Source organism: Agrobacterium sp. FDAARGOS_525 (assembly GCF_003938925.1).
Taxonomy (GTDB): domain Bacteria; phylum Pseudomonadota; class Alphaproteobacteria; order Rhizobiales; family Rhizobiaceae; genus Agrobacterium; species Agrobacterium pusense.
The window spans coordinates 515,106-630,448 of the sequence record NZ_RKIU01000004.1 but is presented as its reverse complement, the minus strand read 5'-3'; the positions used below and the strand labels follow the sequence as shown (position 1 = coordinate 630,448).

Genomic DNA, 115,343 nt, shown 5'->3' with positions numbered 1-115,343 from the left:
TGCCACACCGCTGAGGAACACGGCAAAGGCAAGCAGGGCGACACTGGATGCCGCGACGAGGAGCGGCAGCGCCGTCAGGGCAAGAACGCTGACAGCGATCAGCAATTGCCGGTGCAGCGGCGTTTTCGGGTTGAGCGCACCAAGAAGCAGGCCGACGACGAAGGAGCCAATGGCATAGACGCCGATGACGAGGCTGGCTGTTTCCGGCTGACCGAGTTCCTTGGTGATGGCGACGGCGCTCACCTCGGCGGTGGCGAAAGTCGAGCCGACGAAGATCAGCGCGACCGTGATGATCTGTACCGGACGCAGCCATATTGCAGAACGCTGCCGACGGCCGCCCTCGACCGGACGCACTTTGGGTTCTGTGGATCGCTGCAGAAGAAAGGCAAATGTTCCGACCGCCAGAAATGCCGTGCTGATCATCATGCCCGCTTCTGGAAAAAGCGAAACCGCAAGCCCGACGGAAAGCGATGCACCCGCAATGTAGACAAGTTCGTCAGCCGCGGATTCGAAGGCAAAGGCCGTATTCAGTTCCGGCCGGTCCCGAAAGAGTTCCGTCCAGCGGGCCCGCATCATGGCTGGGATGCTTGGCATGGCGGCGGCGAGGAAAGCGGAAAGAAACAGCGTCCACGCCGGCCATCGCTGATTGGTGGCGATGATCAACGCCGCAAAGGCGAGGACGGATAGAATGGTCGCGGGGATGAGAACGCTGCTTTGGCCCCGGCGGTCCACCAGCCGCGAGATTTGCGGCGCGACGGCGGCATTGGTCAGCGCGAAGGTTGCCGATACGGCGCCTGCCAGCCAATATTCGCCATGCGTTTGCGACAACATGGCCACGATGCCGATCGGCGCCATGGCAATGGGGAGGCGGGCGAAGAAACCTGCAGCTGAAAAGCCTTTGGCGCCTGGAACCCGGAAAATTTCTCTGTATGGATTAGACATCGGATGCACCTTGTTTAGGGAGTATCCACCACACACATACGTGGCGTATGTGAATGAAATAATTGCATACGCGGCGTATGTCAACTAATATACGCGACGTATGTGGATGCTGGAGCAAAAATGCGCAAACCTCGCAGTGAAATGATTGCTGAAACGCGGGCAAAGCTGCTGGCTGCCGGACGCAGGGCGTTTGGCAGTATTGGTTATGCTGAGGCCTCCATGGATGATTTTACCGCCGAGGCAGGGCTGACCCGTGGTGCGCTCTACCATCATTTCGGGGACAAGAAGGGTTTGTTGCTGGCGGTGGTGGCCGAGATCGATGCGGAGATGACAAAAAGGCTTTGCGAGATTTCTTCGAGAGCCTCGACGCGTTGGGAAGGGTTTGTCGAGGAGAATGTCGGCTATGTCCGTATGGCGCTTGAACCGGAAATCCAGAGGATCATGTTTCGCGATGGACCGGCCGTCCTTGGCGATCCATCCCGCTGGCCAAATGCCAATGGCTGTATCTCCGCTGTTTCGCGCAGTCTCGATGCGCTCAAGCAGGAGGGAACGATCGCCGATATCGATTCCGAGGCGTGTGCCCGTTTCATCAATGCCGCGAGCAGCAGCGCAGCCCAGTGGATTGCCAATTCTGACGATCCGGAAACAACGTCGGAACGGGCCGTAAGGAGTTTCCGGACCTTTCTGGATGGATTGCGCATCAGCAAGGGCTGATCCCCGGGCGCCAGTGCCCCGACACCCGATCCTGCAATGTTATCTCGCCTGCCCGGCATGAATCGGGAAAAGCAGCTGCACCCTTGCGCCCTCACCGGGCTTTGAATGGATGTGGGCTTCGCCACCGCTCTGGCGCACGAAACCATAGACCATGGCAAGTCCCAGGCCTGCGCCTCCATGGTCCCCCCGGGTGGTGAAATAGGGTTCGAAGGCCTTGTCCACGGCCTCCGGCGTCATGCCGATGCCCTCGTCCGACACGGTTATCGCCAGAGTATCCTTCTCGCAGACCGCCTCGATTGAAATCAGGCCGCCGTCCGGCATGGCGGCCGCGGCGTTGAGGCAGAGATTGAGGATGGATTGCTCGAAGAGGGCGGGGTCGAGCGGGATGGCCGGAAGATCATCATCGAAATCGAGTGCAATCCGGCATTTGGGGCCAACCGCGATCTCGAGAATATCGGCCATGCCGCGCAGGAGATTGGCCACGTTAATGCAGCTTGGATGGATGGGCTGCTGGCTGCCGATGGTCAGCATGCTGCTGGCCAGGGAGCGGCCGCGATCAGCTGCCTTGCGGATGCGGGCAATATGCCGGTTCTGGCGGTCATTGAAACCGGCTTCTCGCTCCAGAAGGCCGAGGCTGCCGGTGATGATGCCGATCATGTTGCCCACCTCGTGGCTGACCTGGTGGGTCATGCGCATGATGCCGTCCAGCCGCTGGGCCTTGACCGCTTCCGCCTCCTGCCGGTCTAGCGCGGTCACATCGCGGGCAAGCAGCACGATGCCGCCATCCGGCTGGCGCGACATCGATATTTCTATAACCCGCTGGTCGGCGGTTCGATGCCGCACCACGGCGCGCTCTAGCAGGTTCCCATGCCCACCATCGAAGGGCAGCAGCGTCGAATCGATTTCGGGAATGGGCTCGACGAACCGGCGGATCGGCAGCTTTCGGGACGAGCCGGAGCGCCCGACAAGTTCGATGATGCGGCGGTTCATGGTGATAGGCCGCCCGGCCGGATCGAACAGCGCTATTCCCTCATTCATGTTGCGGAATGTGGAGCGGATGGTGCGGGCTGCGGCTTCGGCCGTACGCCTGAGGCGAGAGACGCGGTCGACGCTGTCGTGGAAGGCGCGAAACGCGTCGAGCAGGCGGATGAGCTCCGTCTCGGGACCCGTATAGGAGGGCGGCCCGACATCAGTTTCCCCCTTGGCGAGGGCATTCATGCCGTTGGAGAGCGTCACGATCCCGCGCGAGACACGCATCACCGACCGGATCGAAAAAATCGCCACGATGAGAACCAACAGCGAGGCAACGGCGACAATGATCAGCAGCCGGTTGAGAGCATCGGAGGTGGAGATAAGGTCTTCGTTCAGACTGCGCGCGACCGCATCGCCCTGCGTTTCGGTCACATGCGAAAGATCGCGCGAGACGGTGTGAAGGCGCGAGACCGAGGCGCGGATCGCGAACATCTCCAGAAGGTAACGGCTCTGGGCCTCGAAAACCCGCTCATAGGGCTGAAGCTCGGCAATGGGCAGGCGCTCGCCCGGATAACCCTGCTGACGCGCCGTTGTTTCCGCCACATAGCGGCGGCGCAGTTCGCCAAGCTGAAAAAGACTGTCGGACGCGGACGCGGCCTGTACGATGCCATTCATCCGCCGGCGCAGCTCCGGATCGAGGATACCCTGACCGGTGGCGATTTCGCCGAGCGCGGCTGCCGCCTCCGCCTTGTGGCCCTGCGCGGCATCGGCATCCTTAGCGAGATCGAGTGTCTGCGCTCGGATACGCTGCAGCAGTTCAACGATACGCTCACTCGCAAAGCCGCGTGCTGCCCGCTCGCCGCTGCCCGGCTCTGTCATCTGCAGAAGCAGATCGACCTGCTGGACAACGGAGCGGCTTTCGCTGGAAACGCGATAGGGCGAGGCGGCATTCATCAGGAAAGGTGCACTGGAGACGAGATCGGAGACCTGCCGCGAGACCAGCGAGGCCTTGGCGAGACTGGAGAAGGCCTGCAATCCATAGGCCGCCATTTCATCGCGGGCGCGCTGCAATCCGTAAATCGCGATGGCGGACAGGCTAAAGACGAGGACGCAGGTAAAGACGATCGCAAAGGGCAGGCGAAAGGCGATGGAGGAAAGGAAGGAGCGGCTGATCACGGGTAGGGCTCGCCCTCATCGGTGTGGAGCACGTAACCCTTACCGCGCCGGGTCTTGATATGGCGCGGCAGATCGGGGTTTATCTCGATCTTGCGCCTCAGCCGCAGCACCAGCACGTCGACGTTTCTGTCGATATAACGGTCGCTCTCCGAACCCAGCCTGTCGAGAATCTGGGAACGGCTGACGGGCTGGTTGGGCGTCTCGGCAAGAATTTCCAGAAGCGCGAATTCGGCGCTCGTCAGTGTCCGGCTGCGGTCCGCGAGGCAGACAGCGCGGCGTGCATCAAGATCGATCGCCCAGTCGCCAAGCCGCAGCGCCGCGCGCCCGTGGTCACGCTCGCTGTCCTTCTCCTGTTTTAGCGAGGGAATTGTCCGGCGCAGGACGGCCTTGATCCGCGCCGTGAGCTCGATTGGTTCGAAGGGCTTGACCACGTAGTCGTCGGCGGCGGTTTCCAGGCCGAGCACCCGGTCGGCGGCACTTCCGGCGGCGGTGACCATGACGATGCCGATGTCGATCTGGCTGCGCAGCCGCTGAGCGAAGGTGCGCCCGGACGTGCCAGGCAGATTGTGATCGACGAGGACGAGCTGCATCCTGTCCTTTGCCAGTATCTCGTCGGCCTCCTCTGCGGAGCGCGCACAGGTGGGCAGCCAGCCCTCGGCCTCGACGAGATCCGAGATAAGCTCGGCCATATCCGGATCGTCCTCGACGATCAGAATGCGAACCTTCTGATTAAGCACTGCAACTTCCTCCCGCCACCATCATAGGCATGGTGGCGGCTATCTTCAAAGGCTCGCTGGTTATCTCTCCTGTCATAATTGTAATATCTGTAATCTTGTTCGGCAGTGCGGTGAAAGATTGGTAACCATTCTTCGATTGCGGTGCGGACAGGATGTGACATGCTGTTGATGGAGACTGGAACGGGGAGGTTCCAGGCAGGGAGGCTTAATTGAAAGCACTGACCGCACTTGCGGCGAGCATGGTCCTTTGGCTGTGCGGCGCAGGGCATGGCATGGCCGAACCGAAGTTGAACGTCCTGTGCGGCGTCGATGAGGCCTGGTGCGTGACCATGCAGCGGGCATTCGAAGCCAAGACCGGACTTGAAATTTCGATGGTCCGCAAAAGCACCGGCGAAATTCTCGACCAGATTCGCGCCGAGCGATCCCGTCCGACAGTCGACGTGTGGTGGGGCGGCACCGGCGATACACATTTGCAGGCAGGTTCCGAAGACCTGCTGGACGAATATCGGCCCGCCAATCAACAGGATCTGTTGCCCTGGGCGCAGAACTTCAATGCGATGTCCGGGTCGAAATCGGCTGGAATTTATGCTGGCGCGCTTGGTTTTGCCTATAATTCGGAACTGCTTGCCAAAAACAGCTTGCCCGCTCCCACCTGCTGGAAGGATTTGGCCAAGGACGTCTATCGCGGCCATATCCTGACCGGCAATCCGAACTATTCCGGCACGGCCTTCACCATGCTCGCCACGCTGGTGCAGCTGTTCGGCGAGGAAGAAGCCTTTGGTTTCATGACGAAGCTGAACCTCAATGTCGTAGGCTATACCAAGGTCGGTTCGGCACCCGTCAAGGCGGCGGCGCGGGGTGAGGTTCTTATCGGGATTTCCTTCATGCATGATGCCGTGACCCAGAAGATCGAGGGTTTCCCGCTGGTCATCGTCGCGCCCTGCGAGGGCACCGGTTACGAGATCGGGGCGGTCAGCATTGTCAAGGGCAACCACAATACGGCGCTTGCGCAGACCTTCGTGGAATTTGCGCTGAGCCCTGAAGGACAGGAAACCGGCGCCATGGCCGGCCAGAACCAGGTGCCGTCCAACGCCAGGGCGACATTGCCGCTGACGGCACCTGATATATCGATGATCAAGATGGTGGATTACGACTTTGCCACCTTCGGCCAGCCGGAAGAGCGAAGTCGATTATTGAGCCGCTTCGACAGCGAGATTCACCCGAGCCAGACCCAGTAGGGCCAAATACCAAAACCCCGAAACGACAGCACGCGCGCCACAAGGTGTCGCGATCGGCAGCGCCATGTCTGCACGTGACCCGAAATTCAGACGCAAGCTACAGGAGGATAACCATGCGACTGACGATACTTTCCACTCTGCTTTTTGCCGGTACGGCACTGAGCGCCGTTTCCGCGCAGGCGGCCGGCGAACTGAACCTGATCTGCTCGGCCGATGTCGTCATCTGCGAACAGATGAAGGGTGATTTTGAAAAGTCTCATGACATCAAGGTCAATATGGTGCGCCTGTCTTCGGGCGAGACCTATGCCAAGGTGCGCGCGGAAGCCCGCAACCCGAAAACCGATATCTGGTGGGCCGGTACGGGCGACCCGCACATGCAGGCAGCCTCGGAAAACCTGACGCTCGAATACAAGTCGCCGATGCTGGATCAGTTGCAGGACTGGGCGGTCAAGCAGGCGGAGAGCACGGGTTACCGGACTGTCGGCGTTTACGCCGGTGCCCTGGGCTGGGGTTACAACACCGAGATATTCAAGTCCAAGGGTTACAAGGAGCCAAAGTGCTGGGCCGACCTTCTGGCGCCGGAACTCAAGGGCGAAATCCAGATCGCCAATCCGAACTCTTCGGGTACCGCCTATACCGCGCTTGCCTCACTTGTGCAGATCATGGGCGAGGATCAGGCCATCGATTACCTGAAGAAGCTCAACGCCAATATCTCGCAATATACCAAGTCCGGCTCGGCGCCGGTCAAGGCGGCCGCGCGCGGCGAGACGGCGCTCGGCATCGTCTTCATGCATGATGCGGTGGCCCAGACTGCGGAAGGTTTCCCGGTCAAATCAATCGCTCCGTGCGAGGGCACGGGTTACGAGATCGGCTCCATGTCGATCATCAAGGGCGCCCGCAACCTCGACAATGCCAAGACCTGGTACGACTGGGCGCTGAAGCCGGAGGTCCAGTCGCGCATGAAGGACGCCAAGTCCTTCCAGCTGCCGTCCAACAAAACGGCGGAAGTGCCGAAAGAGGCACCGAAGTTCGAGGACATCAAGCTCATCGACTACGACTTCAAGACCTATGGCGATCCTGCCAAGCGCAAGGCGCTGCTGGAACGCTGGGATCGCGAAGTTGGTGCGGTCGCCAACTGATCTGAACTCCGGCGATCGGCACCCCGGCTTTTGAAGCCGGGGTGTCCGCCACTCTTTCATCGGCATGAAACAAGCGAGGTCGGCCATGACACGTGGCAATCGCAGGCTGGACATCGTCCTGGCGTTCGGGGCTTTTGCCCTCATTCTTCTTCCCTGGTATCGCATCGAAGGCGGTTTTTACAGCTTCCGCTGGCTGTCCGGGTTTTTCTCCTCCGCCAGCAATGCGCCAGGTGTGTTGCAGATACTGTCTTATGGAAAACCATGGCTGGTCGGCATTGTCATTTTCTTCCTTGCCGCATGTCTTGTCCGGCCGATCCGTGATCCGATGCGCCGGGGCGGTTTGCTTGCATTCATTGGCGCTGCTGGTCTCGTCTTCCTTGCCTTGCAAGGGCTGGCCATCGGCTTTACCGGCTGGACCTGGACAATCAGCGAAAATCTCTTCGGCATGCTCGCCGATGGCCAGCCGTCCATGGGGGCGGGGGCCGTCGTCATGTCGTTCGTCTTCGTGCTTCTTTTTGCCTTCGGGCTTGCCGAACGTGGTGTCATGAAGGGCGATGCCTTTGTCGTCGGCGCCATTTCCGTTCTGGTTTTCCTCGTTACGGTTTTTGTCTTCTATCCGATCGGCAGTATGCTGGTTGCGTCCGTTCAGGATTTCGACGGCTCCTTTAATGCCGATGGATTCATTCGCAATATCAAGGATCCCGGCATATGGAGCCTTGGCTGCGCCGTGGGTGAGGAGCGCTGCGGTGTTGCCTGGCGCACGCTCTTCCTCGCGCTGATGACCGCCTTCGGTTCGACCGTGCTCGGCCTTGGCTTTGCACTGATCGCCACCCGTACGCGCTTTCCCTTCAAGAAGGGACTGCGGCTCCTGACGGTGCTGCCAATCATAACGCCGCCTTTCGTTATCGGTCTGGCCCTGACGCTGCTCTTCGGCCGCGCCGGCGTCGTCACCGAATGGCTTTCCTATCTCTTCGGCATTGAGCCGGGTCGCTGGCTTTATGGCATGACCGGCATCTGGATCGCGCAGGTTCTTTCGTTCACGCCCATCTCGTTTCTGGTGCTGATCGGTGTAGTCGAAGGGGTAAGCCCCTCCATGGAAGAAGCCTCTCAGACGCTGCGCGCCGACCGCTGGCGCACTTTCTGGCGGGTTTCCCTGCCGCTGATGAAGCCCGGTCTCGCCAATGCCTTTCTCATCGGCTTCATCGAAAGCATGGCGGATTTCGGCAACCCGCTGGTGCTTGGCGGCACACACGGCGTCCTGTCGACGGAAATCTTCTTTGCTGTCGTTGGTTCGCAGAACGATCCGTCGCGCGCCGCGGTTCTGGCGATCATCCTGCTGTGTTTCACGCTTTCGGCCTTCCTTGCCCAACGCTTCTGGCTGGCAGGCAAGAATTTCGCCACGGTGACGGGAAAGGGCGACAGCGGCGCGCATATCGCGCTTCCGCGTGGCCTGTCCATCGGCGTTCATGCCGTTGTCGTGCCGTGGATGGTCTTCACAATCGTCGTTTATGGCATGATCCTTGTGGGCGGTTTCGTGAAGACCTGGGGTCTCGACAATTCCCTCACCTTCGACCATTACCTCCGCGCATTTTCCGTGAGTTTCTCCAACGGCTCCATCGCGTGGACCGGCGTTGCCTGGAACTCGTTCTGGACGACCATGAAGATCGCGCTGATTTCCGCTCCGCTCACCGCCGCAGTCGGTCTCCTGACGGCCTATATCATCGTGCGGCAGAAATTTGCCGGGCGGAACCTGTTTGAATTTGCGCTGATGATGAGCTTTGCCATTCCCGGCACAGTCATCGGCGTCAGCTACATCATGGCCTTCAACCTGCCTCCGGTGGAAATGACCGGCTCGGCGCTGATCCTGATCGCCTGCTTTGTGTTCCGTAACATGCCGGTCGGTGTGCGCGGCGGAATCGCGGCGATGAGCCAACTCGACAAGAGCCTCGACGAGGCCTCGCTGACGCTGCGGGCCAACAGTTTCCGCACCATTCGCAAGGTCATCCTGCCGCTCCTGAGGCCCGCGATCACGGCCGCACTGGTCTATTCCTTCGTGCGCGCCATCACCTCCATCAGCGCCGTCATCTTCCTCGTCAGCGCCGAATACAACATGGCGACGTCCTACATCGTCGGCCTCGTCGAAAACGGCGAATATGGGGTTGCGATTGCCTATTCCTCCATGCTGATCGTGGTGATGATCACCGTCATTGCCGGCTTCCAGTTCCTCGTTGGCGAGCGTCGGCTGCGGCGCGAAAACCGCGTCGCTGGCCTACCATCCGCTTCCCCCGTTCCTCTTGCCCAGGAGAAAACCGCATGATTTCCGTTAAGCCCGGCTCCGTTACCTTCAAGAATGTCCGCAAGACCTTCGGTGCTTTCACCGCCATACCGGACCTGTCGCTCACCATCGAACCAGGCACGCTGGTAACTCTGCTCGGCCCCTCCGGCTGCGGCAAGACGACGACGTTGCGCATGCTGGCGGGCCTCGAACACCCGACGTCCGGCCGCATTCTCATCGGCGATCAGGATGTCACGATGCTGCCAGCCAACGAGCGCGATGTCTCGATGGTCTTCCAGTCGTATGCGCTGTTCCCGCACATAACGGCGCTCGACAATGTTGCTTATGGCCTGCAATCCTCCGGGCTACGCAAGGCGGAAGCGCGGGAAAAGGCGGAAGAGGGGCTGAAGCTTGTCGGCCTTGCCGGCATGGGGCATCGCCTGCCTGCCGAACTTTCCGGTGGGCAGCAGCAGCGTGTCGCGGTTGCCCGTGCTCTGGTGCTGGAACCCCAGGTGCTGCTGCTGGACGAACCTCTTTCGAACCTCGATGCCCGCCTTCGCCGCCGGGTCCGCACCGAAATCCGTGAATTGCAGCAAAGACTTGGTTTCACTGCGGTTTACGTGACGCATGATCAGGATGAGGCGCTTGCCGTCTCCGACCGCATCATCGTGATGAAGGATGGAGAGATCGCCCAGTCTGGCGCCCCGCGCGAACTCTATGAGGCTCCAGCCTCCGCCTTCATTGCTGATTTCATGGGTGAGGCGAATGTCGTGGGCTGCGAAGTGGTAAGGCTGGATGGACCGGACGCAATGGTCCGCGTTGGGGGCATCGATTATCGGCTTTCCGCAGGCAACGCCAGGCTGGGGCCGGCGAAGCTTGCGGTTCGCCCAGGCTCGATTTCAATCGGTCAGCCCGGGGGGCAGGGGGTTGCCGGGCGGGTGCTGCACAGCGCCTATCTGGGTGGCCACGTGGAATACGAGGTGGAAACCGAGATCGGCACGCTTTTCATCATCGATCATATGGCGGAAACCGGCCTGCCGCCGGCAAGCGACGTCACACTCGGCTTCAGGAGCCGCGGTATCGCTTTGATCCAGGCCTGATCCCCAGGCAAGCCAGATGCGGTTCCGGCCTGCTTCTGGCTGTCGACGCGCTGTCAGCACGCCGCATTCCAGATCGCCGCCGTGCCGGGCGAATAGCTCCGGCAGACGAATCAGTCCTCATGTCCGGCTCGGAAAAGGACACGACATCGCGGCAGTGATGAGAAATTGCAGGCTCCTCGATACAGTTTTTCCTGTGCGAAGAAAAACCGGTTGTTCCGGCGGATTTCTGTTTACTTTTGCCGAGGTTGCGCGCCATCACGCTGACTGAATTCGCTGCCAGGCGTATCGTAAACCACGGAGGATGAGATGAAGGCACTGGTGCTGGAAGAAAAAGGGAAGCTCGCGCTTAGGGACTTTGACATTCCCGGTAAACTCGGACCGAAGGATGTGCGTATCCGCACCCACACGGTCGGCATTTGCGGCTCCGACGTCCATTATTATACACATGGCAAAATCGGACATTTCGTCGTCAACGCCCCGATGGTGCTCGGGCACGAGGCCTCTGGAACGGTGATCGAAACCGGCGCCGAGGTAACGCATCTCAAGGCTGGCGACCGTGTTTGCATGGAGCCGGGTATTCCCGACGCAACGTCTCGCGCGTCGAAGCTCGGCATCTACAATGTGGATCCGGCCGTCCGTTTCTGGGCGACGCCCCCTGTGCATGGTTGCCTGACGCCGGAAGTCATTCATCCCGCTGCTTTCACGTACAAGCTGCCGGACAATGTGTCCTTTGCGGAAGGCGCCATGGTGGAGCCCTTTGCCATCGGCATGCAGGCGGCGCTGCGTGCCCGCATCCAGCCGGGCGATGTCGCCGTGGTAACAGGCGCCGGTCCGATCGGCATGATGGTGGCGCTTGCCGCGCTCGCGGGCGGCTGCGCGAAGGTCATCGTCGCCGATCTTGCCCAGCCCAAGCTCGATATCATCGCCTCTTACGATGGCATCGAGACCGTCAATATCCGCGAGCGCAACCTCGCTGAAGCGATCGCTGAGGCGACGGACGGCTGGGGCTGCGATATCGTCTTTGAATGCTCGGGCGCTGCCCCAGCCATTCTTGGCGTTGCCGCCCTCGCACGACCGGGCGGCGCAATCGTGCTCGTCGGTATGCCGGTAGATCCGGTTCCGGTCGATATTGTCGGCCTTCAGGCCAAGGAACTTCGGGTCGAGACGGTTTTCCGCTACGCCAATGTCTATGATCGCGCCGTGGCGCTCATCGCATCCGGCAAGGTCGATCTGAAGCCGCTGATTTCTGCGACCATTCCCTTTGAAGACAGTATTGCCGGTTTCGACCGTGCGGTGGAAGCGCGGGAAACGGACGTCAAACTGCAGATAGTGATGCCGCAATAAGTGCCAGACATTCGCTCGCTGATGCATAAGCGGCGAAACGTGCGCGGAAAAGTATAAGTAGGGCCTGCCTGTGACAGGCAGGCTCTACTCCAAAAATTCATCACAGATCGCCTCCTGTTGAGAATTGTTTGGGCGCATCACGGCAAATTGAGCAAAAAAAACAGGCTCTCCGCAACGTTGGCTGTCAATCACGTTGAGGCACTATTCAATTTCTGGCAAAAAACAGTCAAAAAAGTATCGGTAATTTCTCCGGCGTGATGTGGATGTTTAGCCGCGGCCCGCCCTATGCTCCTCATCAACGCCCGGGACGAGCCATAAAGAGGAATGGCTTCGCTTCGCAAATGCGGCGGACGTGACTGATGGGAGGAACCATGATGCAGCCCGATCTGGAACTGGTGCACATCCGCAAGGGCGAATCTTTCGCTGCCTGGCGGCATGGCTATCCGTTCCGTACCGTGCGCTGGCATTATCATCCCGAATATGAAATTCATCTGGTCGTCGCGACGTCAGGCACCTTCTATATCGGTGATTTCGTCGGCCGTTTCGGCCCCGGCCAGCTCATCATGACCGGCCCCAATCTCCCCCAGAACTGGATCAGCGAGATCGAGCCGGACGAAATCGTGCCGACGCGTTCCCTCGTGATCCAGTTTCCGGAGAGTTTTATCGAGGATGCCTGCGCCTCCATGTCCGAGATGGAAGTGGTGCGTGGCCTGCTGGACCGCAGCCGTCGCGGTATTCTCTTTGACGACGAGACGAGCGATCGGGTCCGCCCGCTGATCCTTCGGCTTATCGAGGCGCAGGGCCTGACGCGTCTGGCACTTTTCTGGGAAATTCTCGATCTCTTGGTCAATGCGCCGACATCCGAGGTGCTGGCAAGCCTCAGCTACGAACTGGATCTGACCGGGATTGGCGACAGCGGCATCAATCGCGCCCTCTCTCATCTGCGCGAGCATCTGACCGAACAGGTGGAGGAAATCGATCTCGCCGACATGGTGGGCCAGAGCCCAAGCGCCTTCTCCCGGGCCTTCAAGCGCCATACCGGCACGACGCTGGTGCGCTATCGCAATCAGTTAAGGATCGATCTTGCCTGCCAGATGTTGCTGGCGGATCAGGATGTGAAGGTGGCCGAGGTCTGCTACGATGTTGGCTTTTCCAATCTTTCCAATTTCAACCGGCATTTCCTGAAACTCAAGGGAATGTCACCGTCGAGGTTCCGAACCATTTTTGCGGCCCAGAAGGCAGCTGTTATGGCGGAGTAAACCAGCGACACATCGCCGATTTTTACCAATTCGGGCAGAGGTCTGTCCGGAAACGGGCACTTGTTGCCCCAACTTTCCTAATGGGAGGAAGAGTGAGATGAAAATGAAATCCAAGTTTCTGATGGCGACAGCCGCAATTGCAATGATGGCCGCTCCGGCGCTGGCGCAGGAAAAGCTGAAGATCGGCATGACCTTCCAGGAGCTGAACAACCCCTATTTCGTGTCGATGCAGGAAGCGCTGAAGGAAGCTGCGGCAAGCATCGGCGCTGACGTTGTCGTGACCGATGCCGGCCACGATGTGGCAAAGCAGATTTCCGACGTTGAAGATATGCTTCAGCAGAAGATCGACATTCTGCTTCTCAACCCAACCGACAGCGCCGGCATCGAAGCCGCCGTGCACGCTGCCAAGGCTGCCGGCGCAATCGTCGTTGCGGTTGACGCCAACGCCAATGGCCCGGTCGATACCTTCGTCGGCTCGAAGAACCGTGACGCGGGCTACAAGTCGTGCAAGCATCTCGGTGACGCGCTCGGCGGCAAGGGTGAAGTCGCGATCCTCGACGGTATCCCGGTCGTGCCGATCCTTCAGCGCGTCGAAGGTTGCAAGGCCGCACTCGCCGAATTCCCCGAGATCAAGCTGGTCGATACACAGAACGGCCGTCAGGACCGCTCCGTCGCTCTGGGCGTCGTTGAAAACATGATCCAGTCGCGCCCGAACCTCGCCGGCATCTTCTCGGTGAATGATGGCGGTGCGATGGGCGCTCTGGCTGCTATTCAGGGTTCCGGCAAGGACATCAAGCTAACCTCGGTCGACGGTGCTCCGGAAGCTGTGAAGGCGATTGCCGAGGGTGGCCCGTTCATCGAAACCACCGCGCAGTTCCCGCGTGACCAGGTGCGTGTCGGCCTTGCCATGGCGCTCGCCCAGAAGTGGGGCGCTCGCGTCGTGCCGAAGGAAGTCCCGATCGACGTTATGGTCGTCGACAGCAAGAACGCCGGCGAGTTCAGCTGGTAAGAACTCCTCCCAGGCTCCGTCCCCGCTTTATGCGGGGGCGGGGTTAAATCCCGACCATTGAGGAGGGTGAAATGCTGGAACTGAATGGAATAAGAAAAAGCTTTGGCAAGATCGAAGTCCTGCGTGGCGTCGACCTTGAGGCGCGCGCCGGCGAGGTGCATGCGCTTCTGGGCGAAAACGGCGCCGGCAAGTCGACTCTGATGAAGATCCTGAGCGGCATCCTGCAGCCCTCGGAAGGAACGATCCGCATTGACGGCAAGGATCGCCGCTTCGCCAATTACGATGAGGCGATTGCCGCCGGTGTCGGCATCGTGTTTCAGGAATTCAGCCTGATCCCTTATCTCAACGCCGTTGAAAACATGTTCCTTGCCCGCGAAATCCGCGGGCCGCTGCGCCTTCTGAACAAGGGCGCGATGCGCAAGCGCGCAGCCGAAATCATGGGCCGGCTCGCCGTGGATGTTCCGCTTGACGTCCCGGTGCACCGCCTTTCCGTCGCCCAGCAGCAATTTGTCGAAATCGCCAAGGCCTTGTCACTGGATGCCCGCATTCTGATACTGGACGAACCCACCGCCACGTTGACGCCTTCCGAGACGGAGCACCTTTTCAAGGTCATGCGCGAGCTGCGCCGTCAGGGCGTGGCAATCATCTTCATTTCGCACCACCTCGAAGAAATATTCGAGATTTGCGACCGCATTACCGTCCTGCGCGATGGCGAGCTGATCGGCTCTTGCCTGACGTCGGAGGTCGACAATGACCGCCTGGTTGAAATGATGGTCGGCCGGCGCATCGAGGCCAGCTTCCCGCCCAAGCCGCAACTCGATCCTTCCGCCGCGAAGGTGATCGAAGTCGAGGAGCTGCAACTGAAGAAGGGCGGCCCTGTCTCGCGTTTCGCGCTGCGCAAGGGCGAAATTCTTGGTTTTGCCGGGCTCGTTGGCTCAGGCCGCACGGAAACAGTCCTCGCCATGCTCGGCGCGCATTCCGCGACGCGCCGAAAGATCAAGCTCGATGGCGTCGATACGCGTTTGTCAGGCCCCGATGATGCGCTGATGCGCGGCATTGGCCTGCTGCCGGAAAGCCGCAAGGAAGAGGGCCTGATCACCAGCTTCTCCATCCTGCAGAATATCTCGCTCAACAATTACGGCAAATACCGCAAGGCGCACTGGTTCCTCGATCTCAAGAAGGAACTGGAGTACACGACAAAGGCCATGGCGCAGGTGCAGGTGAAGGTGAAGGCACAAGGGCCTTACGCCCGCGTCGACACGCTGTCCGGCGGCAACCAGCAGAAGATCGTTATCGCGCGCTGGCTGAACCACGACATGCGCGTGCTGATCTTCGATGAACCGACACGTGGCATCGATGTCGGAGCGAAGGCAGAAATCTATTCGCTGATGCGCGAATTTGCTGCCAGGGGCCATTCGATCATCATGATCTCCTCGGAACTGCCGGAAGTGATCGGCATGTCCGACAGGGTCTGCGTCTTCCGGTCCGGCGGCATCGTTGCCACGGTCGAGGGAGACGACATCAATTCAGAAACAATAATGACAAACGCCACCACCGGGAGAGTTGAACATGTCGCTTGATGCAAACACCGGCGTTGCCGCGAAAACGGGCGGTTTCAGTCTCAGTGCCATGCTGCGCTCGCCGCTCGCCCTGCCGCTGGCGGGTCTGATTGTCGTATCCATCCTGATGGGGCTTGCGAGCGACAATTTCTTCAGCCTCAACAACATCATGAACGTGTTGCGGCAGGTTTCCGTCGTTGGCATTCTGGCCGTCGGCATGACTTTCGTCATTCTGACCGGCGGTATCGACCTGTCGGTCGGCGCTGTCATGGCGCTTATCGGAACGCTTTCTGCTGGCCTGATGGTGAACACCGGCCTCTCGCCTGCAATTGCGCTGCCGGCCGGCCTGTTCATCGGTCTTGGCATCGGCATCTTCAACGGGGCGCTTGTCGCCTGGGGCAAGATGCCCGCCATCATCGTCACGCTCGCCACCATGGGCATGGCCCGTGGCCTTGGCCTTATCTATTCCGGCGGCTACCCCGTCAGCGGTATTCCGAGCTGGATTTCCTGGTTCGGTGTCGGCCGTATCGGTGTGGTTCCCGTCCCAGTCGTCATCATGGTGGTGATCTACGCCATCGCCTGGGTGCTGTTGCAGCGCACCGCTTTCGGCCGCCACGTCTATGCGCTCGGCGGAAACGAACTGGCCGCCCGTCTTTCGGGCGTGAAGACCCAGCGCGTCAAGCTTGCCGTCTATGGCATCTCCGGCGTCACGGCAGCATTTGCGGCACTGATCCTCACCGGTCGCCTGATGAGCGGTCAGCCCAATGCCGGTGTCGGCTTCGAACTCGATGCCATCGCGGCCGTTGTTCTTGGAGGCACGGCGATTGCAGGCGGCAGGGGCCTCATTCTCGGCACGCTCATCGGCGCGGTGCTGCTCGGCATTCTCAATAACGGCCTCAACCTGATGGGCATCAACCCCTATCTGCAGGATGTCATCAAGGGCGGCATCATTCTGCTCGCCATCTATATCGGGCGCGAATGGCGCTGAGTCGGCCCGGAAATATCTTCATAAACGCAGGAGAATTAAATGTCTGAATCGCTGCAAGGCAAGATTGCGGTCATCACCGGCGCCGCATCCGGCATCGGGCTTGCCACCACAGAAGCGCTGTTGGAACAGGGTGCGACCGTGGTCATGGTGGACTGGAACGAGAAGGCCCTGAATGATCTGGTTGCCAAGCTTGGCGACCGCGCCATCCCGCAGGTCACCAATCTGCTCGATGCCGACAGCTGCAACGCGATGATCCCTGAGATCCTCAAGAAGGTCGATCATATCGACATTCTCTATTGCAATGCCGGCACCTATATCGGCGGCGATCTCACCGAGACGACGCCGGAAGCCATCGACAAGATGCTCAATCTCAACGTCAACGCCGTCATGAAGAATGTTCATGCCGTCGTACCGCACATGTCGGAGCGCAAGACCGGCGATATCATCGTCACCTGCTCTATCGCCGGCCACTTCCCGACCTATTGGGAGCCGGTCTATTCCGGCTCGAAATGGGCGATCACCAGCTTCGTGCAGGGCATGCGCCGCCAGATGATCCCGCACGGCGTGCGCGTTGCGCAGGTCTCCCCCGGCCCGGTCGTTTCCGCACTGCTGGCCGATTGGCCGGAGGAAAACCTCCGAAAGGCCAAGGAATCGGGCAGCCTCATCGATGCGAGCGAAGTGGCCGATGCCGTTGTCTACATGCTGACACGCAAGCGCACCGTCACCATCCGCGATATGCTGGTCTTGCCGACCAACTTCGACCGCGTTTAAAAACGTCTGGAGCGGCGGGAAAACCGGAAACGGTTCCGCCGCTCAAATCTGTTCAAGTACCGGATCATCCGCTCCGAGGAGTATCACAAATGGCTTCCTATCTCGTTGGTGTCGATGTCGGGACCGGCTCGGCGCGGGCCGGTGTCTTCGACGTCTCGGGCAAGCTTCTCGCCACCGCCAAGCGTCCGATCAGCATGCATCGCGAAGATGGCGGCATTGCCGAGCAATCGAGCGCGGAAGTGTGGCAGGCGGTTTGCGACAGCGTCCGGGGGAGCGTCTCACGCGCTGGTATCGATCCTGTCGATGTTGCCGGCATCGGTTTCGATGCCACCTGCTCACTCGTCGTTCGCGGGCCGGACGATGAGACCCTGCCGGTTGGCGCTGCCGATCATCCCGAACGCGATATCATCGTCTGGATGGATCACCGTGCCGTTGAACAGGCAGAGCGCATCAATGCCGGAGAACATGCGGTTCTCAAATATGTCGGTGGCCGCATCTCTCCCGAAATGCAGACGCCGAAGCTTTTGTGGCTTCGGGAAAATCGACCGGATGTCTATGCCCGTGCCGAACACTTCTTTGACCTGACGGATTTTCTCACTTGGAAAGCCTCCGGTGCACTTGATCGATCCGCCTGCACGGTCACCTGCAAATGGACCTATCTCGCCCACGAGAACCGCTGGGATTCGGAATATTTCAACAATATTGGCCTTGGCGATCTGGCGGAACAGGGCTTCCGCCGCATCGGTGAAAGCGTCGTCCATCCGGGCACGGCGCTCGGCACCGGTCTGACGGAAGACGCCGCAAAGGCGATGTGGCTGGTCGCAGGCACCGCCGTTGCTGCGGGCCTGATTGATGCCCACGCCGGCGGCGTCGGTACGGTTGCTGCGGGTGGCGATGCTTCGAAATGCCTTGGTTATGTTTTCGGGACCTCGTCCTGTACCATGACGACGACAGCCGAACCCGCCTTCGTGCCTGGCGTCTGGGGGCCTTATTATTCGGCCATGGTTCCCGGTGCGTGGCTGAATGAAGGCGGCCAGTCTGCTGCCGGTGCGGCCATCGATTATCTGGTTCAGCTACATCCGGCAGTCCCCGAAGCGAAAGTGCTTGCCGAGAAAGATGGCAAAGCCTTACCGGTCTGGCTTGCCGACCGCGCCCTCGGCCTCGCCGAATCCGCTTCCGCCGCAGCAAAGCTTGCAGAGGATTTTCATGTGGTGCCGGAATTTCTCGGCAACCGCGCACCCTTCGCCGATCCCCATGCCCGCGCGGTGGTTGCCGGGTATGGCATGGAAACCGGCGTGGATTCCCTTGTCGCGCTTTATGTGGCCGGGCTTCTCGGCCTTGGTTACGGGCTTCGTCAGATCATCGAAACGCAGGCCCGCAACGGCGCGCCGGTGGAAACCATTAGTGTCAGCGGCGGTGCGGGTGCCCACCCGCTTGCACGGCAGTTGCTGGCCGATGCGACCGGACTTCCCGTCGAATTGACCGAATGCGAGGAGCCGGTGCTTCTCGGCTCCGCCATGTTGGGCGCCGTCGCCGCAGGGACTTATCCGGACCTGATGGCGGCGATGCCGGCAATGTCGCGTATTGGCAGCAGTGCAACGCCGGATCCTGGTTTTCAGAGGGTTCACCAAGCACGTTACGACGCGTTTCTGACGCTGCAGAATGCGGCCCGCGCCATTCGTTCCGCTAGCCATTCCTGAGCGCCGTCAAAAAACTTAGATCATCCGGCCGCATTGGCCGCAAATAACGAGGATTCCATGCAGTTTTCCGGAAAATCCGTCATCATCACCGGCGCAGGCAAAGGCATCGGCCGCGCCTGCGCGCAGCTGATGGCCGCACGTGGTGCGGAGGTCGTGGCGATCAGCCGCACGCAGTCCGATCTCGACAGCCTGAGAAGCGAAATCGGCGGCCGATCGATCCGTGCCGATCTTGCCGACGTCGCCGCCACCCGCGCCGCCATGGCCGAAGCCGGCACTTGCGATTTCCTGATCAACAGCGCCGGCATCAACGTGCTGGAAAGTGTGCTTGACATGAGCGATGCAGGCTACGAGGCCGTGCTGGGCATCAATCTGCGCGCAGCCATCGTCACCTGCCAGGAATTCGCCCGCGCGCGTGTTGCAAGGGGCGGCGGCGGCGCCATCGTCAACATCACCTCGATTGCAGGGCATCGCGGCTTTCAGGATCACCTGTGTTATGCGGCGTCCAAGGCCGGGCTTGAGGGCGCAACCCGCGTGCTTGCCAAGGAACTTGGCCCGCATGGTATTCGCGTCAATGCCGTCGCGCCCACCATCACACTCACTGAACTGGCTGCGGAAGCGTGGAACGATCCGGTCAAAAGCCAGCCTATGATGGTGCGTCATCCGCTCAACCGCTTCGCAGAAGCAGAAGAGGTGGCGCAGAGCATCGCGCTGCTGCTTTCCGATGACAGCAAGATGATTTCAGGCGCCGTATTGCCAGTGGACGGCGGCTTCCTCGCCGTTTGAGCGAAACAACAGCTGCTCTCGGCGCAGGCCTATTGAAACCTGAAAAAATCGATGCGCGGGGTGCGATACGCATTGCCCGCGCATTTCATCTATGGCGGATGGAGTTAGTTCAGGTCCGGGTGCCGGCCGACGAGCTGACTGCGTTTCGCCTGCAGAATTTCTTTCTGCTGTTCCAGTTTGAGAAGCTCCTCGTCGATCTCTTCAACGCTTTTTTCGATGTGCAGATATTGCGCGGCGAGAAGCGATTTCGCCTCCTTGCGGCTGGAGGCGTTGGGCGTATCGCCATAGAGAGGCCGGTTCGCCGTCTCTTTCAGGAAGAAAGTGGTGACAATCCCGAAGACAGCGGCGACCATGAGGTAATAGGCCGGCATATAGATGTTGTCGGTCGCTTCCACCAGCCAGGCCGTGGCCGTTGGAGTCAGGCCGGCGACGATGATCGAGATGTTGAACGCGATCGCCAGGGCGCTATAGCGTATGCGCGCCGGGAACAGAGCGGGCAAGGTCGAGGCCATGATTCCGATCAGGCAGTTCAGCGCGACGGCAAGAATAAGCAAGCCGAAGAAAATCTGGACCACCTGCCCGCTGGCGATGAGATGGAAAGCCGGTAGCGAGAGAAAAAAGATCGCCGTGCTGCCGACAGCGAGGAAAGGTTTGCGGCCTATACGGTCGCTCAAAAGCCCGATGGCCGGCTGGACGAACAGCATACCCACCATGACGGCGATGATGATGAGGACGCCGTGATCCTCGCTGTAATTCAGCGTCTTTGACAGGTATGTGGGCATGTAAGTCAGCAGCATGTAGTAGGTGACATTGGTGACGAGAACCATGCCGATGCAGATTGCCAGCGAACGGAGATGTTTGCTGGTGATCTCCGCGATGGGGACCATGGGCCGTTCCTTCAACGACTGGCGGTCCTCCTCTTCAGCGCGGTGAAGGCGTTCGGTGAAAGCCGGCGTCTCCTCCGCGGCGTGGCGAAGATAAAGGCCGATCAGTCCGAGCGGAGCGGCAAGGAAGAACGGAATGCGCCAGCCCCAGTCAAGAAATTTCGCCTCACCCATGGCGGTGCTGAGCAGCACCACCAGCCCCGCGCCAAGCACAAAACCGGCAATCGAGCCGAAATCGAGCCAGCTGCCGAGATAACCGCGTTTGCGGTCGGGCGCATATTCCGCCACGAAGATGGCCGCACCGGTATATTCCCCGCCCACGGAAAAGCCCTGAACGAGCTTGCAGAGCAGCAAAAGGATAGGGGCCCAGATGCCGATGGTCGCATAACCCGGAATGAGGCCGATGCAGAAGGTGCTGGCCGCCATGATGATAATGGTGAGAGAGAGGACTTTCTGCCTCCCGAACCTGTCGCCCATCGCCCCGAAGAAAACGCCACCTAGCGGACGAATGAGAAACGGCACCGAAAATGTCGCAAGTGCCGCCACTGTCTGAACGGCGGGGGCAGCCTCCGGAAAGAAGACCTTGCCAACGGCGTAGGCGACAAAGCCGTAAACACCGAAATCGAACCACTCCATGGCATTTCCGAGGGCGGCTGCCGTCACGGCTTTTTTGACCTTCTCGTCATCGATGACGGTCACGTCGTCAATGCTCAGTGGGCTGGCCTGAATCTGACTGTTCAATTGTTGTCCCCTTGAATGCCTTGCAACCATTTATTGCGCGACGTGAAAATGCGTGACATGCGCATGTGTTCCATTTGCAGGCGGAAGCGGTGCGGGGCGGGGTGTGCCCCAATAAACGAACGCCCGGCAATGGCCGGGCGCTTCTGAAATCTGGTGGGATGCATTCAGTGACGATGCTCGGGCATGTCCTTCAACTGATCCTTCGTCCATGAGGTCACTGCGTGGACATCGCCGTCCTCATCGCGCATGAAGTCAAGGTCGCTGAGCGGAACTGCGACGGGCTTTGCGCCGATGCCGAGAAAGCCGCCGACATCGATGATCGCCGTGCTGCCGGCGCCGACGCCGTGTACGTGGTCAACCTTCCCGACCTTGTGGTCATCGGCGCCATAGACGGTCGCGCCTTCTAGAACCGACGGCGTCAGTTCGGTTTCAACCAGACGTACGTGATTGCTATGATCCATTTTTTCCTCCTGTCGTGGTTTACAGGAACGAAACTCCCGCGTTGCAAAACCGTTCCATTGGCTGTTGCTCGCAGTCATTGCGCTGCCTCGCGAACAGACCTGCAAGCTTCCGGAATGAACATGCCGATACTTTGTCATTCGATAGTCATGTTTGACCGAGAAAACCCTCTTGAAATCAATGAACGCGTGTGCAATATGAACACGCGTTCACTCAAAAGAAATGGTTTTGCGCATGGACTCGATGCCCTATCCGGATACATTGGCAGCTCGCGCTGAACTGTGCCGCAGCGTTATTTTATCCGCCGGCGAACTGGTGCTCAAAGGTTTTCAGGGTGAGGCGACACGAAGCTTCTCCATGAAGGGGCCGCAGGATTTTCTGACTGTGACCGATGCGGCTTCCGAGGCGCATATTCGCGGGGCGATCTCGGCTTGTTTCCCAGACGATAGTTTCTTTGGTGAAGAAGGCGGCGGTGAGATCGGCGATCGGGTGTGGGTCGTCGATCCCGTTGACGGCACCGCGAATTTCGCGCGTGGCATCCCGCATTTCTGCATCTCCATTGCTTATGTCGAGAAGGGGCGAACGGAAATCGGCGCGATCTATAATCCTGCGCTTGACGAGCTTTATTTCGCGCGTCGCGGTGAAGGAGCAACGCGCAACGGGCAGCCGATTCAAACCGCGGAAACGACGCGCTTTGATGCGTCATCGATCGAGATGGGCTGGTCGACCCGGGTCGCGAATTCCACATATCTCGATATCGTCAGGAACCTGCTCGATATGGGCAGCAATGTTCGTCGTGCAGGCTCTGGAGCGCTGGCGCTTGCCTATGTGGCCGACGGTCGTTCCGACGCCTATCTCGAATTGCATATGAATTCATGGGATTGTCTTGCGGGCTTGCTACTCGTCAGCGAAGCTGGCGGCGATGTCTGCCCATTTCTGGAGATTGGCAGTCTTCGGGATGGCGGGCCTGTTCTGGCTGCGGCCCGCGGTGTTGCCAGAGGCGTCAGCCAGGCAGCGAATATACCCCTTGCCGAAAGGACGCCGTCGGACCGGCAGCGCGCCGCCTCGGCCTGATTTCAGGCGAACACCTGTTCGGGGTGTTCGCGCATGTGGAGGAATGAAATGGATGGACCCGTTTATGCCCGCCCGGCAATCAGCCTGATTGCGGAAGGGCTCGGTCCGCATAATGCCGCCCTTTACATCGGCGGTAGCGATGGTGCTGGCGACCGGGAGCTTCTGCGCCGGCACGGCATTACGACCGTCGTTAATTGCGCCGTCAATCTTGATATCAATCTCGTGCAGACGATGGCCGAAGAAGGCGACCGGCGGGCTGTGGGTTATGGTGACATCCGCTATTACAAGCTTGGCCTGATCGACGGCGATGGCAGCCCTGACACCATGATGCTGGGCGCTTATTACATACTCGATGGCGCACTTCGCCAGACCATGCCGAAGCGGGAGACTTATCCCTTTGTCGATGGCGGCAATGTGCTTGTCAACTGCCGCAGCGGCCGCAGCCGTTCCGTCTCGCTGGTGGCGCTTTTCCTGCACAAGCAGCAGCCCGACCTCTATCCGACCCTCGACGATGCGCTGGCCGTGATTCGTACGAAACGGGAATTGCGGCCTGACGAATGGTTCGAGACGCCGAAACCGATGCTTTATGCCGCCGCCCGCCGTGCTTCCGAATGGATCGACTTGGTTGAGGGCAGAAAGATCGCGCAATCATGCTGACACATATGCTGCCTTCCGTTGCCGTCATTGCCGATGCGCATTTTCATGATACTTCAGCGGATTTCGGGTTTCCCGGCATCGAAATCGATGGTGAGCGCATCACCATGCGCAGCTGGTCGGAAACGCGTGAATCCACCCGGGTTTTCAACGAGAGCGCGGGTGCATTGCATGCGGCGCTGGAAGAGGTGCGCCAGCGTGGCATTCGCCATGTGGTGCTGCTCGGCGATTATACCGATGACGGCCAGCGGGTGACGACTGAAACGCTGAAGGGCATTCTGGAACGCCATCGCGATACCCATGGCACCGCTTTTTATGCGCTGCCCGGGAACCATGACATTTTCGGCCCTTGCGGCCGAAATCACACCAAGGAATTCCTGACGGAGAACGGCAAAGGCGTCCTGGTTTCCAGCGATGCGCGCTGCACCGGGGAAGGGGTCGTCATAACCGACCGCATGTACTGCGAAGGTTATCCCGCCGGCCTCGATCCGATGGGGGCTTTCGGTTATTTCCGCCAGCCGGATTATCTGCATTGGGAGACGCCCTTCGGCGCGTCCGACGCGCCGGAAGACCGGCTCTACGACGTGCGCTCTCCCGATGGGCGGAATGTCTATCGCTTGATGGACGCCTCCTATCTTGTCGAGCCGGAAGAGGGCCTCTGGCTCCTGATGATCGATGCGAATATTTTCGAGCCGCTCGACGGTGTCTTTCAGCGAGGTGAGGAAGCCGCCTTTACCGACAGCACTTCGGGTGGCTGGAACGCGCTCCTGCGTTGCAAGCCCTTCATCATTGACTGGATTGCCCACGTGCGCCACAGGGCGGAGCTGCTCGGCAAGACCTTGCTCGGCTTTTCCCATTATCCGGTGCTTGATCCCTTCGATGGAGCAAGCCGTGCCGAAGGTGCCCTGTTCGGTGAAACCAATGTCGTGCGCCGTACGCCACGCAAAGCGGTGGAAGACGCGCTGGTGCGGGCTGGGTTAACCGTCCATTTCAGCGGGCACCTGCATGTCGAGGGGGTGACGCAGGGTGGGGAGGGTGATAGGTCGCTCACCAATATTGCCGTCCCTTCGCTCGTCGCCTTTCCTCCCGGATTCAAGGTCATCCATCCAGCCCGGCAGGACATCAGCGTGGAAACGGTGGAAATGACCGCTCTGCCGGTCAATGACCGTATTTGCCAGGGTTACGCGCAGGAGACGGTACTGGCAGGTGAAGAGGACGACCCGTCTTTTGCAGCCGGTGATTATGGTGGGTTCCTGCTTGGCCACAAGCGGGCGCTGATCAGGCATCGCTATTTCAGCAAGGAATGGCCGGCAGAGATCGTTGCGGCAATCTCCGACAAAACCGTGCAGGAGGTTCTCCTCCTGCTTGGGCAGGATGGCCACGAACTGTCTGATGGACTTGCGCTGTCATTCGAATTGCCCATGTTCGAGTTGATTGCCGACTGGTATTGCCTGCGACAGGCGGCGGGTCTAGCCCTGCCGCATATCCCGCATGAGCGGCTCTGCCTCTATCGGAAATTGGCGCAGCGTTTCGGCCGCGCGCCGGATCGTCACGACGGGTCCGTCAGGAGTTTTATCGAAATCTTCCTCGGAGCGCTCGGCCTGTTTCTTGAGCGTGCAGAAGGCAGCCCGCGCGACATTACGCTTCGGCTCGGGTCGCAGCGTGAACGCGTTGCGGTTTGATCCGACGATTTGCGGAAGGGGCGGTCTATCATGGCGGGGTTGATTGCTGTCCGGCCGCCGGGACGGCAGGCGGGGTGATTGAATGGAATCGGTCGTTGTCGGCATCAACCTGTTCGGTGCCGTGGCTTTGCTACTTTTCGGGCTTGCGCAGATAAAGGATGGCATGTCACGCGCCTTTGGTGCGAGGCTCCGCATCGGTCTGGCCGCCGGCACGCGCGGCCGGTATCGCTCCTTCTTCGCTGGTCTCGTGGCGACAATCGCCTTGCAGAGTTCCACTGCCACCGCGCTGATGGTCGCCTCTTTCGTCGAGAAGGACCTCATCGCGCCGGCCATGGCGCAAATCGTCCTGCTCGGCGCCAATGTCGGAACTGCGATGACGGCGTGGATTGTCGCTCTCGGGCTTGGCTGGCTGTCGCCGTTGCTCATCCTTGCGGGTGTCATCCTGTCGCGTGGCAAATCGGTGCAGCGGCAGGGAGGCGGGGCGGCGGTGGCCGGTGTCGGTCTCATGCTGCTGTCCCTTCATCTTCTCTCGGCTGCAACTGATCCCATCAGGCAGTCGCCAGCACTGGGTCTCTTTATCGGCATGCTCGGTGATGCCTGGCCTGTGGCGCTGATCTTCTCCGCCGTCCTTGCTGTTCTTGCCTCCTCCAGTCTCGCCATCGTCGTTCTGATCCTGTCGCTTGCCGCCAGCGGCGGCATGGAAACGAGCCTCGTGATCGTTCTGGTGCTCGGCGCCAATCTGGGCGGCGCGGTGCCGCCGGTACTGGCGACGCTGAAAGCCCCGATCGCGGCACGCCGGGTGACGGTGGGAAATCTCGTCGTCAGGGCCATCGGCTGCCTCGCAGCGCTGCCGCTGGCCGGATATGCCGCGGCCCTGCTGGACATGTCACCCTTTTCGCATGCGAATCTAGCGGTGGATGCGCATCTCGCCTTCAATTTCGCTGTTGCCGCCTTCGCGTGGCCGCTCTCGCCAGTGCTTCTGCGAATAACGACGATGCTGCTGCCGGACAGAGAGAGCACCGAAAACAATCACAGCTATCTCGACAGTCACGATCTCGATCAACCGGTTGCGGCGCTTGCCGGTGCAAGCCGCGAGGTGCTGCTGGTCGGCGACCTGATCGAGCTTATGCTGCGGCAGGCGAGTGAGGCCATGCGGGACAGCGATGCCGCAAAACTCAACGATATCAGTAGCCTGGAGGGCCGGGTCGACCGCCTGCAGCATGAAATCAAGGTTTATGTCTCGAAGGTCGGACAGAATGGCCTGGCCCGCAAGGACCAGCGTCGTGCGATGGATATTGTCGAATATGCCATCAATCTCGAACATATCGGCGATATCATCGAAAAAGGTATCCGTCCGGAGATTGCCAAGAAGATCGATCTCGGCCTCCGCTTTTCCGATGATGGGAAAAGTGAACTTGAGCGTCTTTTTGCCGTCACGCTCGATAATATCCGCATGGCACAGTCCGTTTTCGCCACTCGCAACGCCGATCTTGCCCGTCGGTTGGTGGAAGTGAAGGAAGATGTGCGGCGGCTGGAAAAACAATCGTCAGAAAGCCATCTCCAGCGCCTGCGCGACGGCCGGGTTGACAGCATTCAGACGAGTTCGGTGCATCTGGACATGTTGCGCGATCTCAAGCGCATCAACGCCCATCTTGCAGCCGTCGCCCACCCGATCCTCGATGAGAGCGGGCTGCTGATCGAAAGCCGGATCCGGCAGGCGGGTTAGCGTGCGGTAATGCGCTCCACCATGGAAACGGGCACGACCTGGAGCCGCGTTTCCGGCTCGTCGCTGTCAAGAGCGGTCAGGACCTTCTCCGTCAACGCGTCGAAGGACTGGGCAACGGTCGTCAGCTGGTAGCTTTTCCAGCCCGCCTGCGGAATGTCGTCGAAGCCGACGATCGAGATGTCTTCCGGCACCCGGCGGTCCATTTCGAGACGAGCGGCGTCCATGAAGCCGAGCGCGAGCAGATCGGTCACGCAGAAGGCGCCATCGATGGACTTGTCCGCCAGCAATTCGCAGCCGGCCTGATAGCCGCTGTCATAGCTGGTTGGACCACCGGACCAGGGCACGACCTCGATGCCTTCAACCGTCATGCGCTGGGTGAAGGCACCGGCGCGGCGCAGCTGAGCCGGCGTCTGGCTACCGCTGGAAACGACCGCGACTTTCCTGCATTTCGCCGCCACAAGCCGCATGGCGGCAAGATCGGCGCCATGGGAATCGTCGCTCAACACCATATTCGTGTCGGTGCGATCAAGACGCTGATTTATGAGAATGAGGCGCACGCCATTGGCGATGCATTCATCGACGATCGAAGCCGGCGGTTCGCCGGAAAGGACCACGATGGCCTGCGCGCGGAATTCGAAGAGAAGCTCGATCAGCGGCGCAATGTCCTTGCGGGCATCTGCCGCATTCAGCAACAGGCATTGCAAGCCCCGGCGCAGGAGGCCGATGCTGAGGAGATCGAGCTGTTTTGAAATAAATGGGGAGCTGAGATTGGCACCGACGACCCCGATGAGATTGGAGCGGTCGTTGTTGAGACCCTGCGCCAGACGGTTGACGCGGTAGCCGAGTTCCTGTGCGGCTTTCAGCACCTTGCGCCGGACGGCCTTCGATACGCTGCCGCCGGGTGTGAAGGTACGAGAGACGGCGGAGCGTGAAACCCCGGCCTTTTTCGCCACCTCTTCGGCCGTCACGAACCCTCTTGCCATCCGACTCCCCCGGTTCCGAAATCCAATGCCTGATATCACAGGCTACGGGATGTCGGCTATTCCAATTTCACCAGCACCCCGTCACCCTTGAGAAAAGCTCTCTGGCGTTTCAGGAAATATCCAATCCGTTCCACAGGCGTCGGGACAGGAAAAACATTTCCTGCCCGGCGCCGTTCAAAAATTACAGTTTTGTGACAAAAACACGTTTGAAAACAAATAAATAACTTAATGATCACGTGTGCATTTTTTCATTGACAAAACGTCTTTTAAGACGGATCATGCATTCCAAGGTAGAGCGAGATATGGAATTTTTATTCCATAATTGCTTTGCCCGCGATGTTTTCGGGAGGAGCTGGGATCATCGTTGTCAGCGGGTGAAACACCCGCTTCTGAAGCATTGATGCATTGCTGAAGGTTACGCACGCGCCGCCTGTTCTGCGGGTCGCGCGAAGGCAGGTGTTTGCCAGCGCGTGAGGGCAAAGCGTGGCCATATGGGGAGAGAGAATGGCTCTTTTAAGCGAATCGACGAAGGCGGAGGCGCTGGGAAGTCCCCCGACGACCGCGCCTTCGGCATGGCAGGCCTGGCGGTATCGTCTCAAGGTCGCACTCAGGGAGCCTACGACGCTGATCGGCGTTCTGACGGCTCTGCTTTTCACCTATCTGATCGTCGTTCCGATCATTTCGATCATTCTCGATGCCGTCCGCGTCCAGTTCGGCCACGAACGGCGCCTCGGCAAGGATGTCGGCGATCTCACGCTTTATTATCTCGACAGGGCGTTTTTTTCGCCCGTCGCATCGGATCTTTTCTGGCGTCCGCTCTTCAATACGTTGACCGTCGCATTCGGGGCGATTGCGCTTTCGATCGTCATCGGCACCGTTCTTGCCTGGCTTATCAGCAGAACGGACATGTTCGGCCGCCGCTGGTTCGCCACGGCCTTGATCGTGCCCTATATGCTGCCGGCCTGGACCTTCGCGCTCGCCTGGACGACGTTGTTTAAAAATCGCACCGTTGGCGGCCAGCCCGGCTGGTTCGAGGCGATAGGCCTCACGCCGCCGGACTGGGTGGCTTACGGGCGTTTCCCGATCACCATCATCCTTGCCCTGCATTACACGCCTTTCGTCATCCTGCTGTTCGGCTCGGCGCTTCGCCGCTTCGACTCGCAGCTCGAAGATTCCGCCCGCATTCTCGGTGCCCATCGTTATCAGGTCGCCCTGCAGGTCATCCTGCCGCTGATGCGCCCGGCGCTATTGTCCTCGATGGTGCTGATCTTTGCGAAATGCCTTGGCGAGTTCGGCGTGCCCTATGTTCTCGGGCTGCCCGTGAAGTTCGAGGTTCTCTCCACATCGCTGTTCCGCAGCATTGCGTCGCGCCAGACGGGCGTTGCCGGTGTCGTCGCGGCCTCGATCATGCTCATCGGCATCATCACGCTCATGATCGACGCCCGCCTCGTTCGCGAAGCCCGCCGTTTCGTGACCATTGGTTCGAAAGGCTCGATGAACAGGCAGAGCCGTCTCGGCAAGATGCGGCTTCCGGCGACGGGCTTCGCGGCTGCCATCTTCGTCCTCAGTGTCGGCCTGCCGCTTCTGACCCTGGCGCTCTCGACGGTCATGAAAATGCCGGCCCGCTTCACGTTCGACAACTTCACCCTCGATTACTGGATTGGCAGCAACCTCAACACCGTCGCCTTGCAGACCGGCGTGCTCCTGAGCCCCGACCTATGGGCTGCCGCAAAAAACACGATGATGATCGTCGGGCTTGCCTCGCTCACATCGGGCATTCTTGGCCTGCTCGTTGGTTATGTCGTCATCCGCACGCCGGTGCGTGCCCTGTCCGTCTACCTGCGACAGGTGACGTTCCTGCCCTATCTCGTGCCCGGCATTGCCTTTGCCGCCGCCTATCTGTCGCTCTTTGCCGTTCCGCGCGGGCCGATGCCGGCGCTCTATGGTACGGTGACGATCCTCATCCTGGCGCTGATCGCTGACCAGATGCCCTATGCTTCGCGAGCCGGCATTTCCGCCATGACGCAGCTTGGAAAGGACCCGGAAGAGGCTGCCCAGATCGCCGGTGCAGGCTGGTTCCGCCGCATGATCTCGATCGTCATCCCGATCCAGAAAGGGTCGCTGGTGACCGGGGTTCTCCTGCCCTTCATTTCGGGCATCAAGGGTCTCAGCCTCTTCGTGATCCTCGCCGTGCCGAGCACGGATGTTCTGACCACCTATTCGCTGCGGCTGGTCGACTACCACTACACGCAGGCTGCCAACGCCGTGGTGCTGATCATCGCCGCCATTGCCTATTTCGGCACGCTGTTGGCCCAGAAGCTGACCCGCACAAATCTTGCAGAAGGACTTGGAAGCTGATGCCTACCATCAACCTGCGCGGTGCGCAGAAAAACTACGGCGTGAATTCCGCGAATGCGGTTTCCGATCTCGATCTCGAAATCCGCGACGGCGAGTTCATGTGCCTGCTCGGGCCTTCCGGCTGTGGCAAGACCACCACGCTTCGCATGATAGCTGGCCTCGAAAACCTCTCGGGCGGAGAGATCCGCGTCGGCGACCGGGTGATCGATTCCGTGACCGAAGGCATTTTCGTGCCGCCGGAAAAACGTGAAATGGGCCTTGTTTTCCAGAGCTACGCGCTATGGCCGCATCTGACCATCGAGCGCAATACCGATTTCGGCCTGCGCCTGCGCAAGCTGCCGAAGGCCGAGCGTGAAGCCCGTGTCGAGCGCGTCATGCAGGCGCTCGACATCGCCAAATATCGCGACCGCTATCCGTCGCAGCTTTCCGGTGGTCAGCAGCAGCGTGTGGCGCTTGCCCGCATGCTCGCCGTCAATCCGGGCGTTCTGCTTCTCGATGAGCCGCTCTCCAATCTGGATGCCCGGCTGCGGCTTGAAATGCGCGCCGAGCTGAAGCGGCTGCACAAGGAATTCAAGACGACCATCGTCTTCGTGACGCATGACCAGTGGGAAGCCATGACACTTGCCACCACCATTGCCGTCATGAACGAAGGCACGCTGCAGCAGATGGGCACGCCGAACGATATCTACGACCGTCCGGCCAATCGTTTCGTCGCCGAATTCGTCGGCAGCCCGCCGATCAACATACTGACTTTCGGCCAGCCCGGGGTGTCGGACATAGCCGACAGCGCGGAAGCCTATTTCGCAACCCGTTATCCGCAACTGCGCGGCATTGCCTCGATCGGCATGCGGCCGGAAGCCATGGGTTATGTGATGAAGTCCGAGGATGTGCCGCAAGGCAGCTTCGCCGGCGAGATGACGGTGACCGGCGTGCTGCCGACCGGCGGCAGCTGGATTCTCGAACTCAGAAGCGAGAACCACACGCTGTTCCTGACCACCCACTCCCTGCCGCGTATCGACAGCGGCGACCGCGTGTTCTTTCACGTGCCGCCCGAAGCCCTTCACGCCTTCGATGCCAGGGGGCAGAGGATCACCGAGGCGGACGCCGTTCTGCGCCACAGCACCTACAACTGAAAACGCCGCCGAGACGGCTGAAGGAGAAGCAGGATGAAGCGGACAATAGCGGGCCTGAGCCGGCTCTTATGCGCAACGGCGATTGCCGCAACGCTTGGCGGCGTGGCGAAAGCGGGAGAGCCTTTCGACCTCAATGCCCTGATCGAGGCGGCGAAAAAAGAAAAACCGATCACCGTCTATGACAGCACGGGAAAGATCGTTGAAATGGCGAAGAACTTCGCCGCGAAATACGGTGTCGGCGCTGAGGGCGCGAAGGTGAAGGCCTCCGCCCAGCTGGAGATGATCATCCGCGAGGCGCGCGCCAACAATATTCAGGGTGACGTCTCGATCATCAGCGATGCGCCGGCCGCGATGGCGCAGCTTATTCCGCTCGGTTTTGTCGAAAGCTGGCTGCCGCCGGATATGGCCGGCAATATTCCGCCGGAGTATCAGGACCCGCTGACCGTCGTCACCAGCGCCAATGTCTGGGCTTATAATAGCGAACTCTTCGACAAATGCCCCGTTTCCAATATCTGGGAACTGACCGACCCGAAGTGGAAGGGCAAGGTGGCGATGCAGGATCCGCTCGGCAAGGCATCCTATGTCGACTGGTTCAACCAGATGGCCAGCCACGGCGATGGTGAAGTGAAAGCGGCCTACAAGGCGCTTTACGGCAAGGACCTCGAAACCGGGGAAAAGAGCGCGACGGCAGCCTGGGTGAAGGCGCTTGCCGCCAATGCTCCGCTTCTGACCGACGCCGATGCGGCTGCTGCCGAAGCCGTTGGTGCTCCCGGTCAGAAAGAACCCTTCATGGGCCTCATCAGTTCGGCCAAGTTCCGCGACAATGCCGAGAAGGGCATGAAACTCGGCCTCTGCAAGGAGCTGAAACCCTGGGTCGGCTGGCTCTATCCGGGCGTCGGGCTGATCACCAAGGGCACGAACAGCCCGAATGCGGCGAAGCTTTTCATTCACTACATCATGACTGCCGAAGGCATCGCGCCGCAGGCGATCGACGGCAAAATGTCGACCAACAGGGAGGTAAGTCTGCCCGCTGACGAGCCATCGGGTATTGGCGCCGTCCTCGATAACATTCTGCCCTACAGCATGGCGACCAGTCTTGAAGACTGGGATGCGCGTGAAACCTGGCAGGACTTCTGGCGTGTGAACTACAAAAAATAATGGGGGACCAATTCGTGACGATCATGGCTAGGAATAATAATGGCAACGAGCGCAGGCGGCGGGGGACCGCCTCCGCACTTTGCCTCGGCGTCTCGCTGGCACTTGGCGGGGCCGCGCATGCGCAGGAAGCCTTCAATCTCGATGCGCTCATCGCTGCCGCGAAGAAGGAAAAGCCGATTACGGTTTATGCGGTGACCGGTAAGATCGTGGATACCGCGCAGGCGTTTACGGCCAAGTATGGCGTGCAGGCCAGCGGCAAGAAGGTGAACGAGGCGACGCAGGTCGAGCTGATGATCCGCGAACATCGGGCTGGCAATGTCGTCGGCGATGTGAGCGTGGCCACGGATGTTGCCTCCGCCATGGGCGAGCTTCTGCCGGCAGGTATCGCTACCAGCTGGACGCCGCCTGATATCGAAGGCGATATTCCGCAGAAGCTGCGGGATCCGCTCGTGGTCGTCTCAGACCCGCATGTCTGGACCTACAATACCGAGAAATACGACACATGCCCGGTCACCAACATCTGGCAGCTGACGGAGCCGCGTTGGAAGGGCAAGCTTGCCATGCTCGATCTATTCGACAAACCGCTTTATGCCGACTGGTTCAACCAGATCGAAACCCACCACGATGCCGATGTCGCCAAAGCCTACGAGGACCTCTACGGCAAGAAGCTGGAAACGGGCGAAAAAAGCGCAACGGCTGCCTGGGTGAAAGCCTTTGCCGAAAATGCGCCGCTCCTGACGGATTCCAGTTCGGTGGCGGACGCTGCCGGTGCTCCGGGACAGACCGATCCCTTCTTCGTCATCACCTCGGTCGCGAAGTATCGTGACAATGAAACCAAGGGGCTGAAGCTCGGTCTTTGCAGCGGTGTAAAGCCATTTTCCGGATTCCTCTATCCCGGTTTCGGCCTGATTGCCGGGCAAACGAAAAGCCCGAATGCCGCGAAACTCTTCCTGCATTATCTGATGACGGAAGAAGGCATCGCGCCTCAGACCGCTGACGGCAAGCTTTCCGGCAATATGAAAATCGCCCTGCCGGCGGATGAGCCTTCGAGGGTCGCCGATCATCTCGATGAGCTGATGGCTTTCGACGCCGCAACGGCGGCCGACGATCTCGACAAGCGCGAAGGCTGGCAGGATTTCTGGCGTGTGAATTACAAAAAATAAACGGAAGGCGGGGTGCAAACCCGCCTGTCTTTTCCTTGGGAGGGGAAACGATGCGAAAAATGAAATTGAGGGCTGCCTCGGCCATGGCCGCAGGTGCAATGATTATAGGCGCTTCCGCTCTGCCCGCCGCGGCTGAAGAGCCCTTCGATCTCGACGCTGTCCTTGCGGCGGCAAAGCAGGAGAAGCCGATCAACATCTATGACAGCACCGGCAAGATCGTTGAGATGGCGGATAAATTCAGCGCCAAATACGGGCTGAAGGCGACGGGCGTAAAGGTCTCCGCCAATAGCCAGCTGGAGATGATCATCCGCGAAAGCCAGTCGAACAATGTGCAGGGGGATGTGGTGTTGATTACCGATGCGCCCTCTGCACTTGCCCAGCTTCTGCCGGCGGGTTTTGTGGAAAATTACCTGCCGGGCGACATGACCCCGAAAATTCCGGCGCAGTTTCAAAACCCACTGGCCATTTCCACCAACGCCAACGTCTGGGCGTATAATACCGAAGCCTATGACAAATGCCCGGTGACGAATATCTGGGAACTGACCGAGCCGAAATGGAAAGGCAAGGTCGCCATGGTCGATCCGCTCAGCAAGAGCACCTATACCGACTGGTTCAACCAGCTTGAAGCCCACGGTAATGAAAAGATAGCGGCGGCCTATAAGGCTCATTTCGGCAGGGAGACGGAGGAAAAGAGTGCGGCAGCTGCGTGGATAAAGGCGCTGGCTGCGAATGGCCCGCTCGCCACCGACGGCGACGACCCGGTTGCGGAAGCGGTCGGCGCGCCCGGCCAGAACCAGCCCTTCTTCGGCCTGCTAAGTTCAGCCAAATTTCGCGACAATGCCGACAAGGGCTACAAGCTCGGCCTCTGCACCGACCTCGATCCCTGGGTCGGCTGGACCTATATCAAGCTCGGCCTGATGGCCTCCAAGACCAAAAGCCCGAACACGGCCTAGCTCTTTATCCACTATATCCTGACGGAAGAGGGCATCGCCCCGCAGATGAAGGACGGTAAGCTGCCGACCAATACCGACATCAAGATGCCGGATGATGAGCCTTCGGGGCTGATGAAGGTTGCCGACCGGCTGATGGGATACAATTCTGCTACGGGTCTCGATGATTTCGATCGGCGCGAGGAGTGGCAGGATTTCTGGCGCGTCAACTACACGAAGTAATCCCGGCTGGCGCGGTCCTGGCCGCGCCGCCTCCTCCTTTTTGCGAATGAACGGAATGGACATGCCGATGCAGACCTCATTGAGCGAACGAAATCCTGGAGATGAGGGCGCTTTTTCCCGCTCCGTGCGGTTGATGAAAATCGCCGAAACAGCGGCGCGTGCCGTGCGCGATCCTCTGCTTGCGGCATTCCGATCGGATATGACAGTGGACTACAAGGTCGATCTCCACGATATCGTGACTATCCACGACAAGCGCGCCGAGGCCGCCATTCGCACCATCATTCTCGAACGGGAACCCAACTCGGCCATCATGGGTGAGGAGGGCGGCCAGATCGGTAGCGGTGAGGTGCAATGGTATGTCGACCCCATCGACGGCACGGCAAATTTCGCCCGCGGCCTTGCCTTCTGGTGCGTGTCCATTGCCGCCGTTATCGACGGGAAGGTTGTTGCCGGCGTGGTTTATGACCCTGTCGCGGAGCAGATGTTTTCGGCCGATGTCCAGGCGTCTTATCTGAACGGCGAAAGGCTGCGCTCGCGTAGCGTCTCGGACGAGACACGGGCGACGCTCATCACCGGCTATCCCGTCTCGCGCGATTTCCGGCTGGATGGGCGGGAAGCGGCGCTGGCCAATTTCGGTACTCTTACTGAGACCTTTTCTACATTGCGCCGGCCCGGCAGCGCTGCGCTCAGCATTGCTCACGTCGCGGCGGGCTGGACGGATGCGGCCGCTGGTTTCGGCGTCAACGCCTGGGATGTGGCAGCCGCCATCCTCATTCTCAAAAATGCCGGCGGCACCTATGAACCTCTCACTCTTGGAAAGGTGGCGGAAGGCGCCGCCGAATTCCTTTGTCCGGGTTATATAGCCACGGGTGAGGGGGCCAACTATCCGACATTGCAGCGGGTGGCACGAGCCATATCCGCAAGCCGCAGCGCCAAGACGTCGGTGCAACACGGGCCAACCGCCGCAGAAACTGAAAAAGCAAAGATATGACGGCTGCCGTACCGGTGCCGGGGAGACATGACATGCCGCAACCGCAACAGACCATAGCCCGAGAGCAGGAAAGCGGCGAACTGCCGAAGCTCAGCCGCATCTATGAACGGCATCCGCTTTATGGTGTCGATCTCTTCATTTCGGGCAAAGAGGGTGCGAGCGATCTCAATCTTCTGCGTCAGAACGGCATTACCACCGTCGTCAATTGTGCCGTCAATCTGGACTTCAATTTCGTGGAGCAGTCCGATGTGGTTTCAGATCATGAAGGCAGCGTCTATGGGCCGGGCGAAATCCGATATTACAAGATCGGTCTGATCGACGGGGCCGGAAATCCTGATACCCAAATGGTGGCAGCCCATTATATTCTGCGGGCGGCGCTGGAGCAGATTCTGCCGGAAAAACCATCTTATCCCCGACGGGAGCGCGGCAATGTACTCATCAATTGCCGGGGGGGTCGTTCCCGCTCTGTCGCCGTCGTCGCGCTCTTCCTCCATCTCACACTGCCAGCGGAGTTTCCGACCCTGGACGACGCGATAAGCTTCGTTCGTCTGAAACGAGAACTGCCGGAAAATGAGTGGTATAAGGCTCCGAAACCCGTCCTGGCCGAAGCCGCCCGCCGGGCTGCCGGCTGGATCGCGATGATCGACGCGGCCCACTGAAGAAGGCGCTCATTCGGGCCGCGCTTCCATTCCGCACAGGTATCTCGTTTCTTGTCGATCTGCAAAAAAAGAAGGGTCGCTGGGCGACCCTTTAGTCGGGGATGGGAAAGAAGTATCAGGCAAGTCCGCCGATATGGAACGTCTTTATTTCCAGATATTCTTCGATGCCGACCTGCGCGCCTTCGCGGCCAAGGCCGGATTGCTTGACCCCGCCAAAAGGCGCGACCTCGGTGGAAATCGCGCCGGTGTTGAGGCCCACCATTCCGAATTCCAGCGCTTCACCCACGCGCCAGGCGCGTCTGAGGCTTTCAGTGTAGAAGTAGGCCGCAAGCCCAAACGGGGTACCGTTGGCGATGGCGATCGCCTCTTCTTCCGTTTCAAAACGGAAGAGGGGAGCGACCGGGCCGAAGGTCTCTTCGCTTGCCAGACGCATGCCGGTCGTTGCGCCGATCAGCACAATGGGGGCGGTGTATTGCGGACCTTCCGGTAGAGGGCGGGGTCTGGTGATGATCTTCGCACCTTTGGCCACGGCATCTTCCACATGGGCGCGGATCTTCGTTATGGCCGGCTCATTGATCATCGGGCCGATGGACACACCGGCCTCCGTTCCGGGACCGACCCGCATGGCATCAACGCGATCCGCCAGTTTTTTTGCAAAGGCGTCATAAACGCCTGCCTGAACGAGAATGCGGTTGGCGCAGACGCAGGTCTGCCCACCATTGCGGAACTTCGAAACGAGCGCGCCTTCCACGGCCAGATCGAGATCGGCATCGTCGAAAACGATAAAGGGCGCGTTGCCGCCCAGTTCCAGCGAGAGCCGCTTTACACTGTCGGCAGCGCCTCGCATCAGGAGTGAGCCAACGCGGGTTGAGCCCGTGAAGGAAATTTTCCGCACCGTCTCATTCGCCATGATTTCGTTGCCGATATGGGTCGGCATGCCGGTCACGATGTTGATGACACCAGCGGGAATACCGGCCCGTTCGGCGAGAACACCGAGCGCCAGTGCCGAATAGGGCGTGAATTCAGAAGGCTTGATGACGACGGTGCAGCCGGCGGCAAGTGCGGGTGCTACCTTGCGCGTGATCATCGCATTCGGGAAGTTCCACGGGGTGACGATGCCGCAGACGCCGACCGGTTCTTTCAGCACCACAATGCGCCGGTCCGGTGTCGGTGAAGGGATGGTGCTGCCGCCAATACGGCGAGCTTCTTCCGCGAACCATTTGACGAAGGATGCGCCATAGCGGATTTCTCCCTTCGCCTCCTCAAGCGGCTTGCCCTGTTCCGTGGTCAGGATCAGCGCAAGATCGTCCATATGCTCGATCATCAGGGTGAACCATTTTTCGAGAAGGGCCGCCCGCTCGGCATGGGTCTTTTTTCTCCAGGGGCCGAAGGCCGCATCGGCGGCCTCCACCGCCGCCCGGGTTTCCCCTCCGCCCATATCCGGCACGCTGCCGATAACTGCCTGCGTTGCCGGGTCGATCACGTCGACCGCCTTGCCCGATGCCGCTGCCTTCCATGCGCCGCCGATCAGGCCGGCCTGGCGAAAGAGATCCCTGTCCTTCAAACCCTGCATCATCTGTCTCCGAAATCAGTCGAGCGCTGCGAGAACTGCAGCCGTTATGGCGTCCGTCTCATCCCTGCCCGGCACGGTGCCGATACCCCGGCCGGTCGTCGTTTCCAGTGCGGCCATAATCCGAGCCGCGGCATTCTTTTCCCCGAGATGCTCGAGCATCATCGCCCCCGACCAGATGGCGGCGATTGGGTTCGCGATGCCGAGATGGGCGATGTCAGGCGCTGAACCGTGCACCGGCTCGAACATGGAGGGCGCGCTGCGGTCGGGATTGATATTGGCGGAGGCGGCAAATCCGAGACCGCCCTGAATGGCCGCGCCCAGGTCGGTCAGAATATCGCCGAAGAGATTGGAGGCGACGACCACATCGAGGCTTTCCGGCGCCATCACCATGCGCGCCGCCATGGCGTCGATGTGGTAGCTGGAAACCTCGACACCGGGATATTCGGCGGCAAGCCTGTGCGTTACCTCATCCCAGAACACCATCGAATATTTCTGGGCATTCGACTTGGTGATGGAGGCCAGCTTGCCGCGACGTTTCTGCGCCTGTTCGAAGCCGAAACGCAGGATGCGCTCCACGCCCGTCCGGGTGAAGATCGAGGTTTCCACGGCCACCTCATCGTCCGTGCCCTGATGGACCCGGCCACCGGCGCCGGAATATTCGCCCTCGGTATTTTCGCGAATGCAGAGGATATCGAATCGATCCGCCTTCAACGGACCTTCGACACCGGGAAGCAATCGGTGCGGTCGGATATTGGCATATTGCACGAAGGCCTTGCGGATCGGCAGCAGCAGGCCGTGCAGAGATACCGAATCCGGAACTTCGGCCGGCCAGCCTACGGCCCCGAGGAGTATGGCGTCGAAACCGCGCAGGGTCTCAATACCGTCCTTGGGCATCATCGCGCCGGTTTCCTGATAGAAGGCGCAGGACCAGGGGAACTCCGTTCCTTCAAGCGCAAAACCGGAGGTTCTGGCGGCGGCATTGAGGACCTGCCATGCGGCATGAGTGACGCTCTTGCCGATGCCGTCGCCGGGAATGAGTGCGATGCGATGCGTTTTCAAGAAATTTCCCCTGTCACAGTCCAATCAGGACGCTCTTGCTCTTGCGGTTGGCGAGATAGGCTTCCCGTCCGAGATCCTTGCCGATGCCGGAACGTTTGTAGCCGCCGGTAGGCAGAATGTGGTCGCGCGAGCGGCCGTAACGGTTGACCCAGATCGTACCCGCCTGGATGGCGCGGGACAGGCGCATGACGCGTGAGACGTCACGGCTGAAAAGACCCGCCGCCAGACCGTAGGTCGGATGATCGGAAAGCGAAAGAGCCTCTTCTTCCGTGCGGAAGGTCTGCAGCGTCAGCACCGGCCCGAAGATTTCCTCGGTCACGGCGGGGGAGGTCTGGTCGACGTTTGCGATCAGTGTCGGCTGGTAGAAATAGCCGGGGCCGTCCATGATCGCGCCGCCGGTGAGGCATTGGCCGCCATGGGAGACCGCTGCCTGCACGATGCCGTCGATGCGCTTGCGCTGCACCTCGGAGATAATAGGCGAATATTGTGTTGTCTCGTCCCAGGTGGGCCCGGGCTTCACCGCCTTCATGCGGGCGATGATTGCGGCGGAGAGGGCATCTGCCGCACTGTCCTCCACGAGGATGCGCGAGCCGGCCACACAGGCCTGCCCGGCATTGGAGAGAATATTGCCGGCGATGGCCGTCGCCGCCTTTTCGATATCCGCATCGGCGAAGACAATCTGTGGGCTCTTGCCACCAAGTTCCAGCGTCATGGGCTTGATCCCTGTACGGGCGATATTGGCCATGATGGCGGCTCCCGCGGCGGTGGAGCCGGTGAAGCTCACCTTCGAAATCTCGGGATGGCCGGTGATGGCGTTGCCCGTGACGGGACCGTCGCCCAGCACGATGTTGATGAGGCCGGCGGGTAACCCGGCCTTGATCGCCAGCTGCGCCATGAAAATACTGGAGAAGGGCGTCATCTCCGAAGGTTTCAGCACCACGGCATTGCCTGCCGCAAGCGCCGGGCCAAGCTTCCAGCCAGCCATGGAGACCGGAAAATTCCACGGTGTAATCGCACCCACCACGCCATAGGGCTCCGTCATGATCATGCCGAGGCTCGTGTCGTCGGTCGGCACCAGATCGCCGCCTTCCTTGTCGGCGAATTCGGCGAAGAAGCGGATTTGCTCGGCGGTCACGGCGATATCGCCGGCGATCAGTTGGCCCACCGGCCGGGTCGAGGACAGCGCCTCGATCTTTGCCAGCGTCTCGGCTTCCTGCTCTATCAGGTCAGCCCAGCGTTGCAGGGCCCGGGTGCGCTCGCGCGGGCGCACGCCGCCCCAGTTGCTGCTTTTCAGTGCGGCCTTGGCCGTTTGCACCGCTTCATCCACCAGGGCTGCATCCGCCTTCGGGCACCCGGCATATGGGGCCCCGTCCGATGGGCGGTGCATGTCGATACCGTTTTCAGCGGTGACGAGCCTGCTGCCGATGAAGTGGCCGATTGGCAGGGACAGGCTGTCTGGATCGAAGCTGAGCGTCATGGGAAATCCCCTTTGAATATGCCCTCAAAGCTAATTCCTGTCGGCAAGCGAAATCGACCGACTGCAGCCGTGGCAGTGAACGAAAATCCCGTTTTACCGTTGCCAGACAGCGCAATCTTTGGTGCGTGCTGTCTGCGGCCTCTCGCCGGTTCCCGTTGTCGCGGGCAACCTGGAAAACCCGCGAGATACGCCTCATCCGTTCACTGTGACGTAGATTTTGCGCACCGTCTCGATGGTCTTCCAAACGCCGACGAAACCGGGTTTCATCACGAAACTGTCGCCCGCCGTGTAACGCTGCGGTTCGCCGCCATCAGGGGTGATTTCGATGACGCCGGCCAGAATATGGCAGAACTCGAAGGTCTCACCTTTGATGGAACGGCTTTCCCCCGGTGTCGCTTCCCAAATGCCTGTCTTCACGGTTCCGTCGCGAGCTTCGTCAAGCGCCCAGGTCTTGAACGACGGGTCGCCTGCAATGAGGCGTTCTGGCAGCGCCTTGGAGGCCTTGGGCTCGAAATCGGGGTTGGTATCGATGGGCTTGAGAAGCGGCATGGATTTTCCTTTCTGAAACAGGCGTGATGATCAATATCCGCGGCGGCGGTCGACAAGGCCGAGCGGTTGAAGACCGGACTCGTGGCGTTTGATGTTTTCGACAACGGTGCGTGCCGCGGAATGGGGCTGAGTGACGCTGGCGATATGCGGCGTCAGAAGAATTTTGGGGTGGGTCCAGAAAGGATGGTCTTCGGGCAACGGTTCGGGATCCGTAACGTCGACCACTGCACCCGAGAGCCGGCCTTTATCGAGCGCATCGAGGAGTGCGCCGTGATCGAGCTGTCTGCCACGTCCGGCGTGAACAAGTCCCGCGCCATCGGGTAAAAGGCTCAGGCGCTGGGCGTTGAGAAGTCCGGTGGTCTCGTCGGTCAGCGGCAGCAGGCAGATGAGGATGTCGCTGGTGCAGAGTATGGCTTTCAGCCCGTCATCGCCATGGTGACAGGTGACGCCATCGATCTCGCGCGGCGACCGGCTCCAGCCGGCGAGCGGAAAGCCGAAAGTTCTTAACCGCTCCAGCGCTGCGACGCCCAGCATGCCGAGGCCAAGAACGCCAATCCGGCAGTCTTCTGCCTGCCGTTGCGGCAGCGCCTTCCACAACTGCTGCCGCTGCTGTTTCAGATAGGCGGGGAGATTGCGGTGAAGGGCGAGCACGCCGAGGCAGATATATTCCTGCATCATGCGGATGATCCCCTCATCCACCATGCGTACGACTTTCACCGTCTGCGGGACCGTATCGATGTGAAACTGGTCCACACCGGCCCCGATCGAAAAGAGGATTTCGAGGTTACGATAACGCGCTATATCTTCCGGCACCGTCCAGGTGATGAGGTAACGGACTGCATCGGGATCGACCTTGGAGGCATCCATTGCGAAGGGCAGATCCGGTAATTCGCCAGCCAGGGCCTGCCGGAAGATTTCGCCGCGTCTGGCGTCGGAGTTAAAGAGAAATGTCATCTGATCCGTGGTCTCGAGGGTTCAAGCCGTGCAGCGCCGGCCGAGCATTTCCAGCATCGACTGGCAGGCGGAAAGTTCGCCTGCGGTTATGAATTCGTCCGGTTTATGGGCGCGGCCGATATCGCCGGGGCCGCAGATGATGGCGTCGATGCCCGCTGCCTGAAAGAGCCCGGCCTCCGTGCCATAGCTGACGGCCGCGAGACCGGGAGTGCCGGTCAGTTCCTCCAAAAGCGAGGCAAGCGGGGCCTCGGCGGGAAGCGACAGCGCCGGATAGGCGCTCATCGGCAGCCATTCGATATCGGCACCTGTCGCGGTGAGCGCCTCCACGCTACGTCGTACCGGCTCCAGCAGGTCGATTGGCGAGACACCTGAAATAGCCCTTGCCTCCAGTTCTATGGCGCAATGATCGGGAATGATGTTGATCGCCTGTCCGCCGTTGACGGTACCGATCTGCAGGGACGAGTAGGGCGGCTCGAAGGTCTTCTCTAAAGGACCCCGGGTCAACGCGTCTGCCGCCTCCACCGCCGTCGCGATGATGCCTGCCATCAGATGAATGGCGTTCACTCCCTGATCGGGCCGTGAAGAATGGCCTGACCTGCCACGGATGCTGACCCGTGCCGCGGCTTTTCCCTTGTGGGCACGCACGGAACGCAAATTGCTGGGCTCGCCGATAATGGCGCCCGCCGGTGGCGCGCACAGTTCCGGCAGGCGCGCGATGAGATGGGGAACACCGCGGCAACCTGCCTCCTCGTCGTAGGAAAAGGCGATATGCACGGGGCGCTGAAGCGTCATGCGCGAATAGGCAGGGGCTGCGGCGAGGACGGTTGCCAGAAAACCTTTCATGTCGGTCGTCCCGCGTCCGTAAAACCTGTCGTTTTCCTTTCTCAGCCGGAATGGATCGGAGGACCATTCCGGTTCTCCGGCGGGTACCACATCCATGTGGCCGGACAGAATGTAACCGGCCCGATCGGCCGGTCCGAAGGTGGCGAAGAGATTGGCGCGGTCTCCCTCCGGCCCCGGAATCACGGATACTCTTGCGCCATGGCTTTCCAAATATTCGGCAATCCATCCGGCAATGTCGCCATTGGCCGTTCCCACCACTGACGGAAAGGCGACGAGACGCTCAAGGATTTCGATTGCGTTCATGGTCGTCCCCGTTGGCCCGTTATGATGGCCGCATTGCTCATTGCAAAAGCTTAGAACGGCCGAAGGCGTTTATCTGCTGAAAAGCGAGGTATTTCGGTAGATTGTTGTGTCCTTCCAGTGCTTTCAGAAAATTCGTGCTGGCATGGCTCGTTATCCTCGGACGTCATGGCTTGGACGCCGGGAACGCTGGTTCCCCGCGCTGGAGGGAGTGAGAGCCGTTTGCGATGGAGCTGCTCAAAGTCGATAGTTTCGAGTTGCGGACCGTGGATATTGCCGATGTGGAGGCAGATCGTCTGCACGCCCTCTCCATGGCGGTCGGATGGCGCTATCACGCCAATGAATGGTGTTTCCTGAGGCAATGCGGTGTCGGTCTCGCTGCGCTGGACGAGATCGACCGTGTTGTCGCGACAGCGATGCTCTTTCCCTATGATCAGGGTTTCGCGACGCTCGGCATGGTCATCGTATCGCCACGTCTGCAGGGGCGTGGCGTGGCGCCCTGGCTGGTGCGGCAGCTTCTGGCAAAATACCCGGCAACCGTCTTGCGGCTGAACGCCACCGACGTTTCACGTCGTCTTTTTGCAGGGCTAGGCTTTTCCGGAGATGCGGAAAAGGTGCAGCTGTTTCGGGGCAGGGCGCGCTCCCCTGTGCAGACACCGGGGCTTGGCAAAAAGCAACGGATCGAGCCCCTCTCGGAAGATCATTTGTCGGCGGTCGTGACGATTGACCGGGTGGCTTTGGGCGTATCGAGGCGGGGCGTGCTGCAACGCCTTCTGCGCGACAATACTGGCTATGGCCTTTTCGAGGTCGATCGTCTGGTGGCTTTCGCGCTGCGCCGGGCAGCCGGGCGAGGTCACATCGTCGGTCCGGTCGTCGCAGTTGAGGAGAAAGATGCGGTCGCGCTGGTGAGTCGGCATTTTGCCGATCTGGACGATCAGCTCGTCCGTCTGGATGCCGTGCAAGACCAGGGCGTATTGACCGATTTTCTGACGCAATCCGGCCTGGTCGTGATCGAAACTCTTACCACCATGTCGAAACAGACGCCGCAGCCTGCGGGTTCGGGTCCGGCGAGGATTTTCGCCCTTGCGGGTCCATCGCTGTGCTGAAGCGCAGTTTTGAACCGCCTCAATTCGACTGATTATGTGGTGGTCCTTTTTCGGGCGTCGCCCGACGCGATGCGTTCCGCTGCGCTAGAAACATGCTTTGATGATTGACGCACTGCCCCTTGACCCTTATGTGAGAAAGCGACGGTTCCTGCAGCCGAAAGGCGAAGGGATTAATAGGGAACACGGTGCGGGTGATGATTATCGCCCAATGCCGTGGCTGCCCCCGCAACTGTAAGCGGATCGCCGCTCATCCTCGTGACGCCGATGGCGTCATGCCACTGCATTCTCCGGAATGCGGGAAGGCAGATGAAAGGCGCAAATCCGTGAGTCAGGAGACCTGCCGTCAAAATATAAACCATCGTTACGGGCGGGGAAGCCCGGAAGAGGAGATTGTAATGTTATTTCATAACATTTGGTTTGCGTCCTGTTACCGTTCTCCGTACAAGACGTTCCGTGGTTGCTGCGCGTTCTGACGCCGCTGCTCTGGAACAAGCGATTTCATTTCGATTGGAGAACACATGTTTCATTCTGGACGCCTGCCGGTCCGCGCCGGCTTTCTCGCTGCTGCGCTTGCAGTTCTGCCCGCCGCCACCGCCAATGCTGCGGAAACGGTATATCCTTTGACAATCAAAAGCTGCGGTCACGACATCACCTTCAAGCAGCCGCCCGCCCGCGCCGTCTCCGTCGGCCAGAGCACGACTGAGGTTCTTTATCTGCTCGGGCTGGCCGACAAGGTCGTTGGCACGGCCCTGTGGATCGGCCCGGTCCTTGCGGGCTATGAGCAGGCCAATTCCAGGGTGGAGCGTCTGGCCGACAATGATCCAAGCTTCGAGGCCGTCGTCGGAAAGAGGCCGGACCTCGTCACAACGCAGTTCCAGTGGCAGATCGGCCCCGAGGGCGTTGTCGGTACGCCAGCGCAATTCGCCGAACTCGGCATTCCTGTTTACACCTCGCCGGCAGATTGCGTGGGCAAGGACAATTCCGGGGGCGGCGACGGCGTGCGCAAGACCGGCTTCACAATGGATTTGATCTATCAGGAAATCCGCGACCTCGCGCAGATTTTCAACGTCCAGGATCGCGGCGAAGAAGTGGTCAATGATCTCAAAAAACGGGAAGATGCTGCCCGCGCGAAGATTGCTTCCGCAAACGGCAAGCTTTCCGCCGTGTTCTGGTTCTCCAGCGCGGAACTGGATATCGATCCCTATGTGGCGGGCCGCAATGGCGCGCCCGGCTACATCATGTCGGCGCTCGGCCTGAAGAATGTGATCGAGAGCGACGAAGAATGGCCAACGGTCGGTTGGGAAACCATCGCCAAGACCAATCCTTCGGTGATTGTGGCCGGAAAGATGGACCGCCGCCGTTTCCCGGCTGACGACATCGCCGTCAAGCAGAAATTCCTCGCCACCGATCCCGTGGCCAGCATCATGCCAGCTGTGAAGGAAGGTCACGTCTTCGAGATGGATGCTCAGGCGATGAACCCGACCATCCGGACGATCGAAGGCATTGAAACGCTGGCTGAGGCAATTTCGGCTGCCGGTCTCGCCAAGTGAGCGGGTTTTCAATCCATCTCGGCAGAGGAGGGCTGGTTTTTGCCGCGCTCGCCCTGCTGCTAGGCGCGCTGATGGCCGGGGCGGCCATCGGCGAAACCGCCATTCCATTCGATGTGGTGGCGAAAACCATCGCCAACCGGGTGTTTGACGCCGGTTATCCGCTGGAACCGCTGGATGAGGGAATTGTGTGGAGCTATCGTCTCAGCCGCGCCGTCGTGGCCGCCTGCTGCGGGGCTTCACTGGCGCTTGCCGGCGCGGTTCTGCAATCGCTGCTGCGCAACCCGCTTGCCGACCCCTATATCCTCGGTATTTCCGCGGGCGCCTCCACCGGAGCGGTGGGCGTGGCCCTTCTCGGCTTTGGGGCGGGCTTTCTGACAATGCCGGCGGGGGCACTGATCGGTGCCTTCGTCGCATTCTCGCTTGTCAGTCTTCTGGCGGTGCGTGCAGGGCACGGCAACAGTGCCATCATCCTGGCCGGGGTGGCTGGTTCGCAACTGTTCAATGCCATGACGTCCTTTATCGTCACCAAATCCGCCAATGCCGAACAGGCGCGCGGTATCATGTTCTGGCTGCTGGGGAACCTCTCGGGTGTGCGCTGGCCGGATGTGTGGCTGGCCCTGCCGGTCAGTGTTGCCGGTCTTGCGGTTTGCCTCTGGCACGCCCGGGCGCTTGATGCTTTCGCCTTCGGCGGGCAGGCGGCTGCCTCGCTCGGCATTCCGGTGCGGCGGACCTATGCATTACTGATCTCGGTTTCGGCGATCATGACGGCGGTGATGGTCTCGCTGGTCGGGTCCATCGGCTTTGTCGGCCTCGTCATTCCCCACGCGGCACGCATCTTCGTCGGCGTCCGCCATGGGCTGCTGCTGCCGGTGACAGCATTGACCGGTGCAGTATTCATGATCATCGCCGATATTCTCTCCCGCATTGTCATTCCCGGGCAGGTGCTGCCCATCGGCGTTATCACCGCGCTCGTCGGCGCGCCCGCCTTCGCCTTCATCCTCGGACAGAAGAGGGGACGTTCGTGAAGCTATCCGCTCATGACCTGAAATTTCGCGCAGGCAATATCGACATCGTACGCGGTGTCTCGCTCGATGTCGGCTCCGGAGAGTTTCTCGGCATAATCGGCCCGAATGGGTCCGGTAAAAGCACGCTGCTCTCCATGCTGGCCGGCATCCGCAAGCCGCGCCACGGTCACGTCATGCTCGGCGGCGATCCGCTCGCCTCCCTCGGACGGCGTGAACTCGCTCGCCGGCTGGCTTTTGTGGAGCAGCAGGCCGAAACCACCGAGCGCATCACGGCACGACAGGCGGTGGAATTGGGGCGCACGCCCTATCTCGGTCCACTTTCGGCGTGGTCTGCGCATGACGACGCGATCGTCGAGGCCGCGCTCGATAATGTCGACATGGCCGACAAGGCGGAGCGCAGCTGGCACCACCTTTCCGGTGGTGAGCGCCAGCGACTGCATATCGCCCGCGCATTGGCGCAGGAGCCCAATATTCTGCTGCTGGACGAGCCTACCAATCACCTCGACATCGGCCACCAGATCGGCTTGCTCGATCTGGTGCGCCGGCAGGGATTGACCGTTGTGGCGGCCCTTCATGATCTCAATCACGCCGCCATGTTTTGCGACCGCGTCGCCATTATGCATCGCGGTGAGATGATCGCCATCGGCGCGCCGCGCGAAGTCCTGACGCCGGCAACGATAGCGTCCGTCTTCGGAGTGGAATGCGTTGTGACGGTTGATGGAAGCGGCTTTTCGCACATTCGTTTTCTGCCGGCCCACGGACGGGCCGATCATGCAAGAAAGGTCATGGCATGATGAAATTGCTGAGGCTTGCAAGAGTTGCAGGCGTTGCCGTGCTCATGGGGTCGGGTTTATCCGTACATGCCTCGGCAGAAACCTTCGAGGTGAAAATGCTGAACAGGGGCGAGAAGGGCCCAATGGTGTTCGAGCCCGATTTTCTGGAGATCACCGCCGGTGATCGCGTCCGCTTCGTGCCGACCCACAAGAGTCACAATGCCGCGACCGTTGAGGGGATGGTTCCCGAAGGTGTGGAAGGTTTCAAAAGCCGGATCAATGATGAATTCGAGACCGGTTTCGACAAGCCGGGTTTCTACGGTATCAAATGCTCACCGCATTATGGCATGGGCATGGTCATGCTGATCAAGGTCGGCGATGCGACCCTGCCGCAGAGCTACCGGACGGTCGATATGCCAGCTCGGGCAAAACCGCGCTTCGAGGAACTTTTTGAGCGCGCGGAAAAATGAGGTGCCGGTCGGTCCGTGCAACAGGGCAGGGGATCCGCCCCCCAGTCACCGTTGCGCATTGGTCATCAGAAGACAGTCTTCTACGGTCAGGGACTTGACGCTCTGGATCTCACAATCTGGCCTGAGGACACATACGGAGCCTCAGGTTTTGCCTGTGATGCCCGGCTTCACCGCGCAGACTGCATAACGATGCTGCAGTCCCCGGAGTATACCTTTCAGCAGGCTGAAATTTTTCGCCTGGGCGCGGTGAATGGCCTGGAGTTCCTGATCGATTGCAACAGGTTCGAAACCCGTCTGTCGCAGAAGCGCTGCAACTTCGCCGGCTCTCGCACCGTTTGAAAAATAGACACGCGACAGGATGCTGGTGAAGGTATTTTCCGGATCCGCTGGCTTGTGCGGCTGATCCTGTTTGACCAATCCCAAGCCTTCGAGACCTGCCGCAAGTTTCTTTACCAGTTTTTCGCGCCAGCTAGTATTGACGAAATCGCCATCCACGATCAGCAGGCGTCCACCCGGTTTCAGCACTCGGAACCACTCCGCGAAACTTGCCCGTGGATCGACCAGCGTCCAGACCAGATGGCGGGTGATGATGACATCGGCGCTCTCATCCGGCTCCATCGTGTTTTCGGCATCGCCGACGAAGAAACGGATGCTACGCCCACGGCTTTTTGCTTTTTCACGGGCAAGCGCCAGCATTGTTTCGGACCAGTCCATGCCGGTAACCTGAAATCCCAGATCGTCCATGAGGTGAGAGATGACGCCGGTGCCGCTGGCAAGATCGAGCGCGCTGCGCCCCTCACCCGGACCAAGATGTTTCAAGATCAGCGCGTGCCACGCCTCTCGCTCCTCTTCGGAGAAAATTTCATGGCCGGGGGAGAGGTCGAAAGTCGCGGCGCGGCCGGACCAGTAGGCTTTGATTTCGTCTCTCAGGCTGTCGTTTTTGCCATATTCTATGGTGTCGATCATTGGTCTTCAGCTCATGTACCGGTCAGTTAAGAATGGCTCTAAAACATAAATGTTGACTAGTACAGTCAGAAAATAATACAGCCGCGCCAGTTAACACTGGAGAGCAATATCCGATGCGCATCTCAGCCAAATCTGCGGCATTTGCCCTTGGCCTTCTCGTATCTGCCGCATGGCCGGCATTGGCCGAAAAGGTCACCGTCAAGGATGTGACCGGCCGGGATGTCGAAGTCAACGTTCCCGTTTCGCACGTCATTCTCGGCGAAGGCCGGCAAATTTACTTCCTGGCGGCGCTCGACAAGGAAAACCCTTTCCAGCACGTGGTCGGCTGGCGTGACGATCTGTCGAAGGCCGATCCGGAAACCTACGACGCCTATCTCGCCAAATACCCCGATATCGCCAAGCTGCCGACTTTCGGCGGCATGAAGGATGGCACCTTCGATGTCGAGCAGGCCGTTGCCCTGAAGCCCGACGTCATTCTGATGAACATCGACGCGAAGACGGCGACCGAAGAGGCAGGTTACATCGAAAAGCTCGCAAAGGTCGGCATTCCGCTGGTCTATGTCGACTTCCGCGAAAAGCCGATGGAAAACACCGAGCCGAGCATGCGTCTGATGGGCAAGCTGATCGGCAAGGAAAAAATCGCGGAAGACTTCATCACGTTCCGGGCGGAATCCATCGCGAAGGTAACGGACACGCTTGAAAAGGCAAATCCAAAGAAACCTGTAGTGTTCATGGAGCGTGCCGGCGGTTACTCCGACGATTGCTGCATGTCTTTCGGCAACGAGAATTTTGGCAAGATGGTGGAGCTGGCGGGCGGCGTCAACATGGCCAAGGATATTATTCCGGGCACCTTCGGCACCGTCAATCCTGAGCAGATCATCGCTTCCAACCCGGAGCAGATCATCATCACCGGCGGCAACTGGAACGGTTATGTTCCCGGCGGCAACTGGGTCGGCGTCGGTTACGGCGCGGATGTGAAGGAGGCCCGTCGCAAGCTGGAAAACCTGACCAAACGCCCGGCTTTCACAGGCGTCCAGGCCGTGAAGGATGGCAATGTCCACGCCATCTGGCACCAGTTCTATAACAATCCCTATCAGTTCGTGGCTATTCAGGAAATCGCCAAGTGGCTGCACCCTGATCTCTTCAAGGATCTAGATCCCGAAGCCACGTTCAAGGAACTTCACGCCCGCTTCCTGCCGCTTGAATACAAGCCCGGCTACTTCGTTTCGCTGAAGGATGCGAAATAAGACAGGGACGGTGAAGGAGGAGCGCCGGTCCACTCGATGGATGAAGCCGCAGCCACGCGGCTTCATCGTTTTGTTTTGAACTTGATGAGGACCTTCTCATGCGGCTCAACGCCCTCAGGCATCTTGCGATGCTGGCCTTCTCCCTTCTCGCCGTCGCGGCTCATGCCGGGGAGATCATCGATGTCACCGGACGCAAGATCGAGCTGGACCTGCCGGCGAAGCGTGTCATCGTTGGCGAGGCGCGCCAGGTTCACGTCATCGCGGCGCTAAAGGGCGACCAGACTTTCGATACTATTGTTGGCTGGCGTGACGACCTGCTCAAGAAGGACCCGGACAGCTACGCCGCCTACGTCGAGCGTTTCCCCGAGATCGAGAAACTGCCGCGCTTCGGTTACGTGCCACAGGGGGATTTCAGCCTCGAGTCGGCCATCACGCTTTCGCCTGATGTCATCACACTCAATCTCGAAGCGGAGAAATCAGCCAAGGAAAGCGGTTTCGAAGAAAAAGCCGAAGCTGCGGGTATCAAGGTCGTCTATCTCGATTTTCGCATCGATCCCGAAAAGAACAGTGAAGCCTCGGTCGAAATCCTCGGCAAACTCTTCGGCGCCGAAGAGCGCGCGAAGGACTTCATCGCCTATCGCCGTGCCGAAATCGCGCGTGTGACCGACCGGCTCGCCAGCGTCAAGGACTTGAAGCGCCCTAACGTCTTCATTGAGCGTTCGCCCGGCATTTCTGGTGAAAACAACTGCTGCCGCACTTTTGGCCCGGCCAATTTCGGTGCCATGGTCGATCTCGCCGGTGGTCGCAATATTGCCGATGGCATCATCAAGACGACCTTTGGCGACCTCAATCCCGAACAACTCGTCGTTGCCGATCCCGAGCACGTGATTGTCACAGGTTCGAACTGGGCGGCTGAATCCGACATCAATCAGTTCGTTCCCGTAGGACGCGGTGCGGATATGGCTCTTTCCCGTGAGCGGCTGGCCAACCTGATGAAGCGCACGCCGTTTCCGGAACTGACGGCCGTCAAGCAAGGCAACGTGCACGCCGTCTGGCACCAGTTCTATGGCGCGCCTTACGAGTTTTTCCCGATCCAGCAATTCGCCAAGTGGTTTCACCCGGACCTCTTCGCCGATCTCGATCCGGAAAAGAATTTCGAGGAGTTTCACCGGAAATTCCTTCCCGTCACCTACAAGCCCGGCTATTTCGCCTCGCTCGAAAAAGGTTTGAACCAATGAGTTCGCTGAATGAAAGCGCCGTTGGCGTCAGCGGGCGCGATCAATATCGCGCCCTTGCCGCGCGCAGGATCGTCATCCTCTTCGGGCTTTTCATCGCCCTGTGTTTCAGCATGGCCGCAGACATGGCGCTCGGTCCGGCTCGCTACACCCTCTCCGAAGTGCTTGCGACCATCGCCGATCCGGCCGCGGTGGGAAACCAGCTGCGTGTGGTCATCTGGGACATCCGCATGCCGATCGCGCTGATGGCCGTCACCGTCGGCGCGTCGCTTTCGGTGGCGGGCGCTCAGATGCAGACCATCCTGTCGAACCCGCTCGCCAGTCCGTTCACGCTCGGCATCTCGGCCGCCGCAAGCTTCGGTGCGGCGCTGGCGCTCGTCGGCGGGGTGGCGATCTTTCCGGGCGCCGTGCACTACATGGTGCCGATCAATGCCTTCATCATGGCAATGGTTGCGGCCCTTTTCATCCATTTCGCGTCGACCCTTCGCGGTGTGACGGTTGAAACGATCGTGCTGCTTGGCATCGCACTGGTCTTTACCTTCAATGCGGCGCTGTCGCTGCTCGAATACCTCGCTTCCGAACAGGCGCTTGCCGCCGTCGTCTTCTGGACCATGGGCAGCCTGACGAAGGCGACCTGGGACAAGGTCTATGTCACCGCCGCCATTCTTCTCGTTACCGTGCCGATGTTCATGCGCAATGCCTGGGCGCTGACGGCGCTCAGGCTTGGCGATGACAAGGCGGCCAGCATGGGCATCAATGTGCGCCGTCTGCGGCTGCAGACGATGCTGACGGTCAGCCTGCTGGCCGCCATTCCGGTTTCTTTCGTCGGCACAATCGGTTTTGTCGGGCTGGTGGGGCCGCACATCGCCCGCATGCTGGTGGGTGAAGATCAGCGCTTCTTCCTGCCGGGTTCGGTGATCTGCGGAGCATTACTGTTGTCTGCAACCTCGGTCATCAGCAAGATACTCATTCCCGGCGCTGTTCTGCCGATCGGCGTCATCACGGCGCTGGTGGGCGTACCTTTCTTTTTCGCGCTTATTTTCGGTAACAGGAGACGCGCATGGTAGCCCTCGCATTGAAGGATGTTGGCGCCGCCTATGGGCGCACCACGGTTCTCTCCAAGGTGGGCATCGATACGCTCGAAAGCGGTAGCGTGACGGCGGTGATCGGCCCGAATGCCGCCGGCAAGTCGACGCTTTTTAAGCGCATCGCCAGCCTGATCTCCGGTCCCGGGCTGGTGGAACTTTCCGATACCGCCCGTGGAGACCGCGCCATCTGCTACATGCCGCAGGACACCGGCGCAAACGCGGTACTGACGGTCTATGAATCCGTTCTGCTTTCCGCCAAGCAGGGCGGCGGCTGGCGCGTTCAGGATCATGAGCTGTTCGAGATCGACGCCATTCTCAAGGCGCTGAAAATCCATGACCTTGCCTTCCGCGGGCTTGGCGAATTGTCAGGCGGCCAGCGCCAGCTGGTCTCGCTGGCACAGGCGCTTGCCCGCAAGCCGGAGGTGCTGCTGATGGATGAGCCGACTTCCGCACTCGATCTCCACCGGCAGATCGAGGTTCTGGGCTTCGTCACCGAACTGGCGCAGAAGACAGGCATGATCGTTCTGATTGCTCTGCATGATCTCAACCACGCGCTGCGCTATTGCGAGAAGACGATGGTGATCGCACAGGGCGAAATGGTGGTGAGCGGCAGCACGGAAGCGGTGATAACATCCGACATGCTGCGCGAAATCTATCGCATCGATGCACGTATCGAACCCTGCTCGCAGGGCAGGCCGATGGTCATCGTCGACGGGGCAATCTGACGATGGAAGAATCCGGCTGCAAAAATTGCCGGGTTCCCTGATAACTCGGGCCATGGCCCGCGTCGGCGCACTAATTCTCGATGATGAGGATGGTACGGACAAGCTCGATGTATCCGCCTGGGGCGCAACATCGGTGGACGATTTGTTGTGGTATGATGATAATGGAAATGCCGTTATCCTCTTGGCCACAGACACGTCCGTCTCCGTCACGCTGAACGGCGTCGATGTCAATGTACTCGACGCATCGGACTTCATTTTCGCCAGCGCATCGGCGCTTGCTGCGTAAAGGAAAAACCGGCTGTGGGCTTTCAAAACCAGCAGCAGACACCGCCGCAGTCCCTCACTGCGGCGGTCGTTTTGCCCCTCAAGACTACGTTTTTCGGCCTCACGCTCGTCAGCGGTGTCGTCAACATATTGGCGCTGACGTCGCCGCTTTTCATGTTGCAGATCTATGACCGGGTACTGGCAAGCGGCAGTCTGCCGACCCTGGTCGGGCTCGCACTTCTTGCTCTCGGGCTTTATGGTTTCCAGTGCCTGCTCGATATCATCCGTGCCCGTGTCCTGATCCGTATCGGCGAAGACTTCGACTTGCGCTACTGCCGCAGAGTGCATGACGCCGTGGTGCGCCTGCCGCTCGTCAACCGCATGCCGGGTGACGGCCTTCAGCCGCTGCGTGATCTCGACAATGTACGCGGCTTTTTATCCGGCACGGGTCCGACTGCCTTTTTCGACCTGCCGTGGATGCCGCTTTATCTCGGCATATGTTTCCTGTTCCATTTCTGGATCGGTGCAACGGCGCTTGGCGGCGCTGTGCTGCTGGTCTCGCTCACAATTTTCACCAATATCTTTTCTCAAAAACCAATCCGCGACACCATGGTGGAAAACATGGTCCGCAACCGGCAGCTGGAGGCCTCCCGCCGCAACGCAGAGGTGGTGCAGGCCATGGGGCTTGGTGGCCGGCTCGGTAAACGCTGGCAAAATTCCAACGAGGCCTATCTCGCCGCCAATCGCAGGGCGGGCGATGTGGCAGGCGGCCTCGGCAATATCGCAAAATCGCTTCGGGCCGTTCTACAATCGGCAATTCTTGCTGTCGGCGCTTGGCTCGTCATCGAGCAGGAAGCCTCCGGCGGCGTGATGATCGCCAGTTCGATCATGATGGGCCGGGCACTGGCGCCTGTCGATCTCGCCATTTCCAACTGGAGGTCCTTCGCGGCGGCCCGGCAGAGCTGGGCACGGCTGAGAGAGCTTTTTTCGCAAATGCCGGCCGATGCCGCTGCCATGGCCCTGCCGAAGCCAGAGAAGGAATTACGGGTCGAGAATGTCACCATCGTTCCGCCGGGCGGAAAAAAGCCCATCGTTGCTGGGCTCGGTTTCGTCGTGACAGCGGGAAACGCGCTCGGCATCATCGGTCCGTCAGGTTCGGGCAAATCGACGCTATCGCGCATTCTCACCGGCGCGTGGATGCCTGCCGCCGGCAAGGTGCGGCTCGATGGCGCAAGCTTCGATCAGTGGGACCGGGAAGCGCTTGGCCGCCACATCGGTTATCTGCCGCAGGGCGTGGAACTTTTTGAAGGCACCATCGGGGAGAATATCGCCCGTTTCGCGGACAACCCAGATCCCGAAGCCATCATCGCTGCAGCTAGGGCTGCCGGCGCACATGAGCTGATCCTGCGTTTCGAAAAGGGGTATGACAGCGATATAGGCGAGGCGGGTTCAGCTCTCTCAGCCGGGCAGCGCCAGCGCATCGGTATGGCCCGCGCTCTTTATGGCAATCCCTTTATCGTGGTGCTGGATGAACCCAACGCCAATCTTGACGCGGAAGGCGAGGCGGCAGTGGTCCGGTCGATTGCCTCCGTCAAGGCGCGCGGTGGTATTGCCGTTGTCGTCGCCCATCGGCCAAGTGCCATCGGTGCGGTGGATTTCATCCTGATGATGGAAGAGGGAAGGATGAAGGCCTTCGGCCCGCGCGACGAGGTGCTGTCCAAGGTGCTGCGTATTCCGCAGGGGCAGGGCGGCAAAGGTTTCACCGCATCCGCGCAAACGGTCTCACCGCTGCGCGTCGTGGCCAATACCCAGGCCCGACCCGCCGGGCTGGAAGACGGCCGTGAAGAAAACAGCCGGAAGGGAGAGATGGATGTCAAAGATTGATCAGCGCAGCAGCGTTTCCCGCTCCATCCGCAAGCATCTCTTTGCGGGACTCGCCGCAAGCATTGCGCTTCTGGCCGGTGTCGGGGGCTGGGCCGCGACGACCCGTCTTGCCGGTGCAGTCGTCGCCTCCGGTCATCTGGTTGTGGATTCGTACACGAAAAAGGTCCAGCATCCGAGCGGCGGTGTCGTCGGTGAAATTCTTGTGAATGAAGGCGAGAGGGTGAAGGCCGGCGATGTGGTCATGCGTCTCGATGCGACGCAGACCCGTGCCAATCTCGCCATCGTGACCAAGCGCCTGGACGAACTGACTGCACGGATGGCCCGACTGGAAGCCGAGCGGGACGATTTGCCTGAACTCGCCTTTCCGCGGACTCTGATCGCGCGCATGGATGACCCGAATGTCGCTTCTGCCATGCGCAGTGAAACGAAGCTGTTCGAATTCCGCAAGTCCTATCGAGAGGGCAGGAAAGCGCAGCTATCCGAGCGCATCACCCAGTTCGAACATGAGATCGAAGGTCTGAAGGCGCAGGAAGTGGCCTATGATAACGGGCTTGCGGTGTTGCAGGCTGAAATTGCCTCGCAGAAATCCCTGCGCGAACAGGGTGTCGTCTCCGTGCAGCGGCTGAACAGCCTGCAGACTCAGGCCGCGACATTCGGCGGGGAGCGCGGCGAAAAAATCGCCTATCAGGCACAGACTGCGGGGCGCATCACCGAAACCAAGCTGCAAATCCTTCAGATCGATCAGGAATTGCGGACCGAGGTCGGGAGGGAACTGCGCGAAATACAGGCCCAGATGGGCGAATTCGTCGAGCGCAAGGTTGCCGCCGAAGATCAATTGAAACGCATTGATATCGTCGCGCCGCAATCCGGCACGGTGCATGAAATGGCTGTGCATACGGTAGGGGGCGTTGTAACGCCGGCCGATCCGATCATGCTGATCGTACCTGACGGAGATGACCTTGCGCTCGAGGTGCAGATCCTGCCGAAAGATATCGACCAGCTTCAGGTGGGGCAAAAGGCCATGCTGCGCATGACCGCCTTCAATCAGCGTGTCACGCCGGAGCTGGAAGGTCATGTCAGCCGCATTGCGGCGGATATCACGACAGATCAGCGCACCGGGCTCTCCTATTATCTGGCACGGATTTCCGTCCCGGTTACCGAGCGGAAGAAGCTGAACAATGCGCCGCTGGTGCCGGGCATGCCCGCCGAGGCCTTTATCCAGACCAGCGAAAGAACGGCACTGTCCTACATCGCCAAACCGCTGACGGACCAGATCAGCCGCGCCTTCCGGGAGGACTAGGATTTCGAACCCGACCTGAGGGCGTTATCCACCTTCGCCAAAACGGAAGCCGGCGAACCCTCTCGTTTGCGTCGGGATAGCCCAGACGCCGCCCGAAAATGGCGCTTTCTCAAGCCGGTCTTCGGACATGTTGTGGCAGTGTGATGTCAGGAAAAGGATGCTGAAATCAGGCCCTCCGAAGCAGGGCATCGTGGGGTGAGGGACAGGAGCCGCAATCGCGTTCGTCAGCTTGCCATCGGGCGAGAAAATGTTCAACACGCCAGCGGAAACGCCCGCGCTGTAATAGTTGCCGTTGCTATCGAGACAGCCGCCATCGGGTCTTCCTGTTTCTTCGGTCATCCGGGCCACCTGTACACCCTCATCGAAGGTGCCGTTCAGGCGGTCGAATTTTCGCCGGCGTATCCATTTCTGGACGGAATCGCTTTGCCACATGATCGATCCGTCGGCAGAAAAAGCGAGGCCGTTCGGGCATGTCAGCCCGGTCTGCATGCGCTCGGCGCTTTTTTCGGTGATCCGCCAAAGCTCGCCATGGGGCTCCATGTCCGAAAGCGGCACATTGTGCATTGTTCCCACCCAGAAAGCGCGGTCGGGGCCGATCCGTCCGTCATTCAGCCGGCACGGGATGCCTTCGGGTGCCGGAATGGAATGGAGGAGACGCGTTTTGCCGCTGTCCGGATCGAGGATGATGATGTCCATGCCACAAGTGACGATGAGTTCGCCGTTCTGGCAAAGGCCGAGACTTGAAACTGTCCTGGGGAACGGCCATTCTTGATAGACGCCGGGCTCAAGACCTGCGCACCGCACGGTCTTTCCGAGAATATCGCACCAGAAAAGCACCTGTCGCCGCTCGTCCCAGACAGGGGATTCCGCCAATGTACTCATCGTGTCGCACAGAAGTTTCGTTTGCGACATGGCAAGCGCTTGTCCGGGATTTGCCGTATTCATGATGTTCGAACCGTTGAAAAAGATGCCGCAGAATTACTCGAAATAGTCCTGGTGGTTCTCGAAGACTTGCGAAAGAATGCCGAGGACACGTCTCAGATGTTTGCGCAAATTATCGGTCGCGCGGGCTTCGTCTCCTGCCCTGATTGCGTCATATACCGCCTCATGTTCGGAAAGCAGGCGTGCCATATGCGCTTCGTCGGTTATGGCGAGTGCGCGCAGTCGATCCAGCCCCGCCTTCTCGCGGATCAGCAGGGATTCCAGTCTTTCAAGCCCCGTCGCGGCGGCAAGCGCGCTGTGGAATTGGTCGTCATGAACGCGGAAAGCCTTTCTGTCTCCATTGCGCATTGCTGCCCGCTGGCCGTTCAGGGCGTGTTCGATCTCCTGTTCCGCTTCCGCTGTCAGGCCGATCTGGCACAGCCTGCACACTGCCGCCACCTCAAGTGCCTCGCGGATGAATTGCGCGCTGCGGATGTTCTTTTCCGATAATCTCGAAACATAGGTGCCGCGGCTTGGCAGCGTCACGATCAAACCATCGTCGCGCAGACGGCTCAGCGCCTCCCGCACCGGGGTTCGGCTGGAATTGAACGACTGTCCGATTTCGTTTTCCGAGACTGCCTGACCGGGAAAAAGCTCCCGCGAAAGGATGGCGGATTTCAGCGCGGAATAAATCTGGTCCACGACCGGACGGTTAAGGTCCAGTCGCTCCATTGTCGGCACGGTGCCGCCTGTCACGGGAATTTTCGGCATATACCCTCCAGCGTTCTCATAACCGGTATACCGGAACACAAGTCTGTTGACAACCGGCATACCGGTATGCAAATGATTGCGCATTGGGAAGGAGGCTCCCGAAATGCAAAATATCAAGACCTGCGTCATCGTTGGTGCCGGAATGGTAGCGAAGACGCATGTGCTTGCCTGCGCGGCAAGCCCTGAAAAAATTCGCCTGAAAGGCGTAGTCGATGGTGGCTCCGGCCGCGCCAAGGCGCTGGCCGCCGAAGCCTCGAAAAACACCGGATATGAAGTTGCGGTTTATTCCTCAGTCGAGGAGGCGGCGCGCGATACGGATGTCGATTTCGCCATCATCGCAACACCGCCAAATGCCCGTATTGATATCGTCGGGAAACTGGCGAAAGCCGGCAAGCACATCCTGATGGAGAAGCCCGTCGCTCGCAATACGCAGGAAGCAGACGGTCTTGTTGCCCTTTGTCGCGAGGCAGGTGTTACTCTCGGCATCATCTTCCAGCACCGCATGCGGGCTGCATCGCAAAAAGCCCGTGAGCTCGTTGATGGCGGCACGCTCGGCGCACTAGGCCTCTGCGAAATCTCCGTGCCCTGGTGGCGGGCGCAATCCTATTACGACGAACCGGGTCGCGGCACGCTGGCGCGCGATGGCGGCGGCGTTCTGATCTCCCAGGCAATTCATACGATCGATCTGGCATTGAGCCTGACGGGGCCAGTGGCCCGTGTTCAGGCCATGGCTGCGACGACGCGGTTCCATCGCATGGAAACCGAAGATTATGTTTCTGCCGGACTGCGCTTCAAGAACGGTGCCGTTGGCTCGCTGGTGGCAAGCACCGCAAGTTTCCCCGGCGCTGCGGAATCGATCCTGCTGCACTTCGACAATGCCAGCCTGCGGCTCGCTTCGGGTCTGTTGCATCTCGACTGGCGCGATGGCCGGCAGGAGACTTTTGGCGGCGCGGCCGCTGGCACGGGCGGCGGCGCCGACCCCATGGCTTTCACGCATGGATGGCATCAGGGCGTCTTCGATGATTTCGCAGACGCCATCTCTTCAGGACGCGCGCCGGTCGTCACCGGTGAAGCGGCTCTTTTGTCTCACAGATTGATCGACGCGATCATCAACTCGGCCGACACCGGCAAGGAAGTGGAACTGCAGGATGAGTAAAGCAATCAAGTTCGTCGCTCTCGGGATTGAGCACCGGCACATTTTCGGCATGGCCCAGAACCTGCTGGATGCCGGCGCCGAATTTGCCGGCTGGTGGACGGAAGGCGAGCCCGATGTCGTGGAAGGCTTCGTCAAGCGCTTCCCGGATGTGCCGCGCGCAGCATCGAAAGAGGCGCTGCTGGCTGACGGCACCGTCGATCTCGTCGTGATCGCCGATATTCCCTCCAAGCGCGCCGATCTCGCGATTGCCGCCATGGAAGCCGGCAAGGATGTCATGTCCGACAAGCCCGGTTGCACCACATTCGAACAGCTCGACCGCCTGCGCCAGACGGTGGCAAAGACCAAGCGCATCTGGACCGTGGATTTCTCCGAGCGCTTCGAAGTGCCAAGCGTGACCAAGGCTGCTGAACTCGTTGCCCAGGGCGCCATCGGCCGCGTCATCCAGACTGTCGGCCTCGGCCCGCACCGCCTGAACCGCCAGATTCGCCCGAAGTGGTTCTTCGAGCGCGAAGCCTACGGTGGTATCATCACCGACATTGCCAGCCACCAGATCGACCAGTTCATGTTCTTCACCGGCTCGACCGAGGTTGAGATCGTGTCCGCCACCGTTGCCAATTACGCCAACCCGCACGATCCGGGTCTTCAGGATTTCGGCGAGGTCGTGCTGCGCGGCGACAAGGGTCACGGCTATATCCGCGTCGACTGGTATACACCGGATGCGTTGCCGACGTGGGGTGACGGCCGTCTGACCATCCTTGGCACCGAGGGTTACATCGAGCTGCGTAAATATGTTGACGTCGGCAACACCGAAGGCACTGATCGCCTCGTTCTCGTGAATGGCGACCGCTGCGAGTATATTGATGCTTCCGGTGCTGGCCTGCCCTATTTCGCCCGTATCTGCGACGATATCCGCAACCGCACCGAAACGGCAATGACGCAGGAACACGTCTTCAAGGTCTGCGACCTCTCGCTTCAGGCGCAGGCCAAGGCTGAGGGAGCCTCGAAATGATTGGTGTTGCCATCATCGGCGCCGGCATCGGCGCCCAACATCTGACCGGTTATCGGGCGCTGCCAAAGCGCTTCGTCGTCAAGGCGATCTGCGATCTCGATCTGGAGCGCGCCCACTCCGTCGCCGGCGATGATACCTCCATTCGTCTGACCACCGATCTCGATGAGGTTCTGGCCGATGAGAGCATCCAGCTGATCGACGTCTGCCTGCCGCCGCACCTGCATTTTCCGGTGACGCTGAAGGCGCATGCGGCGGGCAAGGACGTCGTCTGCGAAAAGCCGTTGGTTCGCTCTCTGGAAGAAGCCAATGCGCTGATCGACTCCGTCAAGAAGACCGGTCGCGGCGTGTTTCCCGTCTTCCAGTACCGCTTCGGACAGGCGATGCGGCAGATGCGCGCGCTCATCGATGCCGGTCTTGCCGGCAAGGCCTTCGTCGCGAGCTCGGAAGTCCATTGGAACCGTGGCGCGAGCTATTACGACATTCCCTGGCGCGGCACCTGGAAGGGTGAATGCGGCGGTGCAATCCTCGGTCATGCCATTCATGCCCATGATCTTCTCTGCCACGTCCTCGGTCCGGTCGAGGAAGTTTTCGCCATGGCCGATACGCGGGTCAACAAAATCGAAACCGAAGATTGCGCAGCACTCAGCTTCCGCATGAAAAGCGGTGCGCTCGCGACTAGCTCGGTCACGCTCGGCGCGGCCGAAGACACCTCGCGCCTTCGTTTCTGCTTCGAGGGCTTCACGGCGGAGAGCGGCACCTTGCCGTATCGTCCGGCGGAAGACACCTGGCGTTTTATCGCCCGCGCCCCGACGACACAGGATCAGATCGACGCCGTTCTGGCGACCGTAGCGGATGGCGAAAACGGCTTTGCCGGTTTTGTCGAAGCCATTGCCGACGCGATGGAAGGACGCGGCGGCAAGGAAGTGACGGTTCATGACGGCTTGCAGTCAATCGAACTCGTGACAGCCATCTACCGGTCCGTCCGGGAAGGAAAGCCGGTTCGTCTGTCCGACGCCGCCGAAGGTGAGTGGATCAAGGGCTGGGCTCCGAGCGCATCCGCAAAAGCATAATCATCTAACGGGAGGAAACCAGATGACCAGAAAATACAGCATGGCATTGGCGCTCGCCATTGGCGCGGCGTCCTTTGCCGGTGCCGCGCAGGCGGCCCAGGAAGTGCGCTTCACCTGCGCTTATGACGGTAACGGCTGCGAAATCCTGAAGGATATTCTCGCACGTTACGAAAAGCAGCATCCCGATGTGAAGATCGTCACCGATGTCGTGCCCTACAAGGCGCTGCTGGAAGGTCTGCCCGTGCAGCTCGCCGGCGGCAGCGGTCCTGACTTCGCAACCGTGACCGATCTTGGCGGTCTCAACCGCTATTATCTCGATCTGACGCCCTATGTGGACGCGAAATATTGGGAAGACAATTTCTCCAACGTGCTGAAATGGTACCGCAGCGGCCCTGACGACAAGGGCATCTACGGCATGCACACGCAGCTCACCATCACCGGCGCCTTCATCAATCGCACCCTGTTCGATCAGGCAAACGTCGCCGTTCCCGGCAAGGATGCAACGCTGGATGACTGGGCAAAGGCCGCCAATGCCGTAGCCAAGGCAACCGGCACGCCTTACCCGATGGCGATCGACCGTTCCGGCCACCGCATCGCCGGCCCGGCCATTTCTTACGGCGCGAAGATTTTCGACGCTGACGGGAAGCCGATCCTCGTCGATGAAGGCTTCACCACGTTCGTGAAGAAGTTCGTGGAGTGGAACAAGGACGGCACCATGGCGCGTGACGTCTGGGCCGGACAGGGCGGCAATACCTACCGCGACGCCGCGCAGGAATTCATCAACGGCCAGCTGGTCTATTATTATTCCGGCAGCTGGCAGACAGCGCGCTTCGACAGCCAGGTGGGCGATGCCTTTGACTGGGAAGTCGTGCCGCAGCCCTGCGGTGGCGCAGCCTGCACCGGCATGCCCGGCGGCACCGGCATCGTCGGTTTCAAGCAGACCAAAAACCCGAAGATCGTTGCCGACATCCTGAACTTCCTTGCTCAGGACGAGAACTATCTGGACTTTACGGTGCGCACCCGCAACGTTCCGGCCAACAAGTCGGTGGCTGACAAGGGCGTGACCTATACCGGTGCGACGCCTGCGACGCAGAAGGCCATGAATGCCTGGCTCGACCAGATCCCAGGTCTCAGCCCGATTGCCTACGCCTACCAGGGCTACAAGAACAACCGCGCCATGTTCAACATCTCAGTCCAGCGCATCACGCAGGCTATCGTCGGTGAAAGCACCGTTGATGAGGCCATGGCCCGTGCGAAGACGGACCTTGAGGAAGCGTTGAAACAGGCGAAGTGATCCATCGCCTTCCGGCGCGGCGCATGCCGCGCCGCGCCGGATCGAAGGAGGACCCTCATGTATAAATTTCTTGCGCCCGTCATGGGCATTGTCGAACTGCCCTTTTCCTTCCTGCAGAAGGTTCTTGGCCACAGGCGGATTGCGTGGGTGTTTCTGACGCCCAACCTGATCCTCTTTGCGGTCTTTGCCTTCCTGCCGATCCTGCTGAACATGGCCTATTCCGTGACCGGCAGCGAACACATATTGCTATCCGAGCGCCCTTCGGTGGGCGGCGAAAACTTTTCGGTCCTTCTTTCCTGTCAGAATTATCTCGACCCCAATTCCTGTGCGCGCGATCTCTTCTGGCGTTCCGTCTGGAACACGCTGTTCTTCGTCGTGCTGCAGGTGGGTTTCATGGTCGGCTTTTCGCTGATCACGGCCATCGTGCTCAACCGCGATATCCGGGCGCGCGGCTTTTTCCGTGCGGTGTTCTTCTTCCCTGTTTTGCTGTCGCCTGTCGTCGTGGCCTTGATCTGGAAGTGGATACTCCAGCGTTTCGGCGTTCTCAATGCGGCGATGGAAGGCCTGGGCCTCGGTTCGGTGGACTGGCTGCTCGAGGCCAATCTTGCCTTCGGCTGGTCGGTCTTCCTGTCGGTCTGGGCGCATATGGGTTTTTACACGCTCATTCTCCTCGCCGGCCTTCAGGCGATCCCGCGCGATGTCTACGAGGCGGCGCAGCTGGACAAGGCAAGCCCATGGCGCATCTTCCGGCGCATCACCCTGCCGCTGCTTGCGCCCACCATGCTCGTCGTTCTCGTCCTGTCGGTCATCAAGGGCGTGCAGACTTTCGATGAAGTCTTTGCCTTTACCGGCGGTGGCCCGGGTTCGGCGACGACCTTCATCATTCAATTCATCTATCAGACCGGCTTTGCCGGGACGCCCCGGAATTTCGGACTTGCGGCTGCCGCTTCGCTGCTGCTCGCCGTGGTGCTCGTGGTGCTGACCGCCCTGCAATTCCGGGCAAACAGGAGCAAGGTCGATGGCTAGGATTGGCGCATTTCTGACCCGTACCCGCGGCCGTAACGGCAAGCTGCATTGGACCGACTGGCTGTCCTACGCCTATCTCGGCGTGGCCGTGCTGATGATGTTCGGTCCTGTCGTTTGGCTGGTGCTCTCGTCGTTCAAGACGGAAGCCGATCTCCAGCGCTTTCCGCCACGGCTGCTGCCCTATAGCCAGGAAACCGTGGTGGTTGACGGGCAGCCAAATCCGCTGCCGGCCTATGTCGACAAGGATGGCCGCAAGCTCGGCATGATCAGGCGTATCGGCCTCGTGGCGCAGGTGGTTGATCCCGCCAAGCCGGCGGAAGTGCTGAAGATGCAGTTCAACGAGCTGAAGCCGGCTGAAAAGGTGGCGCTCGCGACGGAAAACTACACCGAGCTTTTCCAGCGCTTCAATTTCCCGCTCTATTTCTGGAACTCGACCTTCATCACGGTCACCTCGACCATCATCATGCTGATCGTCAATTCCATGGCGGCCTTCGCGCTCTCGAAATATCAGTTCAAGGGCAGGGGCGCCGTGCTGGCGCTGGTGGTCGGTACGCTTATGATCCCGCAGACCGTCGTGCTTGTGCCGTTGTTTCTCATCACCAGCCAGCTCGGTTTGATCAACAGTCTCTGGGGCGTCATCATTCCCGGTGCGGCGACACCCACGGGCGTCTTCCTGCTGCGGCAATACATGCTGACGATACCGGACGAGATCCTCGATGCGGCGCGCATGGACAAGGCCAGCGAGTGGAAAATCTACTGGCGCATCATCCTGCCGCTCTCGGCACCCGCGCTCGCGGTTCTCGCGATCCTTGCGATCATGTGGCGCTGGAACGACTTCCTCTGGCCGCTGATCGTGCTGACCCGCAACGACAACTTCACCCTGCAGCTGGCACTTAACTCCTTCCAGGGCGAGATGACGACGGAATGGAGCAATCTTCTGGCCATGACGGTGCTGACACTCGCCCCGATCGCGCTGGTCTTCATGTTCCTGCAAAAATATATCGCCACCGGCATTGCGTCCACGGGCGGCAAATAATCCTCAGGGAGGAAATACGACAATGGCAAGTATAGAGCTTCGTCAGGTCAAAAAAACATATGGCGCCCTCGATGTGATCAAAGGCGTTGATCTCGATATCAAGCACGGCGAATTCTGCGTGTTCGTCGGCCCTTCCGGCTGTGGCAAGTCCACCCTGCTGCGCATGATCTCCGGCCTTGAAGAGTTGAGCGGCGGCGATATCGTCATCGGCGGTGATGTGGTCAATACGGTGCCGGCTGCGGACCGCGGCCTTGCGATGGTGTTCCAGTCCTACGCGCTTTATCCGCATATGACAGTGCGCGAAAACCTCTCTTTCGGGCTTGAGAATATCGGCACGCCAAAGAAGGAGATCGCCGAGAAGATCGCGCAGGTTGCCAAGATGCTGCAGATCGATCAGCTTCTCGAGCGTCGTCCCAAGGATTTGTCGGGTGGGCAGCGCCAGCGCGTCGCCATCGGCCGCGCCGTGGTGCGGGAACCTCGCGTGTTCCTCTTCGACGAACCGCTTTCCAACCTCGATGCGGAACTGCGCGTCGACATGCGCGGTGAGATTTCCAGTCTGCACCGGCGTCTCGGCAACACCATGATCTACGTCACGCATGATCAGGTGGAAGCCATGACCATGGCCGACAAGATCGCCGTTTTGCGGGCTGGTAAACTCGAACAATTTGACGTGCCGCTCGACCTTTACAACCGCCCGGCCAATCTCTTCGTGGCAGGCTTTATCGGCTCTCCGAAAATGAACTTTTTCGCAGGCGAAGTGTCTTCGGACGCGACACCTGCGCTTAAAATCGCGACGGGCGAGTTGATCCCGCTGCCACAGACCGGCTTTGCCTATAAGCCCGGCCAGAAGGTGACGCTCGGCATCCGCCCGAACCATGTGGAGCCGGGCGAGGGCGGCGCGTTGACCATGTCGGTGCGCACGGCGGAACAGCTGGGCGGGGAGTCCTATCTCTACGGTAATCTCGGTGACGGCACTCCTGTAACGTTGCATCTTTCCGGCCAGACCTCGACATCGGCGGGCGAAGTCATCCGCCTTTCGGCGCCACTTCAACACGTCCACCTTTTCGACACGACGAGCGGGCTGACGCTCCGGCAGGACTGACAGCCTTAGGCACCACCCGCAACGTAGGACCAATGACATGACCGATAAAAAACTCCGCTCCGACCGCTGGTTCGCTCCCGACGACCTGCGCAGCTTCGGCCACCGCTCGCGCATGATGCAGCTGGGCTATGCGGAGGAGGATTTTATCGGCAAACCCGTCATCGGCATCCTCAACACCTGGTCGGAGCTCAACACCTGTCATTCGCACTTTCCAGAGCGCGTGCAGGATGTGAAACGCGGCGTGTTGCAGGCTGGCGGCTTCCCCGTCGAAATGCCGTCGCTTTCCGTGGATGAGAGCTTCACCAAGCCGACATCGATGCTTTACCGGAACATGCTGGCGATGGAGACGGAAGAAATGATCCGCTCGCATCCGCTGGATGGTGTGGTGCTGATGGGCGGTTGCGACAAGACGACGCCGGGCCTCGTCATGGGTGCGATCTCGGCCGGTGTGCCGATGATCTATCTGCCCGCCGGCCCGATGCTGAGCGGAAATTATGCCGGTAAGGTGCTGGGCTCGGGTTCGGACGCCTGGAAATATTGGGATGAGCGCCGCGCAGGCAATGTCACGGACGAGGAATGGCGTGGCGTGCAGGGCGGCATTGCCCGTTCTGCCGGTGTGTGCATGACGATGGGCACGGCCTCGACCATGACGGCCATTGCCGACGCGCTCGGCATCACCCTGCCGGGTGCCTCCTCCATTCCGGCAGTCGATTCCGAACATCAGCGCATGTCTGCAGCCTGTGGCCGCCGCATTGTCGAGATGGTGTCGGAAGACCTGACACCGAACCGCATCCTTACGGCGGCAGCTTTCCGCAACGCTGCCATCGTCGCCATGGCGACGGGTTGTTCCACCAATGCCGTCGTCCACCTCATCGCCATGGCGCGCCGCGCCGGCGTGCCGATGACGCTGGATGAGCTGGACGAACTTGGCCGCGTTACACCGCTCATCGCCAATGTCCGCCCCTCCGGCAAGAACTATCTGATGCAGGACTTCTTTTACGCCGGTGGCCTGAGGGCGCTGATGAAGCAGCTGGAAAGTCGTCTCGACTGTTCCGTGCTGACAGTGACTGGCCGCAGCATGGGCGAAAACCTTGAGGGTGCAAAGGTCTACAACGACGACGTCATCCGCTCGCTGGACAATCCCGTCTATGCGGAAGGCTCTCTTGCCGTGCTGCGCGGCAATCTCTGCCCTGACGGTGCCGTCATAAAGCCCGCCGCCTGCGACCCCAAACTCCATATACATCAGGGTCCGGCGCTGGTGTTTGACAGCTACCCTGAAATGAAAGCCGCCATCGACGATGAAAATCTCGATGTGACGCCCGATCATGTGCTGGTGCTGCGCAATGCCGGTCCGCTCGGCGGCCCCGGCTTCCCGGAATGGGGCATGCTGCCCATTCCAAAGGCGCTGATCAAAAAAGGGCACCGCGATATGCTGCGCATCTCAGACGCCCGCATGTCCGGCACGTCCTACGGTGCCTGCGTACTGCATGTCGCACCGGAAAGCTTCGTTGGCGGTCCCTTGGCGCTCCTGAAAACGGGCGATATCGTCCGCCTCGACCTGCCGCAGCGTCGTCTCGACATGCTGGTCAGCGAAGAGGAAATCGCTCAGCGCCGGGCGGCATGGCAAGCGCCTGCGCCGCGTTATGAACGTGGGTACGGCTATCTCTTCTCCAAGCACGTGACGCAGGCCGACCAGGGTTGCGACTTCGACTTCCTGCAGACGGATTTTGGCCGTTCCGCCGGCGAGCCCGATATTTTCTAAGAGGCCCATCATGTTGAAGCGATTGCTCATCACCGGTGCCGGCGGCAAGCTGGGCAGCATGTTGCGCGGGCGGCTTGGCCATGTTGCCGAAACCATCCGTCTTTCTGATGTGGTTGATCTCGGTTCGCCAGCGCCTCATGAAGAGTTCGTCCACTGCGCGCTGGAGGATGAGCAGGCAGTTTACGATCTGGTCAAGGATTGCGACGGCATCGTCCATCTCGGCGGAGTTTCCGTAGAAAGGGCGTTTGATCCCATCGAGGCTGCCAATCTGCGTGGTGTCTACAATCTCTACGAGGCGGCGAGGGCGCACGGCAAACCTCGCATCCTGTTCGCGTCCAGCAACCACACGATCGGTTATTACCCGCAGGGGCAGCAACTTAGCCCTGAGACGCCTTTTCTGCCTGATGGCCTTTACGGTGTCTCGAAGATTTTTGGCGAGGCCATGGCAAGCCTCTACCATTCCAAATTCGGACAGGAGACGGCTATCGTGCGTATCGGCTCCTGTGACGAGAAACCCACGAACTGGCGCATGTTGTCGACCTGGCTCAGCTACGGTGACTTCGTCTCTCTGATAGAGGCGACCTTCCGCGTGCCAAAACTCGGCTGCCCGCTGATCTGGGGCGTTTCGGCCAATGACGACAGCTGGTGGGATAATTCCCATGTCGATTTTCTCGGCTGGCAGCGGCGCGACAATGCCGCGCGCTACCGGGCTGAAATCGAGCGCGACGTCCCGCGCCCCGGCCCCGAGGCAGCGATCGCAAAATATCAGGGTGGCGTCTTCATCGACGAGCCCATTCACAGGACTTGAAACACATCCATCCGGCCATTGCGAGGAAACAGACATGAACAATGAAACGCGCGAAAAACTGATGACGATTTCCGTCGCCACGCTAGCGACAGCGCTTTACAAGCGCGGCCTGCGAAACCAGGTCATTCAGGGCGTTCGCCCGCTGGGCTACAAGGGCAAGAACATGGTGGGCCCGGCCTTTACCCTGCGCTACATGCCGGCCCGCGAGGATCGCAACCAGCTCGTAGAATTCCGCAATCCCGCCCATCCGCAGCGTGTTGCCATCGAAACCTGCCCGCCGGGCCACGTGCTTGTCATGGACAGCCGCAAGGACGCCTCTGCCGCCTCGGCCGGCGATATTCTGGTGACGCGTCTGATGGTTCGCGGTGGTGCGGGCATCGTTTCCGATGGCGGTTTCCGGGATGCGGCCACCATTGCCGAACTGGACATTCCGGCCTACCACACCCGCCCTTCGAGCCCCACCAATCTGACCAAACACGAGGCCATCGAGATCAACGGCCCCATCGGCTGCGGCGATGCACCGGTGTTTCCCGGCGACATCATCGTGGGTGACGCCGATTGCGTCATCGTCATCCCCGCCGGCATTGCCGATGAAGTGGCGACGGAAGCGGTTGAAATGACAGCCTATGAGGATTTCGTGGTAGAGCAGGTCAAGGCCGGCCAGACGATCATCGGCCTTTACCCCTGCACCAAGGAAGAGCACCAGACGGCCTTTGCCGAATGGCGCAAGAAGAATAACCGCTGAGCCTCATAACCAGCCCAGTGCTTTCGCCGCGCGGATCGCCTCCGCGCGGCGTTTGCAATCCAGCTTGCGGAACAGGTTGCCAAGGTGAAACTTCACCGTCACTTCCGAGATGTTGAGCGTCTGAGCAATCTTCTTGTTCGACATGCCGCTGGCCAATAGCTGCAGCATCTGTGCTTCCCGTTGAGAAAGGCCGCCATGCAGCGCCCGGGCCTGCGGTGAGTTCACCGAGGCGGCGAAAATAGACAGCGCGGTGCGGACATCGGATGAGGTTTCGATGAAACTGCGGATGCGGCGATTGTTGAGAAGCGGCGAAAGGAAGACGCGTTCTTCCGACAGCACACCGTTGCAGCCAAGGCGGGTCGCCGATTCAAGCGCGGTGAGTATATGCGCGCGGGCGGCGGCGTTGTCACGGCGCTGGTGCGCGGCATAGCTCTGCCAGATTCTCAATGCGACCTTCTCGCGATTGGTGACCTTTGGATTGGCGATCATCGCATCGATTTGCCGGGAGAGATAGGCGCGGGGTGTGAACAGATGCACCGCATCGCGCAGCCAGGCCATGACATAGGCGATTTCATCACGACGTGTCAGGCGGGAGAGGTCTTCGTGGGCGCTCTCCACCCAGTTACGGCCCATGGGCATGCGAACTGCTGAAAGCGTCGCTGCGGCATCTGCCCAACGGTTGGCGTTCTGATAGGCGATGGCCGTTCTGATCTCCATCATCGCATGAAACTGCAACCCCTCCGACAGATGAATCCAGAGTCCGTCCAGAAAACCCGGGCGAACGGTCATCGGAAAATGGTCGATCAGCACCTGCGAGGCGTAATGCAGTGCAAACTGCATCAGACTCGGCCAGATTTCGGCGGCGGCGAAATGATCAAAATCATGTTCGACGAAATGCAGCAGGTCGCGCGGTTTTCCGGCCTCATAGGCAAGGCAGGCTTCCGCCAGTCGCAGCATCCGGAACTCCTGCATGGCATCATGCGGCACCTGTTCCAGCCGTGCGCGCGCCTCCTGCGCCGCCCGGCGCGCCAGAAGCACATCGCCGCTCATCAGCCGCAGCACGATCTGGTGCAGATGGATGAAGAATTCGAGCAGAGGCTGCCCGCCCATCTTGCGCAGATAGATAAGCGCGCGGGCGGCGGCCGCCTCTGCCTCGCGGAAATTGCGACGGCGGATTTCGAATTCAAGCAGCGCATTGTAATAGGCCGCCCATTTCCCGTGATCGTCCATGGGGTAATCCGCCATGAACTCGCCAAGCCGCGTTATCACCGCGTCATTGGGCGTCAGGTCCTCGGCGATCATCAGGTTCAGCCGGAAGGTGCGGGCTGCGAAGGAAAACCGCGAGCCGCGGGCTAGCACCTTCAGCGGGTCAAGGTAATCCGAGCCGAGGCTTTTGCCGAGCAGATGGCGCACGCGCTGCAATTCGCCCTGTTTCAGCAAGGCGCGGGTAACCGCGAAAAGGACGGTTTCATTGGAGGTGATCATATCCTGCGAAAACCGCATGATGATTTCGCGAAACCTGTCGACGCTGCTTCGGTAGATCAGTTCCCGCCCATGGGCGCGTTCGAGGATTTGCGCGGCATGGGTCTCGTAACCGCGATCGAGCAGCATCGCCATGGCTGCGAGCGAATGCCCTGCCTTTTCGAAGGCCGAGGCGACCTCCACCACGGCGCTGCCGGCCTGCAAGGTGGCGAGGCGTTCTCTTGCCGCGACCGTTAGGAGCCGTATCAGTGTGTGGTGATTGTCGGGTTTTCCCGTCAGAAAGGGCGGCAGAAGCATGGCCCAGTCAGCATCTGGGGCGGCGGAAGGGTTTTCGAGCCAGAAGGAAAGTTCGACGGTCTGGGCGGGCGTGAGATGGGGCAGATAGCTTTCGCGCAGATAGTCGGCGCATAACGTGTCATCCGGCAGGCGCGCCAGCGAAAGAAAGGCCGGCCATCCCGCGTAATCCTCGAGCGCCAGCCGTCGTTGCCCGGGTGGAAGGTCGTCCGCCTCATCTGGCCGCAAGGCGAGTTCTTCCGGTCCTATGGTGAGCGAGCCGTGATGCAGGATGTGACGCGCCATGCCGCTGATCCTCTGGTCCGGCCGGCAGGCGATGACGACGAAACGCACCGACTCCAGAATGGGGGCTGGCATGCGTACCGCCCTTGCAAAAACTGGAATGTCCCACAGCAGGTTGCCATTGACCGCGTTATCGCTTTGCGGCTGGTGCGTGCGGCATATCTGAGCTCCGAGCTCCTTTGCCAGCGTCTCCAGCAATACGCTTTTTCCCGCACCCGCCGGTGCGCGCAGAAACACCACGCCCGCGGTTTCGCTGGCAATGCGATTGCAGAGGTGGGGCCGGGGCAGAAGCATCATGGGAAAGGGATAGGATATCGGTTTCAAAAAACCTATACTCATTCTTTAAAAAACTATACCTTTCAGCGATTGTTCGAATGGCCATGTGGTGAAAACTTGTGCTCAGGCAACCGATGCACAAGGAACGTTCCACCGATGCAGCAACATCCGCTGGTCGCGATTTTGAACAGGCTCGGCACCTTCGTGCTGGTCATGATCGCCCTGTCCATCATGATTTTCGTGCTGGCCCGCGTGGTGCCGGGAGATCCCGCCCGCATGGCGCTGGGGCCGGCTGCAACGCAAGACCAGGTGGATGCGTTGCGCGGGCAGATGGGCCTCGACAAGCCGCTCGCCGTTCAATATCTCGATTATATCGGCAATGCATTGCATGGTGATCTGGGCTTCTCGCTGGTTTCGCAGCGCCCCGTTACAACCGATCTGGCGCAGACTGTTCCCGCGACCGTCGAGCTGGTGCTGGTCGCGGTCATCTTCATGTTCCTCGTCGCCATCCCGCTCGGCGTCATCACGGCGCATTATCGCGACCGGCCGCTGGATCATATCGGTCGCATCCTGTCGCTTACCGGGGTCACGATCCCAAGCTTTCTCTTCGCCATCACGCTGCAATTGCTGGCAGCGCGCTTTCTCTCCGGCTGGCCGATCATCGGCAGGCTCGATCATTCGCTTGGCTGGCAGGGCGGCCCCACCGGTTTCATCCTTGTCGACGGCATGCTGGCCGGACGTTTCGACGTCGTGCTCGATGCGTTGAAGCATCTCGCGCTTCCGGCCTTTGCGCTTTCCATGGCCGGCATCGGCCAGATCACCCGCATCACGCGCTCCTCTATGATCGAGAACCAGCGCAAGGACCATGTGCTGACCCTGCAAAGCTTCGGCGTGCCGGAGCGGGTCATCATCTTCCGTTACCTGCTGAAGCTCTCTTCCATCGCGCCGCTGACGATCATGGGTCTCGAATTCGCGTCGCTGATCGGCAATGCCTTCGTGATCGAGATGGTCTTCGCCTGGGGTGGTTTTGCTTCCTACGGGCTCAACGCCATCCTGCAGAAAGACCTCAACGCCGTGACCGCCGTGGTGCTGGTGGCCGGTCTGTTCTTCATCGTTGCGAACCTGATCGTGGATGTCCTGATCTCGATCATCGACCCGCGTCTGCGCCGCAAGGAGGCTCGCTGATGGCCGATATGAAAATGCTCGAACCCACTGATCGGGGCTTAAGCGCCGGTTACATGATGTGGTATCGCTTCAGCCGCAATCCGGCGGCGGTCATCGGCTCGTTGATCCTTCTGTCGGTGCTGGTACTGGCGGTCTTCGCACCCTGGCTTACGCCCTATCCGAAACATATCGGCGCGGTTGTCGATTTCCGCGCCCGCCATATGCCGCCGGATCTGGAACACTGGTTCGGCACCGACAAGGCCGGTCGCGATATCTTTTCCCGCACCATCTTCGGGCTCCGCGTCTCGCTGCTTCTCGTCATCGGCGTGCTCGGCATTTCCGTTCCGGTCGGAACTGTGCTTGGCCTGATCGCCGGTTATTTCGGCGGCTGGACCGAAAAACTCATCAGCGGCCTGACGAATGTGATGCTGGCCATGCCGCCGCTAGTCATGGCGCTCGCGGTCTCCAACCTGCTGGAACCGACACTGATGAACGCCATGATCGCGATCACGCTGCTGTGGTGGACCTGGCATGCGCGGCTGATCTATTCGGTATCGAAGTCCATCGCTTCGGAAGATTACATCGAGGCGGCACGTCTTGCCGGTGGAGGCCCGTTACACATCCTCTTCCACGAAATACTGCCCAACTGCGTTTCGGTCATTTCGGTCAAGACGACGCTCGATGCCGCCTTCGTCATTCTGTTCGGAGCGACGCTGAGCTTCCTGGGTTTCGGCGTCAAGCCGCCGACGCCTGACCTTGGATCGATGGTCGCCGACGGGCGCCAGTTCATGCCGGATTTCTGGTGGGAAGTGCTCTGCCCCGGCGCGGCCGTGCTTTACGTGACGCTGGGTTTCAATCTGCTGGGCGACGGCCTGCGCGACATGTTCGACGTGGAAAGCTAAGGCCATGACTGAACCGCTTCTCAAGGTCGAAAACCTCAACGTCACCTTCACCAATTACGGCCGCACCCGGCAGGTGCTGCGCGATGTCGCCTTCACGGTTGCCGCCGGCGAACGCGTGGCGTTGATCGGCGAAACCGGGTCGGGCAAATCCGTCACGGCCAAGGCTATCATCGGCACTTTGCCAAAAAACGCCGCGATCACATCAGGTGCCATCTTCATCGATGGCCGGGATGTGCTGTCCATGCCACGCAGGGAGCGTGAGGCCCTGAAGGGGACCGCCTTTTCACTGATCATGCAGGACCCACTCTCCTCCTTCAATCCGGTCTTCAAGATCGGCACACATCTCGATGATGTCATGCGCTTCGCCGACAAGCGCGATGGAATCAACTCGTCCAAGGCCGAGCGTCGCAACCGCATAGCTGCCGTTCTGCGCCGGGTGCAGCTTGCCGACACCGAGCGGGTGATGAACGCCTATCCGTCCGAACTTTCGGGCGGCATGCGCCAGCGCGTGTTGATCGGGCTTGCCCTGCTGCATCAGCCGAAGCTCCTGATCGCGGACGAGCCGGGCACGGCACTTGATGTGACGACGCAGGATGAAATCCTCAATCTCATCAACCAGCTGGTCGCCGAAGAAAACATGGCGCTCTTGATGATCACCCACAATCTCGGCGTCGTACGCAAGGTGGCGGATCGGGTCGTGGTCATGCATCACGGCGATATCGTCGAGACCGGACCCTGCACGCAAATCCTCCATAGCCCTGCCAAGGATTATACGCGCTCGCTTCTCGATGCCGTGCCTCCGCTTTATGGCCCGCGCGTCACCGATCTGGCGCAGAGCACGCGTTCGCCCATCGTCACCATCGAAGGGCTGAACAAGATTTATGGTCGGCGCAACGGTTATCACGCCGTGCGGGATGTGAATCTGACGCTCAAGGAAGGCGAGGTATTCGGCCTGGCCGGTGAATCCGGCTCCGGCAAAACTTCCGTCGCCCGTATGATCATGGGCCTTTCGCGCCCGACCTCCGGCAATCTTGTCATTGACGCTCCCGCGCCTGCGCGCGGCAAGCGATTGACGCAGATCGTCTATCAAAACCCGGGCACCTCGCTTAATCCGAAGCGCACGGTGAAACAGACGCTTGCCCTGCCGCTGAAATCCATCGGCATGGATGGGCAGGCGCGGGAAAACCGCATGCAGGAACTGATGGGGCTGGTGCGGCTGCCGCAATCCTATCTCGGCAAATATCCGCATGAGCTGTCCGGCGGCCAGAAGCAGCGTGTGGCGATTGCCCGGGCGTTGGCGGCCGAGCCGAAAATTCTCATCCTCGATGAGCCAACGGCCGCACTCGATGTGTCCGTGCAGAAGACGGTTATCGACCTTCTGCTGCAGCTGCGTGAGGAGCTTGGCCTGACCTATCTGATGATCTCGCACGACCTGTCGCTGATGCGCAATTTCTGTTCGCGCATCGCCATCATGCTGCGGGGCGAGATTGTCGAAGAGGGCGTGACGTCGGCGGTCTTCGCCGAACCGGCCCATCCCTATACCCGCGCCCTGATCGCGGCCATCCCCGTCGTCACCGACGAGGAAGAACGTCTCAAACCCACGGTGACCGAGGAAGAGCGCATGCGCTTCCTCGTCAAAACGACCGATTGATGAAAGAGGAGCCTGACGTGTATCGCGTTGGAATTGACGTCGGCGGCACAAATACCGATGCCGTTGTGTTGCAGGATAAGACCGTTCTGGCGGGGGTGAAGGCCTCCACGACAGAGGATGTGACGTCAGGCGTCATCGAAGCCCTGGAAAAGGTCATCGAGGCATCGGGCATAGACAGGGCGCGCATCGGTGCCGTGATGATCGGCACCACACATTTCACCAATGCGGTGATCGAGCGCCGGCATATGGACGAGGTTGCAGCCATCCGGCTCGGCCTGCCGTCCGGTGCCGGCCTGCCGCCCATGGTCGACTGGCCGGATGATCTCAAGGAAATCGTCGGCAACCACGGTTATCAGGTGCGTGGCGGTTACGAATTCGACGGTCGTGAAATCTCACCGCTCGATGAGGACGAAATCGTCCGTATCGGTGCGGATATTCGCGCCAAGGGCCTGAAGGCCGCTGCCGTCACCTGCGTTTTCAGCGGCATCAATGATGCGATGGAACTTCGGGCGAAGGAAATCCTGCAGGAGCGCTGCCCCGGCCTGCCGGTGGTGATGTCCAAGGATATCGGCCGCCATGGCCTGCTTGCACGCGAAAGTGCGGCAATCATGAATGCCAGCCTGCTGTCGCTTGCCGACCGCACGGTTGCGGCTTTCGGCGAAGCGCTGAAGGCTGCGGGCATCACCTGCCCGTTCTATATCACCCAGAACGACGGTACGCTGATGGCGGCTGATGTAGTGCGCGGTTTCCCCGTGCTTACCTTCGCTTCCGGTCCGACGAACTCCATGCGCGGTGCGGCCTTCCTCACCGGTCTCAAGGATGCCGTGGTCGTGGATGTAGGCGGCACCACGTCGGACGTCGGCTCGCTGTCCCACGGTTTCCCGCGTCAGGCCTCGACCACGGTGGATATTGGCGGCGTCCGCACCAATTTCCGCATGCCCGACGTCTTTTCCATCGGTCTCGGCGGCGGTTCGCTTGTGGTCAATGGCGATCACGGCCTGACCGTCGGGCCGAAATCCGTCGGTTACCGCGTCCGCCGCGAGGCGCTCTGCTTCGGTGGCTCGACCCTGACAGCGACCGATATCGCGGTTGCCTCCGGCAAGGCGGATGTGGGCGAGAAAAAGCTGGTTTCCAGCCTCGACAAAAAGCTCGTGGATGCGGCCGTCAACAAGATCAACGACATGCTTGAAGCCTGCGTGGAGCGCAGCCGCATCTCATCGTCACCAGTGCCGGTTATCGCCGTTGGCGGCGGTTCCATCCTGATGCCGGATCGCATCGGTGATCTTGAGGTTATCCGGCCTGAGAATTTCGCGGTGGCCAATGCCGTTGGCGCGGCCATTGCGCAGATCAGCGGTGAGACCGACCGGGTCTTCTCACTCGTCGATGGACGCACGCGCGAGAGCGCACTGGCCGAGGCAGAAGCGGAGGCCCGCGAAAAGGCGGTTGCCGCCGGCGCGATTGCCGCGACGCTCGAAGTAATCGAGCGCGAGGATATGCCGCTGGCTTACCTGCCCGGCAACGCCACCCGCATTCATGTGAAAGTTGTTGGAGAAATGGGAGCCAATCATGGCTGAGACACGCAAGCTGAAATATGACGAGGCGGCATTGCGGACGCTGACGCGTGAAGATCTCGACGCACTGGAAATCGGCGCAGGCATTCTCGGCACGGGCGGCGGCGGCAATCCGTATCTCGGGAAGCTTCTGGCGCTGGAGGCCATGAAGGCCGGCTACGAGATGAAGATTCTCGCAACCGACGCCATCGAGCCGGACGCGCTCTGCATGTCCATCGGCGGTATCGGCGCGCCCGTCGTCGGCGTCGAGCGCATTCGCGAAGGCCGTGAAGGCCTGCGTTGCCTGCGGGCGATGGAAGAGCTGATCCGCACGCCAGTTGACGCCATCGTCTGCGAGGAAATCGGCGGTTCCAATTCCATGAACCCGCTGGTGACGGCGGCGCTGGGCGGCCTGCCGATCCTCGATTGCGACGGCATGGGCCGGGCATTCCCGGAAATGCAGATGACCACCTTCTCCATCTATGGCCATAGTTCCACGCCCTCGGTGATGTGCGATCTGCACGGTAATGCCGTCATCTTCAGCCATGCCGTTTCCGAGGTCTGGCACGAGCGCATGGCGCGCGCCTGCGTCGTCTCGCAGGGCGGCGGCGCGATGCTGGCGACCGCGCCGATGCAGGCGCACTACGTGCACCAGTATGGCATTCCGAAAACCTACACCAAGGCCATTGCCATCGGTGAGGCGGTGATCCGTGCCCGCAAGCAGCAGGAAGACCCTATTGCTGCAGTCTGCGCGCTCGAAGGCGGGCGGCGCATCTTCAACGGCAAGATCACCGATCTGAAGCGCCATCTTCGCGGCGGTTTCGCCGTCGGCGATCTTACGCTCTCCGGCTTCGACGATTGCGCCGGCCAGACGGCGGGCGTCGCCATCCAGAACGAATTCCTGCTGTTTTCCCGTGACGGCAAGGTGGAAGTGACGGTTCCCGATCTGATCGTCCTGCTCGATGTCGACACCGGTTATCCGATCACCACCGAAGTGCTGCGCTACGGCCAGCGCGTGGCCGTCATCGCCATTCCCTGTCACGACCTGCTGCGCAGCGCCCGCGCGCTTGAGGTCGTTGGCCCGGCGGCCTTCGGCTATCCGGACATTCCTTTCTCACCGCTGCCCGTTCCGGTCAGCAAGGCTGCCTAACCATAAGCGGGCCCGATGACCCGCAATAAAGAGGAGAACGATAATGAAAATGCCTGTAGTTTCTTCCCGTCTCGCCGCACTGGCGCTCGGCACGGCGCTCGCGTTGCCGGTCCTGTCTTCTGCGGCCCTTGCGGAAGACAAGGTGTCGGTCGCGGTCAACACCATGCAGATATTCAGCTCGCTCGACCCGGCGAAAGTGACTGACTACACCGGCTACATGGCCATCGTGAACATGTATGACGGACTTACCACGGTGAACGCCAAGGGCGAAATCGTGCCGCATCTGGCGAAATCCTGGGAGATTTCCGCGGACGGCCTGACCTACACCTTCCACCTGCGCGACGATGCGAAGTTCCAAGACGGTACGGCAGTGAAGGCGGCCGATCTTGCCTGGTCGATCCAGCGCCTGCTCGGTATCAACAAGGGCCCGTCGAACCTCATCGTCGGCGTGCTGAAGCCTGAAAACGTGACCGCACCTGACGATGCAACCCTGGTCATGAAGATCGACCGCCAGTTCTCGCCCTTCATGGCGGCGACGCCGCTGATGATGGCGATGAACAAGACGCTGATCGAAGCCAATGCCAAGCCCGAAGACAAATGGGGCGAGGCTTATGTCGGCGAACATTCCGCCGGTTCCGGCCCCTACAAGCTCGTCAGCTACAACCGCTCCGCCGACATGGTCATCGCCCGTAACGCCGATTATTTCCTCGGCTGGACCAAGGGCAAGCCGATCGATGAAGTACGCTTCGTGCAGACCAGCGACGACGCCACCGTCAAGGCGTTGGCGGAAAAGGGTGAGCTCGGCCTTTCCTCGCACGGGCTCGGCAACGACACCTATGAATCCATCGGCCGGATGAAGGGTTACAAGCTGATCCAGACCCGCACCGCCGGCGGTTTCGTCATCAAGCTCAACACCAAGGTCTATCCGACCGACGACGTCCACGTCCGCCGCGCCATCGCCTATGCGACTGACTACAAGACGATCCAGGAAGTGATCTATCCGGGCTTCGATATGAAGGGGCCGCTCTCTGACGCGTTCAAGGACGCGCATAATGGCGATATCCAGCCGGGCGTCTACGATCTGGAAAAAGCCAAGGAAGAGCTGGCGAAGTCGAAATATGCCGGCCAGAAGATCACGCTCGTCAACAGCTATGTCGCGTCGCTCGCCTTCGAGGCGGAAGTGGCGCTGCTGTTGCAGTCCAGCCTCGAGCAGATCGGCATCACGCTCGATATCAAGCCTGAGCCGTGGAACCGTATCGTCGAGCTTTCTTCCAAGCCCGAAACAACGCCGGCATCGACGCAGGTGAACATCTCGCCGACCTATCCGTCGCCGGATTCGATGTTCTACAACCAGTATCATTCCAAGGCATCCGGCACCTGGATGTCGATGGAATGGCTGCAGAACGCGGAAATCGACGGGCTGATCGACAAGGTTCGCGCCACCACTGATGTGAACGAGCAGAACGCTACCTACAAGGAGCTGCAGACGAAGATCGTTGATCTTCAGCCTGACGTCTGGGCGGTTGCGCCGAACCGCCGTTATGCGGCGAACAAGTGCCTTCAGGGTTACGAGTTCATCCCCATGCAGAGCTGGGACTTGAACTTCTCCAACTTCCATTGGGACTGCAAGGCCGAGTGATCTTTACCTCATGAAAACCGACCCCGCCCAGATGGCGGGGTTGGCAGACTTGGAACTTCAAAGGGAAGGAGCATCGCCTGCGGCCGGAAAGGCTGCGGCATGCCCGAGGATGACGCATGATCCAGGAATTTTCCGAAGACGATATCGAACCTCTGGCCACCGGTGCCTGGATTCTGGGAACGGGGGGCGGCGGCAATCCCTATATCTCGACGCTCAATCTGCGGCGTCTCTATGCCGAGGGGCGACGGGTCAAGGTCATGGATCCCATGGCGCTTGCCGATGACGACATGGTTGCCGTCGTCTCCAAGATGGGTGCCCCGCTTGTCGGTCAGGAACGGCTGGGAGACCCCGTGCATCTTGCCCGCGCTGTCGAGGTCATGGAGGATTATCTCGGCAAGCCGTTCCGGGCGATCATGAGTGTGGAGATCGGCGGCTCCAACGCGCTCTCGTCTTTCCTCGCTGCCGCCGTCCTCGACCGGCCGGTCGTCAATGCCGACGCCATGGGACGCGCCTATCCGGAAGCGCAGATGACATCCTTCGCCATCGGCAACCTGCCGATGTTTCCGCTGTCGCTGGTCGATGGGCGCGACAATGAGGTGATCGTAACGCGGGCTGCCTCATGGAAATGGATGGAGCGTATCTCGCGTAAGGTCTGCACCGAAGTGGGCTCCACCGCCGCCACCTGCAAGGCGCCGCGCACCGGCAAGGAAGTGAAGGAGTGGGGTATTCATTATACCGTCACCAAGGCGACCGAACTCGGGCGCGCGGTGATGGAGGCGCGGGCGCGCCATGACGATCCCGTTCAGGCGGTTCTCGACCACGAGGGCGGCAAGCAGCTGTTTCGCGGCAAGGTGGTGGATGTGGCCCGCGAGACCACGGGTGGTTTCCTGCGTGGCAGCACGACCATTGAAGGCATTGATGCCGACCGTGGTTCGCTCATGGAGCTCGCATTCCAGAATGAGTGGGCCGTTGCCTTCCGCGATGGCCAGCCAGTCGCCATGACGCCGGACCTGCTTTGCCTTCTCGATACGGTTTCCGGCGGCGCCATCGGTACGGAATCGGTGCGTTACGGCCAGCGCGTGACGGTTGTCGCCCTGCTGGCACCCGAGCTTTTGACGACGCCTGCCGGCATCGCCGCCGTCGGCCCGCGCGCCTTCGGTTATGACATTGACTTCAGATCGGTATTCCCATGAAACGCATCGGTATTGACGTTGGCGGCACCAATACGGATGCCGTTTTGATCGATGGAGACACCATTGTCGCCTCCATCAAGGTTCCTACCACGCAGGATGTCCTGTCGGGCGTAAAAGCAGCGCTCGCCCATGTGTCCGGCCATGTCGGCGCGACGGATCGACCGATCGACGCGGTGATGATCGGCACCACCCATTTCACCAATGCAGTGGTGGAGCGCGCCCGGCTGGAACGGGTTGCAGCCATCCGCATCGCTCTGCCGACCGGTTCTTCGCTGCCGCCCATGTGCGACTGGCCAAAAGATTTGTACGATGCTGTCGATCCGTTGATTTTCATGGTCCATGGTGGCCATGAATATGATGGCAGCCCGCTGGTGCCGATGATTCCCGATGAAATTCGGGAGGCGGCGATGAAAATCCGCGATGCGGGCATCACTTCCATCGCCATTTCGGCAACCTTCTCGCCGTTGACAACGGAATGCGAAGTGCGGGCGGCGGAAATCGTCCGTTCGGTCATTCCCGATGCACGCATCACGCTTTCCCATACGCTTGGCCGCATCGGGCTTCTGGAGCGGGAAAACGTCGCCCTGCTGAACGCGGCACTGCAAACCCTTGGCAGGACAACCGTTCAGGCATTTTCGGATGCGTTGCGCGAAGCAGGTGTGAAGGCGCCATTCTATCTGACCCAGAATGACGGCACGGTGGCGCTCGCGGATGTCGCCGCTGCCAACCCGGTGCACAGCTTCGCTTCCGGCCCGACGAACTCAATGCGGGGTGCTGCCTTCCTCACCGGGCTAACCGATGCCATGGTGGTGGATGTCGGCGGCACGACTTCCGATATTGGCTGCCTTGTCGGCGGTTTTCCGCGGGAAGCGAACAATATCGTCCATATTGGCGGGGTGCGCACGCTCTTCCGCATGCCCGATCTTCTGCCGATTGCGCTCGGCGGCGGCACGATCGTTGATCCTGAGACGGGCAAGATCGGTCCACGCTCGGTCGGTTATCGCATCCTGACGCAGGCCCGTGTTTTCGGCGGCGATACGCTCACGACCTCGGATATTGCCGTTGCCGCGGGGCTGATCGAGATGGGTGACCGCGACCGTGTCAAAGGCCTCGATCCGGCTTTCGTGCAGGCCACACTCCAACGCATCCGTGACATGGTGGCCGACAGTTTCGACCAGATGAAGACCTCGGCGGAAGATGTGCCGCTCGTTGCCGTCGGCGGCGGGGCGTTTTTGATTCCCGAGACGGTTCCGGGTGCGTCGGAAGTGCTGCGTGTGGAAAATGCCGGCGTTGCCAATGCGCTGGGCGCGGCGATGGCGCAGGTTTCCGGCGAGGTTGACCAGGTCTTTTCCGGCCTGAGCCGCGAGGAGGCGCTTGCGAAAGCAGAGACCGAGGCGCAGAACGCGGCGATTGCTTCTGGAGCGGAGCGAGCGAGCCTGAAGACGCTTGAGGTGGAAGATATCCCGATTGCCTATCTGCCTGGCGGCGCGCGGCGGGTTCGCGTGCGGGTCATCGGCGATATCGCCTTTCATTGATGGTAAGAGGCCCTGCGGTGGGCGGGGCGACGAGGGGAGAGAACATGACGAAGATCGCACTGGCCATTCACGGTGGTTGCGGCGTTATGCCGGAAGACAGCATGACTTCAGAGGAGTGGACCGCTGCGCGCGATGATCTGGCAGCGGCGCTGCGTGCCGGTTATGGCGTATTGAAGGCTGGCGGAACCGCGCTTGAGGCGGTCGAGGCGGCGGTCGTTGTCATGGAGGACAGCCCGCATTTTAACGCAGGGCATGGCGCCGCACTGAACGAGAACGGCATCCACGAACTCGATGCCTCGATCATGGATGGTGCCACATTGGCAGCGGGCGCGATCAGCGCGTCCCGCGCCATTCGCAATCCGGTGAAAGCCGCCCGCGCACTGATGGCGGATGACCGTGCCGTCTATCTGACGGGGGAGGCGGCCGACCGCTTTGCAGAGGAAAAGGGGCTCGCGACCGAGCCGCAATCCTATTTCACGACTCAAAAGCGCCGTGAAGCACTGGCGGCGATGAAGCGCCACGCCGCCGCTGGCACGGAAGCGACGGAAAACGAGAAACACGGAACCGTGGGTGCGGTGGCGCTCGATGCGGCGGGCCATCTTGCCGCGGCCACCTCGACAGGTGGCTACACCAACAAGCCCGATGGCCGGGTGGGTGACAGCCCGGTGATCGGGGCAGGCACCTATGCACGGGATGGGGCCTGCGCGGTTTCCGGCACCGGCAAGGGCGAATTTTTCATCCGCTACGTCGTCGGTCACGAGATCGCATCCCGCGTCGCCTATCTCGGGCAGGATCTGGAGACGGCTGCTGGCAATCTCGTCCTTAAGGATCTGGCGCCCTACGATATTGGCGCGGGTCTTGTGGCTATCGATGCCGAAGGCGGGATTGCAGCGCCCTACAATACCCCCGGCATGTTCCGCGGTTGGGTTACCCCCACGGGTGATGCTTGCGTGGCCACCCATGACACCGTGTATTCGGTGGAACTGTAGGCAGTTGCCGCGTGCGGGATAAAAAACCGGTGACATGAAGCGTTATCGGCGGCAAAACGTCAGAACCGAAACCGGCTTGTCTCTTCATCCATGGTGCTGGCCTCATGAACATCAAGCAGCTCGAAGTTCTTCGTACGCTTCTTTCCACCGGCTCGACCATCGCCACGGCCAAGGCAATGGGGCTTAGCCAATCCGGTATCAGCCGGCTTCTGGCGCAGCTTGAGGCCGACCTGTCTCTGACGCTGTTTGCCCGCGACAAAGGGCGGCTCATTCCGACACCGGAGGCGGTGCTGCTTGCGCGGGATGCGGAAAACGTGCTGCTTGCGGTCGACCGCATGTCCGGTCATGCGGAAGATTTGCGGAATGGTGCGGCTGGTCCGGAAATCGTGCGCATCGGGCTGCCGAGCAGTATGTGGGAAAATTTCGCGCCCGCCATGCTGATCGACTATGTCCGGGATTTTCCCGGCGTTCGCATTGAGACTTTTTTCGAGACGACGACCGCCATCAACAAGCTTGTCGGCGAGCGGGTGATTGATCTCGGTTTCCTGCGGATGGAAGGTGAGATCGGGCCGGGCATCGACGTCGAGCGTGTCGCGACCGGCAAGAGTGTGTGCGTGGTCCGGGAGGATCATCCGCTGGCAGCGCTTGACGAAATTACCGTGAAGGACCTGCGCAACATTCCGCTCATCCTGATCGGCCGCCAGCGGCCAAATCGCATGGCGCTCGATCAGGTGTTCAAAAAGGCTGGCGTCAAACCGATGGTGAAGATCGAGACTCACACCAACAGTTCCGCCTGCGCCTATGTGGCGCACGGGTTGGGGGTAACGATCATCAGCAGTTTTTATGCCAACCTCTATCGGCACCTGCCCGTTGTCGCGCGGCCGTTCGTCCCGCAGGCGATGCAGGAGTTCGGTCTTGCCCGCGCCTCCGGGGCACCGCTCTCCATCGCTGCGCAGGCGCTGAGCGATGCCTTGAAGCGGGAAATCCAGCTCTCGCAAAAGATCGTCTGAAGCGGGATTTTGGGCGGAAGATGTCCTTGTCCTCATCGGGATGACCGCGCCGTCATTCTGCATAGAGGTATGACGTTTATGCATAATATTGCGTGATATTTCTCAATCCGTCATAGTCGCCAGCAATGAAACCGATAGAGGCGGGCTGTCATTACCTGCCATCAATCGTGGGGAACCGATGATAAGATTCATACTGAGCCGTCTTTTGATGGCGCTGCCGACGATCGCATTCGTGTCGATCACGGTGTTCGCGCTCATCCGCTTCATTCCCGGCGATCCGGCCGCCCTGATGCTGGGCGACATGGCGCAACCGGAACAGATCGAAGCCATGAGGACCGAGCTCGGCCTCGACAAGTCCATGCCGCAACAGTTCGTCATCTGGGCCGGCAATGTGGTGCAGGGCGATTTCGGTCGCTCCATCGTCAATGACGAGCCGGTGCTGCCGCTGGTCGTCTCGCGCTTTCTCGTCAGCGCCGAGATCGTCGTGGTCGCGGTGCTTCTCGCCAGCCTGATTGCGGTTCCGGCAGGCGTGATCGCCGCCTGGAAACAGAACAGCCTGACTGATCTCGCGCTGGTCGGAACGGCGACGCTGCTTCTGTCCATTCCCACGTTCTGGCTTGGCCTTCTGCTCCTTCTGTTTTTCGGCCTGAAACTCGGCTGGCTGCCGGTGCTCGGATATGTGTCGATCAGCGACAATCTCGTCGGCGGCATGCTTTATCTCGTCCTGCCCGTCATGACGCTGGTAATCCACGAAATGGGTGTTCTGATCCGCATGGCGCGCGCCTCGACGCTGGAGGTTCTGCGGCTGGATTACATCACCCACGCCCGCGCCAAGGGCCTTTCGGAAAGCGCCGTTCTCTGGCGGCACGCCTTCAAGAATGCCTTCGGTCCGACCTGGACAATGATCGGCCTCATCCTTGGCAATCTTCTCGGCGGCATCGCCGTCATCGAAACGGTGTTCACCATTCCGGGTCTCGGACGGTTGATGGTCGACAGTATTTTTGCCCGCGACTATCCGGTCATACAGGGCTGTCTGCTGTTCGTCTCGCTCTCCTATGTTCTGGTCAACCTGTTCGTCGACCTTCTCTATCCCCTCTTCGATCCGCGCGTGGTTGCCGAATGAAAAAGTTCACACTCAACGGGCTTATCGGCGGCTTTCTCATCGCCCTCCTGCTCATTACCGCCGCAACCGGCCTGTTCTGGACACCTTATGATCCAATGAAGCTCGGTTTCGCCTCGCGTCTAGCCAGTCCAAGCGCCAGCCATCTTCTCGGCACCGACGAATTCGGGCGCGATGTTTTGAGCCGCCTGATGGTCGGCGCACGTGCCAGCGTCTGGATCGGCTTCCTGACGGTCAGCTTCGCGACGATCTGCGGCACGCTGATCGGCCTTGTCAGCGGTTATGCGCGGGGCTGGGTGGATGGCGTCATCATGGCCATCAACAATGCGCTTCTCGCCTTTCCCGGCATTCTGCTGGCGCTGGGCCTGCTCGCGGTGTTCGGCGCAAACCAGTATGGCATCATCTTCGCTCTAGGTATCGCTTATACGCCATCCATGGCCCGCGTGGTGCGCGGTGCCGTGCTTTCTCTGCGTGAGCGTGAATTCATCGAGGCGTCGCTGGTGATGGGCAATGGTGAAATCTACACCATGTTCCGCCACATCCTGCCCAATTGCATCGCGCCGATCACGGTTCTTGCCACTTCCATGTTTGGCTGGGCCATTCTGTCGGAAAGCGCGCTCTCCTTCCTTGGCCTTGGTGTGCCGCCGCCGGCCCCCACCTGGGGCAACATGCTGGCCGCCGGCCGACCCTTCATCCAGCAGGCCGTGTGGCTGGGTCTTTTCCCCGGTCTCTGCATCGCGCTGACGCTGCTCGGCATCAATCTTTTGGGCGATGCCCTCCGCGACAGGCTTGACCCGCGCATGAGAGGTCTCAAATGACTGGTAATACACTTCTCACCGTCCGGGGCCTTTCGCTCGAAGTCGCCAGAACCGGCCATCGGGTGGTCAAGGATGTTTCCTTCGATATAGCCGCGGGCGAAATCTTCGGCATCGTCGGTGAAAGCGGTTCGGGTAAAACGCTCGCCACCCGCGCGCTCATCTCGCTTCTGCCACCGGCCATCGCTGTCACCGGCGGATCGATCGTCTACAAGGGGCAGGATGTGATGTCCCTGCCGGTGAAGGCGCTTCGAAATCTGCGCGGCGCGGAGATCGGCGTGGTGTTTCAGGAGCCGATGACCTCCCTCAATCCATCAATGACGATAGGCCGGCAGCTGGAAGAGGGGCTGATCCTTCACACGAAACTGTCGGGAGAAGACCGCCGCGCGAGAATTCTCGACATGCTGAGCCGGGTCGGCATCCGCGATCCCGAAGGCGCGTTGACGGCCTATCCGCATGAGTTTTCCGGCGGCATGCGCCAGCGCATCATGCTGGCCTCGGTCATGCTGTTGAAACCCGCATTGCTGATTGCCGACGAGCCGACGACGGCACTTGACGCTGTCATCCAGCGCGATGTCATGGAACTGATGGTGGAGCTGACACGTGCGGAAGGCACCGCCGTTTTGCTCATCAGCCATGATCTGCCGATGGTGGCGCGTTATACCAGCCGCATCGTGGTCATGGAAAAAGGCGCGATTGTCGAGCAGGGCCGTACCGAGGACCTGCTGGACGCGCCGCAGCACCCATATACCAAGAAGCTGCTTTCCTCTCTGCCGTTCCGTGGCGAGCCGCGCCGTATCGACACCTCCAAGGCGCCGATGGTTTCGGCCCGCGATATCGTTGTGGATTATGCCGGTCGCAAATCCCTGCTGAAGAAAGCCAAGCCAAAGCGCGCGCTGCATGGCGTCAGCATCGATATTCATGAGGGAGAGGTCGTGGCGCTCGTCGGTGGTTCCGGTTCCGGCAAGACGACGCTCGGCCGCACCATTGCCGGGCTCGTCAAGGAAAGCGAAGGGCATATCCGCTTTCAGGGCCGCGAGCGCAACGAGGACTGGAAGGATTATCGCCTGAATTGCCAGATGGTGTTTCAGGATCCCTATTCCTCGCTTGATCCGCGCATGACCATTCAGGCGCTGGTGGAGGAGGCATTGCGCCGCGTGCCTGACCTCGATCAGGCCGCCAAGCGCAAGCGGGCGCTGGAAACACTGGAGGAAGTGGGGCTCGGCGCTGACTACGCCGCCCGTTATCCGCACGAGCTTTCCGGCGGCCAGCGTCAGCGCGTGGCGATTGCCCGCGCCGTTGCCCGCCGTCCGCGGTTCCTGATCGCCGACGAACCGGTCTCGGCACTCGACGTGACGGTGCGGGCGCAGGTGCTCGATCTCTTTTCCGATCTGCAGAAACGTTACGGCTTTTCCTGCCTGTTCATCAGCCACGATCTCGGTGTGGTGGAGCAGGTGGCGGACCGTGTCGTCGTCATGCAGGACGGGCGCATCATCGAAGAGGGTGACCGCGACACGATTTTCGACAGTCCTAGAGAGGCCTATACGCGCCGGCTGCTCTCGGCCATTCCCGCCCTCGACCAGAATGAAAAGGGCGGCGTGACACTGAAATGGCGTCTGGAAGATGAAGTTTAACAGGAAGATGACAATGACAGTGGCTGCCCGACTGAATGCGATCTGTGATGCACAGCCTTTCGTGACGCGCTTCATGGTGCGCAATCTCCTGACCGGTGAAGAGATCGGCCGGGGAGAAAACGAGGAGACGCCATCGGGCAGCACCCGCAAGACGTCGATCATGATGGCAGTGCTCAAGGCCGCCAGCGAAGGGCGGATCGATCTCGACCAGCCCGTCATCTACGAAAAGCGGCTGGCGGAAGAGGTGGCGAGCGGCATGTTCCGCTACATGACCCCGGGCATCGTGATTTCGCTACGCGATGCCGTCGCCGGCATGATGGTGCTGAGCGATAATGTCTGCACCAAGATGGTGCTGGAGAGGCTGACGCTGGAAGAGGTGGACGGCTATTGCAAATCGCTCGGCATGTCCAACACCCATCATCGTTTTCTCATTCCGCCATTGGCACTGGCGGCGGACCATCCGCTTAAAACCGTCACCACAACGTCGGCGGCGGACCAGGTGTTGCTGTTGCAGACCATTCTCGATGCCCAGTCCTCGCGGCAAGCGCAGGCGAAGCTCGGATGCAGTCCGCAATTGTGCGAATGGGCGATGCAGACGCTGAAGAACCAGATTTTGCGTTATGGAATTCGCTCCCGCCTGCCGTTCGAGGCCGTGGTGGCGAGCAAGAGCGGTCGCGGCAAACGTGGTCGCATGGATGCGGGCATCGTCTACAGAAACGGCGCGCCGTCCTTCATCATCACCGCCTATACCGATGAGGTGCCGCAAACCATGCCTGACGGCACGCCGGGATACACCATCGCGCTCGAAACGATCGGCCGGCTGGCGCAGGCGTGCTGGGATGGCTTTCATCAATAACAATCAACGACAACAAAGAGGGTAGAACAGTGAAAAAACTTCTTCTCGCAGGCGTTGCCCTGCTCGTAACGGCCAACATAACCGCAGCACGCGACATCACCATTGCGCAGAGCTCGGATCTGCGCAGCAACAACCCGGGGGTGAACCGCGATGGCAATACGGATGGGGTTATCCTGCATATCGTCGAGGGTCTCGTCGGCTATAACAATGCCGGTGAGGTGAAGCCGCTTCTCGCAGAAAGCGTCGAGGTCGCCCCTGATGGCCTGACCTATACGTTCAAGCTGCGCAAGGACGTGAAATTCCACAACGGCAAGCCGCTCACCGCAGAGGATGTCGTCTGGAACTGGACGCGTTACCTGAAGCCGGAAACCAAATGGGCCTGCCTCAACGATTTCGTCGAGGGCGGCGCAGCACACGTCACTGGCGTCAAGGCCACGGACGCTTCCACTGTCGAGATCACCCTGGAAAAACCATCCGGCGTTTTCCTGGGCCTCATGTCACGGCCGGAATGCGGTTATACGGGCATGATCTCACCGGAATCGGTTGCTTCCGATGGCAGTTTCGTCAAGCCAATCGGCACGGGGCCCTTTCAGTGGGACGAGTGGAAGAAGGGCGAGTATATCCGCCTCGCCAAGTTTGCCGACTACGTTTCGCCAGCAAATGACGGCAAGCCTGACGGCATGGTCGGCTCCAAGCGGCCGCTGGCCGATGGCGTCAAGTTCATGGTCATCCCCGATGCCTCGACCGTGAAGGCGGGTCTTGAATCCGGCGTGCTCGATACGGCCGAGATTTCCCCCGATCTCATTCCGGAATTCAAGACCAACGAAAAGATGCAACTCATCGTTTCCCGCAACAACGGCAAGAACCTGTTCTACATCCAGACCCGTGACAAGGTGCTGAGCAATCCCGGCGTGCGTCGCGCCATGGCGATGGCACTCGATCTTGATGAACTGGTTGCCGCCGCATCCAACGGCACGGGCGAGGCCAACGGTTCGATGGTTTCGCAGGATTCTGTCTATTACGGTGAGACCCAGAAGAAGCGTCCGGCCTATGACATCGATGCCGCCAAGAAGGAGCTTGAGGCGGCCGGTTACAAGGGCGAACCAATCTCGATCATCGCCAACAAGCGTGGCAACGTGCCGAGCTTCCCGGCCGCTGTCATGGCGCAGGCGATGATGCAGCAGGCGGGCCTCAACGTGCAGATCGAGGTGCTGGACTATGCCACCCAGGTGGATCGCCGCCGCTCCGGCAATTATCAGGTGATCTCGCAGTCGGTCGCTCCGCGCCTCGACCCGGCGCTGATGTATGCCTTTTATGTCGGCAACAAGGACAAGAACGCTTCCCTGATGTGGGATGATCCGAAGGCGATCGAGCTGATGAAGGCCGCCTATGTTGAGGCCGACCAGACGAAACGCCAGAAGATTTTCGATGAGTTCCATGAGCTGATGCTGAAGGAAATGCCGGGTATCTTCCTCTATGACATGGTCGATGTCTGGGGCGCGACGAAGAAGCTGAAGGGCCAGCCTGTCTGGCAGTCGAACGCTCGCCTCTGGGAGGTCTCGGTCGACAACTGACCCACCCTTGCCCGCGCCGGCGGCTGACCCCGGCGCGGGCTTTCCATTATTAAGCGCGGTAATTTGGCGGTGCCTCTGCCGAAGCGCTTGCGCGTGCCCGAAAAGGGCGGAAATGCGAGGAAAAGCCATGAACCGTGATGCCGTGATGTCGATTGCCGCCGAAATCGAGGCGATGAAGCCTGATTTCACCACTTTGAGCGACAGCATCTGGGATTTTGCCGAACTCAAATTTGAAGAACGGCAATCTGCCGGCGTTCTGGCCGCCGCGCTTGAGGAAAATGGCTTTGCGGTTCGGCGCGGTGTGGCGGGCATGGAAACCGCCTTCATCGGCGAATTTGGCAGGGGCAAGCCCGTTATCGCCTTCCTCGGTGAATTCGATGCGCTGGCCGGCATGAGCCAGGTGGCTGATGTGGCGAAGGTGCAGCCGCGAGAGGAGGGCGCCACCGGCCATGGCTGTGGCCATAACCTGCTCGGCGTCGGCTCATTGATGGCCGCTATTGCGCTCGCCCGGCATCTGAAGGCCAATAACATGCCCGGCACCGTCCGGTATTACGGCTGCCCCGGCGAGGAGGGCGGTTCCGGTAAGACCTTCATGGTGCGTGCCGGCCTGTTTGACGATGTCGATGCTGCGCTGACCTGGCACCCGGCACCGTTCAACGGGGTACGCTCGACCAATAATCTGGCCGTGCTGGAATATTTTTACCGTTTCAAGGGTGTTGCGGCCCACGCTTCCAATGCAGCCCATCTCGGCCGCTCGGCGCTCGATGCCGTCGAACTCATGAATGTCGGCGTCAATTTCCTGCGCGAACACATGCCGCAGGATTGCCGCGTACATTATGCAATCACTGACACTGGCGGCAAGGCGGCCAATGTGGTGCAGGCCAAGGCGGAAGTCCTTTATCTGATCCGCGCCCCGGAAATGCGTCAGGCGCTTGATCTCGCCGCGCGGGTGGACAAGGTGGCGCGCGGTGCGGCACTGATGACCGAGACCGAGGTGGAGATCGTCTTTGATACCGCCTCCACCAATCTGCTGCCCAACATCGCGCTGGAAACGGCGATGCATGAAAACATGGTGGCGCTTGGCCCCGTCGCTTTCGACGAAGCGGATATCGCTTTTGCCAAACGCATCCAGGATACTTTTACTGACGAGGCGATCAAAAGCAGCATCCGGCTCTACCAGATAAAGGGTGATGTCTTTTCCAACCGTAAGATCGACGGCTCGACGCCCCTGCATCTCGGCCTGCGGGATTTCGAGGGGCATTCGCATTTTCGGGCCGGCTCCACCGATGTCGGTGACGTCAGCTGGGTGACACCGACCGCACAATGCTGGACACCCGCCTGGGCGATCGGAACCAATCCGCATACCTGGCAGGTGGTGGCACAAGGCAAAACTCCTGCCGCCCATAAGGCCATGGTGCATGCCGCCAAAACGCTTGCAGCGACAGGTCTTTCACTGATGACAACGCCGGAACTGCTCGCCAATGCCAGGAAGGAATGGCAGGAAAAGACGGAAGGCAGCAAATATGTATGCCCGATTCCCGCCGATGTCATGCCGGGCTCCCACCGGTAAGGCGCTACGCACCTCCTTTTGCCGCTGCCCGTGCCGCCATATTTCCAGAGGCGGCACGGAAGATCCCCTGACTGTTTCGAGCGGAAGAAAAGCTGATGCGCCGCCGGCCTTCTCCAAGGAGAGCCAGTGGATGCCGGTTTGGAATAAATCTTCCATCACGGCCGAGTTCTCCCGATTTCGAGCCGTAAACCATAATTTCAACGGCTTATGGACCCGGCCTCCCGGTTGGGAACGAGGCCGAGCGAGCCTCTGCATCTTCCACGGCTATGCGATCCGGAAGGCGCTTTCTCCGCAATTTCCCATCATCACAGCCTTGTGCACCACTCCGCTGCGGGGCTGCGAAGAAAACATTGACGTTCGAACCAAAAATGGAATAAATATATCGAACAGGCAGAAAATCGGTTTCATTATTCCGTTTTCTGATGTGAGGAGGTTGCGGCGGGCTTTCGGGTTCGTCTCCGGCTGGGAGAGGCGGCGCCGGACGCCACGGAGGAGAAAAACAATGAAGAAATTTATCATCGGCGCAGCTATGTCTGTGCTTCTCGGCACGGCGGCCCATGCGGAGACCGTAGGTGTCTCGATGGCGCTGTTTGACGACAACTTCCTGACCGTGCTGCGCAATGGCATGCAGGATTATTCCAAGGAGCTGAAGGGCGTCACCCTGCAGGTCGAGGATGCGCAGAACGACGTCGCCAAGCAGCAGAGCCAGATCCAGAACTTCATCGCTTCCAAGGTCGACGCGATCATCGTCAACCCTGTGGACACGGATGCGACAGCGGCCATGTCCAAGCTCGCAGCCGACGCCAAGATTCCGCTCGTTTACGTCAACCGCCAGCCGGTGAACGTCGACAGCCTGCCGGACGGACAGGCGTTTGTCGCCTCCGACGAAACGGTGGCTGGTACGCTTGAGGCGAAAGAGGTTTGCCGCCTCCTCGGTGGCAAGGGCAATGCCGTCATCATGATGGGCGAGCTCTCGAACCAGGCGGCGCGCATGCGCACGCAGTCTGCGAAGGATGTCTTGAAGACCGACGAATGCAAAGGCATTTCCGTGGTTGAAGAGCAGACTGCCAACTGGCAGCGCACGCAGGGTTCCGACCTCGTGACCAACTGGCTGTCGAGCGGCATCGAGTTCAACGCCGTCATCGCCAATAACGACGAAATGGCGATCGGCGCGATTCAGTCTCTGAAGGCTGCTGGCAAGGACATGAAGGATTATGTCGTCGCCGGTGTAGACGCCACGCAGGATGCTCTCGCCGCCATGCAGGCGGGCGATCTCGACGCCACGGTCTTCCAGGATGCGGCAGGCCAGGGCAAGGGCGCACTTGATGCCGCGCTGAAGCTCGTCAAGGGCGAGAAGGTCGAGAAGAAGGTTTACATCCCCTTCCAGCTCGTCACGCCTGAAAACGTCAAGGACTACGTGGCCAAGAACTAGTGGCCGCCTTCCGGCATCTGCGCCCGTTCAGATTGATATTGGAGGCAGATGCCGGTTCCCGACGGCGCCGAACAAGCTTCGGCGCATGAGGGGATCGTGATTGAATTCCAGTGAATTCAAAGTGTTGCAGCGCCCTGCATGTTGTGGTCGACATGGCGCTGTAAGCCTCCCCGGAGGCAAGGTGCGCCATTGGGCGAAGCCTGTTTCCGGTCAATTTTGTCTATTGTGGAGGATGAGATGGTCGTCAGTCCATCGACAATGGCCGCCGTGCGCGCCAGCGGCGCCGTGCCGAATGCGGAATACCTTCTCGCCGTCGAAGGCATACGCAAGGAATTTCCCGGCGTGGTGGCGCTCGATGATGTGCAGTTCAAGCTAAAGCGCGGCACCGTGCACGCGCTGATGGGCGAGAACGGCGCTGGAAAATCGACGCTGATGAAGATTCTGGCTGGCATCTACCAGCCAGACAGCGGCGAAATCCGCCTGAAAGGCGCCGATATTCGTCTCGATTCCCCGCTTGATGCGTTGGAAAACGGCATTGCCATGATCCATCAGGAATTGAACCTGATGGCTTACATGACGGTCGCGGAAAATATCTGGATCAGGCGGGAACCCAAGAACCGGCTGGGCCTTATCGACCATGGCGAGATGTACCGCCGTACCGAAGCCCTGCTGGATCGCCTCGGTATCGATCTCGATCCGGAAACGCGGGTCGGTGAGCTTTCCGTCGCCAGCCGTCAGATGGTCGAGATCGCCAAGGCGGTTTCCTACGATTCCGACGTTCTCATTATGGATGAGCCGACATCCGCGCTGACGGAGCGCGAGGTGGAGCATCTCTTCCGCATCATTCGCGATCTCAGGGAACGCGGTATCGGCATCGTCTACATCACCCACAAGATGAACGAGCTGTTCGAAATCGCCGACGAGTTCTCTGTTTTCCGAGACGGGAAATATATCGGCACGCATGCCTCTACCGATGTAACGCGTGACGACATCATCCGTATGATGGTGGGCCGCGAGATCACGCAGATGTTCCCGAAGGAAGAGGTTCCTATCGGCGACGTTGTCCTGTCGGTCAAAAACCTGACGCTTGATGGCGTGTTCCACGATATTTCCTTCGACGTTCGCGCCGGTGAAATTCTCGGCGTCGCGGGCCTGGTCGGTTCCGGTCGTTCCAATGTTGCAGAGACAGTCTTCGGTGTGACGCCCGCGTCTTCAGGGACGATCAGCATCGATGGCAAACCCGTTTCAGTCACCAGCCCGACGGAAGCCATTCGTCATCGCATGGCGTTTCTGACCGAGGATCGCAAGGACACGGGATGTCTGCTGATCCTGAATATTCTGGAAAATATGCAGATCGCGGTTCTGCAGGACAAATATTTCGCCAATGGTTTCGTGCAGGAAAACGCGTTGTCGGACGCCTGCGAGGAAATGTGCCGCAAGCTGAGGGTGAAAACTCCGCATCTTTACGAGCGCATCGAAAATCTTTCGGGCGGCAACCAGCAGAAAGTGTTGATCGGTCGCTGGATGCTGACCAAGCCGCGCATTCTGATCCTCGATGAGCCGACGCGCGGCATCGATGTGGGCGCCAAGGCAGAAATTCACAAGCTCGTTTGTGAGATGGCGCGCCAGGGCGTCGCCGTCATCATGATTTCCTCCGAAATGCCGGAGGTTCTGGGAATGAGCGACCGCATCATGGTCATGCATGAAGGTCGGGTGACCGGCTTCCTTGATAGAAGTGAAGCCACGCAGGTTAAGGTGATGGATCTCGCATCGCGGTGAGGCGCGCCGGGATTTCTCGAGGAGGAACAGATATGAATAGCAACGCCGCCGCCACTCCGGAGCTGGATGCCAAATCCGGACGCAAACCGCACCGGCGCATACCGCCGGAGGCCAATATTTTCTTCATTCTGATCGGCATAGCGCTGATTTACGAGATTCTCGGCTGGATATTCATCGGCCAGAGCTTCCTGATGAACCAGCAGCGACTGACCATCATGATCCTGCAGGTCTCCGTGATCGGCATCATAGCCGTAGGTGTTACGCAGGTCATCATTACCGGCGGCATCGATCTGTCCTCCGGGTCGGTCGTCGGCCTCACGGCGATGTTGTCCGCCAGCATGGCCCAGTCCTCAACCTGGCCGCGGGCACTTTATCCCGGGCTCACCGACCTGCCGTTCATCATCCCGCTTGCTGTCGGCATTCTCGCCGGCATGTTGGCCGGTTTCATCAATGGGCAGCTCATCGCCCGCACGAAAATCCCGCCCTTCATTGCCACTCTCGGCATGATGGTGACCGCGCGCGGCATTTCCAAGTGGTATACGAAGGGTCAGCCGATCTCCGGCCTGACCGACGGTTTCAATTTCATTGGCACAGGCATCTGGCCAGTCGTGGTGTTCCTGCTCGTGGCAATCATTTTCCACGTCGCGCTGCGTTACACCCGCTATGGCAAGTTCACATATGCAATCGGTGCGAATGAGCAGGCTGCACGTGTATCCGGTATCAATATCGAGGCACATCTGATCAAGGTCTATGCCATTGCCGGAATGCTCGCCGGTCTCGCCGGTGTTGTCACCGCTGCCCGCGCTCAGACCGCGCAGGCCGGCATGGGCGTGATGTATGAGCTTGACGCCATCGCCGCGGCCGTCATCGGCGGCACCTCGCTATCCGGCGGCGCCGGCCGCATCACCGGAACGGTAATCGGTACGATCATTCTCGGCGTCATGACATCGGGCTTCACCTTCCTCCGAGTGGACGCCTACTATCAGGAGATCGTCAAAGGTCTCATCATCGTGGCGGCCGTCGTCGCTGACGTCTACCGGCAGAAGAAACGCGCCAAGCGTTAAATCCTCCTCCCAGACCTTGGGGCAGGCCTTCAGGCTTGCCCCTTTTTTGTGTCCTCATGCGGCGAGGGGATCAGCAGCGGCTCATGCTTTGCTGTTTCGATAGTCGTGGACGGCTTTGCCGAAGGCCTCGAACAGGGCGCGGGAGGGCGCGTCCGTCTCGGCCCAGTATTCCGGATGCCATTGCACCCCGACAGCAAATCCTTTTGCGTCAATGACAGACACCGCCTCTATTGTGCCATCGGCGGCCGTCGCCTCCACCTGCAGGCGCGGCGCGGTTTCGGCAATGGCCTGCCTGTGCAGCGAGTTGATCTGGATTTCGCCCGACATGCCGAGATGCTGTGCAATGCAGGAGCCTTCGCGCACATGCACAGGCTGGCGGATGGCAAAGGCGACGTCGCGGTCGTCATGTTCCGGCTTGCGGTGGTCCCATATGCCCGGGTGCTCCTGAATTTCGGACGCCAGCGTTCCGCCCAGCGCCACATTCAGTTCCTGTATTCCTCGGCAGATGGCCAGCATCGGAATGCCGCGCTCGATCGCACGGCGGATGAGCGGCAGGCTGGTGGCATCGCGGGCCTGGTCGAACGGGCCGTCGCTCTCCTTCGCCTCCTTTCCGTAGAGGGAAGGGTGCACATTGGTGGCGGAGCCGGAGACGAGCAGGCCATCCACCCGGTCGAGAATGGCGTCCACGTCGTGTCCGTCCTCAAAGGCCGGCACGATGAAGGACATGACACCAGCCACTTTCAGGGCGGCGGAAACATACTGGTTCTGCGCGGCGTGCCAGTCGGCTCCGGTAAAATGCCTTATGTCGGCGGGGACGGCGATGATGGGTTTTGGCATGGCGGCTCCGGAACGATTCTTCGAAATATGTGCGACCGCCGGCGAACCAAGTCAAGCATGCCTTTGCCTCCTGCTGATCCGGCATGCGCCTAAAGTATAAGGCGATGCCGAGATATTTCAGTTGAATATAAAATGCGAAGAAAATTCCCGGAAACACGGCGTTTTTCCGCGATTAATTCTTGGTGCGGGTGCTTGTCAGTCGGGCGATAACCGTGCTTACTTCGCTACAATGCCTGAACAGCAAAGAGGGGAATTCAAAGCTGCAGGCAGCGTTCATATCTGGGAGGATATAGATGGATCGCCGTTCCTTTATGAAAAAAGGTGCGCTCGCGGGAGCTGCCACTGCAGCCCTTGCCGCGCCCGCCATTGCGCAGCAGAATACCAAGATCAACTGGCGCCTGACGTCGTCATTTCCGAAATCGCTTGATACGATCTATGGCGGTGCCGAGGATATTGCGAAGCACGTCGCTGCCGCCACCGACGGCAATTTTACCATCCAGCCCTTTGCCGCCGGGGAAATCGTTCCCGGCTTGCAGGCGGCCGATGCCGTATCGTCAGGCACTGTGGAAATGTGCCATACCTGCTCCTATTATTATGTCGGCAAGGATCCGACCTTCGCGATCGGGACGGCGATACCCTTTGGTCTGAATGCTCGCCTGACCAATTCGTGGTTCTATGAAGGCAACGGCAACAAACTGCTCAATGAATTCTACGCCAAACATAACCTCTACGGCATGATTTCGGGCAATACCGGCGCGCAGATGGGAGGCTGGTTCCGTAAGGAGATCAACACGGTTGACGATTTCAAAGGCGTCAAGATGCGCATTGCCGGCCTTGCCGGCAAAGTGGTTGAAAAGCTTGGTGTCGTGCCGCAGCAGATCGCCGGAGGTGATATCTATCCGGCGCTGGAAAAGGGCACCATCGACGCCGCCGAGTGGGTCGGCCCTTATGACGACCACAAGCTCGGCTTCCAGAAGGTCGCAAAGTACTATTATTATCCGGCCTTCTGGGAAGGCGGCCCGGTCATTCATTCCTTTGTCAATCTGGACAAGTGGAACAGCCTGCCCAAGAACTACCAGACGGCGCTGCAGGACGCCTGCGCCTTCGCCAATACCAGCATGATGGCGAAATACGACGCCAAAAATCCGATTGCCATCAAGCAGCTCGTTTCTGAAGGCGCGGTACTCAGACCCTTCAGCCAGGAAATTCTGGAAGCGTGCTATAAGGCGGCCCTTGAGGTATACGCCAATATTTCGGCTTCCAATCCGGACTTCAAGAAGATTTACGAGGACCAGGTCGCCTTCAAGCGCGAAGGCTATCTGTGGATGCAGCTGGCGGAATACACCTTCGATACTTTCATGATGATCCAGCAGCGTAACGGCAAGCTCTGATTATTCAGTAACGGCGGCGGACCGGGCAAAGGCCTCGGAGATTTCGGTCTCCGGGGTTTTTGTTGTGCGGGTACCCTCATGCATTCGACAACAAAGGATTGGTTTATGATCGGGTCCTTCAGAGCACAATCGCAGGATGGGCGACCAGCCGGACTGCCGGCTGAGATCGGCGCCCCCAGCCCCGGCCATTGGTCTCAATTGTGGCCGTGACGCGATGTGGAAAACGCTGAGCGTTGCATTCGTCATCAAGAAGAACCGGACAGGCAGTATAGTGACTGCCCGGGTCCGTTTCTAAAGAGAATGAAGGAAAGGTGGGGGCGTACCCGTCTTCGCAATCACAGGCGTTTCCGCGCCCCTACAGGATGCCTGTCAAGGCCCGATCTTCGGCGGCTCGCCCAGATTTGGCATGCCCGGCATTCCTCCTGGCTGGCCTCCTGGCAAGCCGAAATTGCGCATGGTGTTGCCACCCTGATTACCGAAGGCGGGCACCTCGATCTTGATGGAGTTCAGATCGACGTCGGGAGCCTTGTCTATCCAGTAGGTGACGGATTCCGGCCAGAATATCACGATGGCGACGAGGATGAGCTGCATGCCGAGCCAGGGAATGGCGCCCATGTAGATATCCGATGTCTTGACGGTGCGCGGCGCGATGGAACGCAGGTAGAACAATGCAAATCCGAAAGGCGGGTGCATGAAGCTTGTCTGCATGTTGATGCAGATCAGCACGCCGAACCAGATGAGGTCAATGCCGAGCGACTGGGCTATCGGCGCCAGCATTGGAATGACGATGAAGGCAATTTCGAAGAAATCCAGGAAGAAGGCGAGGAAGAAGATGAAGATATTGACGAAGATCAGGAAGCCGATAGGACCGCCCGGAATGCCCGACAACATGTGCTCGATCCAAAGCGAACCATCCATGCCTTGGAAAACGAGCGAAAAGCAGGTCGCGCCGACCAGGATGAACACCACCATCGACGTGATGTGCATGGTGGAATGCATTCCCTGCTTGACGAGGTCCCAGCTGAGCCGCCGATGTGCCGCCGCCAGCGCCATCGCGCCGACAACGCCGAGCGCTCCGGCTTCCGTCGGTGTTGCCAGGCCGAGAAAGATGGTGCCGAGCACGAGGAAGATGAGCACGATGGAGGGGATCATGCCCGCCAGCACACGCAACACCAGCGCCCGGTTAAGCTCACCGCGCGCCTCCGGCGGCAAAGCCGGAAGATCCTTCGGCCGCACGATCGACATCAGCAGGATGAAGAGCATGAAGATCGCCACCTGCAGGATCGACGGACCGATCGCGCCGAGATACATGTCGCCCACGGATTTACCGAGCTGGTCGGCAAGGACGATCAGCACCAGCGAGGGCGGAATGACCTGTGTGATCGTGCCCGAGGCGGCGATGACGCCGGTGGCAAGTCGCGGATTATAGCCGTATTTCAGCATGATGGGCAGCGAGATGACGCCCATGGTGATGACCGAGGCCGCAACCGTGCCGGTGATCGCGCCCAGGATCGCGCCGACAATGATGACGGCATAGGCAAGTCCGCCCGGTATAGCGCCGAAAAGCTTCCCCGTTCCTTCGAGCAGGTCTTCCGCAAGGCCGCAACGCTCCAGAATAGCGCCCATGAAGGTGAAGAAGGGTATGGCCAGCAGAAGGTCGTTCGAAACGATGCCGAAGATGCGCAGGGGCAGGGCCTGAAGAAAAGCCGGTGAAAAATGCTCGGTGAAGATGCCGATGACGCCAAAAACGAGGCCGACGGTGGCAAGCGAGAAAGCCACCGGAAATCCGTAAAGCATGAAGATAATCATGCCGATGAACATCAGTGGCGGAAGAATACCGTATTCAAACATGGGAATATCCTGAAGGTTCAGATCGGCGCGATCATTGCAGGGGTTTTTCGTACTTCGTATCGAGCGCATAAAGCCCGTTGAGGGCGCCTATGCGCTTGATGAGTTCGGAAAACCCCTGAAGAACCAGAAGGGCGAAACCGGCGAAGATGATGACTTTCACGGGCCAGCGGATCAGGCCGCCGGCATTGGAAGACATTTCGCCCTGATTCCAGGACAGCGTGAACATGGGCCAGGACAGCCAGGCTAGATAAAGGCAGCCGGGCAGCAGGAACAGCACAATGCCGATAATATCCACCCAGATGCGGCTGCGTGGCGAAATCGCACCATAGATGATGTCGACCCGAACATGCTCGTTCATGCGCAGCGTATAGGAAGCGCCGATCAGCACGATGAAGGCGAACATGTACCACTGGATTTCGAGCCAGCCGTTGGAGCTGTAGTTCAAGGCGTAACGGACCATCGCGTTACCGGCGCTGACGAGGCAGCAGATGAGCACGAGATAACCGGCGACCTTGCCCAGTGCCTCGCTCGCAGAATCTATCAACGCACTTATTTTTAAAAGCGATTTCATGACTTTCCCCTCTTCCCTTGCCGGGCCCTTTGCGGGTTTATGGCGGAGAGCAAAGCCCGATACCCCTGCAACGGCCGCGCCTCCACGCGCGTCCGCACCCATCGGTTCCGGAGTTCCTCCCCACAGAATCCGTGTATGGGCAGGCGGTTCGAAAAGCAACCGAAACCGCACGCAAAGAGCAAGAACGGTGGCCCTTTTCAACTATTAACGAAAGAATGTTGCCGGAAGGCAAGTATTGTCCTTGAGAGCCGGTCCGACGGATGGCGGCGTGACACTTTCGTGCGGAACGCATTGCGCTTTTCGACCACTTCATGTTACCTCTGGCACCGGAGAATCCGGCATGGCCCGTGATCGTCCGCGGGGCAGATTTCCCCGCAGGACGGGAATGACGGATGGAGCAAAGGGGAAGTGGAATGAGCGAACACCATACAGGTCCGGTCGAACTTGGCGCTGAAATGAACTACGCCGAACACGAAAAGACCTATAACGGTTTTCTGGCCTTGACCAAATACGGCACGATGATGCTGTGCGTGCTGATGCTGGCCATGGTTGCCGGTTTTTTCACATCCGCGGGCTTCCTTGGCGGTCTCGTTGTCTTTCTCGTTCTGTCGGCGGCCGGGTTCGTTCTGCTGCGCTGATCGAACCGTTTGTGAGCTGTTGCCCTTACGGGTAAGTGTTCTGCCGGACAACCGGGAAGGCCGGGCATGAAACGCCTTTTATCCTGTCTGCTTCTGTTGATTGCGGTTGCATGTCCCGTCTCCGCGCGTGATCTCTCTCCTGCCGAGCAGGAGAGGCTGCGTGCCCAGATCGAGCGTTTCAGCACCGCCCTGAATGCGCAGGATTTCGAAACGGTCGGCAAGACTGTGCCGCCGAAAATCTTCGAGTTCATCGCCAGTGATGCGGGTGTCACCGTGGAGCAGTTGCGGAGCGCCTTGACGGCGCAGATGCAGATGGCGCTCGCGGCGGTCAAGATAACCGAATTCACCATGGACGCGCAGGCGATCAGCCTGACTGAGACGCCGGATGGCACGCCCTATGCGCTCATTCCGACAAAAACCGTGATGGAAACCGGCGGTCAGACCATAGAGGCGAAGTCCCACACGCTGGCGCTGATCGACGGTTCGGACTGGTATTTGCTCCGGGTGAGCGATCAGCAGCAGGTGACCATCCTGCGAAAGGTCTACCCGTCCTTCGCGACAGTGGAATTCCCTGACGATTCCACGCAGACGGTGAAATAACCCGTATTGCTGGCGAGGCCGGGCCCTGGCGTCGCCAGTGCTACCCCATTTCAGGAAAACCGTCCCGGGCGGAAGGGATCGACCGAGATGGACGTTTCGTCGCCGTTTGCCATCTGCGTCACCAGCCGGGCTGTGGCTGCCGACTGGGTCAACCCCAAATGACCGTGGCCGAAGGCGTAGATAACGGAGGGTGTCGTCCGCGCGGTGCCAATGACGGGAAGACAGTCCGGCATGGAGGGGCGGAACCCCATCCATTGCCGTCCGCCTTCCAGTTTGAGGCCGGGAAGGAAACGTTCCGCTTTTTTCAACATGGCTTCCGCGCGGCGGAAGTTCGGCTTCAGTTCCAGCCCGCCGAGTTCGACGGCGCCGCCGACGCGGATGCCAGTCGACAAGGGGGTCACAACGAAGCCGTGGTCGTTGAAATAAAGCTGGCGTGTCAGGTTGAAAGCACCGACAGGCAGGGTCGTGTTGTATCCTCGTTCCGTTTCCAGCTGCACGATGTTGCCAAGCGTCGCCGCAAGTTTTTTGGACCATGCTCCACAGGCGATCACCACTTTGTCGGCGTCGATCTTGTCGCCGTTCTCCAGCGTGACGATCGTACTTTCGCCCACTGCGTCGACACGCTGAGCTTCGCCTTTGCGAAGGCTGGCTCCGCGTGAGATCACAAGATCAAATATGGCGCGGGTGAAATCATAGGGATCGGAGACCTGCAGGCCATCCGCCGAAAACACCGCATGGCGGAACTGCGGCGCCAGACCCGGCTGCAGCTCTTCGATTTCGTTGCGGTCAACGCGCTGGAATGCGAAGCCGGCTTTTTCCTTTTCGTCCCAATCCCTACGGGCGGCGTTGAGGCTCGCCTCGCTATCATAGATATCAAGCGTGCCGGTTTTTGAGATGAAGGACGAGAGCTCGGGCATGGCAGCGATGTGGGCCATTTCGATGGCCGCCAGCCGGTTGATTTCCATGAGTGATTTCAGCCCATGACGGAAACTGCGTTCGGCGCTGGCGCGCCAGAAACGCCAAAGCCACGGGGCGATCTTCGGTGCATAGGCCGGCGGCACGCTGAGAGGTCCGAGCGGATCAAAAAGCCAGCGCGGGGCTTTTTTCATGAGACCGGGCGCGGGAATGGGGATGATTTCCGGAAAGGCCAATATACCGGCATTACCGGAACTCGCACCGCGGGAGATATCGCCACGCTCAAGAAGCACGACATCACGCCCGGCATTCTGCAGATAAAGCGCTGCCATGGAACCGATAATGCCGGTGCCGACCACCAGCACGTCGCATTTCAGGGTTTTGGTCATCGGCGCTCCTGCAATACAAAACTCTCAAGCCCGCCATAACAATGAATGCAGAGGGTATGAAAGGTCGCATCACGCTGCGGCGATAGAAATATCAGCACTGTGGCAAATAAGCGGTTCCCGGTGGGGAGGCCGCCATGCACATCAGTGCGTTTTGCCCATCGGCTAGGTCGCGGCTCAGATAGTTATGAGCCATTATTAATCGCTATTTAACAGTGTCTGGCTAGTTTCGCGTGCAGTCAGGCCCATCCATGTTCATCCCTTCTCATTCGGAGGGGCAGTGGGTCTGCACAGCGGTTAATTTGGGGGTTTTAAAGGCATGTCTCACTTTTCCAAACTCGGTCTGGATGCATCTGCGGTACTTGACGCCCTGAACCGTTCGCAGGCCATCATCGAATTCGATCTGACCGGGAAAATTCTGAAGGCGAACGACAATTTCTGCAAAGCGGTGGGTTATCAGCAGTCCGAAATCATCGGACGGCACCACAGCATGTTTGTCGCTCCCGAAGAGGCTGCCAATGCGGAATACAAGTCGTTCTGGGCGAAACTCTCGCGCGGCGAATATGATCAGGGTCAATATCGGCGCCGGGCAAAAAACGGCGACGAAATCTGGATCGAAGCTTCCTATAATCCCGTCTTTCGTTTCGGCAAACCTTACAAGATCGTCAAGGTTGCAACCGATATCACCGTGATCAAGCGCAAGAGCATGGAAGATGACGGCAAGCTGGCCGCTCTCTCCCGCGCGCAGGCCATGATCGAATTTACACCAGATGGGAAGATCCTCAGCGCCAACGAGAATTTCCTCGCGGCGCTTGGTTACACGGCGCAGGAAATTGTAGGCAAGCATCATTCGATGTTCTGTGAGCCAGCTTATGCCCAGTCCCAGGAATATCGTGATTTCTGGCAGGAGCTGAGGAGCGGCCGTTTCTCTGCCGGGCAGTTCATGCGGCTCGGCAAGGACGGCAAACGCGTTTTCATCCAGGCGTCCTATAATCCGATACTGGATGAGCGGGGCCGTGTCTTGAAGGTGGCGAAGTTTGCCTTCGACGTGACGGACCGCATGCATGCGGTGGAGGAGCTTGGCGCGGCGCTTGAGCGGCTCTCCCAATGCAACATCCGCGTCACGCTGGACAAACCCTTCGTGGGTGAATTTGAGAGCCTGAGGCGCGATTTCAACAAGTCCATCGCGGAATTCCAGAAGACGCTGGAAAATGTTCTCGGCCAGACGGGCGATCTGACCCGCAGCAGCCAGGAAGTCAGCGAGGCTTCCGTCAATCTGGCCGAACGTTCGCGCGAGCAGGCCGTAGCGCTGGAAGAAACCTCTGCGGCACTGGAGGAAATCACGGCGACGGTTCGTTCATCCACGGAAAACATGAAAGAGACCCGCAAGCTGGTTCAGAGTGCACGCACATCCACCGCGGCCTCGACCGAGGTCGTTGAGCGCACGGTCAATGCCATGCAGCGCATCGAGACAGCATCGCGGGAAATCAGTCAGATCATCGGTGTTATCGATGAGATCGCCTTCCAGACCAACCTGCTGGCGCTGAATGCGGGCGTGGAAGCCGCCCGCGCGGGTGAAGCCGGCAAGGGCTTTGCCGTGGTGGCGCAGGAGGTCCGCGAGCTTGCGCAGCGTTCCGCTGGTGCCGCCAAGGAAATCAAGGCGCTGATCAACAATTCCGGCAGCGAGGTCCTCGAAGGGGTAAGGCTCGTGGGTGAAACGGGCGAAGCGCTGAAGCAGATCGACGCGCTGGTCAGGCATATTGACGGCAACGTTGACATGATCGCCAAGGCAGCGGACGAGCAGGCTGTCGGCATCAGTGAGATCAACAAGGCGGTCAACCGGCTGGACCGGATGACGCAGGAAAACGCCGCCATGAGCGCACGCACCACCGTAATCAGCACCACTCTCGCGCAGGGTGCGGATGCATTGGCCCAGCTTGTCAGCCTGTTCAAACTGAACCGCCGCACGGTTCAGCGTGAGGATGGTGCCTCTATACGGTCTGATTTTTCGACTGCTGCTCGGCACGATCAGGAGGTCGGGCGCGCAGCAGCATGAAGGGAGCCGGCTTTCGCCGGCCCCGCTTATTGCTGATCATCAATTGAGGCGGATGCCCTTGATAGGGCACCTGCGCACGGTTATCCCCGCAAGGCCGGGCGCGTGATGCCGAGGTGGTCGCGCAATGTGGAGCCCTCATATTCCCGGCGGAACAGGCCGCGTTCCTGCAAGAGAGGTACCACCTCGCGATTAAACTCCTCCAGACCGCCGGGGAAGAAGGGCGGCATGACGTTGAAGCCATCGGCTGCGCCGTTTTCGAACCATTGCTGCATCCTGTCGGCAACATCGCTCGCCGTTCCCATGACGATATGGTGGCCACGGCCGGCCGCGACGCGCAGCGCCAGTTCTCGGATCGTGAGCTTTTCGCGCCGTGCCAGCTCGGTCAGCAACTCGGCGCGGCTGCGCAACTGGTCGGAGATGGGAAGTTCGGGCAACGGGCCGTCGAGATCATAGTCGGCCAGGCTGTGGCCGATGCGCTCTTCGAGCAGCGGCATCGCGCTCTTGATGTCCGTCCAGCGGTTCAGTTCCTTCAGCTTTTCACTCGCCTCCTCGAAACTCCTGCCGATGATCGGCATGAAGCCGGGCATCACGGCAACGCTGGCCGGATCGCGGCCGAATTTTTCGACGCGCGCCTTGAGGCTCGTGTAGAAAGCCTGCGCTTCGGAAATCGCCTGTTGGGCGGTGAAGACGATATCGGCGGTGCGTGCGGCGAGATCCTGACCCGGCCCGGAGGAACCGGCCTGGATGAGAACCGGATGGCCCTGCGGCGAGCGCGGAATGTTGAGCGGTCCCTTGACGGTGAAATATTTGCCTTCGTGGTTGAGAACATGGACTTTCTCGGGATCGACGTAGCGGCCCGCCTGCTTGTCCTTGATGAAGGCGTCGTCATCCCAGCTGTCCCAAAGGCCGCGAACGACGTTCACATATTCTTCCGCCACCGCATAACGCTCGTCATGCTCGGGGTGGTCCTTGGAGAAATTCGCTGCCGTCCGTGCGTAAGAGGTGGTGACAATGTTCCAGGCCGCTCGACCATGGCTTAAATGGTCTATGGAGGCGAAGGCGCGAGCGGTGTGATAGGGCTCGCCATAGGTGGTGGAGGCGGTTGCGGCCAGCCCGATCTTCTCCGTCACCATTGCCAGCGCGGCAAGCAAGGTCAACGGCTCGAAACGTGCGATCATCGAAGGATGGGCGTCGACGCCGCTGGTCAGCCCGTCGGCGAGAAATACCATGTCGAACTTCGCCGCTTCGGCCATTTTCGTCACGCGGGTGAGCAGATCGAGGTTTTCGCTGCCGGCCTCCGCATCGGGGTGACGCCAGCCGGAAACGTGGTGTCCGGCACCCTGCAGGAAAAGGCCGAGATGCATCTGTCTTTTGCGGGTCGTGGTGGTCATGGGAATCATGCCTTCATGTCAGTCGAGTTATATTGGCGATACCAGAAGCATTTCGAGCTTCCTGAGGTCGGCTGCGGTTTTCATGGACCGCACCAAGCCCGGGATACCGGCGAATTTTTCATTGCCGCCGGTCGCGTCGGCAAATTTTTCGGCCGGGTCATCAATGCCGGGAAGCCCGTCGACGCGGCGCGATAGCACCGTACCATCCTTCTTCGTGACATCTATCACCACGAAACGGGTGGTTGGGTCTGGCGACAGGCGGCGAGCGGTCTCGTCATGCCGGCGCGAGACTTTCGCGGAAAGACCGAGCAGGTCGGCGCGTGCCGGGCGTTCGTCGAAATGGCTGATTCCCAGTGACCCATCCGTCAGCGCCGCAGCGAAGACATATTCGGGGCTGAAGCGCGCGTCTATGCCGGTTGCGGGCGTGGCAGGGCCGACAAGCGCGGCATCGCCGCCGGGCGGGAAGGTGATGGTGACTGCCTCGATTTCTTCCGGCTGCAGCTCATGGGTGCTGCGCAGCGCCAGCGCGCCCACGGCGACGGGGTGTGCCGCGGTACAACACGGGAAGGCCTTGAGGGTCAGGCCCGGCGAGACGATCTGCCAGGGTGCGCCCCAGCCGGAGAGAACACGCTTCGGCTGCTCGGCGCCGAAGGCGAAGGCCGAATAAAAGCCGATGGAATTTTCCAGAAAATCCGGCGCGCCCTGAAAGCCGGATCGTGCCAGCCGTGCTGCAGTGAGGCCGGCACGCGTGGCAAGCCCCGCATGGAGCGGCTTGGCGTCATAACCGAATTGCAGGCGAAGCCCGGCCGATTGCGTGGCGGCGAGGCCGAGCGCCACGGCGGTTGTCTGCGGATCGAATTTCAGGAGATGAGCGATCGCCGCCGCGGCACCCATGGGGCCAAGTGTGGCGGTGGCGTGGAAACCATTTTCGTAATGTCTGGTGCCGAGCGACAGGCCAATGCGGGCCATGGTTTCCAGCCCGACGATATAGGCGGCGATGAATGCATCCGCCGTCGAGCCTTCCTCGACCGCAACAGCCAGCAGGGCTGGAACAATGGCGACGGTGGGGTGGCCGCGCACACTGCCATGGACGTCGTCGTAATCAAGCACGTGACCGGCATGGCCGTTGATAAGGGCGGCGGTGAAGGCATCCGTACGCAGATCGTGGCCGACGATGCCGGCTGCGCCTTGCGTGCCTGACGTGAAGGTGTCGATCAGGATTTTCGTGCTCCTGTCGGCAGCGCCGCCCAGCACGCAGGCAAAGAAATCGATCAGTGCCGTGCGGGCAATGGTGACCGCCTCTTCATCGTGTAGCGGATCGGAAGCGGCAATGGCTCCTGCAAGACGAAGTGTGAGTTTTTCCTCCGCGACCATGGCATCAGATCCCTTCGCCGTCATTCACGCGCGCGCCTTGTCCGCCGAGACCCTTGACGAAGGCGTTGATGCGCGGATTGGTCGACTTGTAGAATATGTGCTCCGGCGTGCCCTGATCGACGATCAGGCCGTTTTCGGTGAAGACAATTTTGTCGCTGATTTCTTCGGCAAAGCGCATTTCGTGGGTAACGAGAATGCTCGTCATGCCGTCGTTGACGAGGTCGCGGATGACGGCGAGCACTTCCCCAACCGTTTCGGGATCGAGTGCCGAGGTGACCTCATCGAACAGCACCAGCTCCGGCCGCATGGCGAGCGCGCGGGCGATCGCCACGCGCTGCTGCTGGCCGCCGGAAAGCTGGCCGGGATAGGCGTCGACCTTCTGGGACAGGCGGACCTTTTCCAGCAATTCGCGGGCATGGCGCTCCGCTTCCGTTTTTGGCGTACCAAGTATTTTGATCGGCGCGATGGTGATGTTTTCCATCACCGTCAGATGCGGGAAGAGGTTGAACTGCTGGAACACGATGCCGATCCGCTTGCGCAGCGCGATGCGCTCGGCCTCGGTTTTAAGCTGGTCTACTCGCGTGCCGCCAACGGTGATCTTGCCCGATTGCGGAATGAGCAGGCCGTTGATGCAGCGCAGGATGGTGGATTTGCCGGAGCCGGAAGGGCCGATGATGGAGACGGCGTCCCCCTTGTTGACGGTGAGATCAATGCCTTTCAGGACCTGGTTGTCACCAAAAGCAAGATGGATTGCTTCGAGTTCAACAAGCGGCTGGGCGTTTTGGGCGATGGATACGGACATGGCTTGTTCCAATCAGCGGGAAGCGAAGCGCCGCTCGAGGCGCTGCGTGAAACGGGAGACGGGATAGCAGAACAGGAAGAACGCCATCAGAACGGTGAGATAGACCACCACGGTGAAATCGTTGCGCTGCACGGCGGTGCTGGCGTCGGTCGCGGCGTGAAGAAGCTCATGCACGCCGACCAGCGAGGCGAGCGCCGTGCCCATGGTGATCGATGCGTAGAGGTTCATCCACGGCGGCAGGGAGCGTTTTATGCATTGCGGCAGGATGATCCAGCGCAGGGTCTGGTTGCGCGAAAAGCCCAGGCCCTGAGCGGCTTCCCATTGCGCTGTCGGAATGGACTGGATGGCGCCGCGGGTGATTTCGGCGATATGGGCGCTGGCGGGAATGGCAAGGCCCACAACCGCCTTGATCCAGTCCGGAAAAGGAATGTAGTTGCCAAAGGCCACGATCTCGAAGGGGAAGATGTAAGTCGCGGCAAAGATCAGCACCAGATGCGGGGCATTGCGGAAAATCTGCACATAGGTCAGTGCCGGTGCGCGAACCAGACGGTAGGGCGCAAGCTCCATGATGCCGAGAAGAACGCCGATAAATGTGCCGATGGCGATCGCCAGAATGCTTATCAGCACATTCATGGCGAAACCCTTGGCGAGATAGGGCAGCCATTCCAGCAGCACCTGGCCGAGCGACGGATCGAGGACCAGCCACAGGATGACGGCAACCAAGACGCCCAGCAGCAGAATGGTGCCGAAAGGCGGCTTCTTCACCGCCCGTGTTGGAGAAACCACCGCACTCATTGACCGAACCCCGGAACCGCAAGACGCCGTTCAAGCCAGAGACCGGCCCTTGCGACGATGAAATTGATGACGCTGAAGAAAACGAGGATAACGATCATCAGCTCGACCACATTGTCGCGCTGCGTCCAGATCAGGATGGAGGCATAGGTGATCTCACCCACGGCGATTGCAGAGCCGACCGTGGTGAGCTTCACCAGATTGACGAGATTGTTGATGATGGAGGGCAGCGCTGTGCGGATCGCCAGCGGAAACTCCACATAACGCAGAATCTCGAAGGAACTGAAACCGATTGCACGCGCTGCCTCGATTGTGGTGCCGGGCACCGCCTCGATGCCGCCGCGCAGCGCTTCGGCATGGAAGGCGGCAATGTGCAGTCCCGTGACCGCAACGACCCAGAAAAACGGCGTCAGCGGATTGTTCTGCGCGCCACCCAGCGCATTGGAAATCAGCATGTTGAGCACGAGGAAACCGCACATCAGCTGTACCAGCGTCGGCGTGTTGCGCGTCAGTTCCACATAGGCGCGCACGGGACCGGCGAGCCAGGTCTTCCCGGAAGTGAGCATTGCCGCGAAAATGAAGCCGAAGACGAGGCTGAGCGGCAAGGTGACGGCAACGAGGATCAGCGTCATCTTCATGCCGTCGAGCCAGATCTGAACCTCATAGCCGCTGTTCAGAAAATCATAGTTAAGGCCAAGATGCGCGGCCAGTTCTATGAAGCGCGCTGTAAATGAATCCTGCATTGGAAATCCATGCTGTTATTGCGGGTGCCGCCACGCGGGCGGCGCCAGAATGGCCTGCCATTATAAAACAGAAAAGAACGGCAGGTGAACCGGCCGTTCCTGATGATCATGGGAACCATCTCTATGCCATCGTCCTCACCACGTTGCGGCGTGACGGGGGATGACAGGAAAGCCCTGCGCCTGACCTTTACTGCGCGGCGGACAGCTTCTTCTGCTGTTCTTCCATATAGCCGATGCTCGGCAGACGGTTTGCCTTGGCGAATTCCAGCATCTTGCCGGAAGCGTGCAATTCCTTGACGATCTTGTCGAGAGCCGCCTGCGTGTCGCTTTCACCCTTGCGCAGCCAGATCACGGAATCCGACGGTATGAGATCTGTGGGGATGAGGATGCCGTAATCCTTCCACTCATCAGCGCGGTCCTGAAGCATCAGGCTCAGCGTGCCGTTGACGTGAACGGACACATCGCAATTGCCACCCTTCAGCGCCAGCAGCGATTCCGGCTGGCTGGGCAGAGCCTTTACCTGCGCGCCATATTGCTCGATCAGCGGCTGAGTGTAGTTGGAACCTTGAGACACGCAGGCGATCTTGCCTTTCAGGTCGGACCAGTCCTTGATGCCAGAGTCTTTTCGACCGATGGCGGCGCCGCCCTGACGGTCATAGGGGGTGGGCACGTAGTCGAGCGTTTTCGCACGTTCTTCGGTGTACTGCATGTTGGCGATAAGAATATCGACCTTTCCCTGCTGCAGGAACTGCACGCGGTTTGGCGGGGTCACAGTCTCAGTCACCAGTTCAACGCCGAGACCTGCGGCGAGCGCCTTGGCGACGTCGATGTTGAGGCCCTTCTGCTCCTGCGTTTTTGGATCGATAAAACCAAAAGGCGCGCCGGAAAGAATGACGCCGACGGTGAGCTTGCCGCGACCCTTGATGCGGTCAAGCGTTGCATCCGCGTGAGCGGTGGTTGCCAGCGAGGCGATGACAACGGTTCCGGCGATGAGTTTCGCGGCAAACTTGGGGAGGGAGAAGGCCATGGGTATTTCCTTTTGCTTATGGCTGGAACCTACATGACGGACTTGCAGAGAGCGAGAATTGGCATTGCGCAAAGAATACTATGAGTAGAAACGAGTTCCAATAATGTTGTCAGGCAGAAAAAATATCCTAATAATTTGAAATCGTAGAATCTTGTTCTTTAGGTTTTAGTGGTGTGCGGCTTGTTTCAACCAAGAGGCGAGAAGCAAGCCGCACTGCCTTTCAATTATCGTCCGGCATTATAGGCCGCGATTGCTGCCATGTTGACGATATCGCTGTCCTTGGCCCCCATCGAGGTTATCTGCACCGACTTGTCGAGGCCGACGAGGAGAGGGCCGATGACGGTCGCACCGCCCAGTTCCTGCAGCATCTTGGTGGAGATGGAGGCAGAATGGATGGCGGGCATGACCAGCACATTGGCGGGGCCGGAAAGGCGCGCGAAGGGATACTGGCTCTGCATGCGGTGATGGTTCAGCGCCACATCCGCCGACATTTCGCCATCGACCTCGAAATTGACGTTGCGCTTGTCGAGAATTTTCACCGCCTCGCGCACCTTGTCGGAGCGTTCGCCGACCGGCTGGCCGAAGGTGGAATAAGCGAGCATGGCAACGCGCGGCTCGTAACCGAAACGGCGGGCGAGGCCGGCTGCCTCCTCGGCGATATCGGCGAGGTCCTCGGCATTCGGCATGTCGTGCACGGCCGTGTCGGCCACGAAGACGGTGCGGTTGCGGGAGACAACGAGGGACACGCCGATGACGCGATGGCCGGGCTTGGTGTTGATGCAACGGCGGATATCTTCCAGCGCCGTCGAATAATTGCGCGTCACGCCCGTCACCACCGCGTCCGCATCGCCCATCGCCACCATGCAGGCGGCGAAGTGGTTGCGGTCGTTGTGGATCAGGCGCTGCACGTCGCGCAGCAGGAAGCCGCCGCGCTGCAGCCGCGCATAGAGGTAATCGATATAGGCATCGACCCGGCTGGAGAGGCGGGCATTGGTGATTTCGATATTGGCGCGGTCGAGATCGATCCCGGCACGCTCGGCATTGGCCATGATGATATCGTCACGGCCGAGCAGGATGGCGGTGCCAAGCCCTTGAGCGGTAAACGAAATCGCCGCGCGCATGACCTGTTCTTCTTCCGCTTCGGCAAAGACCACGCGCTTGGGCGAACGACGCACACGCTCGTAAAGGCGCTGCGTGGTCGAGGCCATCGGATCACGACGGGCCGAAAGCTCGCGGGCATAGGCGTCGAGATCGGGAATTACGCGCTGGGCGACGCCGGTTTCGATAGCGGCTTTTGCCACTGCGACAGGAATGGCGGAGATCAGGCGCGGATCGAACGGGACCGGAATGATATATTGCGGTCCGAAACGCGGGCGGTTGCCCTGATAGGCGGCGGCCACATCGTCAGGCACGTCTTCGCGGGCCAGATCCGCCAGCGCCTGCGCGGCGGCGATCTTCATGGCATCGTTGATCTGGCGGGCACGCACATCGAGCGCGCCGCGGAAGATATAGGGGAAGCCGAGGACGTTGTTGACCTGGTTCGGATAGTCGGAACGTCCCGTCGCCATGATGGCGTCATCGCGGATGCGGGACACTTCTTCCGGGGTGATTTCCGGGTCGGGATTGGCCATTGCAAAGATAATCGGCTTCGGCGCCATGGAGCGGATCATTTCTTCGCTGAACGCGCCCTTCTGTGAGAGGCCGAACACCACGTCAGCACCCTTCATGGCTTCCGCCAGCGTGCGATTGTCGGTTTTCACCGCATGCGCGGATTTCCATTGGTTCATGCCCTCGGTGCGGCCCTGATAGATGACGCCCTTGGTATCACAGAGGGTGATGTTTTCCGGGTTGAAACCCATGGCCTTGATGAGGTCCATGCATGCGATTGCGGCCGCACCCGCGCCGTTGCAGACCAGCTTGGTGGTCTTGAAGTCACGTCCGGTCAGTTCGATGGCGTTGATGAGGCCGGCGGCGGCAATAATGGCGGTGCCGTGCTGGTCGTCATGGAATACGGGAATATCCATCAATTCGCGCAGGCGGCTTTCGATGATGAAACATTCCGGCGCCTTGATGTCTTCCAGATTGATGCCGCCGAAGGAGGGGCCGAGGTAACGCACGCAATTGATGAACTCATCGGCGTCTTCGGTATCGACCTCGAGATCGATGGAATCGACATCGGCGAAACGCTTGAAGAGGACCGACTTGCCTTCCATGACCGGCTTCGAGGCCAGCGCGCCGAGATTGCCCAGCCCGAGGATCGCGGTGCCGTTGGAGATGACGGCCACCATGTTGCCGCGTGTCGTATAATCGTAAGCGGTCGCCGGATTTTCGGCGATGGCTTTCACCGGCACCGCCACGCCGGGCGAATAGGCGAGCGACAGATCCCGCTGTGTTGCCATCGGCTTCGTCGGGGTGATTTCCAGCTTGCCCGGCCTGCCTTCCGCGTGGAAATCCAGGGCTTCCTGATCCGTAACCGATGTTCTTGTGCTGGCGGGCTTGGTCGTGTCGGACATGGGCTGTGTGTGCTTTCGTGTCTATAACAATGTAAAAATATCCGCCGTTGTTATTGTATTTTTCGCGCGCCTGCCAAGCCTTGAATGTTGTTCAGTGCAGCAAATTTAAGCGGGATGAAATTTGCGGCCGATTCAATCGATTAATTCCGCGTCCTGCTTGTCAAAGGCTCAGTCTGTAGGCTCGGCGGGCCATATTCACGAAGGCTTCGACATGCAGGGCAAGCGCGCCGCGCCTGACGAGCAGTACGCAGTCGGACCATGCCTCCGCGCTATCGAGTGACACGGCGGCAGTGCCCCTTGCGGAAAGCACCGTGCTTTCCGGCAGGATGGAAATGCCCGCACCGGCCTCCACGAGCGCGAGAATCGTATTGACGTTGGCGATGCGCATGCCAACTTGCGGCGTGCAGCCGGCATCTTCGAAAAGCGAAAGCGCGCTGCTGCTGAGGCCGAGGCCAATCTCGTCAACCGGCAGCAGCAGTTTTTCGTGCAGGATATCGCTGACGGAAACCTGCGGGCGCTTGGCGAGTACGTGACGTTCCGGCAAAGCGACGCAAAGCCTCGAGCGGTCGAACGGCATGGTTCGCAAGGTCTGCGGCAGCGTGGGAAGAGGCGCGCGGATGAAGGCAACGTCGGTCTCGCGGGTCGTCACCTGCTCGATCAGCTGTTCCATTGTCATGCCGGGCAACAGTTCAAGCGTCACGTCTGGGTGCTCGTCACCATAGCGGGTAATGAGCGCGGGTAGTTTACGCTCGGCCATGACACTGGTGCCGTAACCGATGCGCAGCGTGCCAAGCTGGCCGCGGCGGATCTGCTGCGCCCTTTCCAGCGCACTTTTGGTGCGTGCAAGGATTTCTTCCGCCTCGA

General features: G+C 60.1%; 95 protein-coding genes, 2 pseudogenes and 1 riboswitch (2 of these 98 cut by a window edge). Of the genes and pseudogenes, 69 read left to right on the top strand and 28 right to left on the bottom strand.

The features are described 5' to 3' along the window. Positions 1 to 942 carry the 5' portion of an MFS transporter gene (locus tag EGT36_RS19260; RefSeq protein WP_125270862.1) on the bottom strand. The gene continues 285 nt to the left of window position 1, outside the view, so the window shows 942 of its 1,227 coding nt (coding positions 1–942); the start codon lies at positions 940 to 942; its stop codon lies beyond the left edge, outside the window. Positions 943 to 1,062: 120 nt separating this feature from the next. Between EGT36_RS19260 and EGT36_RS19255 the strand changes: the two genes are divergently transcribed. Then, positions 1,063 to 1,656: a TetR/AcrR family transcriptional regulator gene (locus tag EGT36_RS19255; RefSeq protein ID WP_004438189.1), complete on the top strand. Its 594-nt coding sequence runs from the start codon at positions 1,063 to 1,065 to the stop codon at positions 1,654 to 1,656. A 39-nt stretch (positions 1,657 to 1,695) separates the two neighbouring features. Here EGT36_RS19255 and EGT36_RS19250 read toward each other — a convergent pair whose 3' ends face one another. Further along, positions 1,696 to 3,804: a sensor histidine kinase gene (locus EGT36_RS19250; RefSeq protein WP_125270861.1), complete on the bottom strand. Its 2,109-nt coding sequence runs from the start codon at positions 3,802 to 3,804 to the stop codon at positions 1,696 to 1,698. Next, positions 3,801 to 4,541: a response regulator transcription factor gene (locus EGT36_RS19245; RefSeq protein WP_004438193.1), complete on the bottom strand. Its 741-nt coding sequence runs from the start codon at positions 4,539 to 4,541 to the stop codon at positions 3,801 to 3,803. The genes EGT36_RS19250 and EGT36_RS19245 overlap by 4 nt, the downstream gene beginning before the upstream one ends. Before the next feature lie 209 nt (positions 4,542 to 4,750). Here EGT36_RS19245 and EGT36_RS19240 point away from each other — a divergent pair, with 209 nt between their 5' ends. The 12 genes from EGT36_RS19240 to EGT36_RS19185 all read left to right on the top strand — a co-directional run bounded on the left by EGT36_RS19240 (position 4,751) and on the right by EGT36_RS19185 (position 19,706). Further along, positions 4,751 to 5,779, top strand: coding sequence for an ABC transporter substrate-binding protein (locus tag EGT36_RS19240; RefSeq protein WP_502697446.1), 1,029 nt, complete (start codon positions 4,751 to 4,753; stop codon positions 5,777 to 5,779). 113 nt (positions 5,780 to 5,892) lie between these two features. Then, a complete protein-coding gene (locus tag EGT36_RS19235; protein ID WP_003503939.1) occupies positions 5,893 to 6,918 on the top strand; it encodes an ABC transporter substrate-binding protein in 1,026 nt (341 codons plus the stop codon). An 85-nt stretch (positions 6,919 to 7,003) separates the two neighbouring features. Continuing rightward, on the top strand, positions 7,004 to 9,235 hold the full coding sequence (locus tag EGT36_RS19230) for an ABC transporter permease (RefSeq protein ID WP_004438198.1): 2,232 nt from the start codon (positions 7,004 to 7,006) through the stop codon (positions 9,233 to 9,235). Then, on the top strand, positions 9,232 to 10,293 hold the full coding sequence (locus EGT36_RS19225) for an ABC transporter ATP-binding protein (RefSeq protein WP_125270860.1): 1,062 nt from the start codon (positions 9,232 to 9,234) through the stop codon (positions 10,291 to 10,293). Before EGT36_RS19230 ends, EGT36_RS19225 begins: the two co-directional genes overlap by 4 nt. Before the next feature lie 306 nt (positions 10,294 to 10,599). Continuing rightward, a complete protein-coding gene (locus EGT36_RS19220; RefSeq protein ID WP_004438202.1) occupies positions 10,600 to 11,637 on the top strand; it encodes an NAD(P)-dependent alcohol dehydrogenase in 1,038 nt (345 codons plus the stop codon). A gap of 374 nt (positions 11,638 to 12,011) precedes the next feature. Continuing rightward, positions 12,012 to 12,896, top strand: a complete 885-nt coding sequence (locus tag EGT36_RS19215; protein WP_004438205.1) for an AraC family transcriptional regulator — start codon at positions 12,012 to 12,014, stop codon at positions 12,894 to 12,896. 97 nt (positions 12,897 to 12,993) lie between these two features. Beyond that, positions 12,994 to 13,905 (top strand): ABC transporter substrate-binding protein, encoded by a 912-nt coding sequence (locus tag EGT36_RS19210; protein ID WP_004438208.1) that lies wholly within the window; start codon positions 12,994 to 12,996, stop codon positions 13,903 to 13,905. Between the two features lie 71 nt (positions 13,906 to 13,976). Further along, entirely contained in the window at positions 13,977 to 15,485 is a 1,509-nt protein-coding gene (locus tag EGT36_RS19205) for a sugar ABC transporter ATP-binding protein (protein WP_125270859.1), read from the top strand. After that, the gene (locus EGT36_RS19200; protein ID WP_004438211.1) at positions 15,475 to 16,452 is read left to right on the top strand and encodes an ABC transporter permease; all 978 of its coding nucleotides are present in this window, start codon (positions 15,475 to 15,477) and stop codon (positions 16,450 to 16,452) included. Before EGT36_RS19205 ends, EGT36_RS19200 begins: the two co-directional genes overlap by 11 nt. Positions 16,453 to 16,491: 39 nt before the next feature. Continuing rightward, positions 16,492 to 17,223 (top strand): SDR family oxidoreductase, encoded by a 732-nt coding sequence (locus EGT36_RS19195; protein ID WP_004438213.1) that lies wholly within the window; start codon positions 16,492 to 16,494, stop codon positions 17,221 to 17,223. An 89-nt stretch (positions 17,224 to 17,312) separates the two neighbouring features. Further along, on the top strand, positions 17,313 to 18,923 hold the full coding sequence (locus EGT36_RS19190; protein ID WP_125270858.1) for an FGGY-family carbohydrate kinase: 1,611 nt from the start codon (positions 17,313 to 17,315) through the stop codon (positions 18,921 to 18,923). A 57-nt stretch (positions 18,924 to 18,980) separates the two neighbouring features. Beyond that, positions 18,981 to 19,706, top strand: coding sequence for an SDR family oxidoreductase (locus tag EGT36_RS19185; RefSeq protein WP_006698669.1), 726 nt, complete (start codon positions 18,981 to 18,983; stop codon positions 19,704 to 19,706). Between the two features lie 104 nt (positions 19,707 to 19,810). On the opposite strand, the gene proP is transcribed toward EGT36_RS19185, so the two are convergent. Together proP and EGT36_RS19175 are read right to left on the bottom strand one after the other, a co-directional pair. Further along, the gene (gene proP / locus EGT36_RS19180) at positions 19,811 to 21,331 is read right to left on the bottom strand and encodes a glycine betaine/L-proline transporter ProP (RefSeq protein WP_004438219.1); all 1,521 of its coding nucleotides are present in this window, start codon (positions 21,329 to 21,331) and stop codon (positions 19,811 to 19,813) included. Positions 21,332 to 21,495: 164 nt separating this feature from the next. Then, a complete protein-coding gene (locus EGT36_RS19175; RefSeq protein WP_004438228.1) occupies positions 21,496 to 21,792 on the bottom strand; it encodes a PRC-barrel domain-containing protein in 297 nt (98 codons plus the stop codon). A gap of 232 nt (positions 21,793 to 22,024) precedes the next feature. Between EGT36_RS19175 and EGT36_RS19170 the strand changes: the two genes are divergently transcribed. From EGT36_RS19170 to EGT36_RS19155, 4 genes are all read left to right on the top strand, one after another. Beyond that, positions 22,025 to 22,864 carry an inositol monophosphatase family protein gene (locus EGT36_RS19170; protein WP_035208568.1) on the top strand — a complete coding sequence of 280 codons (840 nt, stop codon included), beginning with the start codon at positions 22,025 to 22,027 and terminating at the stop codon, positions 22,862 to 22,864. A 48-nt stretch (positions 22,865 to 22,912) separates the two neighbouring features. Next, complete coding sequence (locus tag EGT36_RS19165; protein WP_006698666.1) at positions 22,913 to 23,521, top strand: dual specificity protein phosphatase family protein; 609 nt, start codon at positions 22,913 to 22,915, stop codon at positions 23,519 to 23,521. After that, positions 23,515 to 25,200 carry a metallophosphoesterase family protein gene (locus EGT36_RS19160; RefSeq protein ID WP_125270857.1) on the top strand — a complete coding sequence of 562 codons (1,686 nt, stop codon included), beginning with the start codon at positions 23,515 to 23,517 and terminating at the stop codon, positions 25,198 to 25,200. The genes EGT36_RS19165 and EGT36_RS19160 overlap by 7 nt, the downstream gene beginning before the upstream one ends. Positions 25,201 to 25,282: 82 nt before the next feature. Further along, positions 25,283 to 26,926, top strand: coding sequence for a Na/Pi cotransporter family protein (locus EGT36_RS19155; RefSeq protein ID WP_125270856.1), 1,644 nt, complete (start codon positions 25,283 to 25,285; stop codon positions 26,924 to 26,926). Here the strand turns inward: EGT36_RS19155 and EGT36_RS19150 are convergent. Further along, entirely contained in the window at positions 26,923 to 27,909 is a 987-nt protein-coding gene (locus tag EGT36_RS19150) for a LacI family DNA-binding transcriptional regulator (RefSeq protein ID WP_004438242.1), read from the bottom strand. The genes EGT36_RS19155 and EGT36_RS19150 overlap by 4 nt on opposite strands. Before the next feature lie 504 nt (positions 27,910 to 28,413). On the opposite strand from EGT36_RS19150, the gene EGT36_RS19145 reads away from it, so the two are divergent. The 7 genes and pseudogenes from EGT36_RS19145 to EGT36_RS19115 all read left to right on the top strand — a co-directional run bounded on the left by EGT36_RS19145 (position 28,414) and on the right by EGT36_RS19115 (position 36,543). Then, entirely contained in the window at positions 28,414 to 30,267 is a 1,854-nt protein-coding gene (locus tag EGT36_RS19145) for an ABC transporter permease (RefSeq protein ID WP_125270855.1), read from the top strand. Further along, positions 30,267 to 31,400 carry an ABC transporter ATP-binding protein gene (locus tag EGT36_RS19140; RefSeq protein WP_006698661.1) on the top strand — a complete coding sequence of 378 codons (1,134 nt, stop codon included), beginning with the start codon at positions 30,267 to 30,269 and terminating at the stop codon, positions 31,398 to 31,400. The genes EGT36_RS19145 and EGT36_RS19140 overlap by 1 nt, the downstream gene beginning before the upstream one ends. Positions 31,401 to 31,433: 33 nt before the next feature. Then, positions 31,434 to 32,558: an ABC transporter substrate-binding protein gene (locus tag EGT36_RS19135; protein WP_035208475.1), complete on the top strand. Its 1,125-nt coding sequence runs from the start codon at positions 31,434 to 31,436 to the stop codon at positions 32,556 to 32,558. A gap of 23 nt (positions 32,559 to 32,581) precedes the next feature. Further along, positions 32,582 to 33,721, top strand: a complete 1,140-nt coding sequence (locus EGT36_RS19130; protein ID WP_125270854.1) for an ABC transporter substrate-binding protein — start codon at positions 32,582 to 32,584, stop codon at positions 33,719 to 33,721. A gap of 83 nt (positions 33,722 to 33,804) precedes the next feature. Further along, a pseudogene (locus EGT36_RS19125) lies at positions 33,805 to 34,893 on the top strand (ABC transporter substrate-binding protein). A 61-nt stretch (positions 34,894 to 34,954) separates the two neighbouring features. Beyond that, a complete protein-coding gene (locus EGT36_RS19120; RefSeq protein ID WP_161794451.1) occupies positions 34,955 to 35,884 on the top strand; it encodes an inositol monophosphatase family protein in 930 nt (309 codons plus the stop codon). A gap of 32 nt (positions 35,885 to 35,916) precedes the next feature. Beyond that, positions 35,917 to 36,543 (top strand): dual specificity protein phosphatase family protein, encoded by a 627-nt coding sequence (locus EGT36_RS19115; RefSeq protein WP_006698657.1) that lies wholly within the window; start codon positions 35,917 to 35,919, stop codon positions 36,541 to 36,543. A gap of 115 nt (positions 36,544 to 36,658) precedes the next feature. On the opposite strand, the gene EGT36_RS19110 is transcribed toward EGT36_RS19115, so the two are convergent. From EGT36_RS19110 to argE, 6 genes are all read right to left on the bottom strand, one after another. Then, a complete protein-coding gene (locus tag EGT36_RS19110; protein WP_125270853.1) occupies positions 36,659 to 38,116 on the bottom strand; it encodes an NAD-dependent succinate-semialdehyde dehydrogenase in 1,458 nt (485 codons plus the stop codon). Between the two features lie 15 nt (positions 38,117 to 38,131). Then, a complete protein-coding gene (locus EGT36_RS19105; RefSeq protein ID WP_111813441.1) occupies positions 38,132 to 39,175 on the bottom strand; it encodes a tartrate dehydrogenase in 1,044 nt (347 codons plus the stop codon). Between the two features lie 13 nt (positions 39,176 to 39,188). Then, a complete protein-coding gene (locus EGT36_RS19100) occupies positions 39,189 to 40,652 on the bottom strand; it encodes an aldehyde dehydrogenase family protein (protein WP_125270852.1) in 1,464 nt (487 codons plus the stop codon). A gap of 192 nt (positions 40,653 to 40,844) precedes the next feature. Further along, complete coding sequence (locus EGT36_RS19095; RefSeq protein ID WP_004438300.1) at positions 40,845 to 41,201, bottom strand: cupin domain-containing protein; 357 nt, start codon at positions 41,199 to 41,201, stop codon at positions 40,845 to 40,847. Between the two features lie 30 nt (positions 41,202 to 41,231). Continuing rightward, positions 41,232 to 42,155: a 2-hydroxyacid dehydrogenase gene (locus EGT36_RS19090; RefSeq protein ID WP_125270851.1), complete on the bottom strand. Its 924-nt coding sequence runs from the start codon at positions 42,153 to 42,155 to the stop codon at positions 41,232 to 41,234. 21 nt (positions 42,156 to 42,176) lie between these two features. Then, positions 42,177 to 43,301 carry an acetylornithine deacetylase gene (argE, locus tag EGT36_RS19085; protein ID WP_125270850.1) on the bottom strand — a complete coding sequence of 375 codons (1,125 nt, stop codon included), beginning with the start codon at positions 43,299 to 43,301 and terminating at the stop codon, positions 42,177 to 42,179. A 224-nt stretch (positions 43,302 to 43,525) separates the two neighbouring features. On the opposite strand from argE, the gene EGT36_RS19080 reads away from it, so the two are divergent. The 5 genes from EGT36_RS19080 to EGT36_RS19060 all read left to right on the top strand — a co-directional run bounded on the left by EGT36_RS19080 (position 43,526) and on the right by EGT36_RS19060 (position 48,222). Then, positions 43,526 to 44,404: a GNAT family N-acetyltransferase gene (locus EGT36_RS19080; RefSeq protein WP_125270849.1), complete on the top strand. Its 879-nt coding sequence runs from the start codon at positions 43,526 to 43,528 to the stop codon at positions 44,402 to 44,404. A gap of 125 nt (positions 44,405 to 44,529) precedes the next feature. After that, a riboswitch (cobalamin riboswitch) is annotated at positions 44,530 to 44,763 on the top strand. A gap of 159 nt (positions 44,764 to 44,922) precedes the next feature. Next, a complete protein-coding gene (locus tag EGT36_RS19075; RefSeq protein WP_037091027.1) occupies positions 44,923 to 45,954 on the top strand; it encodes an ABC transporter substrate-binding protein in 1,032 nt (343 codons plus the stop codon). Then, positions 45,951 to 46,979, top strand: coding sequence for a FecCD family ABC transporter permease (locus tag EGT36_RS19070; protein WP_172965674.1), 1,029 nt, complete (start codon positions 45,951 to 45,953; stop codon positions 46,977 to 46,979). Before EGT36_RS19075 ends, EGT36_RS19070 begins: the two co-directional genes overlap by 4 nt. Then, positions 46,976 to 47,773 carry an ABC transporter ATP-binding protein gene (locus EGT36_RS19065; protein WP_125270848.1) on the top strand — a complete coding sequence of 266 codons (798 nt, stop codon included), beginning with the start codon at positions 46,976 to 46,978 and terminating at the stop codon, positions 47,771 to 47,773. Before EGT36_RS19070 ends, EGT36_RS19065 begins: the two co-directional genes overlap by 4 nt. Then, a complete protein-coding gene (locus EGT36_RS19060; RefSeq protein ID WP_044459780.1) occupies positions 47,770 to 48,222 on the top strand; it encodes a pseudoazurin in 453 nt (150 codons plus the stop codon). The genes EGT36_RS19065 and EGT36_RS19060 overlap by 4 nt, the downstream gene beginning before the upstream one ends. A gap of 141 nt (positions 48,223 to 48,363) precedes the next feature. On the opposite strand, the gene EGT36_RS19055 is transcribed toward EGT36_RS19060, so the two are convergent. Then, entirely contained in the window at positions 48,364 to 49,188 is an 825-nt protein-coding gene (locus EGT36_RS19055; RefSeq protein ID WP_112636674.1) for a class I SAM-dependent methyltransferase, read from the bottom strand. Between the two features lie 113 nt (positions 49,189 to 49,301). Between EGT36_RS19055 and EGT36_RS19050 the strand changes: the two genes are divergently transcribed. The 7 genes and pseudogenes from EGT36_RS19050 to EGT36_RS19020 all read left to right on the top strand — a co-directional run bounded on the left by EGT36_RS19050 (position 49,302) and on the right by EGT36_RS19020 (position 56,931). After that, positions 49,302 to 50,435 carry an ABC transporter substrate-binding protein gene (locus EGT36_RS19050; RefSeq protein ID WP_125270847.1) on the top strand — a complete coding sequence of 378 codons (1,134 nt, stop codon included), beginning with the start codon at positions 49,302 to 49,304 and terminating at the stop codon, positions 50,433 to 50,435. Positions 50,436 to 50,533: 98 nt separating this feature from the next. Further along, positions 50,534 to 51,673, top strand: a complete 1,140-nt coding sequence (locus EGT36_RS19045) for an ABC transporter substrate-binding protein (RefSeq protein ID WP_125270846.1) — start codon at positions 50,534 to 50,536, stop codon at positions 51,671 to 51,673. Further along, entirely contained in the window at positions 51,670 to 52,737 is a 1,068-nt protein-coding gene (locus tag EGT36_RS19040) for a FecCD family ABC transporter permease (protein ID WP_034498339.1), read from the top strand. The genes EGT36_RS19045 and EGT36_RS19040 overlap by 4 nt, the downstream gene beginning before the upstream one ends. After that, positions 52,731 to 53,483, top strand: coding sequence for an ABC transporter ATP-binding protein (locus tag EGT36_RS19035; protein ID WP_004438328.1), 753 nt, complete (start codon positions 52,731 to 52,733; stop codon positions 53,481 to 53,483). Before EGT36_RS19040 ends, EGT36_RS19035 begins: the two co-directional genes overlap by 7 nt. 85 nt (positions 53,484 to 53,568) lie before the next feature. Next, positions 53,569 to 53,769: pseudogene (locus EGT36_RS19030) on the top strand (hypothetical protein); the annotation flags it as partial. Between the two features lie 14 nt (positions 53,770 to 53,783). Further along, positions 53,784 to 55,631 carry a type I secretion system permease/ATPase gene (locus tag EGT36_RS19025; protein ID WP_125270845.1) on the top strand — a complete coding sequence of 616 codons (1,848 nt, stop codon included), beginning with the start codon at positions 53,784 to 53,786 and terminating at the stop codon, positions 55,629 to 55,631. Beyond that, positions 55,618 to 56,931: an HlyD family type I secretion periplasmic adaptor subunit gene (locus tag EGT36_RS19020; RefSeq protein ID WP_034498328.1), complete on the top strand. Its 1,314-nt coding sequence runs from the start codon at positions 55,618 to 55,620 to the stop codon at positions 56,929 to 56,931. Before EGT36_RS19025 ends, EGT36_RS19020 begins: the two co-directional genes overlap by 14 nt. 24 nt (positions 56,932 to 56,955) lie before the next feature. Here the strand turns inward: EGT36_RS19020 and EGT36_RS19015 are convergent, their stop codons facing one another. After that, the gene (locus EGT36_RS19015) at positions 56,956 to 57,876 is read right to left on the bottom strand and encodes an SMP-30/gluconolactonase/LRE family protein (RefSeq protein ID WP_172965673.1); all 921 of its coding nucleotides are present in this window, start codon (positions 57,874 to 57,876) and stop codon (positions 56,956 to 56,958) included. 33 nt (positions 57,877 to 57,909) lie between these two features. Then, entirely contained in the window at positions 57,910 to 58,623 is a 714-nt protein-coding gene (locus EGT36_RS19010) for a GntR family transcriptional regulator (protein ID WP_034498325.1), read from the bottom strand. Positions 58,624 to 58,726: 103 nt separating this feature from the next. On the opposite strand from EGT36_RS19010, the gene EGT36_RS19005 reads away from it, so the two are divergent. Genes EGT36_RS19005 through EGT36_RS18960 form a run of 10 tightly spaced genes read left to right on the top strand, consistent with a single transcriptional unit; the run spans position 58,727 to position 69,631 of the window. Next, positions 58,727 to 59,779, top strand: a complete 1,053-nt coding sequence (locus tag EGT36_RS19005; protein ID WP_125270844.1) for a Gfo/Idh/MocA family protein — start codon at positions 58,727 to 58,729, stop codon at positions 59,777 to 59,779. Further along, a complete protein-coding gene (locus EGT36_RS19000) occupies positions 59,772 to 60,788 on the top strand; it encodes a Gfo/Idh/MocA family protein (RefSeq protein WP_034498321.1) in 1,017 nt (338 codons plus the stop codon). The genes EGT36_RS19005 and EGT36_RS19000 overlap by 8 nt, the downstream gene beginning before the upstream one ends. Then, entirely contained in the window at positions 60,785 to 61,858 is a 1,074-nt protein-coding gene (locus EGT36_RS18995; RefSeq protein ID WP_072493613.1) for a Gfo/Idh/MocA family protein, read from the top strand. The genes EGT36_RS19000 and EGT36_RS18995 overlap by 4 nt, the downstream gene beginning before the upstream one ends. Positions 61,859 to 61,880: 22 nt before the next feature. Next, positions 61,881 to 63,152 carry an ABC transporter substrate-binding protein gene (locus EGT36_RS18990; RefSeq protein WP_004438356.1) on the top strand — a complete coding sequence of 424 codons (1,272 nt, stop codon included), beginning with the start codon at positions 61,881 to 61,883 and terminating at the stop codon, positions 63,150 to 63,152. A 57-nt stretch (positions 63,153 to 63,209) separates the two neighbouring features. After that, positions 63,210 to 64,178 (top strand): carbohydrate ABC transporter permease, encoded by a 969-nt coding sequence (locus tag EGT36_RS18985; protein ID WP_004438359.1) that lies wholly within the window; start codon positions 63,210 to 63,212, stop codon positions 64,176 to 64,178. Next, positions 64,171 to 65,214 (top strand): carbohydrate ABC transporter permease, encoded by a 1,044-nt coding sequence (locus EGT36_RS18980; protein WP_037091040.1) that lies wholly within the window; start codon positions 64,171 to 64,173, stop codon positions 65,212 to 65,214. Before EGT36_RS18985 ends, EGT36_RS18980 begins: the two co-directional genes overlap by 8 nt. Positions 65,215 to 65,236: 22 nt before the next feature. Beyond that, positions 65,237 to 66,316: an ABC transporter ATP-binding protein gene (locus tag EGT36_RS18975; RefSeq protein WP_125270843.1), complete on the top strand. Its 1,080-nt coding sequence runs from the start codon at positions 65,237 to 65,239 to the stop codon at positions 66,314 to 66,316. A gap of 37 nt (positions 66,317 to 66,353) precedes the next feature. Continuing rightward, positions 66,354 to 68,078 (top strand): L-arabinonate dehydratase, encoded by a 1,725-nt coding sequence (gene araD / locus EGT36_RS18970; protein ID WP_125270842.1) that lies wholly within the window; start codon positions 66,354 to 66,356, stop codon positions 68,076 to 68,078. Between the two features lie 10 nt (positions 68,079 to 68,088). Beyond that, positions 68,089 to 68,886: an NAD-dependent epimerase/dehydratase family protein gene (locus EGT36_RS18965; RefSeq protein ID WP_125270841.1), complete on the top strand. Its 798-nt coding sequence runs from the start codon at positions 68,089 to 68,091 to the stop codon at positions 68,884 to 68,886. 34 nt (positions 68,887 to 68,920) lie between these two features. Then, positions 68,921 to 69,631 (top strand): ribonuclease activity regulator RraA, encoded by a 711-nt coding sequence (locus EGT36_RS18960; RefSeq protein WP_003506768.1) that lies wholly within the window; start codon positions 68,921 to 68,923, stop codon positions 69,629 to 69,631. Between the two features lie 3 nt (positions 69,632 to 69,634). On the opposite strand, the gene EGT36_RS18955 is transcribed toward EGT36_RS18960, so the two are convergent. Further along, positions 69,635 to 71,986 (bottom strand): helix-turn-helix transcriptional regulator, encoded by a 2,352-nt coding sequence (locus EGT36_RS18955; protein ID WP_172965722.1) that lies wholly within the window; start codon positions 71,984 to 71,986, stop codon positions 69,635 to 69,637. Positions 71,987 to 72,121: 135 nt separating this feature from the next. On the opposite strand from EGT36_RS18955, the gene EGT36_RS18950 reads away from it, so the two are divergent. From EGT36_RS18950 to EGT36_RS18855, 19 genes are all read left to right on the top strand, one after another. Beyond that, positions 72,122 to 73,150, top strand: a complete 1,029-nt coding sequence (locus EGT36_RS18950) for an ABC transporter permease (RefSeq protein WP_072493609.1) — start codon at positions 72,122 to 72,124, stop codon at positions 73,148 to 73,150. Continuing rightward, complete coding sequence (locus EGT36_RS18945; protein WP_125270840.1) at positions 73,150 to 74,031, top strand: ABC transporter permease; 882 nt, start codon at positions 73,150 to 73,152, stop codon at positions 74,029 to 74,031. The genes EGT36_RS18950 and EGT36_RS18945 overlap by 1 nt, the downstream gene beginning before the upstream one ends. A 4-nt stretch (positions 74,032 to 74,035) precedes the next feature. Continuing rightward, entirely contained in the window at positions 74,036 to 75,682 is a 1,647-nt protein-coding gene (nikE, locus tag EGT36_RS18940; RefSeq protein WP_125270839.1) for a nickel ABC transporter ATP-binding protein NikE, read from the top strand. A 17-nt stretch (positions 75,683 to 75,699) separates the two neighbouring features. Then, complete coding sequence (locus EGT36_RS18935) at positions 75,700 to 77,256, top strand: hydantoinase/oxoprolinase N-terminal domain-containing protein (protein ID WP_072493680.1); 1,557 nt, start codon at positions 75,700 to 75,702, stop codon at positions 77,254 to 77,256. Beyond that, entirely contained in the window at positions 77,249 to 78,382 is a 1,134-nt protein-coding gene (locus EGT36_RS18930) for an S-methyl thiohydantoin desulfurase family protein (RefSeq protein ID WP_004438394.1), read from the top strand. The genes EGT36_RS18935 and EGT36_RS18930 overlap by 8 nt, the downstream gene beginning before the upstream one ends. A 43-nt stretch (positions 78,383 to 78,425) precedes the next feature. Continuing rightward, positions 78,426 to 80,021 carry an ABC transporter substrate-binding protein gene (locus EGT36_RS18925; RefSeq protein WP_072493606.1) on the top strand — a complete coding sequence of 532 codons (1,596 nt, stop codon included), beginning with the start codon at positions 78,426 to 78,428 and terminating at the stop codon, positions 80,019 to 80,021. 116 nt (positions 80,022 to 80,137) lie between these two features. Then, positions 80,138 to 81,214, top strand: a complete 1,077-nt coding sequence (locus EGT36_RS18920) for an S-methyl thiohydantoin desulfurase family protein (protein ID WP_125270838.1) — start codon at positions 80,138 to 80,140, stop codon at positions 81,212 to 81,214. Beyond that, a complete protein-coding gene (locus tag EGT36_RS18915; RefSeq protein ID WP_044459799.1) occupies positions 81,211 to 82,749 on the top strand; it encodes a hydantoinase/oxoprolinase N-terminal domain-containing protein in 1,539 nt (512 codons plus the stop codon). The genes EGT36_RS18920 and EGT36_RS18915 overlap by 4 nt, the downstream gene beginning before the upstream one ends. Positions 82,750 to 82,793: 44 nt before the next feature. After that, positions 82,794 to 83,738 carry an isoaspartyl peptidase/L-asparaginase family protein gene (locus tag EGT36_RS18910; protein WP_125270837.1) on the top strand — a complete coding sequence of 315 codons (945 nt, stop codon included), beginning with the start codon at positions 82,794 to 82,796 and terminating at the stop codon, positions 83,736 to 83,738. A gap of 104 nt (positions 83,739 to 83,842) precedes the next feature. Beyond that, positions 83,843 to 84,748 (top strand): LysR family transcriptional regulator, encoded by a 906-nt coding sequence (locus EGT36_RS18905; protein WP_125270836.1) that lies wholly within the window; start codon positions 83,843 to 83,845, stop codon positions 84,746 to 84,748. Positions 84,749 to 84,926: 178 nt separating this feature from the next. Further along, complete coding sequence (locus EGT36_RS18900; RefSeq protein WP_004438407.1) at positions 84,927 to 85,871, top strand: ABC transporter permease; 945 nt, start codon at positions 84,927 to 84,929, stop codon at positions 85,869 to 85,871. After that, positions 85,868 to 86,686, top strand: a complete 819-nt coding sequence (locus EGT36_RS18895) for an ABC transporter permease (RefSeq protein WP_004438408.1) — start codon at positions 85,868 to 85,870, stop codon at positions 86,684 to 86,686. Before EGT36_RS18900 ends, EGT36_RS18895 begins: the two co-directional genes overlap by 4 nt. After that, entirely contained in the window at positions 86,683 to 88,317 is a 1,635-nt protein-coding gene (locus EGT36_RS18890; protein WP_125270835.1) for an ABC transporter ATP-binding protein, read from the top strand. The genes EGT36_RS18895 and EGT36_RS18890 overlap by 4 nt, the downstream gene beginning before the upstream one ends. 13 nt (positions 88,318 to 88,330) lie before the next feature. After that, on the top strand, positions 88,331 to 89,173 hold the full coding sequence (locus tag EGT36_RS18885) for a serine hydrolase (RefSeq protein ID WP_172965672.1): 843 nt from the start codon (positions 88,331 to 88,333) through the stop codon (positions 89,171 to 89,173). A gap of 29 nt (positions 89,174 to 89,202) precedes the next feature. Continuing rightward, positions 89,203 to 90,747 (top strand): ABC transporter substrate-binding protein, encoded by a 1,545-nt coding sequence (locus EGT36_RS18880; protein ID WP_035208529.1) that lies wholly within the window; start codon positions 89,203 to 89,205, stop codon positions 90,745 to 90,747. 127 nt (positions 90,748 to 90,874) lie between these two features. Continuing rightward, positions 90,875 to 92,317, top strand: a complete 1,443-nt coding sequence (locus EGT36_RS18875; RefSeq protein ID WP_080823246.1) for a M20 family metallopeptidase — start codon at positions 90,875 to 90,877, stop codon at positions 92,315 to 92,317. 502 nt (positions 92,318 to 92,819) lie between these two features. Next, entirely contained in the window at positions 92,820 to 93,749 is a 930-nt protein-coding gene (locus tag EGT36_RS18865; RefSeq protein WP_004438419.1) for a sugar ABC transporter substrate-binding protein, read from the top strand. Between the two features lie 237 nt (positions 93,750 to 93,986). Continuing rightward, a complete protein-coding gene (locus tag EGT36_RS18860; protein WP_125270833.1) occupies positions 93,987 to 95,528 on the top strand; it encodes a sugar ABC transporter ATP-binding protein in 1,542 nt (513 codons plus the stop codon). Positions 95,529 to 95,560: 32 nt separating this feature from the next. After that, the gene (locus EGT36_RS18855) at positions 95,561 to 96,592 is read left to right on the top strand and encodes an ABC transporter permease (RefSeq protein ID WP_022563607.1); all 1,032 of its coding nucleotides are present in this window, start codon (positions 95,561 to 95,563) and stop codon (positions 96,590 to 96,592) included. Positions 96,593 to 96,673: 81 nt separating this feature from the next. Here the strand turns inward: EGT36_RS18855 and EGT36_RS18850 are convergent, their stop codons facing one another. Beyond that, positions 96,674 to 97,429 carry a gamma-glutamyl-gamma-aminobutyrate hydrolase family protein gene (locus EGT36_RS18850; protein ID WP_125270832.1) on the bottom strand — a complete coding sequence of 252 codons (756 nt, stop codon included), beginning with the start codon at positions 97,427 to 97,429 and terminating at the stop codon, positions 96,674 to 96,676. Positions 97,430 to 97,722: 293 nt separating this feature from the next. Between EGT36_RS18850 and EGT36_RS18845 the strand changes: the two genes are divergently transcribed. Continuing rightward, positions 97,723 to 98,820 (top strand): TRAP transporter substrate-binding protein, encoded by a 1,098-nt coding sequence (locus EGT36_RS18845; protein ID WP_003510333.1) that lies wholly within the window; start codon positions 97,723 to 97,725, stop codon positions 98,818 to 98,820. 369 nt (positions 98,821 to 99,189) lie between these two features. Here the strand turns inward: EGT36_RS18845 and EGT36_RS18840 are convergent, their stop codons facing one another. Continuing rightward, on the bottom strand, positions 99,190 to 100,671 hold the full coding sequence (locus tag EGT36_RS18840; protein WP_125270831.1) for a TRAP transporter large permease: 1,482 nt from the start codon (positions 100,669 to 100,671) through the stop codon (positions 99,190 to 99,192). A 31-nt stretch (positions 100,672 to 100,702) separates the two neighbouring features. Next, positions 100,703 to 101,242: a TRAP transporter small permease subunit gene (locus tag EGT36_RS18835; protein WP_125270830.1), complete on the bottom strand. Its 540-nt coding sequence runs from the start codon at positions 101,240 to 101,242 to the stop codon at positions 100,703 to 100,705. A gap of 413 nt (positions 101,243 to 101,655) precedes the next feature. On the opposite strand from EGT36_RS18835, the gene EGT36_RS18825 reads away from it, so the two are divergent. Together EGT36_RS18825 and EGT36_RS18820 are read left to right on the top strand one after the other, a co-directional pair. Further along, complete coding sequence (locus EGT36_RS18825) at positions 101,656 to 101,880, top strand: aa3-type cytochrome c oxidase subunit IV (protein ID WP_004438441.1); 225 nt, start codon at positions 101,656 to 101,658, stop codon at positions 101,878 to 101,880. Positions 101,881 to 101,946: 66 nt separating this feature from the next. After that, positions 101,947 to 102,480, top strand: a complete 534-nt coding sequence (locus tag EGT36_RS18820; RefSeq protein ID WP_112636706.1) for a hypothetical protein — start codon at positions 101,947 to 101,949, stop codon at positions 102,478 to 102,480. A gap of 50 nt (positions 102,481 to 102,530) precedes the next feature. On the opposite strand, the gene EGT36_RS18815 is transcribed toward EGT36_RS18820, so the two are convergent. Next, positions 102,531 to 103,784, bottom strand: a complete 1,254-nt coding sequence (locus EGT36_RS18815) for an NAD(P)/FAD-dependent oxidoreductase (protein ID WP_125270829.1) — start codon at positions 103,782 to 103,784, stop codon at positions 102,531 to 102,533. A gap of 316 nt (positions 103,785 to 104,100) precedes the next feature. Here EGT36_RS18815 and EGT36_RS18810 point away from each other — a divergent pair, with 316 nt between their 5' ends. Then, positions 104,101 to 105,837, top strand: a complete 1,737-nt coding sequence (locus EGT36_RS18810; protein ID WP_125270828.1) for a methyl-accepting chemotaxis protein — start codon at positions 104,101 to 104,103, stop codon at positions 105,835 to 105,837. Positions 105,838 to 105,917: 80 nt separating this feature from the next. Here EGT36_RS18810 and EGT36_RS18805 read toward each other — a convergent pair whose 3' ends face one another. The 8 genes from EGT36_RS18805 to EGT36_RS18770 all read right to left on the bottom strand — a co-directional run. Then, a complete protein-coding gene (locus tag EGT36_RS18805; protein ID WP_022563613.1) occupies positions 105,918 to 107,237 on the bottom strand; it encodes an LLM class flavin-dependent oxidoreductase in 1,320 nt (439 codons plus the stop codon). Positions 107,238 to 107,255: 18 nt separating this feature from the next. Then, complete coding sequence (locus tag EGT36_RS18800) at positions 107,256 to 108,602, bottom strand: MmgE/PrpD family protein (RefSeq protein ID WP_045534400.1); 1,347 nt, start codon at positions 108,600 to 108,602, stop codon at positions 107,256 to 107,258. Between the two features lie 4 nt (positions 108,603 to 108,606). Beyond that, positions 108,607 to 109,404: an amino acid ABC transporter ATP-binding protein gene (locus EGT36_RS18795; protein WP_044459812.1), complete on the bottom strand. Its 798-nt coding sequence runs from the start codon at positions 109,402 to 109,404 to the stop codon at positions 108,607 to 108,609. A 12-nt stretch (positions 109,405 to 109,416) separates the two neighbouring features. Next, entirely contained in the window at positions 109,417 to 110,199 is a 783-nt protein-coding gene (locus tag EGT36_RS18790) for an amino acid ABC transporter permease (RefSeq protein WP_006698607.1), read from the bottom strand. After that, positions 110,196 to 110,939, bottom strand: a complete 744-nt coding sequence (locus EGT36_RS18785) for an amino acid ABC transporter permease (RefSeq protein ID WP_035208545.1) — start codon at positions 110,937 to 110,939, stop codon at positions 110,196 to 110,198. The genes EGT36_RS18790 and EGT36_RS18785 overlap by 4 nt, the downstream gene beginning before the upstream one ends. A gap of 187 nt (positions 110,940 to 111,126) precedes the next feature. Beyond that, complete coding sequence (locus EGT36_RS18780; RefSeq protein WP_004438468.1) at positions 111,127 to 111,966, bottom strand: transporter substrate-binding domain-containing protein; 840 nt, start codon at positions 111,964 to 111,966, stop codon at positions 111,127 to 111,129. Between the two features lie 224 nt (positions 111,967 to 112,190). Then, entirely contained in the window at positions 112,191 to 114,479 is a 2,289-nt protein-coding gene (locus EGT36_RS18775) for an NADP-dependent malic enzyme (protein WP_111813382.1), read from the bottom strand. Positions 114,480 to 114,639: 160 nt separating this feature from the next. Continuing rightward, a protein-coding gene (locus EGT36_RS18770) for a LysR family transcriptional regulator (RefSeq protein WP_081093338.1) crosses the window boundary here: on the bottom strand, positions 114,640 to 115,343 show its 3' portion. 196 nt of this gene lie beyond the right edge of the window; only the last 704 of its 900 coding nucleotides appear in the window; the start codon falls outside the window, past its right edge; it ends in the stop codon at positions 114,640 to 114,642.

Excerpts from the sequence above, each read along its gene's own strand:
- EGT36_RS19095 (WP_004438300.1), bottom strand. The coding sequence starts at position 41,201 with ATGCCGCTTCTCAAGCCCATCGATACCAACCCCGATTTCGAGCCCAAG.
- EGT36_RS19170 (WP_035208568.1), top strand. The coding sequence starts at position 22,025 with ATGGACTCGATGCCCTATCCGGATACATTGGCAGCTCGCGCTGAACTG.
- EGT36_RS18810 (WP_125270828.1), top strand. The coding sequence starts at position 104,101 with ATGTCTCACTTTTCCAAACTCGGTCTGGATGCATCTGCGGTACTTGAC.
- EGT36_RS19020 (WP_034498328.1), top strand. The coding sequence starts at position 55,618 with ATGTCAAAGATTGATCAGCGCAGCAGCGTTTCCCGCTCCATCCGCAAG.
- EGT36_RS18930 (WP_004438394.1), top strand. The coding sequence starts at position 77,249 with ATGGCTGAGACACGCAAGCTGAAATATGACGAGGCGGCATTGCGGACG.
- EGT36_RS19220 (WP_004438202.1), top strand. The coding sequence starts at position 10,600 with ATGAAGGCACTGGTGCTGGAAGAAAAAGGGAAGCTCGCGCTTAGGGAC.
- EGT36_RS18885 (WP_172965672.1), top strand. The coding sequence starts at position 88,331 with ATGACAGTGGCTGCCCGACTGAATGCGATCTGTGATGCACAGCCTTTC.
- EGT36_RS19050 (WP_125270847.1), top strand. The coding sequence starts at position 49,302 with ATGCGCATCTCAGCCAAATCTGCGGCATTTGCCCTTGGCCTTCTCGTA.
- EGT36_RS19130 (WP_125270854.1), top strand. The coding sequence starts at position 32,582 with ATGGCTAGGAATAATAATGGCAACGAGCGCAGGCGGCGGGGGACCGCC.
- EGT36_RS19100 (WP_125270852.1), bottom strand. The coding sequence starts at position 40,652 with ATGACGCTCAGCTTCGATCCAGACAGCCTGTCCCTGCCAATCGGCCAC.
- EGT36_RS19235 (WP_003503939.1), top strand. The coding sequence starts at position 5,893 with ATGCGACTGACGATACTTTCCACTCTGCTTTTTGCCGGTACGGCACTG.
- EGT36_RS19215 (WP_004438205.1), top strand. The coding sequence starts at position 12,012 with ATGCAGCCCGATCTGGAACTGGTGCACATCCGCAAGGGCGAATCTTTC.
- EGT36_RS18925 (WP_072493606.1), top strand. The coding sequence starts at position 78,426 with ATGAAAATGCCTGTAGTTTCTTCCCGTCTCGCCGCACTGGCGCTCGGC.
- EGT36_RS18950 (WP_072493609.1), top strand. The coding sequence starts at position 72,122 with ATGCAGCAACATCCGCTGGTCGCGATTTTGAACAGGCTCGGCACCTTC.
- EGT36_RS18990 (WP_004438356.1), top strand. The coding sequence starts at position 61,881 with ATGACCAGAAAATACAGCATGGCATTGGCGCTCGCCATTGGCGCGGCG.
- EGT36_RS19035 (WP_004438328.1), top strand. The coding sequence starts at position 52,731 with ATGGTAGCCCTCGCATTGAAGGATGTTGGCGCCGCCTATGGGCGCACC.
- EGT36_RS18835 (WP_125270830.1), bottom strand. The coding sequence starts at position 101,242 with ATGAAATCGCTTTTAAAAATAAGTGCGTTGATAGATTCTGCGAGCGAG.
- EGT36_RS19090 (WP_125270851.1), bottom strand. The coding sequence starts at position 42,155 with ATGACATTTCTCTTTAACTCCGACGCCAGACGCGGCGAAATCTTCCGG.
- EGT36_RS19205 (WP_125270859.1), top strand. The coding sequence starts at position 13,977 with ATGCTGGAACTGAATGGAATAAGAAAAAGCTTTGGCAAGATCGAAGTC.
- EGT36_RS18825 (WP_004438441.1), top strand. The coding sequence starts at position 101,656 with ATGAGCGAACACCATACAGGTCCGGTCGAACTTGGCGCTGAAATGAAC.
- EGT36_RS18800 (WP_045534400.1), bottom strand. The coding sequence starts at position 108,602 with ATGGTCGCGGAGGAAAAACTCACACTTCGTCTTGCAGGAGCCATTGCC.
- EGT36_RS19225 (WP_125270860.1), top strand. The coding sequence starts at position 9,232 with ATGATTTCCGTTAAGCCCGGCTCCGTTACCTTCAAGAATGTCCGCAAG.
- EGT36_RS19255 (WP_004438189.1), top strand. The coding sequence starts at position 1,063 with ATGCGCAAACCTCGCAGTGAAATGATTGCTGAAACGCGGGCAAAGCTG.
- argE (WP_125270850.1), bottom strand. The coding sequence starts at position 43,301 with ATGAACGCAATCGAAATCCTTGAGCGTCTCGTCGCCTTTCCGTCAGTG.
- EGT36_RS18790 (WP_006698607.1), bottom strand. The coding sequence starts at position 110,199 with ATGAGTGCGGTGGTTTCTCCAACACGGGCGGTGAAGAAGCCGCCTTTC.
- EGT36_RS19045 (WP_125270846.1), top strand. The coding sequence starts at position 50,534 with ATGCGGCTCAACGCCCTCAGGCATCTTGCGATGCTGGCCTTCTCCCTT.
- EGT36_RS18910 (WP_125270837.1), top strand. The coding sequence starts at position 82,794 with ATGACGAAGATCGCACTGGCCATTCACGGTGGTTGCGGCGTTATGCCG.
- EGT36_RS19190 (WP_125270858.1), top strand. The coding sequence starts at position 17,313 with ATGGCTTCCTATCTCGTTGGTGTCGATGTCGGGACCGGCTCGGCGCGG.
- EGT36_RS18795 (WP_044459812.1), bottom strand. The coding sequence starts at position 109,404 with ATGTCCGTATCCATCGCCCAAAACGCCCAGCCGCTTGTTGAACTCGAA.
- EGT36_RS19165 (WP_006698666.1), top strand. The coding sequence starts at position 22,913 with ATGGATGGACCCGTTTATGCCCGCCCGGCAATCAGCCTGATTGCGGAA.
- EGT36_RS19075 (WP_037091027.1), top strand. The coding sequence starts at position 44,923 with ATGTTTCATTCTGGACGCCTGCCGGTCCGCGCCGGCTTTCTCGCTGCT.
- EGT36_RS19160 (WP_125270857.1), top strand. The coding sequence starts at position 23,515 with ATGCTGACACATATGCTGCCTTCCGTTGCCGTCATTGCCGATGCGCAT.
- EGT36_RS19015 (WP_172965673.1), bottom strand. The coding sequence starts at position 57,876 with ATGAATACGGCAAATCCCGGACAAGCGCTTGCCATGTCGCAAACGAAA.
- nikE (WP_125270839.1), top strand. The coding sequence starts at position 74,036 with ATGACTGAACCGCTTCTCAAGGTCGAAAACCTCAACGTCACCTTCACC.
- EGT36_RS19145 (WP_125270855.1), top strand. The coding sequence starts at position 28,414 with ATGGCTCTTTTAAGCGAATCGACGAAGGCGGAGGCGCTGGGAAGTCCC.
- EGT36_RS19135 (WP_035208475.1), top strand. The coding sequence starts at position 31,434 with ATGAAGCGGACAATAGCGGGCCTGAGCCGGCTCTTATGCGCAACGGCG.
- EGT36_RS18855 (WP_022563607.1), top strand. The coding sequence starts at position 95,561 with ATGAATAGCAACGCCGCCGCCACTCCGGAGCTGGATGCCAAATCCGGA.
- EGT36_RS18920 (WP_125270838.1), top strand. The coding sequence starts at position 80,138 with ATGATCCAGGAATTTTCCGAAGACGATATCGAACCTCTGGCCACCGGT.
- EGT36_RS18785 (WP_035208545.1), bottom strand. The coding sequence starts at position 110,939 with ATGCAGGATTCATTTACAGCGCGCTTCATAGAACTGGCCGCGCATCTT.
- EGT36_RS18960 (WP_003506768.1), top strand. The coding sequence starts at position 68,921 with ATGAACAATGAAACGCGCGAAAAACTGATGACGATTTCCGTCGCCACG.
- EGT36_RS18975 (WP_125270843.1), top strand. The coding sequence starts at position 65,237 with ATGGCAAGTATAGAGCTTCGTCAGGTCAAAAAAACATATGGCGCCCTC.
- EGT36_RS19115 (WP_006698657.1), top strand. The coding sequence starts at position 35,917 with ATGCCGCAACCGCAACAGACCATAGCCCGAGAGCAGGAAAGCGGCGAA.
- EGT36_RS18775 (WP_111813382.1), bottom strand. The coding sequence starts at position 114,479 with ATGTCCGACACGACCAAGCCCGCCAGCACAAGAACATCGGTTACGGAT.
- EGT36_RS18865 (WP_004438419.1), top strand. The coding sequence starts at position 92,820 with ATGAAGAAATTTATCATCGGCGCAGCTATGTCTGTGCTTCTCGGCACG.
- EGT36_RS19150 (WP_004438242.1), bottom strand. The coding sequence starts at position 27,909 with ATGGCAAGAGGGTTCGTGACGGCCGAAGAGGTGGCGAAAAAGGCCGGG.
- EGT36_RS18805 (WP_022563613.1), bottom strand. The coding sequence starts at position 107,237 with ATGATTCCCATGACCACCACGACCCGCAAAAGACAGATGCATCTCGGC.
- EGT36_RS19185 (WP_006698669.1), top strand. The coding sequence starts at position 18,981 with ATGCAGTTTTCCGGAAAATCCGTCATCATCACCGGCGCAGGCAAAGGC.
- EGT36_RS18780 (WP_004438468.1), bottom strand. The coding sequence starts at position 111,966 with ATGGCCTTCTCCCTCCCCAAGTTTGCCGCGAAACTCATCGCCGGAACC.
- EGT36_RS18850 (WP_125270832.1), bottom strand. The coding sequence starts at position 97,429 with ATGCCAAAACCCATCATCGCCGTCCCCGCCGACATAAGGCATTTTACC.
- EGT36_RS18900 (WP_004438407.1), top strand. The coding sequence starts at position 84,927 with ATGATAAGATTCATACTGAGCCGTCTTTTGATGGCGCTGCCGACGATC.
- EGT36_RS19210 (WP_004438208.1), top strand. The coding sequence starts at position 12,994 with ATGAAAATGAAATCCAAGTTTCTGATGGCGACAGCCGCAATTGCAATG.
- EGT36_RS18895 (WP_004438408.1), top strand. The coding sequence starts at position 85,868 with ATGAAAAAGTTCACACTCAACGGGCTTATCGGCGGCTTTCTCATCGCC.
- EGT36_RS18945 (WP_125270840.1), top strand. The coding sequence starts at position 73,150 with ATGGCCGATATGAAAATGCTCGAACCCACTGATCGGGGCTTAAGCGCC.
- EGT36_RS19155 (WP_125270856.1), top strand. The coding sequence starts at position 25,283 with ATGGAATCGGTCGTTGTCGGCATCAACCTGTTCGGTGCCGTGGCTTTG.
- EGT36_RS19175 (WP_004438228.1), bottom strand. The coding sequence starts at position 21,792 with ATGGATCATAGCAATCACGTACGTCTGGTTGAAACCGAACTGACGCCG.
- EGT36_RS19110 (WP_125270853.1), bottom strand. The coding sequence starts at position 38,116 with ATGCAGGGTTTGAAGGACAGGGATCTCTTTCGCCAGGCCGGCCTGATC.
- EGT36_RS18890 (WP_125270835.1), top strand. The coding sequence starts at position 86,683 with ATGACTGGTAATACACTTCTCACCGTCCGGGGCCTTTCGCTCGAAGTC.
- EGT36_RS18915 (WP_044459799.1), top strand. The coding sequence starts at position 81,211 with ATGAAACGCATCGGTATTGACGTTGGCGGCACCAATACGGATGCCGTT.
- EGT36_RS18875 (WP_080823246.1), top strand. The coding sequence starts at position 90,875 with ATGAACCGTGATGCCGTGATGTCGATTGCCGCCGAAATCGAGGCGATG.
- EGT36_RS18985 (WP_004438359.1), top strand. The coding sequence starts at position 63,210 with ATGTATAAATTTCTTGCGCCCGTCATGGGCATTGTCGAACTGCCCTTT.
- EGT36_RS18860 (WP_125270833.1), top strand. The coding sequence starts at position 93,987 with ATGGTCGTCAGTCCATCGACAATGGCCGCCGTGCGCGCCAGCGGCGCC.
- EGT36_RS19010 (WP_034498325.1), bottom strand. The coding sequence starts at position 58,623 with ATGCCGAAAATTCCCGTGACAGGCGGCACCGTGCCGACAATGGAGCGA.
- EGT36_RS18980 (WP_037091040.1), top strand. The coding sequence starts at position 64,171 with ATGGCTAGGATTGGCGCATTTCTGACCCGTACCCGCGGCCGTAACGGC.
- EGT36_RS19040 (WP_034498339.1), top strand. The coding sequence starts at position 51,670 with ATGAGTTCGCTGAATGAAAGCGCCGTTGGCGTCAGCGGGCGCGATCAA.
- EGT36_RS18840 (WP_125270831.1), bottom strand. The coding sequence starts at position 100,671 with ATGTTTGAATACGGTATTCTTCCGCCACTGATGTTCATCGGCATGATT.
- EGT36_RS19080 (WP_125270849.1), top strand. The coding sequence starts at position 43,526 with ATGGAGCTGCTCAAAGTCGATAGTTTCGAGTTGCGGACCGTGGATATT.
- EGT36_RS18905 (WP_125270836.1), top strand. The coding sequence starts at position 83,843 with ATGAACATCAAGCAGCTCGAAGTTCTTCGTACGCTTCTTTCCACCGGC.
- EGT36_RS18995 (WP_072493613.1), top strand. The coding sequence starts at position 60,785 with ATGATTGGTGTTGCCATCATCGGCGCCGGCATCGGCGCCCAACATCTG.
- EGT36_RS19140 (WP_006698661.1), top strand. The coding sequence starts at position 30,267 with ATGCCTACCATCAACCTGCGCGGTGCGCAGAAAAACTACGGCGTGAAT.
- EGT36_RS19230 (WP_004438198.1), top strand. The coding sequence starts at position 7,004 with ATGACACGTGGCAATCGCAGGCTGGACATCGTCCTGGCGTTCGGGGCT.
- EGT36_RS18965 (WP_125270841.1), top strand. The coding sequence starts at position 68,089 with ATGTTGAAGCGATTGCTCATCACCGGTGCCGGCGGCAAGCTGGGCAGC.
- araD (WP_125270842.1), top strand. The coding sequence starts at position 66,354 with ATGACCGATAAAAAACTCCGCTCCGACCGCTGGTTCGCTCCCGACGAC.
- EGT36_RS19005 (WP_125270844.1), top strand. The coding sequence starts at position 58,727 with ATGCAAAATATCAAGACCTGCGTCATCGTTGGTGCCGGAATGGTAGCG.
- EGT36_RS18845 (WP_003510333.1), top strand. The coding sequence starts at position 97,723 with ATGGATCGCCGTTCCTTTATGAAAAAAGGTGCGCTCGCGGGAGCTGCC.
- EGT36_RS19060 (WP_044459780.1), top strand. The coding sequence starts at position 47,770 with ATGATGAAATTGCTGAGGCTTGCAAGAGTTGCAGGCGTTGCCGTGCTC.
- EGT36_RS18820 (WP_112636706.1), top strand. The coding sequence starts at position 101,947 with ATGAAACGCCTTTTATCCTGTCTGCTTCTGTTGATTGCGGTTGCATGT.
- EGT36_RS18815 (WP_125270829.1), bottom strand. The coding sequence starts at position 103,784 with ATGACCAAAACCCTGAAATGCGACGTGCTGGTGGTCGGCACCGGCATT.
- EGT36_RS19200 (WP_004438211.1), top strand. The coding sequence starts at position 15,475 with ATGTCGCTTGATGCAAACACCGGCGTTGCCGCGAAAACGGGCGGTTTC.
- EGT36_RS19055 (WP_112636674.1), bottom strand. The coding sequence starts at position 49,188 with ATGATCGACACCATAGAATATGGCAAAAACGACAGCCTGAGAGACGAA.
- EGT36_RS19195 (WP_004438213.1), top strand. The coding sequence starts at position 16,492 with ATGTCTGAATCGCTGCAAGGCAAGATTGCGGTCATCACCGGCGCCGCA.
- EGT36_RS18955 (WP_172965722.1), bottom strand. The coding sequence starts at position 71,986 with ATGATGCTTCTGCCCCGGCCCCACCTCTGCAATCGCATTGCCAGCGAA.
- EGT36_RS19120 (WP_161794451.1), top strand. The coding sequence starts at position 34,955 with ATGCCGATGCAGACCTCATTGAGCGAACGAAATCCTGGAGATGAGGGC.
- EGT36_RS19000 (WP_034498321.1), top strand. The coding sequence starts at position 59,772 with ATGAGTAAAGCAATCAAGTTCGTCGCTCTCGGGATTGAGCACCGGCAC.